Consider the following 113545-nt stretch of genomic DNA (forward strand, 5'->3'; position numbering starts at 1 on the left):
ACCTGGCACACGCCGTTGGCCCCGCCCCTGCCGGTATAGGACACCTGCGCCGATCCGTCCGCACCGGTGCTCAGCGACACCTTCAGCCCGCTCCTCTCGTCACGCGCCTCGTAGTAGGTATCGCTGAAACGCTTCAGCACCGCCTCGCGGCCGTCCACATAGACCGGACCGCCCTCGTCGGCGTGGATCTGCACGCCACCCGGGCACTCGGCATTCACCCTCGGGATCGCGGCATGACTGCAGAACGGCAGCATCAGCGCACCCACCACCACGGGAACGGCAAGCATCCGGCCAATGGGATACGGCATCTGCGACCTCCTGGACGCGCGGGATCGCGCCGGTCGAGTGTGTGATCCGGCGCGGGCCGTGTCCATAGGCGTGAAGATGGTGACCCCGGCCCGATTCGAACGGGCGACCTTCCCCTTAGGAGGGGGACGCTCTATCCAGCTGAGCTACGGGGCCATGTGCGGTGCGGGCGTGCCGCGATGCCGCAGGCTGCACGCGGCATGGCGCGCGTGCAGCCGTGAAGGATACCCACATTCAGCGGCAGGACCAAGGCCGTCGCCACGCTGCGGGTGGGCGCGGGTCAGCGGATGTCCAGTTCCGGGAAGCCCTTGACCAGGTCGTCCACGGCCTTGATCTGGGTCAGGAACGGTTCCAGGGCGGCCAGCGGCAGCGCGCTGGGGCCGTCGCAGCGGGCGTGGTCCGGGTCGCGGTGGGCTTCCAGGAACAGGCCGGCCAGGCCCAGCGCCATGCCCGACCGGGCCAGTTCGGCCACCTGGCGCCGACGGCCACCGGACGCCTCGCTGCCGGCGTCGCGGCGCTGCAGGCTGTGGGTGACATCGAAGATGGCCGGCAGGCCACCGGTGGATTCGATCATCTCGCGGAAGCCGAGCATGTCCACGACCAGGTTGTCGTAGCCGAACTGCGCACCGCGCTCGCACAGGATGATCTTCTCGTTGCCCGCTTCGCGGATCTTGGAGACGATGTGGGTGATCTGGGTGGGGCTGAGGAACTGCGGCTTCTTGATGTTGACCGCACGGCCGGTCTGCGCGATGGCCACCACCAGATCGGTCTGGCGCGCCAGGAACGCGGGGATCTGCAGCACGTCCGCCACGTCTGCCACCGGCGCGGCCTGGGCAACCTCATGGACGTCGGTGATCACCGGCACGCCGAAGCGGCGCTTGACCTCCTCGAAGATGCGCAGGCCTTCGTCCAGGCCCACGCCGCGGAAGGACTTGATCGAGGAGCGGTTGGCCTTGTCGAACGACGCCTTGAACACGTACGGGATGCCGAGCCGGGACGTGACCGTGGTGAAGTGCTCGGCCGCGTGCAGGGTCGAGTCGAGGTCTTCGAGCACGTTCAGGCCGCCAAACAGCACGAACGGGAGACGGTTCCCGACGACAACACCTTCCGCAACGGTAACGTTCATTCAGATTCCTGGGGGCTTGCGAGCTGGGCGCCTATTCTACCGGCTCCCACCGGGGTGCCGGCCAGCAGGCGGCACTACGTTAGAATGGTGGTTCTGCATGCCGCACCCCACCCTGCCAGCGGCTGCGCCCTTTTTGATTCGCAACAGGAGTTTGCATGTCCTCTGACCTGCTCAAGGCCCTCGGCCTCGACGCGACCAACGCTGGCACCTACCTCGGCAACGGCGAGTGGTCCACCGCCACCGACGCCGGCGTGATCACCCCGGTCAACCCGACCACCGGCGAGGCGATCGCGCAGGTGTACGCCACCACCGACGCCGACTACGAAACCATCATCGCGCGCGCCCAGGAAGCCTTCAAAATCTGGCGTACCACCCCGGCTCCGCGCCGTGGCGAAGCCGTGCGCCTGTGCGGTGAAGCGCTGCGCGCCCACAAGGACGCGTTGGGGTCGCTGGTTGCCCTGGAAATGGGCAAGAGCAAGCCCGAAGGCGACGGTGAAGTGCAGGAGATGATCGACATCGCCGACTTCGCCGTGGGCCAGAGCCGCATGCTGTACGGCTACACCATGCATTCCGAACGCCCCGGCCACCGCATGTACGAGCAGTACCAGCCGCTCGGCCTGGTCGGCATCATCAGCGCGTTCAACTTCCCGGTCGCGGTGTGGGCGTGGAATTCGTTCCTGGCCACCATCTGCGGCGACATCTGCCTGTGGAAGCCGTCCAACAAGACCCCGCTGACCGCCATCGCGTCCATGCGCATCTGCAACGCGGCGCTGCGCGACGGTGGCTTCCCGGACCTGTTCTTCCTGATCAACGATGCCGGCACCGCGCTGTCGGAGAAGATGGTGGCCGACAAGCGCGTGCCGCTGATCAGCTTCACCGGCTCGACCCAGGTCGGCCGCACGGTCGCCGAGAAGGTTGCCCATCGTCTGGGCCGCTGCCTCCTGGAACTGGGCGGCAACAACGCGATCATCCTCGATGAAACCGCCGACCTGAAGCTGGCCATCCCCGGCATCGTGTTCGGTGCGGTCGGCACTGCCGGTCAGCGCTGCACCACCACGCGCCGCCTGATCGTGCACGAATCCATCCATGACGACGTGCTGGCCACGCTGATCAAGGCCTACAAGCAGGTGGAGGGCAAGATCGGCGATCCGACCGACCCGGCCAACCTGATGGGCCCGCTCAACAGCGACGGCGCCGTGCAGCAGTTCCTGGCGTCCATCGAGAAGGCCAAGGCCAGCGGCGGCACCGTTGAAACCGGCGGCACCCGCATCGACCGCGCCGGCAACTTCGTGCTGCCGGCAATCGTCACCGGTCTGAAGAACAGCGATGAGGTCGTGCAGCACGAGACCTTCGCACCGATCCTGTACGTGATGAAGTACAGCACGCTGGACGAGGCCATCGACATGCAGAACGGCGTGCCGCAGGGCCTGTCCTCGTCGATCTTCACCACCAACCTGAAGACCGCCGAGCGCTTCCTGTCGGCGGCCGGGTCGGACTGCGGCATTGCCAACGTCAACATCGGCACGTCCGGTGCGGAGATCGGCGGTGCGTTCGGTGGCGAGAAGGACACCGGCGGTGGTCGCGAATCCGGGTCGGATGCGTGGAAGGTCTACATGCGTCGTCAGACCAACACCATCAACTACTCCGATTCGCTGCCGCTGGCCCAGGGCATCAAGTTCGACCTGTGATCGATTCCGCCGCCAGCCGCGAACCGGCCGGTGAACCGAAGGGTCCGCGCCTGGATTACACCGGGCGCCGGGTTCTGGTCGCCGGGGGCAGCAAGGGCATCGGGCGGGCGATGGCGCTGGCGTTCGCTGCGGCGGGCGCCCACGTCTCGGTCTGCGCGCGGGGCGAGCCTGGGCTCGCCGCGCTGCGGGCCGATGCCGTGGCGCTCGGTCTGGACCTGCATACCTGCGTGGCCGACCTGTCGCGACTGGAGGACATCGGCCGCTGGCTGGAGGACGCCGCCCACGCGCTGGGCGGCATGGATGTGCTGGTCAACAACGCAACCGGTTACGGCATGGGCGACGACGAGGCCGGCTGGGAGGCCAGCCTCTCCATCGACCTGATGGCGGCGGTGCGCGCCTCGCGGCTGGCGCTGCCCTGGCTGGAGCGCGCCGAGCACGCCTGCATTCTCAATCTGGCGTCGATCGCCGCGCAGCAGCCGCGTCCCGGCGGCGCGCCGTACGCAGCGGCCAAGGCCGCGCTGATGCACTACACCACCTCGCAGGCGCTGGGGCTGGCGCCGCGCCGGATCCGCGTCAATGCCATCGCCCCGGGTTCCATCGAGTTCGCCGACGGCCTGTGGGCACGGCGGCGCGAACAGGACCGGGTCCTGTACGACCAGACCCTGGCACGCATCCCGTTCGGCCGCTTCGGCCGGCCGGAGGAGATCGCCCAGGCCGCGCTGTTCCTGTGCTCGCCGCTGGCGGGCTGGATCACCGGCCACACGCTCACTGTCGATGGCGGCCAGGTCCTGATGGGATGATGGCAGCGCAACGCCTATCATCGTCCCTGGCAGCGCCCCGGGTCTTCGGCGGCCTGGCGCCGCCGGTCGCTCTCCCATGACGAGGTGCCCATGAGCCATTCCGATTCCACCGAACGCTTCAGCAACCGCGTCGCCGACTACGTCCGCTATCGCCCCGACTACCCCCCGGCCCTGCTCGACTGGCTGCACCAGGACATCGGCGTGTCGCCCGATACGCTGGTGGCCGACATCGGCGCAGGCACCGGCATCTCCACGCGCCTGTTCCTGGCTGCCGGCCATCCGGTGATCGCGGTGGAACCCAACGCCGCCATGCGCGCCGCCGCCGAGCAGTGGCTGAGCCCGGACTACCTCCGCCTGAAAGTGGTGGACGGCACCGCCGAAGCCACCACCCTGGCCCGCGACAGCGTCGGCCTGGTCGCCGCCGCGCAGGCGTTTCACTGGTTCGATACCGACGCGGTGCGCCAGGAATGGGCGCGCATCCTGCACCCGGGCGGCCTGGCACTGGTGTTCTGGAATTCGCGCCTGCTGGACAGCTCGCCGTTCCTGATCGGCTACGAACAACTGCTGCTCGAATTCGGCACCGACTACACCGCCGTGGCCGAGCGCTACCAGGACGACGACACCATGCGCGCCTGGTTCGGCGACGGTCTGCGCGGCATGGCGCGGCTGCCCAACGCCCAATGGCTGGATCTGGACGGCCTGCGCGGCCGCCTGCTGTCCTCCTCCTATGCACCGCCGGCCGGCCACCCGCGCCATGCGCCGATGCTCGATGCCCTGCAACGCCTGTTCGACGCCCACGCGGTGGATGGACGGGTCGCCTTTGAATACCAAACCCGTGCCTTCATCGGCACGCTGGACTGACTCGATCCCATGTACTCCCTTGCCCGCCCCTTCCTGTTCTCCCTGGACGCCGAACGCGCCCACGGCCTTGGCCTGAGCGCGCTGGAACTGGCCTACCGCACCGGCACCAGTCCGCTGCTGGCCCGCCGCCCCGCGCCCATGCCGACCCCCGCGTTCGGCCTCACGTTCCCCAACCCGGTCGGCCTCGCGGCCGGCCTGGACAAGAACGGCGAGCACATCGACGCGCTGCTGGCGCTGGGCTTCGGCTTCGTCGAGATCGGCACCATCACCCCGCGCGCGCAGGACGGCAATCCGAAACCGCGCCTGTTCCGGCTGCCGAAGCACCAGGCCATCATCAACCGGATGGGCTTCAACAACCTTGGCGTGGACGCGCTGGTGCGCAACGTCGAACGCGCGCAGCGCCGCCACGGGCTGCTCGGCATCAATATCGGCAAGAACAAGGACACCCCCAACGAGCAGGCGTTCGACGATTACCAGCACTGCCTGCAGAAGGTGTATCCGTTGGCCGACTACATCACCGTCAACATTTCCTCGCCCAACACGGCCGGCCTGCGCGAGCTGCAGGAGGAAACCGCGCTGCGGCAGCTGATCTCGCAGTTGCGCGAAAGCCAGGAAAGCCTGGCCGCGCGGCATGGCAAGCGGGTGCCGATGCTGGTCAAGGTCGCCCCGGACCTGAGCGACCGCGACATCGACGCCGCCGCGCGCGTGCTGGGCGAGCTCAAGGTGGACGGCGTGATCGCCACCAACACCACCATCGACCGCAGTGCCGTGGCCGGCGACCCGCGCGCGTCCGAAGCCGGCGGCCTGTCCGGCGCCCCGCTGCTGGGCCAGTCCACGCTGGTGCTGCGGCGCCTGCGCGCGCGCCTGCCAGAATCGATGCCGCTGATCGGTGTAGGCGGCATCCTGTCCGGTGCCGATGCGGTCGCCAAGATGGCGGCCGGCGCGGCGCTGGTGCAGTGCTACAGCGGCCTCGTTTTCCGTGGACCGGAGCTGGTGCACGAGTGCGTGGAGGCGATCCGTCGCCGCCGCGAAGCCCCCAGCCGCGGCGCGGTGGCCCCCCTGTGACGAGTGCATCGATGCCGGCCTGGACCCTGACTGAAAACGCCTCCCTGAAGGCCCTGAACACCTTCCATGTCGACGCCGTCGCCGCCCAGCTGCTGGAGGTCGTCGAACCCGCCGTGCTGCCGGAGGTGCTGGGCCTGCCGCAGGTGGCCCGGCAACCGCTGCTGGTCCTTGGCAGCGGCAGCAACGTGCTGATCGCCGGCGACGTGGCCGGCACCGTACTGGTGTTCGGCAACCGCAGCATCGAGATCCTCGAACACCGTGCCGACCACACCGTGGTCCGTGCCGGTGCCGGGGTGAACTGGCATGGCCTGGTGATGTGGTCGTTGCAGCAGGGTCTGTCGGGGCTGGAGAACCTCGCGCTGATCCCCGGCACCGCCGGCGCCAGCCCGATCCAGAACATCGGTGCCTATGGTGCGCAGGTGGGTGAATTCATCCAGGCCGTCGACGCGTGGGACCGGGTGGAACAGACCTGGGTGCGGCTGGATGCCGAGGCCTGCCGGTTCGGCTACCGCGACAGCGTGTTCAAGCACGAACCGGACCGTTACCTGATCACCGCGATCGAGCTGCGCCTGCCGCTGCTGCACGAACTGCGGCTCGGCTACGCCGGCATCGGCGAGGAAATGCAGGCGATGGGCGTGGAGTTGCCGGTGGCCGCCGATGTGGCCAACGCAGTGATCAACATCCGCCGCCGCAAACTGCCCGACCCGGACGTGCTCGGCAACGCCGGCAGCTTCTTCAAGAACCCGGTGCTGCCGCTGGAGCAGGTGGACGTGCTGTTGCAGCACTACCCCGAACTGCCGGTGTTCCCGGCCGAGCAGGACGACCGCCGCAAGGTGTCGGCCGCGTGGATGATCGAGACCTGCGGCTGGAAGGGTTACCGCGACGGCGACGCCGGCGTGGCACCCAGCCATGCGCTGGTGCTGGTCAACTACGGCAATGCCAGCGGCGAGCAGCTGCTGGCGCTGGCCCGGCGCATCTCCGCCTCGGTGCTGGAGACCTTCGGCGTGCCCATCGAACCCGAACCCCGGCTGATCGGCGCCCAGTGGTGAGCCCGCCGGTTGCCCTGCACGCGCCCACACCCGCGCGTGCGGCGCTGCTGATGCTCGGCAGTACGCTGGCCTTCGGGCTGATGGCCGTGGCGATCCGCTATGCCACCCGCTACGTGCCCACCCAGGAAGTGGCGTTTTTCCGCAATGCTTTCGGCCTGCTGGCGCTGTTGCCGATGCTGGTGCGCCCGGGCCGGTCGCCGTTGCGGACCCGGCAGTTGCCGCGCTACTTCCTGCGCAGTGCGATCGGCCTGGCGTCGATGCTGTGCGGGTTCTGGGCGATTGGCCACCTGCCGATGTCGCAGGCGATCTCGCTGTCCTACTCCACACCGCTGTTTGTGACCATCGCGGCGGTGCTGTGGCTGGGCGAGACCGTGCGGATACGGCGCTGGGCCGCAGTGATCTGCGGCTTCATCGGCGTGTTGATCATCGTGCGCCCCGGCTCGGCGGGCTTCACGCCCGGCACGCTGGTCGCGGTGGCGGCAGCCGTGCTCAGTTCGCTGGTGGCGATCCAGATCAAGCAGCTTACGCGCGTGGACAGTGCCGATACGGTGGTGTTCTACACGTATGTGTTCTGGGTGCCGTTGTCACTGGTGCCGGCGCTGTTCGTATGGACCTGGCCGACGGGCATGGCCTGGCTGTGGCTGGCGGCCACCGGCGTGATGGGCACCATCGGGCAACTGCTGTGGACGCGGGCGCTGCGGCTGGGCGAGGTTTCCGCGCTGACCCCGATCAGTTTCATGCAGCTGCCGCTGGTGAGCCTGTTCGGCTGGGTGCTGTTCAACGAAACGCTGGACCGCTACACCGTCATCGGTGCCGGCATCATCCTCGCCGCCAATGCCTACATCGCGCATCGCGAAGCGGTGCTGGCGCGCCGCGCCGCCAGCCAGGCGGCCACCTCGGCAGCAACGCCGGGCGAGTGAGGACCGATCAGCGCCCGGCTGCCCGCCAGCGGCGCGCGGCCGCCTCCTCCACCTTGTCTGCCGCGCACTCGACCTGCGCGCTACACCCATCCGCCGGCAATCAACTGCAGCGTCTCCGGCCACGACGGGGCGCGTCATCCCGTCGCGCCAGCGCCTGCCACGGCCTGCAGCTCCCGTTGAAGCAATGCCGCCACTTCCTCGTGCTGGAACTGGGTGACGAACAACGGGACCGCGAACACGAACTGCACGCCATCGTCGTCGCGCCGGATCACATACGCCAGCTGCAGCCTCGCCAGTGCCCGCCGCAGTTGTTCGGGGTCCACGCCCACGCCGGCCGCGTCGAACACCGCGAGCAACGCCGTCAATGACGTGGCCCGCACACCGCTTGTGGACAGACGCGCACTGGCGAGGTGATAGACCACGATGCGGTCGATCCGGCATGCCAGCGGGTCCGGACTCAACCGCGCCCAGCCGGCCAGCGCATCGAACACCGGCTCCGCCGCGAGTGCGGCATGCAGCTGGGCGGCGTCGATCAGCCGCTGGCCACGCTGCAGCTGAGCCAGCAGCTGCTGGCAGACGATGGCCACCAGATTGGCGCGCCGGCCGCAGGCGACCACGAGTTGCCGCGGCAGATCCGGCTCGGCGAAATGAACGCCCAGGCGTGCCATCGGCACAGTGGCCAGCGCCTGGCACGCGGCGTCTTCCAATCCTCCCAGGTGGATCACCTCGCCGAAGTTGCGCAGCGGCGAGGCGAAGTCCAGCGTGACCGCTTCGTACAGGTCCCAGAAGCCGGCCAGCATGAAATGGCAGCGCCCCTCCTCGCTCAGCGCGCGCAGCGCCGCCAGCTGCGGGTAGCCCGCCTGCGCCTCGTGACGCAGGAACAGGTCGGTCTCGTCGATCAGCAGCAACACCCGCCGCCCTCCCGCGCGTTCGGTCAGTGCCGCCACCAGCGCGTCGATGCCGGTGGCCTCCGGCAGGCCCAGCTCCAGCGCCAGGCGCACGGTCAGACGGTGATCGCGCAGCGACAGATAGCAGCAGGACACGCGGGGATGATCGACGAAGCGGCGCTCGATCGCCTTCATCAGGCTGGTCTTGCCAAGTTGGCGACCGCCCACCAGCAGATAGTTGCCCGGCTCGCGGTTGAGCACACGTGCCAGCACCGCCTCGCGCCCGAAGAACGCCGCCGGCCGGGTGATGCCGCCGTGGGTCTGGTAGGGCGAGATACGCGTCGCCTGCAGTTGGCGGGCCAGCAGCGCCACGAGCCCGTCCAGCGCGGCCGGTTGCAGCAGCCAGCGCGTCTGCCCGGCCTGGTCCAGGCACACGCACAGGTTCACCGGATCGTCGGCGTACGCCATCAGCGCCGGCTCCACCGCCAGCGATGGGCTCACCACCAGCACCACGTCCTGTCCATTGGGCATCGCACGCAACTGCCGTACCAGCGCATCGCCGGACAGCGCCGGGTCGGGCAGATACAGCCACAGGCGCTCCAGCGCCAGCGGCAGGGTGGCCGGCAGCGTCCATTCCCGGACCTCGCCGGGCAGCGTCCAGCCGGGTGCGGCGGCATCGACCGCGCCGATCCGCGCGGCCAGTTGTGCGGCACGCTGTACCGCTGCCGCCTCGACATGGCGCAGCGCTTCCCGCCAGCGCACGCCGGCCACGCCGGCATCACCGAGCACCCGCCCGCGAAGGCGCAGCCAGCCCAGTTGCCGGTCCAGCCGGGGCAACTGCTGCAGCGGTTGGGACAGCAGCGCGCGGGGCTCGCGCACGATCGTGGCGACGGCAGGCCGCAGCCGCCACCAGATCACCGCAGCGGCCAGCAGCACGGCCAGGGCCAGACCAAGCAGCAGTGTCAGCCAGTGCACGATCGTCCACGGCGCGCTGGTTTGGCAGTTCGGCGGCAGCCACCGCGTCGGGGGCGACGGGTTACCCGGCTGGCAGCTCCAGTGCTGCGTCTTCGGGTCCAGCCGCTGTTCGATCACCGTCCCGGGCAGGCCGGACCGCGCCGGGAAACGGTCGGTGAAGCGGAAACGCAGCACCCACGGCGCCGGCAGCTCCGCGCGTACGGTCGCCTCGGCGGGATCATGCACGCCCGGCACGCTCACCTGCGCGGGCCACTGCTCGTGCACCCGCCAGTAGCTCAGCGCCTCCTCGCGCAGGAACATCATGTCGATGTTCGCCTGCTGGATGAGCACCAGCGAGTCGCGGTCGCGCTGCATCCGCCAGGCCGCCCAGGGGTTGAGCCACGGCGCGAACAGCAGGCTGACCAGAAACCAGGTGCCCGCCGCTATCAGCAGCAGGCGCCACAACCGCCATCGGGGCAGGCTCATGCCGGCACATCCTCCAGCGAATCGATCACCTGCCGCACGGCACGGCGGATCGCCCCGCAGCGCCACTCCAGCCAACTGCCCTGCCCCTGCGCCCGCGGGGTCAGCAGGTTGTGCCAGTACAGCTGGCGCAGCAGGGGGTCCACCAGGTACGGCCGCGCGGGCGCGATCTGCTCACGCGGCAGCCAGCTGCCGATGGCCGCACGTGCCGCGCCATCACGCAGCAACGGCAGCAGCGCTTCCCACAGGCGCGGGTGGCCCGACAACTGCTCTTCCAGCGCCGCATCCGTGAGCGGCACGGCGGAATCGGCCAGCAGCGCCACTGCCGCCTGGGCCAACAGCGGATGCCCACCGGAGATCTGCAGCGCGCGGGCGAGCACGGTATCCGGCAGCGCGGCGCTGGCGCGGCGCAGATCGGCCACGCTCAACTCCGGCCAGGTCTCGGTGGCGGCGATGTTGAGCAGCGAGAGGTCGCCGCCCTGATACTTGAGATCGGCCAGCGCCGCCCCGCCGCAGATCAGCAGGTGCAGCTTGCCGCTGTACATTTCGCTCAGACTGCGCAGGATGCCTGCCAGCACGTCGCGTGGGCCGGGGGCGCCCTGCTCGAAGCGGCTGACCAGGCAGAACAGCGCGCCGGGCTGCTGCAGGCGCTGCGCCAGCGCCGCCTCGAAACCGGCATCCGTGCTGACGCCCTCCAGCCCGCATTGCGCGGCCAGCGAGGCGAAATAGTCCTGGTCGCCCTCACCGGCGCGGAACGGTGGCTGCAGGTGCAGCACCCGCCCGCTGCCGTAGCGTGCCGCCGCTTCGGCCAGCATCGCCGCGCGTTCGGGTGGCTGGCCCCAGTGCGCCTGGGTCAGCAGCAGGGCCACCGGATACGGTCGCAGTTGTTGCAGGCGATCGAACAGTCCCACCACCGTCGCGGGAATCTGCACCGCAGGCAGCGCGATGGCCGCCGCGTCCGCGCTGCTGGCCCCTTCCGCCGGAAACTCCGGCTCGAAGCCCGCCGCCTGCAGCAGGCCGTTGCTCTCCGCTTCGGTCAACCGGAGGTAGTTGGCGCAGGCCAGCACGCGGTCGCGGTGGCGGCGGCTGGGCAACGATGCGCCCGAGCGCCAGTTGTTCACTGCCTCGCGGCTGATGCCGATCTCGCTGGCCACGCCACCGGCGCTGGCCCGGATCCGGCGCATGTGGCGGGACAACAGGTCCGCGAATTCCGGAGCGGGCATGGCGGGTGACCAGAGCAGGAAGGAATCGGCCAACTTACCCGGCCCGGTTTGGCTGTCAACCCGTGCAGTCATGGTCCTGGCTCAACCTGCCGCGGCCGGCGTTGTGTGGCGTACGAACAGGCGGCGGGTCACCAGCAGGTGCACCAGGAACGCGAGGCCGGCCAACATCAGCAGCGCGCCCACCAGGCGCCCCAGCACCGAACCAAGTCCCTGCTGCGCCTGCAGCCGATCCAGTCGTTCGAACCGCGCCGGCTCGGCGCGGGCGTAGGCCACCGTGACCTGCGGCGCATCGCCCAGGTAAGGCGCGGCGTTGTCTTCGCTGGTGGCGAAGTGACCGGTGTACGGCACGCCATCGACATCGAAGGCATAACGGAACTGGTAGGTGTGCGAGACCCGCCCCTTGCGCCGCTTCTCGTCGATGGAGTCCAGCGTGACCGGCGCCTGCACGGTCACCGCATCCTTGAGGATGGCCTGGGCCCGGAAGTGTCCGCCCAAGGCGGAGGAGGCGAACACGGCAACGATCACCACGTAGGCCACGGCGCACAGCCAGCGTGATGCACGCACGAGGCGGGCGTGGGCGGTATCGGACACAGGAATGCTGATCATGACGCTCCCCAGGATCGATCACATCGGATCGGCTACGCCGGCAGCGAGATGCGCCGGCAACGTGAAGAAGTCTGCGCGCAGCGGCGGTACGCGTGAACCCGCGACGTGTCAGGTTGGCGCAGCGCGCGGTTGACGATGCGTCAAGCGGTGGGCGCAGGCGATCGGTTCCTGATCCCGCCGCCCATCTGGCACGATGACCGCCTGCGACAAGGAGCGGTTCAACAATGGGAACCTTCGCCAATGATGTCCGCTACGGCAAACGCGCCGGCCCCAGCCAGCGCGGCTTCGACCGCGCGGCATGGGAGGCTGCGGCAACGCCTGCGTTCGATGAAGACGATACCCGTGTGCATCAGGCCGGGCTGTTCTTCGATGTGCTGCTCAGCCAGCTCCGCGCCTGGATCGCGCTGGACGACATCAAGGTCTCCCCTGGCGCCGCCGTCCAGCTGGCCGTCGCGGTCTGCAACCGCAACCTGGCCCAGCTGCAGCGCGACATGGAAGGCACCCGCACGCGTCGGAACGGTGCGCCGGTCATCGACCTTCCGGACCTGCTGGAGCAGAAGCTCCCGTCCGTGCTCGGCGAACTGTTCGCACCCGATGAGCTGATCACCGGCATGGGCGATGGGCTCAGGCACATGCTGCGCCAGCTGATGGCACGCGGCGCCGATACCCTGGGTGACACCTCCTTCAGCGCGGACACCCTCGAGGCCACGGCGACCGAAATCAACAAAGCCATCATCTACCAGTGCGCGGTGGAGTACTGGCACGACTGCGTGGGCAACACGTATGGAGTGAGCGCCGAGCGGGACGGCCTGTTCATCCGCCCGTCCGATGCAGCGCGCGAGACGGCGCGCATCCTGTCGATCTACCGCCGCAACAACCTGTCGCTGCAGTTCGGGCTGCAGATGGCGATGTGGTGGCGCGAACTGGATGCGGCACGGCGGGAGAAGTTCAGCCGGATCATCCTGCCCAAGAAGCTGCATGGCGTGGGCAGCATCGAGCGGATCGATCTCGGCAACAGCGCACGGGTGCTTGACCTGGCCGCCACGGCGCTCGGCGAGGCACTGGCCGTGCAGCTTGGCTATTACCGCGGCTTCCTGGATGAGCCGCTGCCCCGCTTCAACGGCGTTGCGCTCACCCTGTTGATCGATACCTGGCGCTTCCTGCAGGCGGTCGGGACGCTGATGAATGACGGGCTGCTCAGGATGCGCGGGGAGATCGACACGGCGCGTTGCGCGCCCTCGATTCCCCTTCGGGTCCTGGTGCCCAGTGTGGCCCGTTCGCTGGGCATCGCGCCGGCACAGGCGCAGCGTGCGCTGGACGCGTTGACGTTCGACGGCGCGCCCACACGCGACCTCTGGTGCCAGCCGCTGGTCCGGATCGGCGATGCGGTGGTTCTCATGCTGCCCTGCATCCTGTCGGCGCGTCTGCTGCGCATCGTGGAGGGATGGATGCGCCAGGGCGGCCTCCAACTCGACCGGCGCGGAACGCCGTTCGAGGTGTATTGCCGCAAGGAACTGAAGGAGGCCGCTGCCGCGTGCCCGCTCGTCGGCTGCGCCACGGTGCTGGACAGTGCCGTCACGTTTACCCCGCCCGGCGGCCGCAGCGAGGAGATCGACATCGTGGCCGTGATCGGGCGCAACATCCTTATCCTCGAGGCCAAGTGCATCCTCTGGCCCGACGATGCGCTGCAGTTCACCAACTACCATGACACCGTGGCTGGTGCGACCGCCCAGATCGAGCGCAAGCGTACCGCCGTCGTCGCGCACCTGGAGGCATTCAGACAATGCCTGCGCGACAAGGGCTGCGCGATTCCCGACGATGCCTTCGTCACCGCCTGCGTGCTGACCAATTCGCCGGTGTACGCCGGGTTCCCGATCGACGGGGTTCCCGTGGTGGATACCGCGATGATCTGCCACTACCTTGCCAACCGTTACACCAAGGCCGAGATGTTTGAAGCAGGCCGCTCGGTGCATCGACACGACCTGACCTTCTACGACACCGTCGAGCAGGCCGCCGACCGGCTGTACGGGCAGCTGGCCTCGCCCGTGGAGCTTTCCGATATCCGCCAGTACGTCACCGCACGCGCCGTGCAGTTTCCGCTGCAGCATTCGCTGTACGGGCCCGTCTTCCACCAGACTTACGAGGTGGTGCTGGACCGCGACGCGATGCAGCAGCGCTACGGGCCGGCGTTGGCGGAGGCCGAGCCGGCTGGTACATAGCCGGCGCTGAAGGAGGATATTGCGACGCGTCATGTAAACGATTACAGCCCCTGCTAGCGTGACCCTGCCCCAGTGCCGGGGCGTCGCGGAACCAGGAGCGCATCGATGGGGCTGCCCACCACCCGCCGGACCGATCTGCCCCACCCCGCCGCCGGCATTGCGCGCGCGCTGCTGGTTCCCGCCCTGTCCTTCGCCACGACCGCCATCGGCCAGGACCTGCCGCCGCGCAGCCAGTGGCAGGCCAGCAGTTCCTCGCAGCAGGTTCCGGCGATGGCGGTGGCCCATCTCATCGATGGCGACGCGAAGACCGTCACCGGCGGCGCCTTCAGCCCGGGCCACTGGTTCCAGGTGGATCTCGGCTCGACCAGCACGCTGAGCGGCGCACAACTCACCTGGGATGTCTCAAACCCCGAGGGCTACACCCTGCAGACGTCGCTGGACGGCACGCAGTGGCAGCCGGCCTACACCATGCGCGATTCGCTGGGCGGCATCGAAACGCTGTACTTCGCGCCCCGCCCGGCACGTTACCTGCGCCTGGCCAGTCCCGAGCGTACCGCCGACTGGGGCGTGTCGATCTTCGAGCTGGAGCCCCTCGATGCACGCGCCAGTGCGCGGGTGGCCGGCCTCTCACCCGATGAGGCCGCCGCCTTATGGCAGGGCGGTGGTGCCGTCGCCGTGCCCGCAGGCGCGGCCGGTACGCACGCGCTGGAGATCGCCCTGCCGCGCGCCGAGTCGACCACCGGCCTGGCCGTGGACTGGGCCGGCGCGCACGGTGCGGCACGCCTGGACGCGCGCGATGCGCAGGGCCGGTGGCACGAGATCGCGCGGGACCCCCACGCCGGCAGCCGCGTGCAGAGCTTGCTGGCCGGCACAGCGCCGCTGACGGCCACCGCACTGCGGCTCACCGTAGAGGGCGATGCACCCGGCGTGGATCGCCTCCGCCTGCTCGGCCCGGCCGCGGTGATGACCCCGATGAAGCGCTACCAGATCGCCGCCAGCGGGGCGCAGCGTGCCCTGTTCCCAGACTCGCTGCACCGGCAGCAGACCTATTGGACCGCCGTCGGCGTGCACGCCGGACGGCAGAAATCGATCTTCGATGAGTACGGCAACATCGAAGCCTTCAAGGGCGCGCCGTTGGTGCAGCCGATCTGGCGCAACGCCGACGGCCACACTGCCGGTGCGGCGGACAAGCCGGTGACACATGCGCTGCGCGACGGCTGGAAGCCGATGCCGTCCGCGCGCTGGATGCCACAGCCGGGTCTGGAGCTGCAGAGCGAGGCCTTCGCGATCGCGCTCGATGGCCAACCGGTCACCTTCGTCCGGCATCGTCTGCGCAACACCGGCAGCACGCCGGTGGACGGCACATTGACGCTGGCGGTACGGCCGATGCAGATGAACCCACCGTGGCAGAACGGTGGCCTGTCGCCGATCCGCTCGATTGCGATCGACGGCCGCGCGGTGCGCGTCAACGGCCGCCCGCTGCTGCACTCGCTGACAGCCATCGATGCCGCAGGCGCCGCGCCGTTCGGCGTCGATGGCAGCAGCGAGATCACCACCGCCATCGCCACCGGCCGCCTGCCTGCCCAGCAGCAGGCGCAGGATGCCGATGGCCTGGCCGCCGCCGCGCTGGCCTACCGCATCCAGATCGCGCCGGGCGCCAGCCGTTCGGTGGTGGTCGCCTTTCCGCTCGGCACCGCCGCTGCGGCCGCTGATGGCACGCTGCCACCGGCGCCCGCGCCAGCGCTGGGTGATGCACCGCGCGATCCGGACGCCGCCTACGGGATGTTCGCCAACCGCGCCGCCGCCGACTGGCAGGCGCGCCTGGGCCAGGTGGGACTGCGCCTGCCCGATCCATCGCTGGTGGACATGCTGCGCGCGCAGGCCGCCTACATGCTGATCAACCAGACCGGCCCTGCGATGCAGCCCGGGCCGCGCAACTACAACCGCTCCTTCATCCGCGACGGCATGGCGACCTCGGCCGTGCTGCTGCGCATGGGCGAGGCCGGGGTCGCACGCGACTACCTGGCCTGGTACAGCGACCACGGCGTCCACCCCAACGGGCTGGTCTCGCCGATCCTCAACGCCGATGGCAGCGTCAATACGGGCTTCGGCTCGGACATCGAGTACGACAGCCAGGGCCAGTACGTCGCACTGGTCGCCGATGTCGCCCGTCTCGATGGCGGTCCTGAATCGGTGCGCGCGTATCTGCCCAAGGTGAAGGCGGCGCTGCGCTTCCTGCAGGAACTGCGCGAGCGCACCCTGGTGCCGGGCTACATGGCAGGCCAGCCGGCGCCGGAACGCTTCGCCGGCATCCTCGCACCATCAATCAGCCATGAGGGCTACCCCTCGCCCACCCACAGCTACTGGGATGACTACTGGGGCCTGAAAGGCTGGCACGACGGCGCATGGCTGGCCGAATCGCTGGGCGACCACGACACCGCCGCCTGGGCCCGCGCCCAGTACACCGCGCTGCACGATGCGCTGGCTGCGTCGATCCGCGCCACGATGGCGTGGAAAGGCATCGACTTCATTCCCTCCTCGGCCGACCTCGGCGATGGCGATCCCACCGGCGTGTCGATCGCGCTGGACCCGACCGGCGCGCAGGACGTGCTGCCGCCCACGGCGTTGCGCACCACCTTCGCGCGCTACCTGGATGACGTGCGCAAGCGCACGCAGCCCGGCGCACTGTACGCCTACACGCCCTACGAAATCCGCAACGTGCTCAGCTACGTCCACCTCGACCAGCCCGCCGCCGCCGAGGAACTGCTGCAGGGTCTGCTGCGCGACCGCCGCCCGCTGGAATGGCAGGTGCTGGCCGAAGTGGTGCACTCACGGCAGCGGTTCCCACGCTACCTGGGCGACATGCCACACACCTGGATCGGCGCGGAGTACGGCCGCACGCTGTTCGGCATGCTGATGCGCGAGGACGACGACGCGCTGTCGCTGCTGCCTGGCACGCCACCGGCCTGGGTGGCTGGCGAAGGGCTCGCCATCGACCGCCTGCCCACCGCCTACGGCACCCTGCAGCTGCAGGCGCGGCAGCGCGACGGTGCCCTGCGCCTCACCCTCGGACCCGGCCTGCGCGGCGATACCGCCGTGCGCGTGTGGTGGCCAACGCGCACGCGCCCGACCCACGTGCGCGTGGATGGACGCACGGTGAGCGATTACGACGCCAACGGCGTGCGCCTGCAGCAGCCGTTCCGCACACTCGAGGCGCGCTGGTAGACGCGGCAGCGCTGCACCGCGCGCGGGCGCCTCGCGGCGCCCTTGTCAGTCAACTCATTCCCACTCGATCGTCGCCGGCGGCTTCCCGGAGATGTCATAGACCACGCGCGACACCCCGCGCAGCTCATTGATGATGCGGTTGCTCACGGTGCCCAGGAAGTCATACGGCAGGTGCGCCCAGTGCGCGGTCATGAAATCGATGGTCTCCACCGCACGCAGCGCGATCACCCACTCATACGCACGCGCATCGCCCACCACGCCCACCGATTTCACCGGCAGGAACACCGCGAACGCCTGGCTGGTCTTGTCGTACAGGTCGGCCTTGCGCAGTTCGTCGATGAAGATCGCATCGGCCTTGGCCAGCAGTTCGGCGTATTCGCGCTTCACTTCGCCAAGAATGCGCACGCCCAGACCCGGGCCCGGGAACGGGTGGCGGTAGACCATGCTGCGCGGCAGGCCGAGCTCGACGCCGAGGCGACGCACTTCGTCCTTGAACAGCTCGCGCAGCGGCTCGACCAGACCCAGCTTCATGTGCTCGGGCAGGCCGCCCACGTTGTGGTGGCTCTTGATGACGTGGGCCTTGCCGGTCTTGCTGCCGGCCGACTCGATCACGTCCGGGTAGATGGTGCCCTGCGCCAGCCACTTGGCATTGCTCAGCTTGTTGGACTCTTCATCGAAGATGTCCACGAACAGGTTGCCGATGATCTTGCGCTTGGCTTCCGGATCGCTCACGCCTTCCAGCTTGCTGAAATAGCGGTCCGCCGCATTGACGCGGATCACCTTGACGCCCATGTGCTCGGCGAACATCGCCATCACCTGGTCGCCTTCCTGCCAGCGCAGCAGGCCGGTATCGACGAAGACGCAGGTCAGCTTGTCGCCGATGGCCTTGTGCAGCAGCGCGGCCACGACGGACGAATCGACGCCGCCGGACAGGCCCAGGATCACTTCATCGTCGCCCACCTGTTCGCGCACGCGGGCGATCTGGTCGTCGATGATGTTGGCGGCGGTCCACAGGGTCTGGCAGCCGCACACGTCCACCACGAAGCGGCGCAGCAGCGCCTGGCCCTGCAGGGTGTGGGTCACCTCCGGGTGGAACTGCACGCCGTACCAGCGCTTCTCTTCGTTGGCCATCGCGGCCACCGGGATGCGATCGGTCACGGCCGTCACAGTGAACCCCGGGGGCGCAACGGAGACGTGGTCGCCGTGGCTCATCCAGACGTTCAACTTCGGCTCGCCGCCGTGGTCGCTCAGGCCCTTGAACAGCGCGTCGGGGTGCACGACGTTGACTTCGGCATGGCCGAACTCGCGCTGGTCGGCCGCTTCGGTGGCGCCACCGAGCTGCGCGGCCAGGGTCTGCATGCCGTAGCAGATGCCGAAGATCGGCAGGCCACTGTCGAACACTTCCTGCGGTGCGGCGGGCGCGCCCGGCAGCGTGGTCGATTCCGGGCCACCGGACAGGATGATGCCCTTGGCACCGAACGCGGCGATCTCGGCCGGGTTGTGGTCCCACGCCCAGATTTCACAGTAAACGCCGAGCTCGCGGATACGGCGCGCGATCAGCTGGGTGTACTGCGCGCCGAAATCGAGGATGAGGATCTTGTCGTTATGGATGTTGGTCATGGCGCCCGGGCAATGCAGGAGGGAGTACGGAAAACGAAACGGTGGTACCGGCGGCGGATAGAGAAAGAGGAACGGGAATCAGCTTCCTCGTTCCTCTTTGCGCGTACCGCATCAGGCGCGGTAGTTCGGCGGCTCTTTGGTGATCTGCACGTCGTGGACGTGGCTCTCGCGCTGGCCGGCGCCGCTGATCTTGACGAACTTCGGCTTGCTGCGCATGTCTTCGACCGTGCCGCAGCCCACGTAGCCCATCGTGGCACGCAGGCCACCCATCAGCTGGTGGATGATGCCCCCGACCGGACCGCGGTACGGCACGCGGCCTTCGATGCCTTCCGGCACCAGCTTGTCGGCGCTGGAGGCGTCCTGGAAGTAACGGTCCTTGGACCCCTTCTCCATCGCGGCCAGCGAGCCCATGCCGCGGTAGCTCTTGTACGAGCGGCCCTGGAACAGCTCGGTCTCGCCGGGCGATTCCTCGGTACCGGCGAGCAGGCCGCCGATCATGATGGTCGAGGCGCCGGCAGCCAGTGCCTTGCCAATGTCGCCCGAGTAGCGGATGCCGCCATCGGCGATCAGCGGGATGCGGTCCTGCAGCGCTTCGGCGACCAGGTCGATCGCGGTGATCTGCGGCACGCCGACACCGGCGACCACGCGCGTGGTGCAGATCGAGCCCGGGCCGATGCCGACCTTGACCGCGTCAGCGCCGCTGTCCAGCAGCGCCAGCGCGGCTTCGCCGGTGCAGATGTTGCCGCCGACGACCTGTACGTTCGGGAAGTTCTTCTTGACCCAGCGCACGCGGTCCAGCACGCCCTGCGAGTGGCCGTGCGCGGTGTCCACCACCAGCACGTCCACGCCGGCGGCGACCAGCGCTTCGACACGGCGATCGGTATCGCCGCCGACGCCGACCGCGGCACCGACCAGCAGACGGGTCGCGGTGTCCTTGGCGGCGTTGGGGTAGTCGGTGTTCTTCTGGATGTCCTTGACGGTGATCAGCCCGCGCAGGGCGAAATCATCGTTGACCACCAGGATCTTCTCGATGCGGTTGCGGTGCAGCAGCTGCAGCACTTCGTCCGACGCGGCGCCTTCCTTGACCGTGATCAGTCGATCCTTCTTGGTCATGATGTGGCGGACCGGGTCGTCCAGCTCGGTCTCGAAGCGCATGTCGCGATGGGTGACGATACCCACCAGCTGGCCACCGCCATCCACCACCGGCACGCCGGAAATGTTGCGCGCCTGGGTCAGCGCCAGCACGTCGCGGATGGTGGTTTCCGGGCCGACCGTGATCGGGTCGCGGATGACGCCGGCCTCGAACTTCTTGACCTGGGCCACTTCGGCGGCCTGCTGTTCGACGGTCAGGTTCTTGTGGATGATCCCCATGCCGCCGAGCTGGGCCATCGCGATGGCGAGGCGGGCTTCGGTGACGGTGTCCATCGCCGCCGAGAGGATCGGGAGCTTCAGCCGCAGGTCGCGGGTCAGCCGCGTTTCGAGGCTGACATCCTTGGGCAGGATCGTGGAGTGTGCGGGGACGAGCGAGACGTCGTCGTAAGTGAGTGCTTCAGCCTGGATGCGCAGCATCGGCATACCCGAGATGTGGGGAAGCGCGACATTTTACCCTGATTCTGGCCCGATGGGCAGGGGGCGGATGCGACGCTGTGTCGCGCCCGCGAACAGCGTTCACGTAGTGCCGGGCGGGTCCGGCCGCCGTTTGCAGGGGTCCGTCAGCCGGGCAGAGCCCGGCTCTACGGGTGCCGCCGTCCGGATCAGAAGGCTTCTGCCGCCTCGATGGTGTTCTGCATCAGGGTGGCGACGGTCATCGGCCCCACGCCGCCCGGGACCGGGGTGATCCAGCTGGCGCGCTCGGCAGCGGCCTCGAAGCCGACGTCACCGACCAGGCGGCCGTCGTCCAGGCGGTTGATGCCCACGTCGATGACCACTGCGCCCGGCTTGACCCACTCGCCTGGCACGATGCCCGGGCGGCCCACGGCCACCACCAGGATGTCGGCATTGCGCACGGACTGCTCCAGCACGTCCTTGGGAGTGAACTTGTGGCAACTCGTGACGGTGCAGCCGGCGATCAGCAGCTCCAGCCCCATCGGGCGGCCAACGTGGTTGCTGACGCCCACGATGGTGGCGTTGCGGCCGCGCACCGGCTGGTCGGTATGGCCCAGCAGCGTCGTGATGCCCCGCGGGGTGCACGGGCGCAGGCCGAACTCGCGCAGGGCCAGGTGGCCGACGTTTTCCGGGTGGAAACCGTCCACGTCCTTGCGCGGGTCGATGCGGTGGATCAGGCGGCTGGCATCGGGGATGCCCGGCAGCGGCAGCTGCACCAGGATGCCGTGGATCTTCGGATCGGCGTTCAGCTGGTCGATCAGGGTCAGCAGCTGGGCTTCGGTGGTCCCGGCCGGCAGGTCGTAGTCGAACGCCTCGATGCCGACTTTTTCAGCGGCCCGGCGCTTGTTGCGCACGTACACGGTCGAGGCCGGGTCGCCCCCGACCAGCACCACCGCCAGGCCGGGCCGGCTGCCACCGGCGGCCAGGCGCGCGTCCACGCGCACCTTCAGGCTGTCCAGCAGGTCTTCGGCGATGCGGCGTCCGTCCAGGATGCGGGCGGAATGGCGGGGGGCGGAATCGTTCATCGAATGCGGGGGCATGGCGGCGGCGGGGAACGTATTGTCCCTGATTTGCCCGGATCGCGTCGCCCAGCCGCCGGCCGGCTCCGCAACGCCACCGATTGTCCCGGAAGTCGCCCATCGGCCGGCACTACCGATCGCGCGTCATTCCTCTTCGGGTACCTCGTCCGCATTGAGGGTGCGTGCCTTGCGCCTGGGCGCGGTGAACGGGGTCGGCGTGGGCACGCCGGGCAGCGCGGTACCGAACACCATGTGCGCGCCGGCGCGCAGGTCGCCACCGGCCATCTCCAGCTCGAAACGCTCGGCGTCGCGCTGACGGATCTGCTCGGCGATGTCGCGCGCGTCGTCCTCCTCCGCGCCCAGCTCCACCAGCGCGGCCTGGCCGAACAGCAGCGCCGATTCGAAGGTCTCGCGGATCTGGAAGTCCACGCCGGCATGGATCAGCCGCAGCGAATGCTCACGGTCAAACGACCGCACCAGCAGCTTGGCCTGCGGGAACTGGTGGGCCACCAGCTCGACGATGCGGTCCGCGTCCTGCGCACTGTTCACGCACACCGCAATGGCACGCGCGGTGGCCGCGCCGGAGGCGTGCAGCACATCCAGGCGGGTGCCGTCGCCGTAGTAGATTTTGAAGCCGAAGCGCTCTGCGTTGTGGATCATGTCCACATCGTTGTCGATGATGGTCACGTCCACGTCGCGCGCCAGCAGCGACTGGCTGGCCACCTGGCCGAAGCGGCCAAAGCCGATCAGCAGCACGCTGCCGGACAGGCCGTCGGCCGCTTCCACGCCGTCCAGCGACACCGCACGGGCCGGCATCAGCGTGTCGTGCAGCAGCACGAACAACGGGGTGAGCGCCATCGACAGCACCACGATCGCGGTGAGGTTGGCGTTGACCTCCACGCCGATCACGCCGGCAGCCGCGGCGGCCGAGAACAGCACGAACGCGAACTCGCCGCCCTGCGCCATCACCACGCCACGATCCAGCGCCTGGTGGTGGTCGCTGCCCAGGATGCGCGCCACGGTGTAGATGCACACTGCCTTGGCCAGCATCAAGGCGAGCACGCCGGAGAGGATCAGCGGCCAGTTGTTGGCCACCACGGTCAAGTCCAGCGCCATGCCCACGCTGAGGAAGAACAGGCCCAGCAGAATGCCGCGGAACGGCTCGATGTCCGCCTCGATCTGATGACGGAAAGTGGATTCGCTGAGCAGCACGCCGGCCAGGAACGCGCCCATCGCCATCGACAATCCGCCCAGCTGCATCAGCAGCGCGGCGCCCAGCACCACCAGCAATGCGGCGGCGGTCATGACTTCGCGCGCCTTGGCGGCGGCCAGGATGCGGAACAGCGGATTGAGCAGGAACCGCCCTACCAGCACCAGGCCAACGATGGCACCGGCAGCGATGCCGACGCTGACCCAGCGCGACGCACCGCCCACCTCGGCATGCACCGGCGCCATCAAGGCGACCACGGCCAGCAACGGCACGATCAGCAGGTCTTCGAACAGCAGGATCGACACGATCTTCTGGCCCGACGGCAGCGCGATGTCTCCACGCTCGGCCAGCAACTGCATCACCACCGCGGTGGAGGTCAGCACGAAGCCGGCTGCACCGATGAACGCCACCGGCAGCGGGAAGCCGAACAGCATGCAGACGCCGGTGAGCACCGCGCCGCAGACCACGATCTGCAGGGTGCCCAAGCCGAAGATTTCCTTGCGCAGACTCCACAGGTGCGACGGCCGCATTTCCAGGCCGATCACGAACAGGAACATCACCACGCCCAGTTCGGCGGTATGCAGGATCGCCTGCGGATCGGAGAACCAGCCAAACCCGAACGGACCGATCGCCAGACCGGCGGCGAAGTACCCCAGCACCGAACCCAGCCCGAGCCGGCGGAACAGCGGCACCATCACCACCGCCGCGCCAAGCAGCGCGACCACTTTTACCAGCTCACTGGCCCCTGCTTCCACCGCCATGCGGATGTTCCCCGGACTACCTAGATGCCCCCACGATAGGGCAAAGCGTTTGCACGCAATAGCGCGCGGGGTGCGTTGATTTGTACTGAAAACAGAACAATGCCCCGCATGGATGGCAGGATCATCCTATCGACAGCGCTGCCGGCGATTGACCAGCCTTCAGACGCTGCTGCAGAACGCGGCGTAATCGATGTACCCGGGAAACGCACGGCCCGGCGCGCACAGCGGGCAGTCGGGGTCCGGTGGCAGCCGTGTTTCGCGGAAGCGCATCGCCAACGCGTCGAACGACAGCAGCCGGCCGACCAGGGAGTCGCCGATGCCCAGCAGGAGCTTCAGGACCTCGGTGGCCTGCAGCAGCCCGACCATGCCCGGCAGCACCCCGAGCACGCCGGCCTCGGCGCAGTTCGGCGCAGAACCGGGCGGCGGCGGCTCCGGGAACAGGCAGCGATAGCACGGTGCGACGCCCCGCTGGCGGCCCGCGTCGAACACGCTGACCTGGCCGGTGAAGCGCTCCACCGCGCCGTAGACCAGCGGGATGCCGTGGCGGATGCAGGCATCGTTGAGCAGATAGCGCAGCGGGAAATTGTCCGAACCGTCCAGCACCACGTCCACCCCGTCGAGCAGCGCATCAACTGTGGCGGACGTCACCCGCAGCTGTACCGCGTCCACGTCGAGATGGGGGTTGAGCGCCAGCAGCCGTTCGCGCGCGGACAGCACCTTGGGCGTGCCGACGCTGGCATCGGTATGCAGAATCTGCCGGTGCAGGTTGCTGCGCTCGACCACGTCGTCATCGGCGATGCGCAGGTGCCCAACCCCGGCGGCGGCCAGGTAGAAACTGGCCGGCGCGCCCAGCCCTCCGGCCCCAAGCACCAGCACGCGCGACGCCAGCAGCCTGCGCTGCCCGTCGACTCCCACCTGCGGCAACAGAAGGTGGCGCGAATAGCGCTCGTTGAAATCGCGCTCGGCATCGCTCTGCAGCGGTTGCACCAGCGGCAGGCCGTCGGCACGCCAGGCAGCGGTGCCGCCGTGCACGGAGGCGATACGGGTATAGCCGAGACCAGCCAGGGTGGTGGCGAGGTCCAGGGAGCGCCTGCCGCTTTGGCAGATCAGCACGACCTCGCGGTCCAGTACCGGCAGGTGCGTGGCCGGTGCGCGCTGAAGGTCGCCCCGGGCGATGCCAAGCGCGCCTTCGGCCATGCCGGTGGCGCGCTCATGCGCGTCGCGGACGTCGATCAGCAGTGCGCCGTGGGTGAGGCGTTCGCGGGCCTGGGCGGGGGTGATCTCGGGGACAGTGCTCATCTGTGCATTATCGCGCAGACCTCCCGGTGCAGTCGGGTCCTGCCGCGCCGTGCGCGGTTTGCCGGCCAGCGGCCCGCCCCAACCCTGGAATGCGGAAGAGCCGGCTTGCGCCGGCTCTTCATTGCATCACTTGCCTTTGACGTGCTTGATCAGGCGACGCTTGCGCTTGATCTGACGTTCGGTGAGCACGTTCTTCTTGCCTTCGTAGGGGTTTGTCCCCTCGCGGAAGATGAACTGCACCGGGGTACCGACAAGTTTGAAGCGCTTCCGGAAGAAGTTCTCCAGGTAGCGCTTGTACGACTCCGGCAGATCCTTCAGGCGCGTACCGTGCACGATGAAGGTCGGCGGATTGGAGCCGCCCGGATGCACGTAGCGCAGCTTGGACACGTGGCCGCGGATGGCCGGCGGCGGGTTGGTCTCGTAGGCCATCTCCAGCGCCTTGTTGACCTCACTGGTGCTGAACTCGTGCGTGGCCGACGCATGGGCGGCATGGATGCAACGGAACAGCTCGCGCAGTCCCGAGCCATGCTTGGCCGAGATGCGCACCACTTCGGCCCACGGCACGAAGCCCAGCTTGCGCGACACCAGCGCTTCGGCCTGCTCGCGCTGGTAGTCGGTCAGCCCGTCCCACTTGTTGATCGCCACCACCAGGGCGCGGCCGGCATCGAGCACCGCACCCAGGACGCTGGCGTCCTGGTCGGTCACGCCTTCGGCGGCGTCCAGCATCAGCACGGCCACCTGGCACTGCTCGATCGCCTGCAGCGTCTTGATCACGCTGAATTTTTCCACCACCTCTTCCACGCGCGCCTTGCGGCGCAGGCCAGCGGTGTCGATCAGCCGGTACTCGCGACCATCGCGCTCCATGTCCACCGCGATCGAATCGCGGGTGGTCCCGGGCACTTCGGAGGCGATCATGCGCTCCTCGCCCAGCAGGCGATTGACCAGCGTCGACTTGCCCACGTTCGGACGGCCGACGAAGGCAATGCGGATGCGGTTCGGGTCGTTGTCCAGCGTTTCGGTGGTGCCTTCCTCCGGCAGCCGCTCGACGACTTCATCGAGCAGATCGTCCAGGCCCTGGCGATGCGCAGCCGACACGGTCAGCATCTCGCTGAAGCCGTAGCGGGCGAACTCCGAACGCACCGTGTCCTCATGCGTACCGTCGATCTTGTTGATCAGCAGCAGCGTCGGACGCGACAGTTTGCGCAGCCAGGACAGGATCTCGTCATCCAGGGCGGATGCGCCTTCACGGGCATCGACCACGAACAGGATCAGGTCCGCCTCGGCGGCGGCGGCGCGGGCCTGGCGGGCGGTAGCACCGGCCAGACCTTCTTCTTCACCGGCGATACCACCGGTATCGACCACCAGGAACGGGTGGTCTTCATTCAGACGACAAACACCGTAATTACGGTCCCGGGTCACGCCGGGCTGGTCATGGACCAGCGCATCGCGCGTACGGGTGAACGCATTGAACAGCGTGGACTTGCCGACATTCGGCCGTCCAACCAGGGCGACCAAGGGCAGCATCGCGGTAACTCCTTATTGTGCCAACCGGAATGCGGTCAGCTTTCCATCAACGTTCTGCACCAGCAGAATCCCATCGGCAGCTACCGGCTGCGCCAGCAGGGCGTCGCCGCCACTCTTGGCGCGCGCCGCGAACTCACCATTGTCGGTACGCAGCCAGTGCAGGTACCCCTTGTAGTCACCGACCACAACGTAATCCCCCTGCACGACCGGACCGGTCAGCGAGCGACGGGCCAGGCCGGTCTGCGACCACATGGCCGAGCCGCTGGCCTTGTCCAGGCCGAACACGCCGCCCTTGTTGTCCGAGACGAATACATTGCCCGAGGTCACCGCCAGCCCACCCGCGCCGCCGTGATCGCGCGACCACAGCGGACGGCCGGTCGGGCCTTCGATCGCCATCGTCTGGTTCTTGAAGCTGTTCACGAACAGGGTGTTGCCATCCAGCACCGGCGCGCCATCGACGTCGGCCATGCGCTCCAGCTCGGTGCGACCTTCCGGGGTACCCACCATCTGGTCCCACACGGTGCGGCCGTCCTGCATGGCCAATGCCGCCACGCTGCCATCGTCGTTGCCGATGAACAGCACGCCCGGACCGGTCACCACCGGCGCGTTGCCGCGCACGGTCAGGGCCGGCAGCTCGCGCGGGTTGAACCAGCGCTGGGTACCGTTGCCGGCATCCAGGGCGGTCACGCGGCCATCGTTGCTGCGCACAAACACCATGCCCTGGCCCACGGCCGGCGCGGAAATCACTTCACCCGGCACCTTGGCGCGCCACTTCTCGCTGCCATCGTTGGCGTCCAGCGCGATCACCTGGCCGTCCAGCGTGCCGATCACCACCAGGCCTTCGCCGACACCCGGGCCGCCAGACAGGCGCAGCTTGGGCTTCTTCTTTTCCTTGGCCGGCTCGTAGGTCCAGACCTTCTTGCCGGTCTGCAGATCGATCGCATGCACGCCACCGGAAATGGCGGCCGCGTAGACCCGACCATCGGCAACCACCGGGCCCTGGCGGACGCCGATGCGCTTCTCGCCCTTGCCCACGTTGACCGACCACAGCTTGTCGACCTTGACGGTCGGCTCGAACTTCACCAGTTCCGCCGGTTCCAGCGCCTTCTTGGCCGCCGCGTCCTTGCCGGCGAACCAGCCCTTGACGGTGGAGCAGCCCGACAGGGCCACACCCAGCAGGACTACCGTGGCAACGCGCTTGATCATGACCATCTGGTTCATTACACCGACTCCGCAGGATCGGTGACGGTGCCACCGGCATCCATCACTTTGGTTTCCAGCAGACGCCGCTGCGGCGCTGCCACGTCCAGCGTCTTGAGCGCCTTCTCATACTGTTCGCGGGCCGCATCACGCTTGCCCTGCACCATCAACGCGTCACCGTGGATCTCCAGGCTGGCGCTGTCGGCTGCGCTGCCCAGCAGCTTGATCGCTTCATCGCTTTTGCCGGTTGCCACCAGCAGGCGCGCGACGCGCTGGTCGATCACCGGCTTGAACTCGGCGTCGGCGCTGATCGCGCGGAGGGTCGCCAGGGCGGCCTCGTCCTTGCCCGCATCCACCTGCGCCTTGGCCAGCTGCAACGCCGCCAGGTCCGCATAGATATTGGCCTTGCCGCCTTCAAGCGTCTTCACGCCCTTGGCCGCCTCGTCCAGATTCTTTTCTTCCAGGCTCTTGAGCACAGCCTGGTAAGCGACGTTGGCATCGGCCAGCGAGTTGCTGTGCCGGGCCTGCCATTCGTTCCAGCCCCAGATGCCGGCGATCGCAATGGCGACACCGGCCAGGATGCTGAGACCATTCTTCCGCAGCCAGCTGCGGACGCGTTCACTTTGTTCGTGCTCGTCGAGCAGATCGTCGATCGCCATGCGTACTCTCGCCCCGCCCGTCAGGAGGAGCTGGTTGAATTGGATTGGGAACGCGACTCAGTGTGAAACCGGAGCCACGGAGCCGTCAGAGGATACCGTAAAGCGTGCCACGTTGGCTCGCTGGTACGGCGAAAGGTCGACGATAGTGCCGCCCTGCTGAACCTCGACCGCCGACGCGTTGCCCAGCACCATGCGGGCCACCTGGCCCGGCGTGAAGCTGCGGGTTTCGCCGGACTTCACCAGCGCCTTCTCGACGGTAGTGCCATCGGGAGCGGCGATATCGACCCAGCTGTCGCCCTTGAACTGCAGGGTCAATGCGCCGGCCGGCGCGGCCGCACTGGCCGGACGCGGCACGGGGGTCAGCGACGCCAGATACGGGGCCGCCGGCTTGGGCGGTTCCGAGCTGACCGGGGCCGGCGCGGCGGGCGGCGTGTCGCCCCCTGCCACGGGAACCGCTGCCGGAATGACATCCAGCGAGGCGGTATTGGGGGTGTTGGCGGTCCCGTCGAAATGGCCGCGGGTGGCAAACCACACCGGCACGGCCAGCACGGCGGTGATGCCGACATAGAGCGCCCGGCGACCGAGGCTCTCGGCGATCCGGCGCGCCCGCGGGGTATGCGTATGGCTGACCAGCTGCGGCGGCACCACCGGCCCGATATGGGCCTGCTCGAGCAGGTCGTTGATGTCGACCTTGAGCAGACGGGCGTAGCTGCGCAGCTGGCCACGGACGAACACCGGCGCGCCCAGGCGCTGCCATTGCTCCTCTTCGAGCGACCGCACCACCTGCACCGGCATGCGCAGTTGCTGACCCACCGATTCGAGCGTCAGTCCGGCCGCTTCGCGCGCCTGGCGGAGTCGAGCTCCGGACCCGGTCACAGTGTCGAAAGCGTTCACAGTCTGGTCATCAATCACAATGCTTCAACCCCGGGGATTAGGAGCCGCATCCTGCGGAAATTCGTTGCGAATTCGCTGCAGATAGCGACTGGATGCCGCGTTGTCGCCAAGCTGCACCTCGATTTGTGAGGCAAGTTGTAACACGGAACGTGTGGCCGGTGCAGCCGCAAGACGCCGTTGCGAGAAGGCCCGGGCCTCGAAAAAACGCCCGCGGGCGAACTCGCTGCGGGCCATCGACTCCAGCGCATAGGCATTGGTCGGTTCCAGCTGTACCGCGGCGCGGAGGTCACGCTCGGCGCGCTCGGGCTGCCCGGCATCCAGTGCGCACCCCCCGGCATTGGCCAGGGCCGACGCCGGCGTGGCGTACCCGGGGGCGGCCAGGGCTCGATCGAACCACTCCAGGGCGGCGGCGGGCTGGCCGTGGGTGCACAGCCAGGCACCATAGTTGTTCAGGACGTCGCCACGGCTGGGCGCCACGTCGGCGGCCTTGCGGTAGTGGCTGCCCGCAGCGACGTCATCGCCCCGGCTGCTGGCGATCTGGGCGAGCAGCATGTACGCCTCGGGACGCGACGGGTCGATCTTCACTGCCGCCCGGGCCTTCTTGTCGGCCACATCCAGGCCGCCGGCGCGCAGCGCCTCGGAGGCCAGAACGACCTGATCCTGGTAGCCGACCCGCTTGCGGGTGGCGGGGTCGTCGCGGACTTCATAGACCGGCGCGACGGGCAACTGCCCGGCCGGGTGTCGGGCGCCATGTCTGCCGCAGCCGGCCAATGCCAGCGCGCAGAGAACAACGGCTGGCAATCGGCAATCAGGCAGCGGCATCCCGGTCTTTCCCGTCCTGCAGCAATGTCTTGTTGAATTCCGCCTGGCGGCGCGTGCGATCCATCACCTGCCCCTTGAGCTGGCCACAGGCGGCATCGATGTCGTCGCCGCGGGTGCGCCGGACCATCGTCAGTACCTGGGCGTCGAGCAGGATCTTCTGGAACGCGCGGATCTCCGTCTCCCCGGAGCGCTCATAGCGGGTACCCGGGAACGGATTGAACGGAATCAGATTGACCTTGCCAGCGTGCGAGGTCTGCACGGCATTGTCGAACTGCCGCATCAGCCGCGCCAGCTGACGCGCATGCTCGGGCTGGTCGTTGATGCCCTTCATCAGGGTGTATTCGAACGTCACCGACTCACGGCGCTTGTTGGCGCGGAGGTAACGCGCGCAGGACGCCATCAGGTCGACGATCGGGTACTTCTTGTTGAGCGGAACCAGCGTCTCGCGCAGCGCATCGTTCGGCGCATGCAGCGACACCGCCAGCGACACATCGCTTTCGGCCGACAGCCGGTCGATCTGCGGCACCAGGCCGGAGGTCGACAGGGTCACGCGCTTGTTGGCCAGGCCATAGCCCAGATCGTCGCGCATCACGCTCATGGCGCGCACGACGTTGTCGAAATTCATCAACGGCTCGCCCATGCCCATCATCACCACATTGGTGAGACGACGCTGCTTGTGCGGAATATTGCCCAGATGGCGCGCCGCCACCCACACCTGGCCGATGATCTCGGCGGTGGACAGGTTGCGGTTGAAACCCTGGGTGGCCGTCGAACAGAAGGTGCAGTTCAGCGCGCAGCCAACCTGCGAAGACACGCACAGCGTGCCGCGGTTCTTGTCCGGGATATACACCGCTTCGATGGCGTTCTTGCCATCGGTGCCCATCGCCAGCAGCCACTTGTGGGTGCCATCGGCGGAGGGCTTGTCGAACACGATGTTGGGAACGCGGACCTCGGCATGCTGCTGCAGCTTGGCGCGCAGCGCCTTGCCAAGGTCGGTCATCTGATCGAAATCGGTGACGTAGTGGTGGTGGATCCACTTCATCACCTGGTGGGCACGGTAGCGCGCTTCGCCGAGGGTCTCGGCGAAGAAGCGCTCCAGACCCTCGCGATCGAGGTCGAGCAGGTTCTGCTTGGCCACAGCCGGACCCGGGACGAGTACGGATGGGATGGCGGTAGGCTGTACGACCTCGTTCACGGCATCACTCTCAGCGCGAAACGACGTCGGTCGCGGCGAAGAAGTAGGCGATTTCGATCGCGGCGTTCTCGACCGAGTCCGAGCCGTGGGCGGCATTGGCATCGATGGATTCGGCGAAGTCGGCGCGGATGGTGCCTGCAGCGGCTTCCTTCGGATTGGTGGCGCCCAGCAGGTCGCGATGGGCCAGCACGGCGTTCTCGCCTTCCAGCGCCTGGATCATCACCGGGCCGGAGATCATGAACTCGACCAGCGCGTTGAAGAACGGACGCTCGCGGTGCACGGCGTAGAAGCCTTCGGCTTCGCGGCGCGACAGCTGCTTGTACTTGGCAGCCACGACCTTGAGCCCGGCCTTTTCGAAGCGGGCGTAGATTTCACCGATGACGTTCTTGGCGACGGCGTCCGGCTTGATGATGGAAAGGGTGCGCTCCAGCGCCATGGGAAGTACTCCGTTGGGCGGGCCACTGATCGGCCCGAGGTTAGCATGAAAAAAACCCGCGTCAAAACGCGGGCTTAGCCTGATATACGTGAGGCGATTCTAACGTGTTACCCGGCGGCGCGGTAGTGCCGGGCCCCGCCCCGCACCCCCTTGAACCACAGGCCGGCCCGTCGCGTTCAGCGTGGTGGAAAGGCAAAGGCGTCGCCGGACAGGGGGTTGACCGGGATGAACGGATGCCCACCCCCATTGTGCGTCGCACAATGCCAGCGTGCGGCCGTCGGTCTAGTATCAAACAATCGTTTGATTGAACCTGCCCCGCCTCATGGCCAAACCCGCTCACTTCTCCACCAAGGACCGCATTCTCGGCGCCGCCGAGGAGCTGTTCGCCCAGCACGGTTTTGCCGGCACCTCGCTGCGCCAGGTCACCAGCCAGGCCGACGTCAACATCGCCGCGGTCAACTACCACTTCGGCTCCAAGGAAAACCTCGTCAACGAGGTGTTCCGGCGTCGCATGGATGAAATGACCGCCGCCCGCCTGGCGCAGCTGGAGGCGGCCCGTCGCGAGTCCCCCGGTGAACTGCGCCCGGTGCTGGCCGCCTTTGTCGAACCGGCCCTGGCAATGGCCCAGGACCGCCAGACCGGCGGCGCGTTCGTCCGCGTGATCGCCCGGGCCTACGCCGAGAAGAACGACAACCTGCGCAAGTTCCTCTCCGACCACTACGGCCACGTCCTGCGCGACTTCGGCAAGGCGATTGCCGCCTGCGTCCCCGGCCTGAGCAAGGAAGAGCTCTACTGGCGCCTGGACTTCCTGGCCGGGTCGCTGACCTACGCGATGGCCGACTTCGGCCTGATCAAGCGACCCGCCGGTGTCACCGAAGCCGCGCATCGTGCCCATGCGGCACGCGAACTGATCCACTTCGCCGAAGCCGGGTTCCGCGCCAGCGCAACCCGCGATGCTTCGACGACGCCTCTTTCCACCCCGTAGCGCCGGGCGCTCCCCGGCTGCCAGACCAACAAAGGCATAACGACATGTCCAATTCCCTGCTAGTCCGCCGCGCCGCCGTGTTGGGTGCCGGTGTCATGGGTGCCCAGATCGCGGCCCACCTGACCAACGCCGGCGTCGATACCGTGCTCTTCGACCTGCCTGCCAAGGAAGGTCCGGCCGACGGCATCGTGCTCAAGGCCATCGGCAACCTGGGCAAGCTCAGCCCTGCCCCGCTCGCCAGCAAGTCCTACGCCGAGGCGATCACCCCGGCCAACTACGAGACCGGGCTGGAGCAGCTGAAAGACTGCGACCTGATCATCGAGGCCATCGCCGAGCGTATGGACTGGAAGCAGGATCTGTACAGGAAGATCGCTCCGTTCGTGGCCGATCACGCCGTGCTGGCCTCCAACACCTCCGGCCTGGGCATCAACAAGCTCGCCGATGTGCTGCCCGAGCAGCTGCGTCACCGCTTCTGCGGCGTGCATTTCTTCAACCCGCCGCGCTACATGCACCTGGCCGAGCTGATCCCGGCCACCACCACCGATGCCGCCGTGCTGGAGGGCCTGGAAGCATTCCTGGTCACGACCCTGGGCAAGGGCGTGGTGTACGCCAAGGACACCCCGAACTTCATCGGCAACCGCATCGGCGTCTTCTCGATTCTGTCCACGATCTTCCACACCCAGCAGTTCGGCCTGGGTTTCGATGAAGTCGATGGCCTGACCGGCCCGCTGGTCGGCCGCCCGAAGTCGGCGACCTACCGCACCTCCGACGTGGTCGGCCTGGACACGATGGCGCACGTCATCAAGACGATGGGCGACACCCTGCCCAACGATCCGTGGCATCAGTATTTCGCCTCGCCGAAGTGGCTGGACGCGCTGATTTCCAAGGGTGCGCTCGGCCAGAAGACCGGCGCCGGCATCTTCCGCAAGGTCGGCAAGGACATCGTCGTGCTGGACCTGGAGAAGCAGGACTACCGCCCGGCCGACCGTACCGCCGCACCGGAAGTGGTCGACATCCTCAAGATCAGGAACCCGGCCGAGAAGTTCGCCAAGCTGCGCGAAAGCCAGCACCCGCAGGCGCAGTTCCTGTGGGCCACCTTCCGCGACCTGTTCCACTACAGCGCCTACCACCTGGCCGACATCGCCGAGACCGCGCGCGACGTCGACCTGGCCATCCGCTGGGGCTATGGCTGGTCGCTCGGCCCGTTCGAAACCTGGCAGGCTGCCGGCTGGAAGCAGGTGGCGCAGTGGATTGCCGATGACATCGTGGCCGGCAAGAGCATGAGCAATGCGCCGCTGCCGGACTGGGTGTTCGATGGCCGCGATGGCGTGCACGCCGCCGAAGGCAGCTACAGCCCGTCGCGCAACGCCAAGCTGCCGCGCTCGTCGCTGCCGGTGTACCAGCGTCAGCGCTTCCCGGACCCGCTGCTGGGCGAAACCTTCAGCCCGGGCGAGACCGTGTTCGAAAATGACGGCGTGCGCATGTGGCACGACGGCGACGGCATCGCCGTGGTCAGCTTCAAGACCAAGATGAACACCGTGTCCGACCACGTGCTCGATGGCCTGCAGGAAGCGATCAAGCGCGCCGAGAAGGACTTCAAGGGTCTGGTGATCTGGCAGCAGAAGGAACCCTTCTCCGCCGGTGCGGACCTGGCCGGTGCGCTCGGTCTGCTGCAGGCCGGCAAGGTCGAGCAGTTCGAGGACATGGTGCACAACTTCCAGCGCACCAGCCAGGCGATCAAGTACTCGCTGGTACCGGTGGTGACCGCCGTGCGCGGCCTGGCCCTGGGCGGCGGCTGCGAGTTCCAGATGCACAGCGCCAAGAGTGTGGCGGCACTGGAAAGCTACATCGGCCTGGTCGAAGCCGGCGTCGGCCTGCTGCCGGCCGGCGGCGGCCTGAAGGAGCTGGCGGTGCGTGCGTCGCAGGCGGCTGGGCCGGGCGGGGATGTCTTTGCCGAGCTGAAGAAGACCTTCGAAACCGTGGCGATGGCCAAGGTGTCCAACTCTGCGGTCAACGCCAAGGAGCTGGGCCTGATGCGCGCCACCGACAAGGTGGTCTTCAACAGCTACGAAGCGCTGTACATCGCCAAGGCCGAAGTGCAGGCGCTGGCCGAAGGCGGCTACCGTCCGCCGATGCCGGCCCGCCGCATCCAGGTCGCCGGCGACGTGGGCATCGCAACGTTCAAGATGATGCTGGTCAACATGCTCGAAGGCCGTTTCATCAGCCCCTACGACTACGAGATTGCCGTGCGCATCGCCACCGTGCTGTGTGGTGGCGAAGTCGACCGCGGCACGCTGGTGGACGAAGAGTGGCTGCTGACCCTGGAACGCAAGCACTTCGTCGAACTGGCCCAGCAGGAAAAGACCCAGGCCCGCATCGCGCACATGCTCAAGACCGGCAAGCCGCTGCGCAATTGACCGCGCCCCCTGTCTACGGTGGGTGCCGACCCCGGGTCGGCACTCCGGCTAAAAATTTCGAGAGATCACTGCAATGACCAAGCAAATCCAGGACGCCTACATCGTCGCCGCCACCCGCACCCCGGTCGGCAAGGCGCCCAAGGGCGTGTTCCGCAATACCCGTCCGGACGACATGCTTGCCCACGTGCTCAAGTCCGTGGTCGCACAGGCGCCGGGCATCGACGTCAACCGCATCGATGACGCGATCATCGGCTGCGCGATGCCGGAAGCCGAGCAGGGCATGAACGTGGCGCGCATCGGCGTGCTGCTGGCCGGCCTGCCGGACACCATCGCCGCACAGACGGTCAACCGCTTCTGCTCCTCCGGCCTGCAGGCGGTGGCGATGGCCGCCGACCAGATCCGGCTGGGCAATGCCGACCTGATGCTGGCCGGCGGTACCGAGTCGATGTCGATGGTGCCGATGATGGGCAACAAGATCGCGATGGCGCCGAGCGTCTTCGACAACGATCACGTCGCCATCGCCTATGGCATGGGCATCACTGCCGAGAAGGTCGCCGAAGAGTGGAAGGTGTCGCGTGAGGAGCAGGACGCCTTCGCTCTCGCCTCGCACCAGAAGGCGATCGCCGCCATCCAGAACGGTGAGTTCAAGGATGAGATCAGCCCCTACGACGTACGCACCCGCCAGCCGGACCTGGCCGATGGCCGCCGCATCATCACCCGTGACCGCATCGTCGACACCGACGAAGGCCCGCGCCTGGATTCGTCGGCCGAAGGGCTGGCCAAGCTGCGCCCGGTGTTCCGCAACGGCCAGTTCGGCGGCACCGTCACCGCCGGCAACTCGTCGCAGATGAGCGACGGCGCCGGTGCGGTGCTGCTGGCCTCCGAACAGGCGGTCAAGGACTATGGCCTCACGCCGCTGGCCCGCTTCGTCAGCTTCTCGGTTGCCGGCGTGCGCCCGGAAGTGATGGGCATCGGCCCGATCGCCGCGATCCCGAAAGCCCTCAGGCAGGCAGGCCTGACCCAGGACCAGCTGGACTGGATCGAGCTCAACGAAGCGTTCGCCGCGCAGTCGCTGGCCGTCATCCGCGACTGCGGCCTGGACCCGTCCAAGGTCAACCCGCTGGGCGGCGCCATCGCCCTCGGTCACCCGCTGGGGGCGACCGGTGCGATCCGCACCGCCACCCTGCTGCACGGTCTGCGCCGTCGTCAGCAGAAATACGGCATGGTCACCATGTGCATCGGCACCGGCATGGGTGCAGCAGGCATTTTCGAATCGCTGTAACGCCGGGCGTTGCCAGGCAGAACGCAGAAGGGCAGCCGCGAGGCTGCCCTTCTTCGTGGGGTTGCTGCGTACCGACCCGCGGTCGGCCACGCAAGTGTCCCGGTCAGCTGTCGGCGAGTGCCTTCTTGAGCATTTCGCGGGCGGGGCCAGCCAGCTTCTCGTTGTTGAGCGCGAAGCGGATGGTGGCCTCGACCAGTCCCAGGTGGGTGCCGCAGTCGAAACGGGTGCCCTCGAACCGATAGGCATCGACGCGCTCGGTCTTGAGCAGCTCGGCGATGGCATCGGTCAGCTGGATCTCGCCGCCGGCACCGGTGCCGGTGGATTCGAGCAGATCGAAGATCGCCGGGCTCAGCACATAACGGCCGACCACGGCGAGGTCGCTCGGCGCATCCTCAGGCTTGGGCTTCTCCACGATCGCGCTGATCCGGCCCTGGCGGCCGTCGAAGGCGTCGGTCGCCACGATGCCGTAGCTGCCGGTCTTGTCGTGCGGCACGTCTTCCACGGCAATGATGCTGGCGCCGCTGGCCTGGTTGGCATCGGCCATCTGCTTGAGCGCACCGTCGCCGCGGTTCCAGATCAGGTCGTCGGGCAACAAGACAGCGAACGGCTCGTCGCCGACGATGGCTTTGGCGCAGAGCACCGCGTGCCCCAGGCCCAGCGCTTCGGCCTGGGTGACAAAGATCGCCCGCACCCCGTTCGGCAATACGTGCCGGACCAGCTCCAACTGCTCCTTCTTGCCGGCGCGCTCGAGCTTCTGCTCCAGTTCGTAGGCCTTGTCGAAGTAGTCGGCCACCGCATGCTTGTAGCGGTTGGTGATGAAGATCAGGGTGTCGCACCCTGCTTCGATCGCTTCGTCGACCGCGTACTGGATCAGCGGCCGGTCAATGATCGGCAGCATCTCCTTGGGCACGGTCTTGGTCGCCGGCAGGAACCGGGTGCCCAGACCCGCTACCGGGAATACCGCCTTGCGAATGCGCTTGTTGCTCATCAGTGCCTGTTGGCCTCTCGTGCGGGGAACGGCAGCACTGTAGCGGAGGTGACGTTATCGTCCTGTGGCAATGGCGCGAACTCGGGCATGGTCGCAAACAGGATGCTGTTGATCGCATCGGTGTCGTAGGTGGCGATGGCCTCGCGCAGCTTGGGCACGTTGCCCAGCACCTGCTCGCGCGCGAAGCTGCGCACACCGGCTTCCAGGATCTTGGGGTGCGCCGTGGGACGGTAGTCCTCGTCCGAGTAGAACAGCGTCTCGTGCAGCTTCTCGCCCGGACGCAGCCCGGTATAGATGATGGCGATGTCCTTGTACGGCTGCTTGCCGGCCAGACGGATCATCTGCTCGGCGAGCACGCGGATCGGCACCGGCTCGCCCATGTCCAAGGTGTAGATCGCGCCATGCGACGCCGAGGCGGCCGCCTGCAGGATCAACTGGCAGGCCTCGGGAATGGTCATGAAGTAGCGCGTGACTTCCGGGTCGGTCACGGTCACCGGGCCACCCTTGAGGATCTGCTCGCGGAACACCGGAACCACACTGCCGGCCGAGGCCAGCACGTTGCCGAAGCGCACGGTCACGAAACGGGTGTGGTTGGTCTTCTGATCCAGGCTCTGGCAGATCATCTCCGCGTAGCGCTTGCTGGCGCCCAGCGCATTGACCGGATCGACCGCCTTGTCCGTGGAGATGAACACAAAGTGCTCGATCCGGGCCTCGACGCAGGCGCGCGCGACCGTTTCGGTGGACAGGATGTTATTGCGCACTGCCTCGCGCAGCTGACGCTCCAGCACCGGCACCTGCTTGTAGGCGGCAGCATGGAAAACCGCGTCCACGTGCGAAAGCGACAGGGCATGGCGGATCACCGCCGGATCACCGCAGTCACCCAGCACGGCCTCCACGTCCAGATCGGGGAAGCTGCGCTTGAGCTCGGCCTCGATGGTCAGCAGCAGCAGTTCGCTCATTTCCAGCAGCACGATGCGGCCAGCGCCGTGGCGCGCGCACTGGCGGCACAATTCCGAGCCGATGGAGCCACCCGCGCCGGTGACCAGCACGGTACGACCGCCCAGCCAGCCACGGATCAGAGCCCAGTCCGGCAGGATCGGCTTGCGGCCGAGCAGGTCCTCGATCGCCACCTCCTTGAGCTGCCCGGGCAATGAATGGCCCAGCAGGATGTCGTTGAGCTTGGGTACCATCCGGAACGGCACGCCAGTGCTTTCGCACAGGGCCACCACGCGCTGCATGCCGACCGCATCCAGCGAGGGAATGGCGATCACCAGCAGCTTGGCGGCGGTCTCACGGACCACGGCCGGCGCATCGTCCAAGGTGCCGAGGATCGGCAGGCCCTGCAGCTTGGCGCCCTGCAGGTGGGGCGCGTCATCAAGCAGCCCGACCGGATGGAAATCGCCGGACCGGCGCAGGTCACGGACCAGGGCTTCGGCCGCCTGCCCCGCGCCCAGGATCAGCACCCGGCGCGCACTGGCGTCCGACTGCAGCGCCTGGTAGTCCTTCCATGCACGGTACAGCAGGCGCGGCGCGCCAAGCAGCGCCGACAGGGCGAACGGATAGATCACCAGCACCGACATCGGCACGCCATTGAAGCGCTTGTAGGCCAGCGCCACCACGATGGCCAGCAGACCGATGAAGCTGGCTTTGAAGATGTTGAGCAGATCGGCCACGCTGGCAAAGCGCCAGAGGCCGCGATACAGGCCCACGCGCCAGAACACCACCGCCTGGATCACCAACACCAGCGAGGTGTCGATGTTCCACAGCGGCAGGGCCGGTGCATCGGGAAGCATGGAGTAACGGCCGGCATGCAGCAGTTGCCAACACGCCCAGACCATGAACAGATCGTGGGCGACGATGGCGGCCCGCGGAATCAAGCCGGTAAAACGGTCCTGCCAAGGCGTCATAAAAAGCACAGTCCTTCTAAAGGCGCATTCCCTTGCGCAGGAGTAGCCAAAGGCCGGTCGCGAGGATCATCCACGCGACAGCCACGGCAGCCTCCCACCTCGGCTGCAAATGTGTGCAAGCATTAAACACCGCGACACTGAATAAACCAAAAACAAAGTACATACCGGTGGTGAAACTGTGGCTTGCGCCACTTTTCACCATCCGCTGGTACAGGTGTTGTGTGTGGGGTTGCGTCCAACGCTGCCCCGACAGCATGCGCGACAACAGTGTGAAGCCGGCGTCCACAAGGAACCCGGTCAGCGGCACCAGCAGCAACACCCACTGGATGTCGGTCACCACGCTCGTCAGGCATACCAGCGCCGCGACGGCATAGCCAAGCGCGCCGCTGCCGACATCGCCCATGAAGATGCGGGCCTGCGGGAAATTGAACGGCAGGAAGCCCAGGCAGGCCAGGCCAAGCACGACGCCGGCCAGACCGAACGGCGACGGCAGCACGAGGGCAAAGGCCATCGCGGCCAGGATCGCCTGCGTGGTCGCAATGCCGTTGATCCCATCCATGAAATTCCAGATGTTGACCAGCGACACCGTGAACAGCAGGGCCAGAACCGACTGCACCAGATTGCCCGTGACCTGCCAGACCAGACCGGCCAGCAGCGCGGATGCGACCAGATGCACCAGCAGGCGACGCAGGGCGGGCAGCGGGTGGTGGTCGTCCCACCAGCCAATCCCCGCCACCATCCCCAGCCCGATGGCGAACACCAGCAGCGCCTTGGCGGCGGACGGCCAGATCAGCGCCGCCGCCAGGCAGGCCAACAGCAGCGTGGCCACGATCGCGATGCCGCCACCGCGGGGCGTGGCGACGCCGTGGCTGCGCCGTTCGCCCGGCTGATCCATCAGGTTGCGGCGCAGGGCGTACCGGCGCGCGCACCCGGTCAGGGCCGCAGAGAGGGCCATGACCGCCACCAGGCCGGCCAGCCAGATCCAGGGGATCACCACTTACAGCACCGCGTAGTTCAGCAGCGGCTTGACCGTACCCCACTCCTTGCAGCTGGGGCATTGCCAGTGGTGCGTCCGCGCGCCGAAGCCGCAGCGCGTGCAGCGATAGGCCGGATTGCGGACCAGCAACTGGTCGGTGATGTGTTTGAGGTCGTGCAGCGTGGCCGTCGCATCGGCGCCATCGGCCAGGGTGAGATCGATCAGCGCCGATTCGCCGCGGACCGACGGGCGGTCCTTGAGCTGGCGGCCCAGGTAGGCGCGCGCGGGTGCCACGCCTTCCTGCTCTTCCATCAGCTGGGTCAGGGCCAGCACGGGCGCGATGCCGCGGTAGTGCTCGGTCATCTCCGACAGGAACGCGCGCGCGCCGGCCAGGTCGCCGACCTTGCGGTAGTTCTGCATCAGGGCCGGCAACAGTTCGGGCAGGTAGTCCGGGTCGTTGCGCGCGGCACGCTCGAACGCCCTGACCGCCGCTTCGTGATGCCCGACGTCGGACTCCAGGCGGCCTTCGATGATGCCGGCACGCACCGACATGGCATCGGCCTGGTAGGCACGTGCGATGGCCGCCCGCGCGTCGTCCACGCGGTCGGCGCCGCGATAGCGCTCGGCCAGTTCGCACTCGAACTGGCCGATCAGCTTGCCCATCGGCTCGCCAGTGACTTCCTCGAAGCGGCTGGCGTTGTCGATCGCCTTTTCCCAGTCGCGTTCGGCCTGGTAGATGCCGATCAGGTGCTTGAGCGCCTGCGGGGCGCGCTGGTCGATCTGGGCCAACTCGGTGAACACGGTTTCGGCACGGTCGAGCAGGCCGGACTTCATGTAGTCCTCGCCCAGGGCAAGGAGCGCCTGGACGCGCTGTGCATCGCTGAGGTCGCTGCGGTTGACCAGCCCCTGGTGCAGGCGGATCGCACGGTCCACCTCGCCACGGCGGCGGAACAGATGGCCCAACGCGACCTGGGTCTCGAAGGTTTCCTTGTCCAGCTCGGCGATGTGCAGGAACAGCTCGATCGCCTTGTCCGGCTGTTCATTGAGCAGGTAGTTCAGGCCACGGAAGTAGGTGCTGGAGAGCCGGCTGACCTGGTTGTCGCCATGACGCTGGCCACCGCGCCGGCCGATCACCCAGCCCGACAGCGCCGCCAACGGCAGACACAGGAAGAACCAGAACCACTCGGAGACAAATTCCATCGGCGCTCAGCGTCCGTCGAAAGTAGAAGAAGGAGGAGGTGTGGCGACCACCACGGGGGCAGCCTTCTGCGCCTTGCGCAGTTTGGAATACAGCGGGATGACCATGCTGGCCAGGACCAGGGCACCGCCGATCAGGGCACCGGACAGCAGCGAAATGATGATGGCCAGGCCGGTGGTCGTGGCGATCTGGGTGAAGCCCAAGCTGATGGCGATCGGCTGCGAATTGAGCGCGCCGACAATGAGCCCGACCACCAGAACCGCCAGCAGGACCAGTAGACGTACGATATTCATGTACCAGCTCCAGTTCCGGAAGGCCTCAAGAGTAGCGGACTAGCACTCCGCTCTACCAGCCAACACGGCGGAAAACATGCATCCGGGATACGGACGCGACGGCTCAGGCAGGATCGCTTTCCAGCGGTACGACGGCGCTGACGCGCTCGCGCAACTCCTTGCCCGGCTTGAAATGCGGGACATGCTTGCCCGGCAATGCCACCGACTCCCCCGTCTTGGGGTTGCGCCCGAGGCGCGGCGGCCGGTAGTGCAACGAAAAACTGCCGAACCCGCGGATCTCGATCCGATCACCGCCGGCCAGCGCCCCGCCCATCATTTCCAGCAACGACTTCACCGCCAGATCGACATCGTCCGACTTCAAATGCGCCTGTCGGCGCGCCAGGATTTCGATCAGCTCGGATTTGGTCATTACGGGCTCTTGGGGAGGAAACCAGACCCTGAAACGGCCCGGACAAAAGTCCGGGCCGTCCAGGAAACTACTGCAACGGGTAAGACCAATTACTCGGACTTGTTGCCGTTCAGCTGTGCGCGCAGCAGCGCGCCGAGCTGGGTCGTGCCACCCGAAGCGGACTGGTATTCCTCCAGCACTTCGCGCATTTCCGCGTCGTCCTTGGCCTTGATCGACAGCTGCAGGGTACGGCCCTTGCGGTCCATGCCCACGAACTTGGCTTCGACCTTGTCGCCGACCTTCAGGAACTGGGTCGCGTCGTCAACGCGCTCGTTCGCAACGTCGCGAGCGGACACGTAGCCTTCGATGCCGTCAGCCAGTTCGATGGTAGCGCCCTTGGCGTCCACTTCCTTGACCACGCCTTCGACCTTGGAACCCTTCGGATTGGCCGCCATGTACTGGCCGAACGGATCCTGCTCCAGCTGCTTGACGCCCAGGCTGATGCGCTCGCGTTCCGGATCGACGGCCAGGACCACTGCGTCCAGGGTGTCGCCCTTCTTGAAGTTGCGGACCACGTCTTCGCCGGTGGTGTTCCAGCTGATGTCCGACAGGTGCACCAGGCCGTCGATACCGCCGTCCAGGCCGATGAAGATGCCGAAGTCGGTGATCGACTTGATCTGGCCCGACACCTTGTCACCCTTCTTGTGGATGGCAGCGAAGGTTTCCCACGGATTGGCGGCAACCTGCTTCATGCCCAGCGAGATGCGGCGACGCTCCTCGTCGACATCCAGAACCATGACTTCGACTTCGTCACCGACCTGCACAACCTTGGACGGGTTGACGTTCTTGTTGGTCCAATCCATTTCCGAAACGTGCACCAGGCCTTCGACGCCCGGCTCGATCTCGACGAACGCGCCGTAATCGGTGACGTTGGAGACCTTGCCGAAGACGCGGCTGTTGGCCGGGTAACGACGGGCGATGTTGTCCCACGGATCCTCGCCCAGCTGCTTCAGACCCAGCGAAACGCGGTTGCGCTCGCGGTCGAACTTCAGCACGCGCACGTCCAGCTCGTCGCCGACGTTCACGACTTCGGACGGGTGGCGCACGCGCTTCCAGGCCATGTCGGTGATGTGCAGCAGGCCGTCGATACCGCCCAGGTCCACGAACGCGCCGTAATCGGTCAGGTTCTTGACGACACCCTTCAGGATCGCGCCTTCCTGCAGCTTGTCCATCAGCTGCTCGCGCTCTTCCGAGTGCTCGCTTTCGACGACTGCACGACGCGAGACCACGACGTTGTTACGCTTGCGGTCCAGCTTGATGAGCTTGAATTCCAGCTCCTTGCCTTCCAGGTAGGCCGGGTCGCGCACCGGGCGCACATCCACCAGCGAACCGGGCAGGAACGCGCGGACATCCTTGATGTCCACGGTGAAACCACCCTTGACCTTGCCGCTGATGCGGCCGGTGATGGTTTCGTTCTTTTCCAACGCTTCTTCCAGCTCGTCCCACACCATCGCGCGCTTGGCCTTCTCGCGCGACAGGACGGTTTCACCGAAGCCGTTCTCGATCGAGTCGAGGGCGACCTTGACGACGTCGCCTTCGGCAACATCGATCTCGCCAGCGTCGTTACGGAACTGTTCGATCGGCACGATGCCTTCGGACTTCAGGCCGGCGTTGATCACCACGACGTCGCCGCGGACTTCAACGACAACACCGCTGACGATGGCGCCCGGCTTCAGCTTGGCCAGATTGGCCTGACTGGCTTCGAACAGTTCGGCAAATGATTCGGTCATTAGATTTACTCTGTTGGACACATGGGCATTGGTCCCCGCAAGGGTTCCGTTTACTGCCCGCCTGTTGGTCGACCCCGGAAACGCAGGTCGTGTGTTAAGTAGGAAAACCGCCACGCATCATTGCGGGACGGAGCTGTTGTTGCCTTGCAGTAGTGCGACTGCCGTCGATGGACTGACGACCCTCCTTACAACGGATCAGGCACCCGAAACCGGAAGCAGATCCAGTACCTTGGCAACGACGGCGTCGATGCCGATACCACTGGTGTCGATGATGACGGCATCGTCTGCCGGCTTCAGGGGCGCCACTGTGCGCTGTGCATCACGGGCGTCGCGGGCCATGATCTCGCGCAGGAGGTCTTCAAAGTTAACAGAAACCCCCTTGTCTTTCAACTGCTTATGCCGCCGCTCCGCCCGCTCCTCGGCGCTGGCGGTCAAAAAGACCTTGAATGGGGCATCCGGGAAGATGACCGTACCCATGTCGCGACCGTCGGCAACCAGACCCGGCTCGATCCTGAATGCGCGCTGGCGCTCCTTCAGGGCGGCCCGGACCTCCGGAATGGCCGCAATGGCCGACGCCAGGGCGCCGGTGGTCTCCAGGCGCAGCTCGTCGGTGGCATCGGTATCGTTGACCAGCACGCGCAGCCCGCCATCGGCCGATTCGACGAAACGGACATGGGTATCGAACGTGCACCGGACCAGCGCGGAGGCGTCGGATGTGTCGATATCGGCCCAGCTGGCCGCCACGCCCACGGCGCGGTACAGGGCGCCCGAATCGAGGTAATGCCACCCCAGCCGGCGTGCGACAATGCGGCTGACGGTCCCCTTGCCGGCCCCGGACGGGCCGTCGATGGTGAGCACGGAAGGAAGCTGGTTCATGGGTTTCCCGGTGATTTTGACGGGCCATTCTAGCCCCTGCCCGGCCCCGCCCGAGACCTTTTTCGTGCAACCACTTGAAAGGATGGAAAAAAGACCGGTAGAATGGCGGGCTTGAACGAGCGTCACCTGCCGATTGTCATCTGCATATCGCGGCCGCGCTCCAACCGAATCCAACGTTTACGCCGAGGTATGCAATGAAAGTCCTGTCTTCCCTGAAGTCGGCCAAGTCCCGTCACCGTGACTGCAAGGTCGTTCGCCGCCGTGGCAAGATCTTCGTGATCTGCAAGTCGAACCCGCGTTTCAAGGCTCGCCAGCGCTGAGCCGAAGGAAGTCGCACCCGCACGGGTCGCGACCTGCCTGAACAAAAAGCCGCCTCCGGGCGGTTTTTTGTTGCCGTTTTTGCTGTAATCGGCGGGTGGGGCGCGGCCGCTGGCCGCGACACCTTCTTTTTTCTTGACCACTGGGGAGTAGATCGAGATGAAACGTTACCTGACCACCCTGCCGCTGCTGGCCCTGCTGGCCTGTTCCAGCGTGCATGCCGACACCCTGCTGATCGACCGCAGCCGCGAGAAGCCCGCCGTGACCCTGCCCGTGCGCGGCCAGAGCATGCAGCAGGTCCAGTCGCAGTTCGGCGATCCGGGTGAACGCCTGGAGCCGCGCGGCGGGCAGAAGCGCCAGTGGCCGACCATCCACCGCTGGGTGTACCCGCAGTTCACCGTCTACTTCGAGAAGCAGAAGGTGATCGATGTGGTTGCCAACCAGGCCGACGCCAATGAGATCGGGCCCAAACCGCCGATCCGCTGACCCTCCCACTGCCCGCCGCCCGGCGGGCCATCGCACCGAGATCATGAACGACACGCTCCGCTTTCCGGCCGAATGGGAACCCCAGTCCGCCATCCTGATTGCCTGGCCCCACGCCGAAACCGACTGGGCCGACCGCCTGGGCGACGTCGAGGACACCTACATCGCCCTGGTGGCAGCCATCACCCGTTTCCAGCCGGTGGTGATCATCGTTGCCGACGATGACCTGGAGGCCTACGCCGACGCGCGCCTGCGCTCCAACCGCATCGACATGGACCGCGTCCGGTTCGTCACCGCGCAGTACGACGACACCTGGCTGCGCGATTCCGGCCCGATCACGCTCACGCGTGCCGATGGCGGTTTCCGCCTGCTCGACTTCCGCTTCACCGGCTGGGGCGGCAAGTTCGACGCCAGCCTGGACGATCAGCTGGTGGGCGTGCTGCATGGCGCCGGGCTGTTCGCCAATGCGGAACTGCAGAGCATTCCGTTCGCGCTGGAAGGCGGTGGCATCGAAACCGATGGCGCCGGCACGCTGCTGACCACCTGGCAGTGCCTGCACGAACGCCATCCGGACCGCGACCGCGCCTCGCTCAGCGCCGATCTGGCAACCTGGCTGGCGCAGGACCGGGTGCTGTGGCTGGACCACGGCTATCTGGAGGGCGACGACACCGACGCCCATATCGACACCCTGGCCCGCTTCGCCTCGGTGGACAGCATCGTCTACCAGGCCTGCGACGACAGCAGCGACTCGCACTTCGCCGAACTCCAGGCGATGGGCGACGAACTGGCCGCGCTGCGCACCGCCGACGGCGCGCCGTACCGCCTGTTCCCGCTGCCGTGGGCCCGCCCGGTGATCGACGAGGGCCGCCGGCTGGCGGCATCCTACGCAAACTACCTGATCCTCAATGGGGCGGTGCTGATGCCGGCCTACGGCGACGTGGCCGACAACGCCGCACGCGACGTCCTGGCCGAGGCCTACCCGAACCACGAGATCGTGCAGGTCCCCTGCCGCTCGCTGATCTGGCAGAACGGCAGCCTGCATTGCATCACCATGCAGTTGCCGGAAGGGTTGCTGGCGTAACGCCCCCCCCTGGTCGACGCACCACCTGGCGCCGGGCTTTTGCCCGGCGCTTTTTGTTTTCGGCAACGCACGGGGGGCCGCGCGCTCGCCGGGCTGGCACCATGCCATCGCCGCGCATTTAGCGCCCAGCACGCCGCGTGCACCCATCCGCGATAAACTGCGGTTTTCCCCCTGCAGGACCCGCCCCGGATGAGCTCACGCCACACCCTTTCCGTCGCCCTGATCCAGGAGCGCAACCACGGTGACGCGGCCGCCAATCTGGCCGTGATCGAGACGCGCGTGGCTGAAGCGGCCGCCCAGGGTGCCAAGCTGATCCTGCTGCAGGAACTGCACAACGGCGCGTACTTCTGCCAGCACGAATCGGTCGATGAATTCGACCTGGCCGAACCCATCCCCGGCCCCAGCACCGAACGTCTGGGCGCATTGGCGAAAAAGCATGGCGTCGTCATCGTCGGTTCGCTGTTCGAGCGCCGCGCCGCCGGCCTCTATCACAACACGGCCGTCGTCTTCGAAAAGGACGGCACGCTGCTGGGCAAGTACCGCAAGATGCACATCCCGGACGATCCGGGTTTCTACGAAAAGTTCTACTTCACCCCCGGCGACATCGGCTTCAAGCCGATCGACACCTCGGTGGGCCGCCTGGGCGTGCTCGTGTGCTGGGACCAGTGGTATCCGGAAGCGGCGCGCCTGATGGCGCTGGCCGGCGCCGAGCTGCTGCTCTACCCCACCGCGATCGGCTGGGACCCGGATGACCAGCAGGACGAACAGACCCGCCAGCGTGACGCGTGGGTGCTGAGCCACCGCGGCCATGCCGTCGCCAACGGCGTGCCGGTGCTGAGCTGCAACCGCGTCGGCCACGAGGCCTCGCCGCTGGGCGCCTCGGGCATCCGGTTCTGGGGCAACAGCCATGTGCTCGGCCCGCAGGGCGAGTTCATCGCCGAGGCCGGCACCGACCCGACCGTGCTGATCTGCGACGTGGACCTGCAGCGCAGCGAGCATGTCCGTCGGATCTGGCCGTTCCTGCGTGACCGCCGCATCGACGCCTACGGCGACCTGCTCAAGCGTTACATCGACTGACCGCCCAGGCCTCTGACCCGTGACCGTGACCGTGCTGCTGCGCGACGCCAACGTTGCCGATATCCCGGCCATCACCGCCATCTACGCGGTGGAAGTGACCGACTTCGTCAATACCTACGAGTACGACGTACCGGACATGGCGGAGATGCAGCGACGCATGCATGACATCGTGTCGCGCGGCTTCCCGTACCTCGTTGCAGAGGTCGATGGCCGGGTTGCCGGCTACGCGTATGCCAACACCTACCGCGGCCGCATCGCCTACCAGTGGACCGTGGAGAATTCGGTCTACGTGGATGCCGCGTTCCAGGGACACGGGGTCGGCACGGCCCTCATGCAGGGTCTGATCGACGCGTGCGTGGCGCGCGGCTATCGCCAGATGGTGGCGGTGATCGGCGAGCCGTCGAACACCGCCTCGATCAAACTGCACGAACGCTTCGGCTTCCACACCGTCGGCGTTTTCCGCGGCCTCGGCCGCAAGCATGGCCGCTGGCTGGACACCGTCCAGATGCAACGCGCGCTCGGCGATGGTGCCGACAGCGCCCCTTCGAATGAATGATGCGATGACTGATACCCAGATCGACGACACCGGCGACACACTGTTCGCCGGCCAACCCGTGCGCGTGGTCGAACGCGACGGCGTGCGCTATACCCTGCTCGGCACCGCGCACGTCTCCCAGGCCAGTGTGGACGCGGTCGAGCGCGCGATCGGCAGCGGCCGCTTCGATGCGGTGGCCGTGGAGCTGGACGCGCAGCGCCTGCAGGCGCTGACCAACCCCGATGCGCTGGCCAAGCTGGATCTGGTCGAGGTGATCCGCAAGGGGCGTGTGGCGCTGTTCGCGGCCAACCTGGCCCTGGCCGCCTACCAGCGACGCCTGGCGGAGCAGCTGGGCATCGAACCGGGCGCGGAGCTCAAGCGGGCGGTCGCCCTGGCGAACGAGCGGCACCTGCCGGTGCACCTGATCGACCGCGAGGTCGGCCTGACCTTCAAGCGCGCCTCGCAGCGGCTGGGTTTCTTCGGCAAGATCAAGCTCGTTATGGGCCTGGGGGCCGGCCTGTTCGCCTCCGAGGACGTGGGCGAGGACGAGATCGAAAAGCTCAAGCAGGGCGACATGCTCGAAGCCAGCTTCGGCGAGTTCGCCAGCGAAAGCCCGGCGCTGTACGAAACCATCATCGGCGAGCGTGACCGCTACATGGCCACCCGCCTGCGCGAGACCCACGATCCAGAGCAGCGCAACGTGCTGGCCGTTGTCGGTGCCGGTCACCTGGCCGGACTGGCGCGGTACCTGGAAAACGATACCGACGCGCCGGGCCCGCTGCGTGCGTCGCTGGAAGAGGTGCCGAAGAAGCGCAACATCCCCTGGATCACCCTGACCATCCTGGCGATCGTGCTGACCGGCATCGCCGTTGGCTTCTACCGGGGCGGCTTGGGCGTGGGTACCGAGCTGCTCGCGACGTGGGCGATGTACACCGGCGGCCTGGCCGGCCTGGGCTGTCTGTTGGCGGGGAGCCATCCGTTGAGCATCCTGACGGCGATCGTGGTCGCTCCGTTCAAGCCGTTCCGCCTGAGCATCCCCACCGGCGCGTTCTCGGCCCTGGTCGAAGCGCGCCTGCGCAAGCCGGCGTATGAGGACTTCCTCAAGCTCCGCGATGACGCCCAGAGCCTCAAGGGCTGGTACCGCAACCGCGTTACCCGGGTGGTGCTCACCTTCATGCTGACCAACATCGGCAGCATGCTGGGCCTGTGGCTGACCGGGTTCCAGGTGTGGCACAAGGTCGGCGGCTGACCGCCACCGCGAGGTAGAGCCGAGCGTTGGTCGGCTGCCGTTGTTTTTCGGGGGGCCGGCCAACGGCCGGCACCCCGTGGCATCACGCCGCTTCGATCACCGCATCGCTGCCCTTCGGCGGCAATCCCCTCGCCCGCCGCACGAGGCCTGCAACCGCGCTGCTCAGGTCGTCCAGGATCGCGTAGATGGTCGGCAGGAACAGCAGGCTGACCACCGTGGAGAACGCCAGTCCACCGGCAATGGCACGTGCCATCGGGTAGTACGGCGGGCCGTTGCCGAGCAGCTGCGTGTCGGTCAGCGAGATCGGAATCATGGCCAGAATCGCCGTACCCATCGTCATCATGATCGGTCGCAGGCGCTCACGCGAGCCCTCCACCAGCGCCAGCGTGCGCCCTGCCCCGCGCCGGCGCAGGTTGTTGATGTGCTCGATCATCACAATGCCGTTGTTCACCACCACGCCCATCAGAACCAGGATGCCGATGAAGGACATGATTCCGAACGAGGTGCCGGTCAACCAGAACAGCCAGAACACACCGAAGATCGAGAACAGCACGCCGCTCATGATCGCCGCCGGGAACAGCAGCGACTCGAACACCGCCGCCATCACCACGTAGATCATCACCAGTGCGATCAGCAGGTTGAACATCATCTGCTGCATCGCCTCGTTGTCATCACCGTAGTCGCCGCCATCGAAGGTGAAGGTGTAGCCGGCCGGGAAGCTCATGGGCTTGAGCACCTCCTCCATCGCCTTGCGCCCTTCGGGCACCGTGACCTTCTCGGCAAGGTTCGCCTTGATGGTCAGCGTGGTCTGGCGGTTGGTGCGGCCGATCTGGGTCGCGGTCGGCTTGACCGTCACATCGACCAGGCTCAGCAGCGGCACCGAGCGGCCGTCACCGGTGCGAACGGTGAAGCTGGCCAGGTCTTCGGGACTGCTCTGCTCGGCACCGGCAAAGCGCACCCACACCGGCACTTCGGTATCGCCGCGACGGAACTCGCGCATGGGGGCGCCGCGCAGCGCCAGGCCGACAAAGCTCGCCACCTGCTCGGCATTGAAGCCGAAGGCGGCCGCACGCTCGCGGTCAACATGGATGGCCAGTTCGCTGCCCTTCTCGCCGTTGTCGATGCGCACATCGCGCAGCTCTGTGCGCTGGGCCAGCAGGGGCAGCACTTCCTCGCCGATCTCCTGGAGCATCTTGGTCGAATCACCCACCAGCTGGACCTGCACCGACTGATTGCCGCCACCGCCGCCATCGCCGCCCTGGTTGCCGACGACGTAATCCGCACGTGCTGAACGCGGCAGGCCCTTGCGCAGCAGTTCCTGCACCGCAGGCAGGTTGTCGGCATGTTCGGTATCGAAGGTCACCGTGGTGCTGCTGCCTTCCTGCTCGCTATACCAGGAGTACACCTGGGTGATGTGGAGCTTCTCGCGGTTCTCGTCGAGGTAGCGCTCCACCCGCGCCACTTCCTCGGACATCTGGACGTAGGTGTAGGCGCCCTTCCAGTTGTACCCGATGAAGATGTCCTTGCCGCCTTCGCCGCCGAACATGTCGATCTTGGTGAGTTTCATCGGCACCAGGCTGATCAGCACCACCAGGAAGATGCCGAACACGCTCCAGCCGCGGTGCTCCAGCGTCCACTGCAGGATGCGCGCATAGCGTCGCTGCAGGCGTGCGATCACGCCGGTCTCCGAATGCACCAGCTTGGGCGTCTTCATGCGCGCCGACAGCATCGGGATCAGGCTGACCGCGACCAGCCACGAGGCCAGCAGCGACACCGAGATGGTGATCGCGATCTGCGCCATGAAGATGCTGATGTTGTTGGTTTCGCCGAACAGGTTCGGCACGAACACGATGCAGTGGCACAAGGTGCCGGCGCTCAGCGCGATGGCCACGTTGCGGGTGCCGATGATCGAGGCAAGCACCGGCTGGTCGGGCATGCGCTCGCGTTCCTGGTAGATGCTTTCCACCACGACCACGGCATTGTCCACCAGCATGCCCACTGCCAGCAGCAGGCCCATCATGGTGAGGATGTTGAGGGTGACCCCCGCGAAGTACATGAAGCCCAGGGTGATCACGAAACAGATCGGAATGGCCAGGGTGACCATCAGCGTGGAGGGCCAGTGGCGCAGGAAGAAGAACAGCACCGTCACCGACAGCAGCAGGCCCACCGCACCGGCCTCGGCCAGCTCCAGCAGCGAGGAGGTGACCATCTTGCCCTGGTTGTCGATCACCTTGACCTGCACATCGCGCATCGATGACTGGCTGCGGATCGCTTCCACTTCGGCCAACGCCGCGCGCGACACTTCCACCAGGTTGGCGCTGCGCTCCTTGTAGATGTCCAGGCCGATGGCGGGATTGCCATCCAGTCGTCGGCCAAAGTTCATCCGTGTCGGCTTCAGGCGTACCTCGGCGATGTCACCCAGGCGCAGGCCCTTGGTGTCGATCACCAGATCGCGCAGTTCCTGCAGGTCGGTGATCTCGCCGACCGGTTGGATGCGCACGCGCTGGCCGTTGTCGTCGATCTGCCCGGCCGAGATCGAGAAGTTCAGCGTGCGCAGGCGGTCGCTGAGGTCGTTGATGCTCAGGTTGTGCGCGGTCAGACGGTCGGGACTGATCGCGATCTCGACTTCATTGGGGGGCGCGCCGGAAATATTGACGCGGGCGACGCCGGGAATGCGCTCCAGACGCCGCTTGAACTCGCGGTCGAGCATGTCGTACGCGCCGGTCAGGTCCGAGGTACTGGCCAGGCGCACCTTCAACACCGGGTCGTCGCTGCTGGACCACTTGAACACGTTGTAGCGTTGCAGGTCGTCCGGCAGGTCGGTGCGGATCGCGTCGATCCGCTCGCGCGCATCGGAGGCCGCGATGGCGATGTCGCGATCCCAGTCGGTGAACTCGATGAAGATGCTCGCGCCCTCGGAGGTGGCCGAGGAGCGCATGCGCTTGATTCCGGTCATCGTCGCCAGCGCTTCTTCGGTCGGGCGGATGATGTTGCGCTCCACCTCTTCCGGGGTGGAACCGGTGTAAGGCACCTGGACGAACAGGAACGGGGCGGAGATGTCCGGCAGTGCCTCCAGCGGCAACCGGAACGAGGCGATCAGCCCCACCACCGCCAACGACACGAAACACATGATGGTGGTGATGGGACGACGGATGGAGAACTCGGCGACGCTCATGCCGGCTCCTGTGCGCTGCCGGCGGCATGGCCGCGCGGTGCCCGCGTGAGGTGGCGGCCGCGTTCGCGGTAGTAGGCATCGCCGCGACGGTCGAGCAGGTCGTATACGACCGGAATCACCACCAGAGTCAGCAGGGTGGACACCAGCAGGCCGCCGATCACGGTGATGGCCATCGGTGCGCGCACCTCGGCACCCTCGCCCATCGCCACGGCCAGCGGCAGGAAGCCGAACAACGTGCACAGGGTGGTCATGATGATCGGGCGCAGGCGCGAACGGGCGCCCTCGACCAGGGCCTCCTGCTTGGGCACGCCGGCTTCGCGCAGCTGGTTGACCTTGTCGATCAGGATGATCGCGTTCTTGGTCACCAGACCCACCAGCAGGATGAGACCAATGAACACCACCACCGAGATCGGCTTGCCGGTGAGCATCAGTGCCAGGATCGCACCGACCAGCGCCAGCGGGATGGTGAACAGGATGACAAACGGATGCAGCAGCGATTCGAACTGCGAGGCCATCACCAGATAGACCAGGAAGATGGCCAGGCCGAAGGCGAAGATCAGCGAGCGCGCGGAATTGGCCAGCTCTTCGCCCTGCCCGCCGATGTGCATGCCCACACCGGCACCGACCGGCTGCGCGGCGACCATTGCCTGTACTTCGCGCACCGCACCGCCGAGGTCGATGTCGCGCAGATTGGCCGACACCACCGCTACGCGGGTCTGATCGGCGCGATGGATCTCGCTGGGACCGTTGGTGGCGACCACCTCGGCCACCGCGTCCAGCGTGACCGGGCGGCTGCTGCCCGGGTTGACGATCAGGCGACGGATGCTGTCCACGCTGGCGCGGTCGCCTTCCTGCGCGCGGACCAGTACATCGATCTTGCGGTCGCGGAAACTGTAGCGGGTGGCAACGTCGCCACGCACTTTCTTGACCACCACGTCGGCGATCTGGCGCGTGGTCAGGCCCAGTGCGCCGGCGCGTTCCTGGTCGAAGCGGATCTGGATTTCCGGGAACCCTTCCTCGACCGTGGACTTCACGTCGGCGTAGTGCGGGTTGTTGCGCAGCATTGCCGCCAGTGCCTGGCCGGCACGCTCCAGCGTGGCCATGTCCTGGCCGCGCAGCTCCACTTCCAGCGGCGTGGAGAAGCTGAACAGTGCGGGACGCGCGAAATCGACCTGCACGCCGGGGTGCTGATTCATGGTGTCGCGCAGGCGTTCGGTGATCGCCGCTTCAGTACGCGCATCGCCTCCCCCCGCCATCACCACGGTCAGCTTGCCGATGTTTTCGCCGCTCTCGGTCGGGCTGGCATCCAGGCGCGTACCGCTGCCGCTGACGCCGTACAGCGACGCGATGCTGTCATCCCCGGCGTGTGCCAGCTGTACCTCGCGGACCAGCGCATCGGTCTGTTTGAGCGGCGTGCCGGCCGGCAGCTTGGCGGTCATCTCGAAGCGGTCCTGGGCCAGTTGCGGGATCAGGTCGGCACCGAGCATCGGCACCAGCGCGAGGGTCGCCAGGAAGGCGATCGCGGCCAGGCCGAGCACCTTGCCCGGATGCTGCAGGGCGTTGGGCAGCAACCGCAGATAGCCGCGCTCGGCGCCGGCGTAGGGCTTCATCGCCACATCGCTGGCCTTGCGCATCACCGGGCCGATCACGGCGACCAGCAGGCGCCAGACGCGGACCACGGCCCACGCCACGCCGAAGAAGCTCCAGCGCGCCAGCGTGCCGATACCGCGACGGCCGCCTGCCACCGGCTTCAGCCAGCGACTCTCCGGCTGCCACGTGGCGTGCGCCGGCTCGGCCGGGAAGGCCAGCGGCGGGCGCCCCTTGAGCGAGCTCAACATCGGAATCAGGGTCATCGACACCAGCAGCGAGATCGCGATGGCGATCGCCACGGTCAGCGCTTGATCGCGGAACAGCTGGCCGGCGATCCCGTCGACGAACACCAGCGGCAGGAACACCGCAATGGTGGTCAGGGTCGAGGCCACCACCGCCATGCTCACTTCGCGGGTGCCGGCAATGGCCGCCTCGAGGATGCCCAGGCCACGCTCGCGCGCCTTGGCGATGCTCTCCAGCACCACGATGGAATCGTCCACCACCAGGCCCGTTGCCAGCGCCAGGCCGCCGAGTGACATGACGTTCAGGCTCAGGCCCAACTGGCCCATGAAGAAGAACGTCGTGATGATCGACACCGGCAACGACAGGCTGATCACGAACGTGCTCCAGCCATCGCGCAGGAACATGAAGATGATCAGGATGGCCAGGATGCCGCCGATCACCGCGTCCTTCTTGACGTCGCTGATCGCATGCTCGATGAAGCGCGACTGGTCCTCGATGACGGTCAGCTGTGCGTCGCCGGGAATCTGGTCCTTGATCTGCTCCAGGCGCTTGCGCAGCGCTTCGGCAGTGGCCACGGTATTGGCGTCACCTTCCTTGTAGATCGCCAGCTCCACCGCCTCGCGACCGCCCAGGCGGATGATCGCCTCGCGTTCCTTGAAGCCCTGGCGAACGCTCGCGACGTCCTTCAGGCGCACCGGCACGCCGTTGGCGATGTTGGTGGAGCTGGAACTGGATGCGCTCTGCGCGGCGGAGGCGGCGGCGATGGCCGCGTCCGAGCCGGTCGACGCCGCGATGGCGAACATCTGCTGCATGGCCGCGTCGGCGGCGTTGCCGTTGCTGCTCTGGGTGGTCACCAGCAGGTTGCGGATGTCCTCCAGGTCGGCGAACTGGTTGACGGTGCGCACCAGATAGCGCTGCGAGCCCTCTTCCAGGCGCCCGCCGGAGATGTTGATGTTCTCTTCTTTGAGACGCTTGATGACGTTGTCGATGGGCAGGTTGAGCTGGGCCAGCTTCTGCTGGTCGATGTCGACCTGGATCTCGTCCTCCAGGCCGCCGCCTACCTTCACCGCCGCCACGCCGGTGACCGGTTCCAGCTTCTTCTTCAGGTCTTCATCGGCGTAGCGGCGCAGCTCGGTGAGCTGGCGCATCGCGTCGGCATCGGTGGCCGGATCGCTCTTGGCCGCAATCACCAGGCGCATGATCGGCGCGGTGGAGGGATTGAAGCGCAGCAGCACCGGTGCTTTCGCTTCCAGTGGCAGGTTCAGCGCCTCCATCTTGTCGCGCACCTCCAGGCTGGCCTGGTCCATGTTGGTGCCCCAGGCGAACTCCAGCACCACATCGCTCTGGCCGGTACGCGAGACCGACTTGAGCTTGCGCAGGCTCTTGACCACGCCGACGGCTTCTTCCACCGGCTCGGTGATCAGCGTTTCGATTTCCGCCGGTGCCGCACCGGTGTATTCGGTGCGCACGGTCAGTGTGGGATAGCTCAGGTCGGGCAGCAGGTTGACCTTGAGATTGCCCAGCGCGATGAAGCCGAACAGCAGCAGCGTGACGGTGAACATCGCGATGGTGACGCGGCGGCGGGTGGCGAACTCCACCAGGCCGCCGCCGTGGGCACCCGGGCGATCGCCCGCGTGCGGGTCGTTGCCGTGGTCGTTGCCGGCCGACGTCATTGACGGTTCTCCGCCTTGGCGGCAGGTGCCGCCTTGGCCACCGTTGCCGCCTTGGTACCGATCACCTGCACGGCAGTGCCGTCGCGCAGCGCCACCTTGCCCGCAGTGACCACCTGGTCGCCCGCCTCCAGCCCCGCGCGGATTTCCACCCACGGGCCTTCGGCATAACCCAGCGTGACCGGTACACGCGTGACCTTGCCGGCCTGCACGCGGAACACCGCCGGCTCGCCGTCGTCAAGCAGCGCCAGGCGCGGAATCACCAGTGCATCGGTGCGCTGGTCGTAGTCGATGCGGATGCGGCCGAACATGCCCGGCTGCAATCCCGCCGCGTCTTCGCCGAAGCCGCTGACCACGCGGAAGGTGCCGCTGCCGGAATCCACCACCGGCGCAATGCGGTCAACGGTGCCGGGGAAGGATTTGCCGGGCAGCGCGTCGGCCACCAGCGTCACCGGCTGGCCGGGGCGCAGGGTTGCCAGCTCGCGCTCGGGCACGTTGAGCGTGGCCTCCAGGCGCGAGTTGTCGACGATGCGGAAGATCGGCGTATTGATCTGGACGAAATTGCCGGTCTTGATCGAGCGCGAGGCGATCACCCCGGAGATCGGCGCCACCACCGTCGTGTAGGACAGCTCGAGCGCCGCCAGGCGGTATTGCGCACGGGCGTTTTCCAGATCGAACCGCAACTGGTCGACGTCGGCGGCGCTGACCATCTGCTGGCCAACCAGCTTCTGGGCGCGCTGGTAGCTGTTCTCCAGTTTGTGCATCTGCGCTTCGCTCTGGGCCACGGCCAGGCGGGCGCGGTCCGGATCCAGGCGCACCAGCGGCTGGCCAGCGCGCACCGGCTGCCCTTCTTCCACCAGCACCGCCAGCGCCACGCCGGACGTTTTGGCGACCACCTGCGATTCGGCGCGCGGCTCGAGCGCAGCGGTACCGGTATAGCTGGCAGCGACCGCTCGACGGGTTGCGGCGACCGCTTCCACCGGAACCGCCTCGACCGCCTTGGCTGCCTTGGGGTCCTTCTCGGCAGCCTGGGCCTCGGTCGAACCACCGCCGGCGCCACAGGCGCTCAGCAACAGGGAAGTGGTGATCAGCAGTGCAGCGGCGCAGGTTCCGGTGCGGCCGTGCAGAAGAGTAATTCGCGACATCGTCGTGTCCCTGGGGGATGCGTGGGCAGGTGTGGTAGCAAAGTAATGCACCACGTCACGATCACACCATATCCCAAAGGTCATGGTGACCTTGGGCCGCCCCTCGGGCACCCCGGTTTCAGCTAGATGAAAACGCAGGCTATACTCGGGCCAGTTCCGTACCCCACGCCGGAACGACCAGACCCGTACAACGGAAAGGACATCATGCGCCCGCAGCCGCTCGCCGCTTGTCTTCTGGCCGTCCTCCTGCCCCTCGGGGCCGCCGCACAGGCCGCTACTGCTCCCGCCGTACCCGCCGTACCTGCCGCACCCGCACCGACCGCCGCGCCGGCCACGCCTGCCGCCCTCACCGGCCGCTACGACAATGGCCGCGTGCTCGCCTACACCTGCCAGGGGTGCCACGGCATCACCGGCTACAAGAACGCCTATCCCAGCTACCGGGTACCCAAGATCGGCGGCCAGACCCAGCAGTACCTCAGCCAGGCGCTGAGCGAATACCGCCAAGGCAAGCGCAGGCATCCGACGATGCAGGCGCAGTCCATGAGTTTCAGCGAACAGGAGATCGCCGATCTCGCTGTTTACCTGTCCACCGCCAAATAAGCACGCTCATGACGAAAGCCGCGCCGTTCAAGCGTTACGCCATCGCCCTGTCCGTTGCCCTGCTGCTGGCTGCCTGTTCGCAGTCGCAGGTGGAAAACAGTGCAGATTCCGCCGCCGATCCCGGCCATGCCAGTGGTGAACACGGATCGGGCTCCTCCGCCGGCCTGCCGGCCGGTCGCATCGCCGCCGGCGAAGCACGGGCCCAGGTCAAGGGCAAGGCCACCCAGCAGAGCTGCATCGACTGCCACGGTGCCGACGGCAACCAGCCGATCGACCCGACCTACCCGAAACTGGGTGGGCAGTACGGGGATTACCTTGCCCATGCCCTGCAGGCCTACCGCGCCGGCGACCGCCAGCACGCGTTGATGACCCCGCAGGCAGCCGACCTCAGCGACCAGGACATCGCCGACCTGGCGGCATACTTCGGCTCGCGACCCAGCCAGCTGCGGGACCTGCACGGGTTGAAGTGACCGCGCGGCGCGACCGTTCGCCTGACGCAACAGCGTAGAGCCGGGTTCTACCCGGCTGCTCTTCGTTCGGGGGTCAAAGCGCCTGAAGCAACAGCGTAGAGCCGGGTTCTACCCGGCTGCTCTTCGTTCGGGGGGCAAAGCGCCTGAAGCAACAGCGTAGAGCCGGGTTCTACCCGGCTGCTCTTCGTTCGGGGGCAAAGCGCCTGACGCAAGCCGGGTAGAACCCGGCTCTACGGGGCCGTGTGTGGACGCCTGATGCGCGCGTCCGGTCATGCGTCCAGTTCTTCCCACCGCGCGTACGCCGCATCCAGCTCGGCCTGGACCTTGCCGAGTTTCTGGGTGTGCGCGGCCATTTCGGCGGCGCTGCGCTGGTAGAAGGCCGGGTCGTTCATCGCGGCGGTAAGACCTTCGACGTCCTTCTCCAGGGCCTCGATCTTCAACGGCAACTGTTCCAGCTCGCGCGCGTCCTTGTAGCTGAGCTTGCGCTTGGGCGCGGCCGCTTCGGCGGGGGCCGCGGCCGTCACGGCCGGCTTGGCTGCCGCCACCGGGACCGCCGCTGCGGCGGCGGCCATGCGTGCGGCCTGGCGCTGCCAGTCGCTGTAGCCGCCGACGTACTCGCCCACCACGCCGTCGCCTTCCATCACCATCGTGGACGTCACCACGTTGTCGAGGAAGTCACGGTCATGGCTGACCAGCAGCAGCGTGCCGGCGTAGTCGCCGAGCAGCTCTTCGAGCAGCTCCAGGGTTTCCACGTCCAGGTCGTTGGTCGGCTCATCCATCACCAGCAGGTTGGACGGCTGCGCGAACAGCTTGGCCAGCAGCAGGCGGTTGCGCTCGCCACCGGACAGACGGGTGATCGGCGCACGCGCGCGTTCGGGGGTGAACAGGAAATCCTGGAGGTAGGCGTGCACATGTTTGCGCTTGCCGTTGACCTCGATGAAGTCCTGGCCTTCGGCCACGTTCTCGATCGCGGTCCAGTCCTCACGCAGCACCGAGCGGTACTGGTCGAAGTAGGCGATCTGCAGGTTGGTGCCGGCGCGCACTTCGCCGCTCTGCGGCTGCAGGTCGCCCAGCAGCAGCTTGAGCAGCGTGGTCTTGCCGCTGCCGTTGGGGCCGATCAGGCCGATCCGGTCGCCACGCAGGATGACGGTGCTGAAATCCTTGACCATCGTGCGCTCGCCAAAGGCGAACGAGATGTCCTTGACGTCGATGACCTTCTTGCCGGAATTCTCCGCCTGCGCTGCTTCCATGCGGACGTTGCCGCCGAGTTCACGCCGCTGCGAGCGTTCGTTGCGCATCGCCTTGAGCCGGCGCACGCGCCCTTCGTCACGGGTCCGTCGCGCCTTGATGCCCTGGCGGATCCAGACTTCTTCCTGGGCCAGCAGCTTGTCGAAGCGCGCGTTTTCCTGCGCCTGCGCGTTGAGGCGTTCTTCGCGACGGCGTTCGTAGTTGGCCCAGTCGCCCGGCCAGCTGGTGACCTGGCCGCGGTCGATCTCGACGATGCGGGTGGCCAGTGCACGCAGGAAGCGACGGTCGTGGGTGACGAACACCACGCTGCCATTCCAGTTCTTGAGGAACATTTCCAGCCAGTCGATGGCTTCGATGTCCAGGTGGTTGGTCGGTTCGTCGAGCAGCAGCAGATCCGGCGAAGACACCAGCGCACGGCCGAGCAGCACGCGGCGCTTCATGCCACCGGACAGGCGCGCGAACTCGGCCTCGCCATCCAGATCCAGCTTGGTCAGGGTTTCGCTGACGCGCTGGTCCAGGCCCCAGCCGTTGGCCGCGTCGATCTTTGCCTGCACATCCGACAGCGCATCGCCGTCGAATTCGTCGGCGTGGCTGAGGTGGTGGAACTCGGCCAGCCACTGGCCCAGCTCACCCAGGCCATCGGCGACCACGTCGAACACGCTGCCGGCCGCGCCGTGCGGCACTTCCTGCTCCAGGCGGGTGATGCGCACCCCCTGCTGCACGCGGATTTCGCCGTCATCGGGCTTGTGGTCGCCGGACAGCAGCTTGAGCAGGGTCGATTTGCCGGCGCCGTTGCGGCCGATCAGGGCAATACGCTCGCCCGGCTCGATCGACAGTTCGGCTTTTTCCAGCAACAGCGGGCCGCCGACGCTGAAGTCGACGTTTTGCAGAGTAATCAGAGGCATCCGACCATTGTACGGGCTGGCGGCTACCGCGTCGCTGACCCGTGCGCGAACGCCTCCGGGGGCAGTGCCAACAGGTCGCCCAACGGCGGCGGTACGCGCCTGCCCGGGTGGCGCACCACCCACAACTGACGCGACAGCGGCGGCAGCGGCGTGTCCAGGATGCGCAGCGTGCCCAACGCCACAAGATCGGCCACGGCATGGCGCGACAGGCAGGCCAGTCCCAACCCGGCGGCAGCGGCCTGCTTGATCGCCTCGGTGCTGCCCAGCTGCATCGCCCGGCCGAAGTGATGCAGGTGCGGCAGCAGGGCCTGCTCGACCGCCTCGCGCGTGCCCGAGCCGGGTTCGCGCAGCAGCCAGCGCGCTGCCGCCAGGGTCGGCAGGTCCACGTGCAAGGGCAGGTCGGCGTTGCCACCTGCCACGATCACCAGCGCGTCGCGCTGCCACGGCAGCACCTGCAGGCCGCTTTCGTGGCAGGGCCCTTCGATCACGCCGAGGTCCACGTCCAGCCGCTGCACGGCAGCGACCACCTCGGCGCTGTTGCCGATCCGCAGGTCCACCTCCGCCTGCGGATTGGCCGCCAGCAGCGCCGCCACCCGCTGTGGCAACAGGTAATTGCCGATGGTGGTGCTGGCGCCGATCCGCAGTTGCAGGGGCAACGGCCCGGCCGCCCCCGCCCGGCCCACGCCGGCCAGCTGCTCCAGGTCGGCGGCGGCCACCAGCAGCGCACGGGCCGGGTCCAGCAGCGCGCGGCCGTGCGCGTTGAGCACCAGGCGCCGGCCGATCCGGTCGAACAGCGGCGCCGCCAACTGCCCCTCCAGCTCATTGAGGGCCGCGCTGGTGGCCGACTGCGACAACGCCAACTGCAGCCCGGCCGCCGCCGTGGTGCCGGCGTCGGCCACGCCGACGAAAACCTGCCATTGGCGCAGTGTCAGATGCATGGGCCAATTAACCCATATAGCGGGTTGAAATGACATGAATAATGCGTTTTACAGGTTCATGTGGCCGGCGCAGGCTATCACCCAGCACCCCTGGAGACTGCCGTGAACGCGTCCACCGCTCCCTTGCCCGCCACCACCACTGCCGCCCAGCGCTGGCGCAGCCGCGTGCCCGGCCTGCTGCTGACCGCCGCAGTGGCCGCCGCGGCGATCGGTCTGGCCACCCTGCCGTGGCTGCAGGCGCATGGCATCAGCGCGCTGACCCTGGCGATCGTGCTCGGCATCGCGCTGGGCAATACCGTGTACCCCCCTCTGTCAGCGCCGGCCGCGACCGGGGTGGGCTTTTCCAAGCAATGGCTGCTGCGCGCCGGGATCGTGCTGTACGGGCTGCGCCTGACCTTCCAGGATATCGGCCAGGTCGGCGTGGCCGGGGTGCTGGTCGATGCGCTGGTGCTGACCAGCACCTTCGCGCTGGCCTGGTTGGCCGGTACCCGCTGGTTCGGCATTGACCGGGGTACTGCACTGCTGATCGGCGCGGGCAGCTCGATCTGCGGCGCAGCCGCAGTGATGGCCGCCGAACCGGTGGTGCGCGGGCGAGCGGAGCAGGTCACCGTCGCGGTATCGACCGTGGTGGTGTTTGGCACCGCGGGCATGTTCCTGTACCCGGCGCTGTACCAGCTCAACCTGGCCCATGCCTGGGTGCCGATGAGCGAAACGCTGTACGGCGTGTTCACCGGTTCGACCGTGCATGAGGTGGCCCAGGTGGTCGCCGCCGGGCGCGCGGTCAGCGAGGGAGCCGCGGACACGGCGGTCATTGCCAAGATGATGCGGGTGATGATGCTGGCCCCGTTCCTTGTCGCGCTGTCGCTGCTGCTGGCCCGCAGGCAGGGCGTCCGACCGGGCGCGGCACCGGCGAAGATCGTGGTGCCGTGGTTTGCCTTCGGCTTCGTCGCGGTGGCCGGGCTCAACTCGCTGCAGCTGCTGCCGGCCGGGCTGGTGGCGCTGGCCATCCAGGTGGACACCGTCCTGCTGGCGATGGCGATGGCCGCGCTGGGCCTGACCACCCATGTGTCGGCCCTGCGTCAGGCCGGCATGAAACCGCTGCTGCTCGCCCTGCTGCTGTTTGCCTGGCTGCTGGCCGGCGGGCTGGGCATCAACCTGGGCGTGCACGCACTGCTGGGGTGAGCACCGTCCCCATGCCCTCTGCGCAGATGGACCGTGAACGCATTGCCGTTGTTGATCGTCGCCGCCTGCTGTCCCGTACCGCCGGGTGCCGGACCGCTACGGTGCACGGGAGGAGGCCGGGGAGGGACTGCGGGCGCACGATCCGGCCTCAAGCCTGCCGGCACACGCCCGGTGGCTGGCGCAACGGGTAGAATGTGCCATGAATGAATTCTCCGAACTGCCCCTGTCGGCCTCGCTGGCGGCGGGCATCGACGCGCTGGGCTATACCCGCCTGACCCCCGTGCAGGCGCAGAGCCTGCCGGCCATCCTCGACCGTCGTGACGTAATCGCCCAGGCGCCCACCGGCAGCGGCAAGACTGCCGCCTTCGGCCTTGGCCTGCTGCAGGCACTGGACCCGGCCGTGATCCGCGCACAGGCGCTGGTGCTGTGCCCGACCCGCGAGCTCGCCGACCAGGTCGGCAAGCAGATCCGCAAGCTGGCCACCGGCATTCCCAATCTCAAGCTGGTGGTGCTGACCGGCGGCATGCCGCTGGGCCCGCAGCTGGCCTCGCTGGAGGCCCACGATCCACATGTGGTGGTGGGCACGCCGGGCCGCATCCAGGAACTGGGGCGCAAGCGCGCCCTGCATCTGGGCGGAGTCAAGACGCTGGTGCTGGACGAAGCCGACCGCATGCTCGACATGGGCTTCGAGGAGCCCATCCGCGAGATCGCCGGGCGCACCAGCAAGGATCGCCAGACGCTGCTGTTCTCGGCCACCTTCCCCGACGAGATCCGCGAGATCGCCCGTGTGCTGCTGCGTGACCCGGTCGAAGTGACCGTGGAAGGCGCCGACCATGCGCCCGCGATCCGCCACCTGTTCTGCGAGACCGAGCTGGCGATGAAGCAGAAGGCGCTGGCGGGCCTGCTGCTCAAGTACACGCCCGAGTCGACGGTGGTGTTCTGCAATACCCGGCGCGACGTCGACGAGGTGGCGCTGTCGCTGCAGCAGTTCGGGTTCTCCGCCCTGCCCCTTCACGGCGAGATGGAACAGCGCGACCGCGATGAAGTGCTGGTGCGCTTCGCCAACCGCAGCTGCAACGTACTGGTGGCCAGCGACGTGGCCGCGCGCGGACTGGACGTGCAGGACTTGGCGGCGGTGATCAACTACGAGCTGCCGACCGATATCGAGACCTACGAACACCGCGTCGGCCGCACCGGTCGTGCCGGTGCCACCGGCCTGGCGATCAGCCTGGTCACCGGCCGCGAGCGCAACCGCGCCGACGCGCTGGAAGCGGCACAGGGCGCGCCGCTGGACTGGCAGAAAACCCCGCTGGCGACCGCGCGTCCGGCCGTACTGCCGCAGGCGGCAATGGAGACGCTGCGGATCGACGGCGGCAAGACCGACAAGCTGCGCCCCGGCGACATCCTCGGCGCGCTGACCGGCGAGGCCGGGCTGTCCGCCAAGGTGATCGGCAAGATCGACATCTACGCGACGCGGTCGTACGTGGCCATCGCGCGCGAGCACGTCGGCCGTGCGATCGCACGGCTGGAAGCGGGCAAAATCAAGGGCCGTCGCTTCCGCGTGCGGAAGATGTAAGGGAGCGGCCGCCGCGGGACGGGGTCAGTAGACCAGGTTGGCCAGCAGCGGCACGTTGCTGGTCCAACGCTCGCGGCCGCCGAGTCCGGCCAGTTCGACCAGCACCGCTGCACCGACCACCTCGACCTGCAACTGCTGCGCGAGCGACAACGCCGCCAGCAGCGTGCCTCCCGTGGCAAGCACGTCGTCGACCACCAGCACCCGCGCACCGGCCGGCAGCGCGTCGGCATGCACCTCGATGCTGTCGGTGCGGTATTCCAGCGTGTAGTCCTGTTTCAACGTCCGGCCGGGCAGCTTGCCCGGCTTGCGCACCGGCACGAAGCCCACGCCCAGCACCCGCGCCATCGCCGCGCCCAGGATGAAACCACGTGATTCGATGCCCATCACCGCCGCCAGGCGCGCGTCGCGCCAGGGGGCGACCATTGCATCGACGGCCGCAGCGAAATCCTCGCCGTTGGCCAGCAGCGGCATGATGTCCTTGAACAGGATGCCGGGCTTGGGGAAATCGGCGATATCGCGCAGGCGGCCGGCCCAGGCGGGCGTGGTGGGAGAATCGGTCATGGGGATCGGGTAAAGCAGGTGGGCGGCATAGGGTAACCCGACCCGCCCACCGGGCCGCTCACCTGCCTCCGCCGCCGGTGGGACCCAGCGTTGCAGGGGGCGTCAGGAACTGCAGGAGAGCATCGAACAGCCCGCCTTGTCGCGCGCCCACTCGGGGCGCTTGCCCGCATAGTGCGCGCGCCCCGGCTGGACGTCGTACGGATGCCGCAGCACCTCCAGCAGCGTGTGCACGCCGCTGAGGTCGCCCTGCTCCGCCTGCTCGATCGCCTCCTGCGCCAGCCAGTTGCGCAGCACATAGAGCGGATTGGCGCGCGCCATCGTCTGCTCGCGCGCCGCGCGGTCCAGCGGGTCGGCGCGCAGCCGCGCGGCGTACTGCTGCAGCCATGCCTGCAGCGCCGGAAGCACCGCCGTGCGGCGTTCGGCGCTGTAGAACGCATCCTCCAGAACGTCCACCGACGGCGCCTGCGGGTCCAGCCCGATCAGGCCGCGGAACGCCAGCGTCATGTCCATCCCGCCGTCCTGCAGGATCTGCAGCCACGCGGCCATCATCGCCACGTCGTCGTCGCGACACTGGTCCAGACCCAATTTGGCGGCAATGTCGGCGCGCTCGCACTGCGCATGCACGTCCTGGAACCGGGCCAGCCCTGCATGCAATGGCGCGACGTCGTCAAACAGCGGCGACAGCGCCTGCGCCAGGCGGGTCAGGTTCCAGTACGCCACCTGCGGCTGGGTGCCGAAGCGGTAGCGCCGGCCCTGTGCGTCGGTGGTGTTGGGGGTCCAGTCGGGATCGTAATCCTCGACCCAGCCGTACGGGCCATAGTCGATGGTCAGCCCCAGGATGGACATGTTGTCGGTGTTCATTACCCCGTGCACGAAGCCCACCCGCATCCAGTGCGCCACCATCCTCGCCGTGCGCTCGCAGACCTGGGTGAACCATGCCGCGTAACGCGCGGCGCCGGCATCGGCGAGCGCCGGGAAATCGCGGGCGATGCACACATCGGCCAGCTGCCGCAGCAACGCGGTATCGCCGCGCGAGGCCGGCAGTTCGAAGGTTCCGAATCGCATGAACGAGGGGGCCACCCGGCAGACGATCGCACCCGGTTCGGGCGCCGGATGACCGTCGTAGAACATGTCGCGCACTACGGCGTCGCCACTGCCCACCAGGCTCAGAGCGCGTGTGGTCGGCACGCCGAGATGGTGCATCGCCTCGCTGCACAGGAATTCGCGGATGGACGAGCGAAGCACCGCGCGCCCATCGGCACCGCGCGAATACGGGGTGCGTCCGGCCCCCTTGAGCTGCAGCTCCCAGCGCGCGCCGTCGGGTGCGATCAGTTCGCCCAGCGAGATCGCACGGCCGTCGCCGAGCTGGCCGGCCCAATGTCCGAACTGATGGCCACCGTAGTTGGCTGCCCACGGCTGCATCCCGGCATACAGCGCATTGCCGCCAAACACGCGCGGGAAATCCGCGCTGTCCAGCAGCTCGGGACCGATGCCCAGCAGCGCGGCGACCTCCTCCGCATACGCCAACAGCCGCGGGGCCGTCACCGGCGTCGGCAGCACCGACGACCAGCCCGCGCCGCGCACCTCGCGCACCCGCGGGCCAGTCTCCTCGTCGCCGGGCAGATCACGGATGAAACGGTTGTCGAAACGCAGCGGCTCAGTGCTCATGACCAGCAGATGGGGGCACAGGCGCCCCCCCGCAAGCTCAACCGGCGCCGGCGCCGAGGTCCAGCGCGCCCCCACGCTCCACCGCACGCTGGTACGCCGGGCGCTGCTCGATGCGCTGCAGGAAGCTGCGCAGTTTCGGGTAGGCCGCCATGCTGCCCGCACGCGAGGCGGCGGCCTGGATCGGGAAGCTCATCTGGATGTCGGCGGCGGTGAATCGCTCGCCGGCAAACCACGGCGCACTGCCCAGCTCACGCTCCATCCAGTCCAGGTGCAGGGTCAGCTGTGGACCGACGAATCCCTTCATCACCTTGTCGGCGATGCCGCGGGCGATCGGTCGCGCGAAGAACGGCATCGGCGCCTTGCGCACCCGCGCGAACACCAGGCTGAGCAGCAGCGGCGGCATCGCCGAGCCCTCGGCGTAGTGCATCCAGTAGCGATAGCGGATGCGTTCGGGGGCCTGTGCAGGCAACAGTTCGGGGGACAACTGGCGGGCGCTGTCGTAGCGGTCGGCCAGGTACTCCAGGATCGCACCGGATTCGGCCAGGACCAGCGCGTCGTCCTGCAGCACCGGCGATTTACCCAAAGGATGGACATCGCGCAGCGCCTGCGGCGCCAGCCAGGTCTTCCGATCGCGCTGATAGGTCACGACCTGGTATGGCAGGCCCAGCTCTTCAAGCATCCACAGCACGCGCTGCGAGCGCGAGTGGTCCAGATGGTGCACTTTGATCATCGATCGTTCCGCGCGTTCAAACCCGCATCGTAACCGCGCGCCTGCCGCGGTGACGTCACGAGCGTGCGCCGTCGCGTACACCGCGCCGTGGAGAAGACAATAAAAAACGCCGGAAGCTTTCGCTTCCGGCGTTCATGGCGACCTTACGGTAGCAGGGGTCGATTAGACCGCCTGCACCTGGTCAGCCTGCATACCCTTCTGGCCCTGGACGGCGACGAAGGTGACCTTCTGGCCTTCCTGCAGCGACTTGAAGCCGGTGCCCTGGATGGCGCGGAAGTGGACGAAGAGGTCCGGGCCGCTTTCCGGGGTGATGAAGCCGAAGCCCTTGGCGTCGTTGAACCACTTCACGGTGCCCTGCTGACGATCAGACATGTACTAACTCCTGAAACAAAAGTTGAAATAATCGCGGCCGCCGGATATCGGAGCCGAGACTGAGTTGCAGGCGTTGGTAAAGCGGATCGATGAGCAGATCGTGAGATCAACTGCACCAGGCCACGATTCACGGTGACCCTAGCAAACACAGTGTGGGGGACGATACTCGTGTTTTACCGAAAAAGCGATAGCTGATTTATTCAGCCATCCCCCCGTCCCGCCTGACAGGACAAGGGATTGACCAATTCTACACGAAATCTGAGTCCCCATTCAGACTTTTCCTACCTTAAGATCAGCCAAATGCCCGATTCAAGTTCTGCCGTTTCCCGCATCTGGGTGGATGCCGATGCCTGTCCTGGCGTGATCAAGGAGATCCTTTTCCGCGCGGCTGAACGCGTCAGGATTCCGGTGACACTGGTCGCGAACCAGTGGCTGCGCACCCCGCCCTCGCGCTGCATCACCGCCATCCAGGTCCCGCCGGGGCTGGATGTGGCCGACAACGTGATCGTAGAGCGCATGGCAGCCGGCGACCTGGTGGTTACCCAGGACATCCCGCTCGCCGCGCTGGTACTGGAAAAGGGCGGCGTGGCCCTGAATCCGCGGGGGCAGCTGTACACCCCGGACAACATGGCCGAGCGGCTGTCCATGCGCAATTTCATGGAGGAGCTGCGCGGCGCCGGTATCCAGACCGGCGGCCCACCCCCACTGGACGCGCGCGATCGCCAGCGCTTCGCCGCAGCGCTGGACCGCTGGCTCGCCCATCGCTCAGGAAGCTGACTCTATTGCGGGCCGCGCTGCGCGCGCCAGCCGGGCAGAGCCCGGCTCTACGTCGGTTCCCAATGCCTCACCGTAGAGCCGGGCTCTGCCCGGCTGCTCTCCGGTCCGTCGCCGCAACGCCCGCGCTGCGCGCGATAGCCAGCCGGGCAGAGCCCGGCTCTACGTCTGTTCCCAACGCTTCACCGTTGCGCCGGGCTCTGCCCGGCTGCTCTCCGGTCCGTCGCCGCAACGCCCGCGCTGCGCGCGCCAGCCAGCCGGGCAGAGCCCGGCTCTACGTCTGCTCCCAATGCCTCACCGTAGAGCCGGGCTCTGCCCGGCTGCTCTCCGGTCCGTCGCCGCAACGCCCGCGCTGCGCGCGATAGCCGGGCAGAGCCCGGCTCTACGTCTGTTCCCAATGCCTCACCGTAGAGCCGGGCTCTGCCCGGCTGCTCTCCGATCCCTCGCCGCAACGCCCGCGCTGCGCGCGATAGCCGGGCAGAGCCCGGCTCTACGTCTGCTCCCAACGCTTCACCGTTGCGCCGGGCTCTGCCCGGCTGCTCTCCGATCCTCCACCGCAACGCCCGCGCTGCGCGCGATAGCCGGGCAGAGCCCGGCTCTACGTCTGCTCCCAACGCTTCACCGTTGCGCCGGGCTCTGCCCGGCTGCTCTCCGATCCGCCACCGCAACGCCCGCGCTGCGCGCGCCAGCCGGGCGCTACACGATCAGCTGGCGGCCGCTGGTGAAGCTGCGGCGTTGACCGCTGAGGGGGTCGACGAACGCCAGCGCCTGGGCGAGGAGCTGCAGCGGTTCACCGGGATCCCGCTGCCCCTCTGTGCGCAGCACCGGGTACAGGTCGTCGCCGAGAATCGGGGCTCCCAGTGCGGCCATGTGCACGCGCAATTGGTGCTTGCGCCCGGATTCGGGGTCCAGCCGATAGCGCCACACCGGGCCGCCGGCGTCGATCACCTCGATCCGGGTGCGTGCGTTGGGCACGCCAGCCGCTTCGGCCATGCGGAAGAATGGCTCGCCCGGCACCAGCCGGCTGTGCCGCTCCAGCGGGAACTGCAACGCCGGCAGTGCCGGGGCCAGGGCCTGGTAGGTCTTGTCGATGCGACGCTCGCGGAACAGCCGCTGGTAGGCATCGCGCGTGGCCGGGCGGGTCGAGAACAGCACCAGCCCCGCCGTCAGCCGGTCCAGGCGGTGCAATGGCACCAGGTGCGGATTGCCCGTACGCGCCACCAGCCGCGCCAGCAGGGTCTCGCGAACGTGCCCGCCGGCCGGCGTGACCGGCAGGAAATGCGGCTTTTCGGCCACCAGCAGGTCGTCGTCCTGATGCAGGATCGACTCGACGAACGGGATCGCCGGTTCACCCTCCACCTCACGGAAGTAACGGATCTCCAGACCGACCTGCCAGGGCTGCTCCGCCGCCAGCGCCCTGCCCTGCACATCGAGCACCCGTCCACGCGCGAAACGGTCAACCCACTGGGCGCGGTCGATGCGCGGGAAGCGCGCGCACAGCCCGTCGAGCAGGCAGCCCCAATCGCCCGGGGGCAACTGCAGGCGGCTGGCGGCAACATCGGCGGAAACGGGATCGGACGGGGTCATGGCCCACGCATTATCATGGCGCTCTTTGTTTACGGTACCCCCATGGCCCTCACCGCCACCATCCGCAAGGCCGAACTCCAGATCAGCGACATGGATCGTGGCTACTACGCCACCCACACGCTCACCCTGGCCCAGCACCCGTCGGAGACCGACGACCGCCTGATGGTGCGGCTGCTGGCCTTCGCCCTGAATGCCGATGACCGCCTGGAATTCGGCCGCGGGCTGAGCGTGGACGACGAGCCGGATCTGTGGCGCCGCGATTACACCGGCGACATCGAGCTGTGGATCGAACTGGGCCAGCCGGACGAATCGCGCCTGCGCAAGGCCGCCGGCCGTTCTCGCGCGGTGCAGCTGATCACCTACGGCGGGCGCGCCACCGATATCTGGTGGGAGCGCAACGCCGCAGCGGCCAACAAGCTGTCAGTGCTGGAGGTGATGGATCTGCCGGCCGACTTCGTCGCCGAATGGGGTGCACAGGTCGAGCGCACCATGCGCTGGGACGTGCTGATCCAGGACGGCGAGGTGCAGCTGCTCTCGGACAAGGCGCAACTGGCCGTGACGCCGGTCTGGCGCAAGCGCAAACCGCAGGCATGAGCGTGATCCGCTGCGACGTGCTGGTCATCGGGGCCGGTGCGGCCGGGCTGATGTGTGCGCTCACGGCGGGCCAGCGCGGTCGCATCGTGCAGGTGATCGACCATGCCAACAAGGTCGGCAAGAAGATCCTGATGTCCGGTGGCGGGCGCTGCAACTTCACCAACACCGGCACCACCCCGGCCAACTTCCTGTCGGCCAACCCGCATTTCTGCAAGTCCGCGCTGGCACGCTATACGCCCGGCGACTTCATCGAGATGGTCGAACGCCACGGCATCGCCTATCACGAAAAGGAACTGGGCCAGCTGTTCTGCGACGTCTCGTCCAAGCAGATCGTGCGCATGCTGGTGGACGAGTGCCAGGCGGCAGGCGTGCAGATCCGCACTGACTGCGGCGTGGACAAGGTGGAGCGCGGCGCCGACGGCTTCCACGTCCACACCGCGCAGGGCCATTTCCACGCCGCATCGCTGGTGGTGGCGACCGGCGGCCTGTCGATCCCCAGCCTGGGCGCCACCGGTTTCGGTTACGAGCTGGCCCGCCAGTTCGGCCACACCGTGCTGCCCACGCGCGCCGGCCTGGTGCCGTTGACCCTGAGTGGCACGCATCAGGAACGCTTCCACGACCTGAGCGGGGTCGCCCTGCCGGTCGCAGCGCGCTGCGGCGACGTCGCGTTCCGCAATTCCATGCTGATCACCCACCGCGGCGTCAGCGGCCCGGCGATCCTGCAGATCTCCTCGTTCTGGCAGCCCGGCGACGACCTGCGCCTAGACCTGCTGCCCGACCGCGATGCCGAGACCTGGCTGCGCGACATGAAGCGCGACCGCGGCGCCGCCGAGCTGCGCACCGTGCTGTCGGAGGTGGTGCCACGCCGGCTGGCACTGCGTCTGTGCGAGCACTGGCTGCCGGACCGTCCGGTGCGCCAGATCGACGAGCGCCAGCTGCGCGAGGCGGCCGCCCTGCTGCAGGACTTCCCGCTGGTGGCCAGCGGCACGGAGGGCTACCGGACCGCCGAGGTCACCCTGGGCGGGGTGGACACGCGCAAGGTGTCCTCCAGCACATTCGAATCGCAGCTGGTGCCGGGCCTGCACTTCATTGGCGAAGTGCTGGACGTGACCGGCTGGCTGGGCGGATACAACTTCCAATGGGCGTGGGCCTGCGGCCATGCCGCCGGCCAGGTGGTCTAGGCCGACGATTCCGTGATCGGGTACCGCGAGTACCGCCGTCAGCATGGACGTAATCCCACGCATCGTGTATCAAGTTTGCAGTCTGGGGAGTAGTGAATGCAGAACGCGAATGACATGACCGTCCGCCTGCTGATCGTGGACGACAGCGGGGAGAACGCTGAGACCATCGTCAGCACGTTGCGCAACAGCGGCATCGCGGTGCGCCCGGCGCGCCCGCAGAACAGCGAGGAGCTGGCGCAGGTGCTGGGCAGCCAGCCGATCGACCTGATCCTGGCCGCCCCTGGACAGAGCATTCCGCTCCTGCAGGTAACCCAGCAGATCGCGGCGAGCGGCAAGGACATCCCGATGATCCTGCTGGCCGAACGCCTGGACGAGAACGAATGGGTGGAAGCCGGTGCCAACGGCATCCGGGCCATCGCGTTGCGCCACCGCCCCGAGCACCTGCTGGCAGTGGTCCGCAACGAGTGGACCGACCTGCAGGCGCGCCGCGGGCTGCGCCGGATCGAGGCGCAGATGCGTGAGACCGAGCGACGCTGCGACGCGCTGATCTCGTCCTCGCGCGATCCCATCGCCTACATCCACGAAGGCATGCACATCCGCGCCAACGAAGCCTATCTGGAGATGTTCGGCTACGAGGCGTTCGACGACGTGGAAGGCATCTCGCTGCTGGACATGGTGGCGCCGCAGCACGTGGACGGCTTCAAACAGCTGCTCAAGTCGCTGAGCAGGGGCGACGCGCCGCCGCCGCAGTACCAGGTGGACGCGCGCAACCAGGACGGCGCCGTGTTTCCGGCGACGATGGAGTTCACCCAGGCCAGCTATGAGGGCGAGTCGTGCCTGCAGGTGGTGTTCCGCCGCCGCATGGAGTTCGACCCGGAGCTGGCCCGCGAGGTCGAGGACCTGCGCCAGCGCGACCAGGTGACGGGCCTGCTCAACCGCCCGACGTTCATGCTGCACGTGGAGAATGCGGTGGCCCAGGCCGGTCGCAGCGAAGGCCAGTTTGGCCTGCTGCTGATCGAGCCGGACCACTACGCGCGCCTGCTGCCGGACATCGGCCTGGATTCGGCCGATGTGCTGATCGGCGCGCTGGGCCAGGTGCTGGCCGACACCGTCGGCGATGACGCGCGCCTGGCGCGCTTCGGCGAGCACAGCTTCGCCGTGCTGACCGAGGGCCCCTACGCGCACACCGTGGCGCTGGCCGACCAGATCCGCGAGGCTTACGCCGCCAAGGTATTCAGCATCGGCGACCGCTCGGCCACGGTGACGGTGAGCATCGGCGGGGTACAGGTCGGCGAGAAGATTGCCAGCATCGGCCAGGTGCTCGCGCGGGCAACCGAGTGCACGCACGCAGCGTCGGAGCTGGGCAACACCACGCGCATCTTCGACCCCGCCGCAGTCGACCGGGTCGAGGAAGAACGCATCCAGCGCTGGGTGGCGCGTATCCGTGAAGCCCTGGCCGGCGACGGGTTCCAGCTGCACTACCAGCCGGTGCTGAACCTGCAGGGCGAGGCGCTGGAGCTGTACGAGGCCTACCTGCGCCTGGAGAACAACGGTGAGCTGCTGAGCCCGACGGCCTTCCTGGGCATCGCCGAGGAGCACGGGCTGCTGGCCGACATCAACCGCTGGGTGGTGGCCCATGCGATCGGCGTCCTGGGCGAGCGCGAACGCGCCGGCCATCCAACACACATGATGGTGAAGGTGACACCGGAATCGTTCAACGATCCGCAGATGATCGCCACCCTGCGCCGCGAGCTGCTGGCCAACGGGGTACCCGGCGAGCGGCTGTGGCTGCACGCGCCGGAAGCGAAGGTGTTCACGCACCTGCGCAATGCGCAGCAGTTCCTGGCCGAGGTGGCGCCGCTGGGCTGCCGGATCGGACTGGAGCAGTTTGGCTCGGGCTTGGATTCGTTCCAGCTGCTGGCGCATTTCCAGCCGCAGTTCCTGAAGCTGGACCGCGACTTCACCAGCGATTTCGCACGCACGCGCGAGCACAGCGAGAAGATCAGCGAAATCACCGCCCGCGCGCAGTCGGCCAACATCCGAACCATCGCCGAGTTCGTGGCCGATGCGAATTCGATGAGCCTGCTGTTCAGTGCCGGCGTGGATTACGTGCAGGGCGAGTTCGTGGGGCCTGCCGGTCCATTGATGAACTTCGACTTCGCCTGAGGCAGGCGCTGTCGCCGGAGTGCGGGTCGGCCGCGCGCGGGGGCCTTCCACAGTGCCGCGGTAGCCGCGGATGAAACGGCCAGGCTGCCGTTGGCTGCCGTGACGACGTGAGCATCGAGAGCGGGAGTATCCGCCCGCCTCGCACGGAAGAAGCAGACGCGTGCGTCAACGCAACGCCGACAACGACAATGCCGCCCGAAGGCGGCATGTCGTATCGCATCACAGCCGACCAAGGGTCGGCGTGCGCTATCAGGTCATGTCGACCAGGTTGGGGATGGCCACGTCGGTGGCGACGTCCGCCTCATAGTCCACGCCTTCCACGCCGAAACCGAACAGACGCAGGAAATCGGCCTTGTAGCCGGCCAGGTCGCTGATCTCGTAGAGGTTTTCATTGGTCACCTGCGGCCACAGCGCAACCACTTCACCCTGCACGTCCGGCGCCATTTCCTTGTAGTCCGCGCGCAGGCGGCCGGCTTCATCGACCAGCTCCACCGGGTGTCCGTCGGCAAGCAGCTGGTGGCGCAGGCGCTCGGTGGCGGTGCCGGTGTCCTTGCCACCGTAGAGGATGTCGTACAGCGTATCGAGCTGCTCGATGCAGCCTTCGTGGGTGCCCTTGGCCTTCATCACCTTGAACAGCAGCGACAGGTACAGCGGCATGGTCGGGATCGCGGAGCTGGCCTGGGTCACCACCGCCTTGAGCACCGACACGCGCGCGTCGCCGCCGATCGTCTCCAGCTTCGCGCGCAGACCCAGCACCTTCTGGTCCAGATCCTTCTTGGCTGCGCCGATGGAACCGTTCCAGTAGATCGCCTGGGTGATCTCCTCACCCACATAGGTGAACGCGGTGGTGGTGGCACCCTCGGCCAGCACGCCGGCTTCCAGCAGCGCATCGATCCACATCTGCCAGTCTTCGCCACCCATCACGGCCACGGTACCGGCGATCTCTTCCGGCGTGGCCGGTTCGATCGTGGTTTCGGTGATGACTTCCTTGTCGGTATCCAGACCACGCAGGGTGATCGGCGCACCGATCGGCTTGAGCGTGGAGCTGATCACTTCACCCGTCCTGGGGTGTTTGCGGCGCGGCGCGGCCAGGCTGTAGACGACCTGGTCGACCTGGCCCAGGTCCTGCCGGATCAGCTCGATGACCTTGGCCTTGACCTCGTCGGAGAACGCATCGCCGTTGATGCTCTTGGCGTACAGACCGGCCTGCCCGGCATACTTGTGGAACGCGGCCGAGTTGTACCAGCCAGCGGTGCCGGGCTTGGTGTCGGTGCCGGGTCGCTCGAAGAACACACCCAGGGTGGCGGCATCGCTGCCGAAGGCGGCGGTGATGCGTGCAGCCAGGCCGTAGCCGGTGGACGCGCCGAGCACCAGCACCTTCTTCGGGCCGTTGACGATCTTCGGCTTGGACTGGATGTAGTCGATCTGCTGCTTGACAGCGGCGTCGCAGCCGACCGGATGGGTGGTGACGCAGATGAAGCCGCGCACACGCGGTTTGATGACCATGAAGACCTCGATGGGAACAGGCGCAGGCACGGCCTGCGCGATGAAAAGGGCGGCGCGCCATCGGAACGGCTGCGCGGAACGCATGGGATCGTAGTGCGCGGGGGCGCGTTGCACAACCGACGGGGGTGTATGGCCGCCCCCTGTCAGGGAGCGCGGGTAAGGCCATGCCAGTGTCAGGACACGCCGTGAACCCATCCTTGGGGGCTCGTAGGCGGCATCCATGCCGCCTACGGTCCTGCCACTGGCATGACCTCACCCGCCCCGAAGTGGGTCGGGCCGGAAGGGAAGAGCCGAAGAGCCAGTCCCCAACGAAAAAGCCGCGCAGGGCGCGGCTTTTCCGGTGTTGCGGTGCAGGCCGCTTACGGGCGGCGTGCCAGGGCTTCGACGTCCTTGGCCTTGGGCAGGAGGTCCTGCTTGGTCACGGCCAGCACGCCCATCGTCAGCAGCGGGCAGGCGATGAAGATCGAGGACAGCGTACCGATCACCGCGCCGATCATCTGGCTCAGCGCCAGCCCTTCCAGCGAACCGCCACCGTACAGGTACAGCGCCAGCACCGACAGGAAGAACACCAGCGAGGTGATGATGGTGCGCGACAGGGTCTGGTTGATCGAGCGGTTCATCACTTCCAGCGGCTCCACGCGCAGGCTGCGGAAGTTCTCGCGGACACGGTCGAAGACCACGATGGTGTCGTTGATCGAGAAGCCCATCACCGACAGCAGGCCCGCCAGCACGGTCAGGTCGAACTCGCGACCGCTGAGCGAGAAGTAGCCGGCGACCACCAGTACGTCGAACAGGGTGGTAATGATGGCGACCATCGCGAACTTCCACTCGAAGCGGAAGCCGATGTAGATCAGGAAGCCGACGAGCACGAACAGCGCGGCGTACAGGCCGTTCAGCGCCAGCTCCTTGCCTACCTGCGGGCCGACGAACTCGGCGCCGACGATGGTGGCCCGGTTGCCTTCCACCGAGATCGCCTTCTGGACGGCCTGGGCGGTACGGTTGTTGGCTTCGCCGGCGTTCTCGCCCTCGCCCATCGCCTGCGGCTGCAGACGGATCAGCAGGTTGCTGCCGCTGCCGAAGTTCTGCACCTGGGCGCCACCGTAACCGGCCCCCTCCAGGTGCTCACGCACGGCATCGACGTCGGCCGGCTTGTCGAAGCGCACTTCGACCACCGTGCCGCCCGTGAAGTCCAACGCGTAGTTGAAGCCCTTGAAGGCAATGCAGCCCACGGCGGCGATGAACACCAGCGCGGCCAGCGTGATCGCCACCCAGCGGGTACGCATGAAGTCGAACTTGGTGTCGTTCGGAATCAGATGCAACGGGAACAGTTTCATGGTTTCGATTCTCTTCCCGTCAGATGGCCAGGGACTTGAGCTTCTTGCGGCGGCTGTAGACCAGAACGGCCAGCGCACGCGAGACGGTGATTGCGGTGAACATCGAGGCCAGGATGCCGACGATCATCGTGACCGCGAAGCCCTTCAGCGGACCGGTACCGAAGGCGTACAGCGCCACGCCGGCCAGCATGCCGGTGAGGTTGGCGTCCAGGATCGTGCCCGAGGCCTTTTCGTAACCGGCGACGATCGACGCCTTCGGCGGGACGCCGGCGCGCAGTTCTTCGCGGATACGTTCGTTGATCAGCACGTTGGCGTCGACCGACAGGCCGATCGACAGCGCCAGGCCGGCGAAGCCGGGAAGCGTCATCGTGGCGCCGAACAGCGACATCACCGCCACCACGATCAGCAGGTTGAACAGCATGGCCACCGAGGTGATCACGCCGAACATGCGGTAGTACACGGTGAAGAAGACCAGCGTGAACAGGAAGGCGAAGCCCACGGCGGTCACGCCGCGCTCGACGTTCTCCGCACCCAGGCTGGGACCGACGATGCGCTCTTCGACGAAGTCCATCGGTGCAGCCAGCGAGCCGGACTTCAGGAGCTTGGCCAGGTTTTCCGCTTCCGCCTTGTCCAGGCCGGTGGTCTGGAAGTTCTTGCCGAACACGCCGTTGATGTTGGCGACCGAAATCACCTCCTCCTTGACGCGGAAGCTGCGCACTTCCTTGCCGTCGACCACGTTGACGGTCGGGATGCGCTCGGTGTACACCACCGCCATCGGCTTGTTCACGTTGGCCGCGGTGAAGTCGAACATGCGCTGGCCGCCGACGTTGTTCAGGGTCACGCTGACCGCGGCCAGGCCGTTCTGGTCGGTGGTGGCCTGCGCAGCAACCATCTGGTCACCGGTGACGATCACGCGCTTGTTCAGCAGGATCGGGCCGCGATTGTCGCGCTGCTGGTAAACCTTGGCCTCCGGCGGAATGCGGCCGCTGGTGATGGCGTCCTGTGCGTTGCCTTCAACCACGGCGCGGTATTCCAGCGTCGCGGTGGCACCGATCATGCGCTTGGCTTCGGCGGTGTCCTGCACGCCCGGCAGCTGCACGACCACGCGGTCGGCGCCCTGGCGCTGGATGATCGGCTCGGCCACGCCCAGCTGGTTGACGCGGTTGCGCAGGGTGTTGACGTTCTGCTCGATGGCCCCGTTGGCGATCGACGTCAGCTCGGTTTCCGGCACGCTCACGGTGACGCGGTTGCCGGCCACGTCGTAGCCCAGGGCCGGCTGCGCCTTGTACATCACGTCACGGGCGCGGGCGGCAGCATCGGCACCGGCGGACGGGCTGATGCTGGCCACGATGGTGTTGTCCGGGCGACGCTCCACCGACTGGTAGGCGATACGGGCGTCGCGCAGGCTGGTGCGCACGTCTTCGGCGTAGGCATCCAGGCGCTTGTCCAGCGCGGCCTTCTGGTCGACCTGCAGCACGAAGTGCACGCCGCCTTGGAGATCCAGGCCCAACACCATCGGCTTGGCGCCGAGATCGCTCAGCCAGGTGGGCACGGTGGAGGCCAGGTTCAGGGCGACCACGTAGTCCTCGCCCATTTCATCCCGAAGCGCGTCGTTGGCGGCCGTCTGCGCCTGCAGACTGGGCAGGCGCACGATCAAGCTGTCGCCCTCCTTGGCCACCGACAGCGGTTCCACGCCGGCCTGCTTGAGGTCGCCCAGCACGCGGTCGCGCAGGGCGTCGTCGATCTGCCCGCCACGGTTGGCGGTGATCTGCACGGCAGGGTCCTTCTGGTAGATGTTCGGCAGCGCATACAGCGCGCTGACCGCCAGTACGATCAGGATGAGGAAGTACTTCCAGCGTGGAAATTCGAGCATTGCTTGGGTCCCGCGCGGTGCCCGTCCCGGCACCGCGGTTGAACGGAAAGGGAGTGGATCAGTTGGCCGACTTCAGCGTGCCGGTCGGCAGCACGTTGCCCACGGCGCCCTTCTGCACGCGGATGCGCACGTTGTCGGCCACTTCGATGGTGATGAAGTTGTCGCCGATGTCGGTCACCACGCCGGCGATGCCGCCGTTGGTCAGCACTTCATCGCCGCGCTTGATCTTCTCCAGCATCGCCTTGTGTTCCTTCTGGCGCTTCATCTGCGGGCGGATCATCAGGAAGTACATGACCGCGATCAGGACGATCGGGACCAGGAACGTCGTCCAGGAGGCACCCGGCGGCTGGCCGGCAGCGGACTGGGCGTGTGCGGCGGGGATCAGGAAGGCGATCAGGTTCATACAGTGTGTCCTTGGGTTGGAGGCGCCCCGTTCCGAGGGGGAGCGGGGTGTCGCCGCGAAACAGGGGTCAGCCGCGAAGTATGCCACGGCCCCGGGAGTTCGTCCTTGGGCCGTTTGGCAGGGTATGCGCGCGGATTCGGGGACGCCGCTGCCGCTTACAGCGGCGGCGTGGCGGCACCCCGGGCCGCATAGAAGGACTCGCGGAAGGCTGAAAAGGTTCCCGCCGCGATGGCCGCGCGCATGTCGGCCATCAGCTTTTCGTAGTAATACAGGTTGTGCAGGGTGCCCAGCATCGGCGCCAGCATCTCATTGCAGCGGTCCAGATGGCGCAGGTAGGACCGGGTGTAGCCGCTGCTGCAGGCGTGGCAGCCGCAGCCCGGCTCGATGGTGTCCATGTCGCGCTCGTAACGGGCATTGCGGATGCGCACGGTGCCGAACGATGTGAAGTAATGGCCGTTGCGGGCGTTGCGGGTGGGCATGACGCAATCAAACATGTCCACGCCCCGCGCCACGCCTTCCACCAGGTCTTCCGGGCGCCCCACGCCCATCAGGTAGCGCGGGCGGTCGGCCGGCAGGATCGGGTGCATGTGGTCCAGCATGGCGTTGCGCTCGTGCTCGGGCTCGCCCACCGCCAGCCCGCCGATGGCGTAACCGTCGAAGCCGATCTGCTGTAGGCCCTCGGCCGAGCGGGTGCGCAGGTCGTGGTGCACGCCGCCCTGGACGATGCCGAACAGGGCCGCATCGTTGCCGAGCGCATCGTGCGCATTGCGGCTGCGCTGGGCCCAGCGCAGGCTCAGTTCCATCGAAGTGCGCGCCACCGGTTCGGTCGCCGGGTACGGGGTGCATTCGTCGAAGATCATCACGATGTCCGAATCGAGCACCTTCTGGATCTTCATGCTCTCCTCCGGCCCGAGGAAGACGCGTGCACCGTCGGTCGGCGAAGCGAAGGTCACGCCCTGCTCGGTGATCTTGCGGCGGTGCGCCAGCGAGAACACCTGGAAGCCGCCGGAGTCGGTCAGGATCGGCCCGTTCCAGCGCGCGAAGCCATGCAGTCCGCCGTGGTCGGCGATCACGTCCAGGCCCGGGCGCAGGTACAGATGGAAGGTGTTGCCGAGGATGATCTCCGCGCCCAGCGCACGGATCTGCTCCGGCAGGATGCCCTTGACCGTGCCATAGGTTCCCACCGGCATGAAGGCCGGGGTTTCGACGGTTCCGCGCGGGAAGGTCAGGCGGCCGCGGCGGGCGCGGCCGTCGGTGGTCTGGAGCTGGAACTGGAGTCGGGACATGGAGCAGGCGTTCGGGCAAATAATTGCCCATTGTCGCCGAAAACGTGCTGCCGCGTCGGCGGGGGCACGGCCGCCCTGCCCTGCCCCGGCCCGGTCATTCCCCCTGCGGGAACAGCAGCATGGCATCGCCGTAGCTGAAGAACCGGTATTTCTCTTCGATGGCCGCCCGATATGCATCGAACACCCGCGCCTGCCCGGCGAAGGCCGAAATCATCATCAGCAGCGTGCTTTCAGGCAGGTGGAAGTTGGTCACCATCGCGTCGACGCTGCGGATCCGGTAGCCCGGCGTGATGAAAATCTGGGTCTCCCCGGCATACGGCAGCAGTTCGCCATCACGCATCGCGCTTTCCAGGGCACGCACCACGGTGGTACCCACGCCGATCACCCGGCCCCCGGCCGCGCGCGTGCGACGCACCTGCTGGACCAGCTCGGCACCGACATTGAGCCATTCCCGGTGCATGACATGTTCGTTCAGGTCATCCACGCGCACCGGCTGGAACGTGCCGGCGCCCACATGCAGGGTCACATGGCCGAAGGCCACTCCCTGCGCCGCCAGCGCGGCCAGCAGCGCCTCGTCGAAATGCAGCCCGGCGGTGGGTGCGGCCACCGCACCGACCTCGCGGGCGAACACGGTCTGGTAGCGCTCGCGGTCGTCCAGCCCGGGCTCGCGCTGGATGTAGGGCGGCAACGGCAGGCGCCCGGCGTGAAGGAGCCATTGCTCCAGTGCTTCGGGGATGTGGAACTGCAGGACGTAGAACTCGCCGTCGCGGCCGAGCACCTCGGCCTCGCCCCCGGCGTCCAGCGCAATCCGGCTGCCGGCCTTGGGCGACTTGCTGGCGCCGACCTGGGCGCGGGCCTGCTGGGCGCCGAGCAGGCGCTCGATCAGGATCTCGACCCGCCCGCCGCTGGCCTTCTGGCCAAACAGACGCGCCGGAATCACCCGGGTATCGTTGAAGACCAGCAGGTCGCCGGCGCGCAGCAGATCGGGCAGGTCGCGCACATGGCGATGCTCGAACGCGGCCGGGGCCGGCGGCACCACCATCAGGCGGCTGGCCGAGCGCTCCGCAAGCGGAGCCTGGGCAATCAGTTCAGGCGGCAGTTCGTAGTTGAAATCGGACTTCTTCAAGGCAGCGCACGGCAACGTGTAGGCAATGTCGTCCATTGTACGACTGGCCCTCGATGGCAACGCAGGATTGGCCAAACGTCGCGCAAAATGCTGCTATGCAGCAGCGTTTTGCGGGGTTATCGCGCGAAAAACCGCGTGCTAGCATCGAGTTGGAAGTCTGATGCACGAGCAGGAATGCCCGAAGCGCGCGCGAATAGACGCGCGTTTTGCTTTTCCGCCGTGCCGCCAATCGTTTCAGGAGATCTGCAATGAGCTTCATCGACCGTCTCGCCCCCCTTCGCGCCCAGCCGGGCGCCCGCCTGACCACCGGCCTGGATGACGCCACCCTCGAACGCCTGGCCGCCGGCCACCCGGACCTGGTCGCCGCCATCGACGCCGCCGCCGCCGAGTTCGAGCGCGTGCGCGCCGACCTGGGTGCCCTGCTGCCGCTGGACGAGCGCGCCCAGATCGACGCCATGCAGGACGGCTTCGTCAATTTCTATGCCGATGACGCGGTGACGCCGTACGTGGCCCTGGCCGCCCGCGGCGCCTGGGTGGTCACGCTCAAGGGCGCGGTGCTGTATGACGCTGGCGGCTACGGCATGCTCGGCTTCGGACATACGCCGGCGGCCGTGATGGAGGCCATGTCGGCCCCGCAGGTGATGGCCAACGTGATGACCCCGAGCCTGTCCCAGCAGCGCTTCATCGCCGCGCTGCGCCAGGAGATCGGTCACCGTCGCGGTGGCTGCCCGTACAGCCGTTTCATGTGCCTGAATTCGGGTTCCGAAGCGGTCGGCCTGGCCGCACGCATCGCCGACGTCAACGCCAAGCTGCAGACCGATCCAGGCGCCCGCCACGCCGGGGCCACCATCAAGCGTGTCGTGGTCAAGGGCAGCTTCCACGGCCGCACCGACCGCCCCGGCCTGTACTCGGACTCCAGCCGCAAAACCTACATGCAGCACCTGGCCAGCTATCGTGGCGAGGACTCGGTGATCGCGATCGCGCCCTATGACGAAGACGCGCTCAAGCGGGTGTTCGCCGAGGCCGAACAGAACCACTGGTTCGTCGAAGCGGTGTTCCTGGAGCCGGTGATGGGCGAAGGCGATCCGGGCCGTTCGGTGCCGCCATCGTTCTACGCCCTGGCCCGCGAGCTGACCCGCCAGCACGGCAGCCTGCTGCTGCTCGATTCGATCCAGGCCGGCCTGCGTGCGCATGGCGTGCTGTCGATCGTGGACTACCCCGGTTTCGAAGGGCTGGACGCGCCGGACATGGAGACCTACTCCAAGGCACTCAACGCCGCCCAGTTCCCGCTGTCGGTGCTGGCCGTGACCGACCACGCCGCCCAGCTGTACCGCAAGGGCATCTACGGCAACACCATGACCTCCAACCCGCGTGCGCTGGACGTCGCCTGCGCCACCCTGTCGCTGCTGACGCCGCAGGTGCGTGAGAACATCCGCGTGCGCGGCGAGGAAGCCGTGCGCAAGCTGGAGCAACTCAGGAGCGAGCTGGGCGGGCTGATCACCAAGGTGCAGGGCACCGGCCTGCTGTTCTCCTGCGAGCTGGCCCCGCAGTTCAAGTGTTACGGCGCCGGCTCCACCGAAGAGTGGCTGCGCAACCACGGCATCAATGTGATTCACGGCGGCGAGAACTCGCTGCGCTTCACCCCGCACTTCGGCATGGACAGCGACGAGCTGGACCTGCTGGTGGGCCTGGTGGGACGGGCGCTGAAGGAAGGCCCGCGCAGGGAGCAGTCGCAGGCGGCGTAAGCCGGCAGCGGACCTGACCACCCGGTCAGGTCCGGTTTGGCCCCGGCCCGGCGAACGCGCTAAAATCGCCGATCGCATCTGCGGAACGAACCCCGTCACGAGACCGGAACATCGGTCATCGGCGGGGCTTTTTCGTTTCCGCCGCGTCACCTCCGAACACAGGAAGATCCAATGAAGTCGATTTGCGTTTACTGTGGCTCCAACCCCGGCAGCAAGCCGATCTACACCGAGCGCGCCATCGCGCTGGGCGACCGCATCGCCCGCGACGGCCTGCGCCTGGTGTACGGCGGCGGCAACGTCGGCCTGATGGGCACGGTGGCCAACGCCGTACTGGCTGGCGGCGGTGAGGTCACCGGTGTGATTCCGCAGCAGCTGGCCGACTGGGAAGTGGCCCACCGCGGCCTGACCGAGCTGGAAATCGTCGGTTCGATGCACGAGCGCAAGTCGCGCATGTTCGACCTGTCCGACGCGTTCGTTGCCCTGCCCGGCGGCTTCGGCACGATGGAAGAGATCTTCGAGATGCTCACCTGGCGCCAGCTCGGCATCGGCAACAAGCCGTGCGCCTTCCTGGACGTGGACGGTTTCTACGCCCCGCTGATCGGCATGATCGACCGCATGGTGGAAGAGCGCTTCCTGCATCCCGAGCAGCGCGCCGACCTCTGGTACGGGTCGGACATCGACGCGATGCTGGAGTGGATGCGCGGGTACGAACCGGCGCAGGCCTCCAAGTGGATCGACGAGAAGCGCCGCAACGCCTTGCGGTGACACCGTGGCGCGGGGCGCTGCCCCGCTGGATCTCCGTCGTGCCTGGTGAACGTGCCGGGGAGACCCCGGCGCTACGCCGTTTCCATCGGTGCGGGGCGGCCCAGCAGGTAACCCTGGCCATAGTCGCAGCCGAGTTGCAGCAGCGTGTCGCGCTGGGCGGCGTTCTCGATACCCTCGCCCACCGTTTCGATACCCAGCGTGCGGGCCAGCGACAGCACGCCCTGGACCAGCGCATAGGTACTCTGGATGTCCTGGCCGTGCAGACCTGCGATGAAACTCTGGTCGATCTTGAGCGTGGAGATCGGGAACCGGTGCAGATAGGACAGCGCTGAAAAGCCGGTCCCGAAATCGTCCAGCTGCACCAGCACACCCCGCTCGCGCAGCGTCTGCAGGATGCGCAGCGTGCGCGGACCGTCATCGAGCAGCGCCACCTCGGTGATCTCCAGCCGCAACCGGTGCGGGTCGGCGCCGACTGCCTCGATCAGGCCAAACAGACGCGAACTGAAATCGGCCGACCGGAAATGACGCGGCGACACGTTCACCGACAGATAGCCGCGTCCGCCGCGTGCCAGCTGCCCGATCACCTGCTCGTAGAGCAGCCAGTCCGCCTGTTCGATCAGGCCGCTCTCTTCGCCCAGGTCGAGAAACGCGCTCGGCAGCAGCAGACCGCGCCGCTCGTGCTGCCAGCGCAGCAGCGCTTCGTGCCCCACCACCTCCCCGTCGGACAGGCGCACGATCGGCTGGTAATAGGGAAGAAAATCGCGGTTGATGATCGCCCGGCGCAGGTCCGCTTCCAGGTCCAGGCTGCGCAGCGCCTCTTCGCGCATGGCTTCATCGAACACCGCGCAGCGGTCCTTGCCCTGCGCCTTGGCACGGTACATCGCCGCATCGGCGTCGCGCACCAGTTCCTCGCCATTGCGGTAGCGCGGATGCCACATGGCAATGCCGAGACTGCCGGACGGAAACAGCTCGCGCCCCTTGACCCACATCGACTCTTCCAGCGCCATCAGCATCCGCTGCGCGAACTCCACCGCCGAGGACAACCCGTGACGGCACTGCAGCAGGATCGCAAACTCGTCGCCGCCCAGCCGCGCCACCACGTCCTCGCTGGAGACCATCGAGACGATCCGCTTGGCCACCTCGACCAGCATCTGGTCGCCGGCGGCGTGGCCAATGCTGTCATTGACCAGCTTGAAGCGGTCCAGGTCCAGGAACAGCACCGCGAAGGCCGATCCGTCGGGCTGACGCGCCTGGGCGATCGCATCCTCCAGCCGGTCCAGCAGGTGCAGCCGGTTGGGCAGACCGGTCAACGCGTCGTGCATGGCCTGGTGGGTGAGACGCTGCTCCGCGCGCAGGCGCTCGCCGATCTGGCCCAGCAGTTTTTCGTTCACATCGGCCAGTTCACGGGTGCGCTCCTCCACCCGCAGTTCCAGCTCGGCGTGCGCGTTGCGCAGCCGCTCCTGGTCGCGCTGGCGGGCCAGGCCGTTGCCGATGTTCTGCGCCACGAACGTCAGCAGGCGCTGGTCGTGGGCGGTGAAGCTGACGTCCGGCGAGTAGCTCTGCACCACGATCACGCCGACCACGTCGTCGTCGCTCAGCAACGGCACGCCCAGCCAGCAATGCGAACGCGCACCGAACTCGCGCACCGCGCCGGCCGCGCGCAGTGCATCGATGTTGTCGCGCGTGGCCAGCAGCGGCTGGCGGTTGCGCACGATGTACTCGGTGAGACCCTCGCTGAAGGGGCGCGGTGCGCGGGAGGCGTTGTACTCGTCCACCGAGTAGACGAATTCCAACCCGTCGCCCCCTTCGTTGACCAGCGCAATATAGAAGTTGCGCGCATCCAGCAGCGTGCCCACCACCCCATGCACCTGGACATAGAACTCGGTCAGGCTGGAGGCGCTCATCGCCATCTCGGAGATGTTGAACAGCGCCAGCTGCAGTTTCTCGGCGCGGCGCCGCTCCACCACTTCGTCCTGCAGGCTGCGGTTGGCGCGCTGCAGTTCCAGCGTGCGCCGCTCCACCTGGCGCTCCAGCTGCACCTGTGCCTGGCGGCGGTCCATCGCGGTCTGGATGTGCTGGGCGACGTAGCCCAGCAGTGCGCGGTCGGCTTCGCCGTAACGCGCGCGGTGTTCATAGCTCTGCACCACGATGGCGCCACACACGCGGCCTTCGCGCAGCATCGGTACGCCCAGCCAGTCCAGGCTTTCCGGCCCCCGATCCGGATCGGGTTCGTCGTTGTCGGCAGCGAGCAGCTCGCACGACGGACCGCTCAACGGCTGCCCGTGACGCAGCAGCGCGAAGGTCAGGCTGCGCGGCATCTCGTGCTCTTCGTAGCTGCGGTCAGGATCGGCGACAAAGCTGTCCTGCTGGTCGGCGAAGTACAGGAACCGGACCCGGCGCCGCACATCGTCGTACTCGACAATAAAGCAGTTCTGCGCGTACATCAGGGAGTTGAGCACGCTGTGCACGTGACGCAGCATCTCGGACATTTCCAGGTCCGCGCCGGCAAGGTCGGCGATTTCATACAGCGCCTGCTGCAGGCGTTTGGAGATTTCCAGCGAGTGGATCTCGCGGCGCTGTCGGGTCAGCGCAATGGCGTCCTGCACGGCACGCCGCGCCAGCCCCCACCATCCTGCGTCCAGGGGCACCGGCTCCCCTTGGCTCAGCACCCGCATCGCCAGCCGGGTGTCCCCGAACTGCCATCGCTGCAGCTGCCCCGGCGCGGGAAGCGCCGCGTCGAGCAGGTGACCGGCGGTCATCGAGCGATCGAAGGGTTCGGACTGCAGCCCGTCGCCAAGCACCGGGTCGCGCCAGGCCAGATGCAGGCTGCTGCCGACAGGCAGCACCGCGCAGAGGGTGCGCGCCAGATCGGCGGACACCTGCGCGTCACGGTCCGGGTCCACTGAAGGCGTCACTACCTGACTGGACAGCATGTTCGTCTCTACTGGCACCGGATGCCCGGCACCTCCCCTGTCCCCCGAGCATAACGCGGGGACCGGGGGGCAATGGAAGGGTGGCAACCCCGATTGTTGCAGATGGACGTTATTGGAACGTCACCTGGAACCGCTCTCCCCATGCCGCCGGCCACCTCCCTGCCACCGCCACGCTTTGCGGACGCACCCGCACCGCTTACTCTGTGCGCCGTGGACGCCGTGGCCCTGCCAACCGATGAAGCGCTGATGCTGGCCTGGGCCGGCGGGGACCTGCCTGCGTTCGAGGTTCTCTACGGGCGCCATCGTGCCCGGCTGTACAGCTTCCTGCTGCGACAGCTGCGCGACGCCGCGCTCGCCGACGAACTGTTCCAGGACGTCTGGCAGCGGGTGATCGCTGCCCGCACCGGCTGGCAGCCCGAGGCCGCCTTCACCACGTGGCTGTTCCGGATCGCGCACAACCGGCTGAACGATCACTGGCGTGCGGCGCGGCACCGGCCGCCGCCGCCCGGCGATGCCGACGAACGCGTGGCGCGCATGAGCGACAGCCGCACGCCGGAAACCCAGCTGTCCGAGTTCGAGCAGCGCCGTCGCCTGCAACTGGCGATGGAGCAGCTTCCCGCCGACCAGCGCGACGTGCTGCAGCTGCGGCTGGAACAGGAGCTCAGCTTGGAGGAGATCGCCGAGATCACCGGCGTGGGCCGCGAGACCGTCAAGTCGCGGCTGCGCTATGCGATGGACAAGCTGCGCGCGGGGATGAACGCATGAACGACCGCACGCCACTGACACCCGAAGAACGCGAACTGGCCCGCCTGCTGGGACGGTCTGCGCCGACCCCGCCGCCGCCGGCGCTCGACGACGCCGTGCTCGCCGCTGCGCGCGCGGCGGTGCAGGCGCCCCCGCTCGCCCCCGCAGCCGCGGCCGCCCCGCACGCGCCGCCACGGCGTCGGCGCTCGCGCCTGCCGGCCGTGATGGGGATCGCCGCCTCGGTGGTGTTCGCCGTCGGGATCGCCTGGCAACTGCGGCTGCAGGACCCGCCCATACCCGCTCTCGACGTGCCGGCGGCAGATGCCCCGGCTGCGGCACCTGTGGCCGCCGAAGCGGCAGATGTCGCGGCCAGCCCGGCGGCAGCGCCCGCTGCGGCCGAACCGGCGGGCGCCATCACGGCCCCGGCCGCCCCAGTGCCCCAGGCGCGCGTCGCCCCCCCGCCATCACCGGTGGTGGCGGAACCGGCACCGGTCACCCCGCCCAGAATGGCGCCGCCGCCTGCTCCGCCGGCACCGGCCGCAGCGCCGCAGGCCTTCTCGATCGAACCGGCCGACAGCGCCGCCGCCGACACCGCGCCGGCGATGGCACCGCCACCGCCACCGCCACCGGCGCCGGCCCCCGCGCAGGAGGCCGTGAGCCCGGAGCGCGCCACCGCGCCGCTCGCGGCGCCACGCCAGGCCCCGAGCGCCGCAGGCGTCATGCAGCGCCGTTCGGCGATGGCACCGTCCAGCGAGGCCGTCCTCTCGGCCAGCGCCGTCGATGCCGCGGTGTCCGCCGATGCCAGCCTGCCGCGCAAGCAGTGGCTCAAGCGTATCCGCGAGCGGCGCGATGCCGGTGATCTGGATACCGCGCGCGCCAGCCTGGAGCGCTACCTGCAGCAGTACCCGGAAGTGCGCATCCCGCGCGACCTGCGCCAACTGCTCGACACCTGAGCCGCGTACGCCGCGTCTCGCAGGCAAAGCTCTAGAATGGCGCGGATGCCCGATACGCTTGCCACCGCCGTCAGTCACAGCCTGGAGATCAAGCACAGCCGCTTCATCGCCCATGCCGCCCCCATCACCGACGCCGGCGCGGCGCTGCAGTTCCTGCAGCAGGTGGCCGTGCCCGATGCGACGCACAACTGCTGGGCCTACCGGCATGGCAACGATTACCGCTCCAGCGATGACGGCGAACCGGCCGGGACCGCCGGCAGACCGATCCTGGCGGCGATCGATGGGCAGGGGTTTGATCGCGTCATGGTGGTGGTCATCCGCTGGTACGGCGGCATCAAACTTGGCGCGGGCGGCCTGGTCCGTGCCTACGGCGGCACCGCTGCCGAATGCCTGCGGCTGGCGCCACGGCAACCGCTGATCGCGCTGGCCGAGCTGGACGTGCACGCCCCGTTCGACGATCTGGGCACGCTGCATGCGGCACTGGCCGCCCACCTGGCCGAAAAGCAGGCCGAAACCTTCACCCCGTCGGGCGTATCGCTGCACCTTCGTCTACCGGCCGATCAGGTCGACCCGTTGAAAAACCGGCTGCGCGACGCCACCCGTGATCGTATCCGCGTGGAAACACGCACCGAACCAGGCCAACCGAATGACTGACACCCCTCCCGCGCCCGCCCCGGCGCTGCGCCGCCTTGGCAGCCTGCGCACGCTGTGGCCGTTCGTGCGCCGCCATGCGGGGCTGTTCAGCGCCTGGCTGGTGGCGCTCGCGGTGTCCTCGGTGGCCACGCTCAGCCTGCCGCCGGCAGTCAAGCTGATGATCGATCATGGCTTCAGCGACAACGGCCAGATCAACCGCGCCTTCGCGCTGCTGTTCCTGGTCGCGGTGGTACTGGCCCTGGCCACCGCTGCCCGCTTCTTCTTCGTCTCCCTGCTCGGCGAAAAGGTCGTCGCCGACCTGCGCAGCCGCCTGTATGCCCACCTGATTGCGCTGGGTGCCGGCTTCCACGACCGCAGCCGCAGCGGCGAGCTGGTCTCGCGCCTCACGGCCGACAGCGAACTGCTGCGCAGCGTCATCGGCTCGACGATGTCGGTGGCATTGCGCAGCAGCGTCACGGTAGTGGGCAGCCTGGTCATGCTGTTCGTCACCAGCCCGGCACTGGCGGCGTGGACGCTGGTCGGCATTCCGCTGGCCGTGCTGCCGATCATCATCGGCGCGCGTCGTCTGCGCCACATTTCGCGCGCCAGCCAGGACCGCATCGCCGACGCCAACAGCCTCGCCGCCGAGACCCTGGGCGCGGTCCGCACGGTGCAGGCGCATGCACGCGAGCCTTACGAGCGCAGCCGCTTCAACGCGGCGCTGGGCGAATCGATCAAGGCCGCGCGCCGGCGCATCGGCGCTCAGTCCATCGTCACCGCCACCGCCATCGTCCTGGTGTTCGGCGCGATCGTCGGGGTGCTGTGGCTGGGGGCGCACGATGTCATCGACGGCCGCATGAGCGCCGGCACGCTGGGCCAGTTCGTGCTGTATGCGTTGATCGGCGGCGGGTCGGTCGGCGCGCTCGCAGAAGTCTGGAATGAACTGCAGCGCGCCTCCGGCGGCATGGGCCGGATCGCCGAACTGCTGCAGGAAGACATCGAGATCACCAGCCCCGCCGATCCGCAGCCGCTGCCCCAGCCGCTGCGTGGCGAGATCCGCTTCGACGACGTGGTGTTCCATTATCCGCAGCGCCCGGACACCGCCGCGCTGGATCATTTCGACCTGCACGTGCGCCCGGGCGAGACCGTGGCTCTGGTCGGTCCCTCCGGCGCGGGCAAGAGCACCGTGCTGTCGATGCTGCTGCGCTTCCACGATCCCGCCGCCGGCCGCATCCAGGTCGATGGCGTGGATGTGCGCCAGGTCGATCCGGCCCAGCTGCGCGCGCAGATGGCGCTGGTGCCGCAGCAGCCCACCCTGTTTGCGAGCACCGCACTGGACAACATCCGTTACGGCCGACTGGAGGCCAGTGACGAGGAGGTGCAGCGCGCTGCTGCGGCTGCCGAAGCCGACGAGTTCCTGCAGGCCCTTCCGGAGGGCTATATGAGCGAGCTGGGAGAGCGTGGCGCACGCCTGTCCGGCGGGCAGCAGCAGCGCATCGCCATCGCACGCGCCCTGCTCAAGGATGCACCGATCCTGCTGCTCGACGAGGCCACCAGCGCGCTGGACGCGCAGAGCGAACGCGCCGTGCAGCAGGCACTGGAGCGGCTGATGGCCGGCCGCACCACGCTGGTCATCGCGCATCGCCTGGCCACCGTGCTGAAGGCCGACCGCATCGTCGTGATGGACCACGGCAGGATCGTCGCACAGGGCACACATGCGCAGCTGCTGGCCGAAGGTGGCCTGTATGCGGAGCTGGCGAAGCTGCAGTTCATCGATTGACGACACACGCCTAACGCGTCGCGATGCATGGTGCACGGACCCTGGTCCGTGCCGCTGCAGGAGGTGTTCCATGTCGTTCCGACAGTTCCCCGCCACTGACGCCAATGGCGAAAACTACGTCATCATCGAGTTCAGGGAGGAGGCTGCCAGCGACACCGCGTCGTCCGCGCCTGCCACCCGTTACGAGCTGGCCGATGGTCGTCATCTGGTCCGCGACGGCCGCCAGTTCCGCACCTCGGGCGGCGAACTTACCCTGACGACCTGACCGCTGGTCATTTTTTCGCCAGCCATCTTGACACCGTTCTGTCGCAAGGGATGAACGCGGTTATCCACATGGTTGTCCGCAATTCATCCACACCCCCTGTGGATGAATGCGGCAGTGCAGCAGGTCAGCGTGACAGCACCCGACCGATGCCGGACGCGTCGATTTCCGCAGCCGCCTGCTGCAGCGCGCGTGCGTCGCTGCCGGCAACGAATCCCACGCGGAAATGCACGTCGCCGGCCGGCGTGCGCGACGAGTGGATGGAAGCCAGGCTCACCGCGTGGCGCTCGAACACATGCAGCAGTTCACGCAGCGAACCGGGGCGATCCTCGGGCAGATGCACGCTGATCGCATTGCGCTCGGTCAGGTCGGCCAGCAGGTAGCCCACCCGCTCGAAGGTATAGTTGCCTTCGGCCAGCACGGCCTCGCCCTGGCTGTCACGATTGTCCAGCAGCAGCTGCTGGCGGAACGCCGCCCGCGCATCGTCGTCGCCCTGCCCGACCTGGCTACGCAGCGTCTGCAGGTGCGCAAGCAGGCGGTCGAGCATCGGCGCAACGTGCGGATTGCCGAACTGGATGTCTTCGTAGATGGCCGGGTTCAACGACAGGATGCGCGCGATGATCGCCGTATCCAGCTCGAATGACGCCGACCGGTACGGCATCAGCGCCGGGAGGGGGCCGAGCAGCGGTGCGTACTCGCGCAGCACGCCGGCCTGGGCCAGGTGCGTGGCGTGAACCATTGCCTGCACCAGCGCCATCACCTGGTCGTGGTGCTCGGGCGTGGCGCGCACGCATTCGGCCTCCAGTGCATCGCACAGGCCCTGCACCCACGGCTGCCACTGCGACAGGCGCGCCTCGCAGACCACCATGACGCGGCCTTTCAGGGTCGGCGCCTTCGGCGGCGCGGTCATCGGATGCAGGCCCACCACGTCGGCCTGCGAGGCGAGCATCGCCGCCACCGGCGCGGACTTCACCGACGTGACGTCCAGCCACAGCCGCCCTGCCTCGCGCCCGGCCGAGCGCGCGACGTACTCGCCGATCAACGCCGGGGTATGGCGGATCGGCGCGGAGAAGATCAGCACCTCCGCGCGCGCGACCAGAACCTCGGGGCTGTCCGATCGGGGATCAGCCGGATCGTGTCCCAGTACCTCCAGGCCCATCCGTTGCTGGAGGAACCGCCGCAGCCAGCGCCCGTAGGCTCCGGCACTGCCGACGATGCCAACCACCGGCATCCGGGTCACGCCAGGCGCTCGGGCACGAAGCGCTGCGGCAACGACAGGGCCGCCGGTGCGGCAGCCAGTACGTCGAACTCTTCATGCCCGTTGGCCAGCGTGGTCTCCAACGCCACGTGCACACCGGCGATCGCGCGCGAGATGGCCTGCTCGAAGGCTTCGCCGCGCAGCAGGAAGGCAACCAGCAGCGACATCAGCACGTCGCCGGTGCCGGCCACGTCCACCGGCAGGTGCGGCGAGGTCCAGCGCCAGATCGCATCGCGACTCACCGCCAGCGTCACCAGCTGCCCAGGCTCGCCGCCCACGCTGTGCGCCAGCACCCACTCGGGCCCGCGTGCCAGCAGGGCCTGCGACGCGGCGATGGCTTCGTCCTGGGCCAGGCTCGGCATCCCGGTCAACCGCCCCAGCTCGAACGCATTGGGCGTCACCAGCCACGCGTGCGGCAGCAGGCGCTCGGCGAACACGGTTTCCAGACCAGGCTCCACATACGGACCGGTGTGGGTATCGCCGATCACCGGGTCCAGGCAGTAGCGCAGCTGCGGCGATGCCGGCAGCACCTCGTCCAGCCAGTCGGCGAACGCGGTGCCATTGCCGACGCTGCCGAAGTAGCCCGAGACCAGCATCCGTGCACGCTGCGGCAGCCCGCGCTCGGCGGTGCCCAGCAGCAGGTCCGAGAACCACTCCGAGGGCAGCACGCGGCCACGCGTGGTGGCGTAGAACGGCGCGTTGCTGAGCAGCGTGGTCGGGATCTCCGCCACGCGCACGCCCAGCGCACGCAGCGGCGGTACCGCAGCGCTGTTGCCGGCATGGCCGTAGACGAGCTGGGACTGCACGGAGATGACATCGACCGGCGACGGACCGTCCGGGCGCTGGCGGCGGCCGTGGACCAGGTGGCTTTCGAGGGATTCGTTCATGGGATCGGCACGGTGGGGGGCTCTATGGCCATTATCCCCCAACCGCTATGCCGCATCCTGCCCGTCTACGCAGCCGTATCTGCCCGTTCCGGGATGTGGGGGTCACGCTGCAGCAGGAACTCCCAGGTATCGCTGAAGACCAGTGGGTAATGCAGCGGCCGGTGATCGGCGAACCGTTGCGCGTGGACGGGCTCCCCTTCCACGCGACAGCCACCCGGCGATTCGAAGGCGACCAGCTCGGTGACAATGGCGTGGCGGGAGCTGCCCGCTTCCTGGAGATGGAGCGCATACGACGGATGCGCGGTAATGCTGCGCTTGAGCACTACCCGTCCCACGGCAGGCGCGTACCAGCTGACGCTGTGCTCCAGCCCCTCGACGGCCGATCGCCCCTGCCAGCGCCTGCCGGTCATGTCATCGGAGGTGGGATTGGACTTTCGCCAGCGTGCACGCCGTTCGATGCGGTACGCACGGACGCTGCCAATCCCAATGTTGATTGTCTCCATGCCCACCACACGACTGCTGGCCTCCTCTTCGTAGTCGTAGCGGTAGGTCCCGTTGGCCCCCACGACTGCACCGGGTTCGGCGAAGGCATCGTTCCACGCCGCACCCACCGCAAGTGGGAACCGCAGGATTTCCTTGCGCCCCTGGCGAAGCGGATTGACGTCCGCATAGGTGTCGGTGTGTTCAACCCGCGCCACACCGTCCCCCACCGCCAGCCGCGTCAGGCGCTCCGTCATCCCATCCAGGCGAAGGGACGACACAGGATGGTCGGGACCCATCGAGTACGTCCATCGCGTGCCAGGCGCCAACTGCAGAGGACGCTCGATCGTCCCATCGATCGCATCCAGCCTGCATGCCTCCAACGGCGCGGCGGACACCGCGCCTGCAGCGAGGGAGGCAGTCACCACGGCCACCGGCCATGCGCGGCGTACAGCGCAAGACAGGGATCGAACAGCGGCGTGGACGTTGCGGGCAAGCGTGTTCATCGCGGCATGGTAGTAATCGCTGCAGGCACAGTCACCCACGCCTGTCGCGATCAACACCAAAGGCAGACGACCTGCACCGGACCGCGACGGGAACAAAAAAAAAGCCCCCTGTCTCCAGGGGGCCTTCGGTACAAGGCAGGAACCAACGCCGCTTATGACGTCATCCGATCCCAGAACCCCTTCACGCCATCGATGAACGTGGCCGACTTCGGCGAGTGCTTGCGCGCTTCTTCGCCGGTGAAGGTGGTTTCAAACTGCTCCAGCAGCTTGCGCTGCTCGGTGGTGAGGTTGACCGGGGTCTCCACCACCACGCGGCAATACAGATCGCCTTCGCTGCGGCTGCGCACCGACCGTACACCCTTGCCGCGCAGGCGGAACAGCTTGCCGGTCTGGGTTTCGGCCGGAATGCGGATCTCGGCGTACCCGCCCAGCGTGGCCACGCGCACGGTGTCGCCGAGCGCCGCCTGCGAGATGCGGATCGGCACTTCGCAGTGCAGGTCGTCGCCGTCGCGCTGGAAGATCGCGTGCTCGCGCACCCGCACTTCCACATACAGATCGCCCGCCGGCGTACCGGCCGGACCGGCCTCGCCTTCGCCGGACAGGCGGATGCGGTCACCGGTATCGACGCCCGCAGGCACCTTCACCGACAACACCTTGTCTTCCTCGACACGGCCGTTGCCGTGGCAGGTCTTGCAGGGATTGGGAATGATCTGGCCACGGCCACCGCAGTTGTGGCAGGCCTGCTGCATGGCAAAGATGCCGCGCTGCACGCGCACCTGGCCGCGCCCCTGGCAGACGGTGCAGGTGTCCACCTTGCCGTCTTCCGAGCCGTTGCCGTGGCAGTCACCGCATTCGGCCAGGGTCGGAATCTCGATGCGGCGCTCCACGCCCATCACCGCTTCTTCCAGGTCCAGCTCCATCACGTAGCCGATGTCGGCACCGCGACGGGCCTGGCGCGGACCACCGCCACCGCCGCCGAAGATGTTGCCGAAAATGTCGCCGAAAATGTCGTTCATGTCCGGGCCACCCGGACCACCGCCACCGCCACCGCCCATGCCATGCTCGAACGCGGCGTGGCCGTGGGCGTCGTACATGCGGCGCTTGTTGGCGTCGGACAGGACTTCGTAGGCTTCCTTGCATTCCTTGAAGGATGCTTCGGCAGCCGCATCACCCGGATTGCGGTCCGGGTGGAACTTCATCGCGCAACGGCGATAGGACTTCTTCAGCTCTTCTTCGCTGGCGGTGCGGGACACACCCAGCACTTCGTAGTAATCGCGCTTGCTCATAACTTGGATCGGGTTCCGGAAGTCGGGATTCGTCAACGCGCAAGAGCGGAACCAGGTCCGCTCTTGCGTCGGGCGCCCCGACAGGCCGGGATACGGCTGTCAGGACCTGGGGGAAACGACAACGGGACGCTGCCTGCGCAACGTCCCGCGTCTTGTCCGGATCAGGACTTCTTGTCGTCCTTGACTTCGGTGAACTCGGCGTCCACCACGTCGTCATGCGCGCCGTTGGTGTTGCCGGCACCGGCATCGGCACCCGCAGCGGCACCGCCCTGCTCGGCGGCGGCCGCCGCGGCGAACAGCGACTGGCCGGCCTCTTCCAGCACCTTCGACTTGGCTTCGATCTGCGCCTTGTCGTCGCCCTTCATCGCCGTTTCCAGGTCGGACAGGGCCGACTCGACCTTGCCGATCACATCACCACCGACCTTGCTGCCGTGCTCGTTGATCGCAGTACGGGTACCGTGGATCAGCGCGTCGGCCTGGTTGCGGGCCTGGACCAGCTCGTGGAACTTCTTGTCTTCCTCGCGGTTGGCTTCCGCGTCGGCGACCATGCGCGCGATCTCGTCCTCGGACAGACCCGAACCGGCCTTGATCTCGACCTTCTGTTCCTTGTTGGTCTTCTTGTCCTTGGCCGACACGTGCAGGATGCCGTTGGCGTCGATGTCGAAGGACACTTCCACCTGCGGCATGCCGCGCGGGGCCGGCTCGATGCCGGACAGGTCGAACTTGGCCAGCGACTTGTTGAAGCGGGCCTGTTCGCGCTCACCCTGCAGCACGTGCACGGTCACGGCCGACTGGTTGTCCTCGGCGGTGGAGAACACCTGCGAGGCCTTGGTCGGGATGGTGGTGTTCTTCTCGATGATCTTGGTGAACACGCCACCCATCGTCTCGATGCCCAGCGACAGCGGGGTCACGTCCAGCAGCAGCACGTCCTTGACGTCGCCGCCGAGCACGCCACCCTGGATGGCCGCACCCAGTGCCACGGCTTCGTCCGGGTTGACGTCCTTGCGCGGTTCCTTGCCGAAGAACTCGGTCACGGCCTGCTGTACCTTCGGCATGCGGGTCTGGCCGCCGACCAGGATCACTTCGCTGATGTCGCTCGAGCGCAGGCCGGCGTCATTCAGCGCCACGCGGCACGGTTCGATCGACTTCTTGATCAGCTCTTCCACCAGCGCTTCCAGCTTGGCGCGGGTCAGCTTGATGTTCAGGTGCTTCGGACCCGAGGCGTCGGCGGTGACGTACGGCAGGTTCACTTCGGTCTGCTGCGCGCTGGACAGTTCGATCTTGGCGCGCTCGGCGGCGTCCTTCAGGCGCTGCAGGGCCAGCGGATCCTTGCGCAGGTCGATGCCCTGGTCCTTGTTGAACTCGTCGACGAGGTACTCGATGACGCGGTTGTCGAAGTCTTCGCCGCCCAGGAAGGTGTCGCCGTTGGTGGCCAGCACTTCGAACTGCTTTTCACCGTCGACGTTGGCGATTTCGATCACCGACACGTCGAAGGTGCCGCCGCCCAGGTCGTACACCACGATCTTGCGATCCTTGTTGTCGCCCTTGTCCAGGCCATAGGCCAGTGCGGCCGCGGTCGGCTCGTTGATGATGCGCTTGACGTCCAGACCGGCAATGCGGCCGGCGTCCTTGGTCGCCTGGCGCTGGCTGTCGTTGAAGTAGGCCGGCACGGTGATCACCGCTTCGGTCACGGTCTCGCCCAGGAAGGCTTCGGCCGTCTTCTTCATCTTCTCCAGCACGCGGGCGGAGATTTCCTGCGGCGCCATCTTCTTGGCGTCGCTGGTCTGCACCCAGGCGTCGCCGTTGTCGTGGGCCAGGATGCCGTAGGGCACGTGCGCGATGTCCTTCTGGACTTCAGCGTCGGTGAACTTGCGGCCGATCAGGCGCTTGACGGCGTAGAAGGTGTTCTTCGGGTTGGTGACGGCCTGGCGCTTGGCCGAGGCGCCCACCAGCACTTCGCCGTCCTTGGTGTAGGCGACGATGGAAGGCGTGGTGCGGTCACCCTCCGCATTCTCGATGACGCGGGCCTTGCCGCCGTCCATGATCGCCACACACGAGTTGGTGGTGCCGAGGTCGATACCAATGATCTTGCCCATGAGGGAGACTCCTGAAAGTTCTGGGAACATCCGGCTGCTGCCGGGTTATGAATGGGATGTGTGGGACGCCGGGAAGACTTTCAAGCCATCCACCGAACACAGTGTCCGATGGCTGCCAAACGCGTTCAGCGTCCGGTGATGGGGCCGGGCGGAACCGGCCCCCTCCGCCGGGGAGCGCCCGGCGTCACGCGTCGCGTGCGACCACGACCAGGGCCGGGCGCAGCAGGCGATCATTGAGCTGATAGCCCTTCTGGAACACCTGGACCACGCTGCCGGGTGCCGCACCGGGCGCGTCGACCTGGCTGATGGCCTGGTGGTGGTCCGGGTTGAACGGCTGGCCGGTCGGGTCCAGCAGGGTCAGGCCGTTGTCCGCGGCGACCTTGAGCAGCTGCTTGTACGTCAGCTCCAGGCCTTCGCGAAGCGGGCTGGGGTCGGTGCCGGCGGCTGCCAGGCCGGCGTCGAGGCTGTCGAACACCGGCAGCAGCTCGCCCAGCAGCTTTTCATTGGCGAAGCGGCGCGCCTGCTCGACGTCGCGGGCCACGCGCTTGCGCTGGTTGTCCAGGTCGGCGCGCTCGCGCAGCGACTCGGCCTTCAGCAGCGCCAGCTCGTTGTGCAGGCTCTCGACCTGCTGCTGCAGCGCATCGGCCGGGGCCTGCTCGCCGGTCGACGTCTGGGATGCGATATCTGACTGATCTTGGTTCATTTCCGTTTCCCTGGCGGTGACTCCCCGCCTCCACCCACCCCTATGTGGGCGCGCCGACCGGTTTCAAGAGCTGAACCGTCGATCAGGCCCGCTCACGGGACAATCCGCCCGGTCCACCCGGTTCCAACGCCGCCCCCAGCACCTCGGCCGTAGCCTGCACCAGCGGAATCATGCGGTCGTAGGCCATCCGCTTGGGGCCGATCACCCCCAGCACGCCCAGCACCCGGCCACCGGCCGAGTACGGGGCGGTCACCAGCGAGACGCTCTCCAGCGGCATCACGCCGGTCTCCTCGCCGATGAAGATGCGCACGCCCGGGGCCTGGATGGTGCGCTCCAGCAGCTGCAGGATCTCGCGCTTGCTGGCGAACACGTCGAACAGCTCGCGCAGGCGCTCCAGGTCCGACAGGTCCTGCACCCCCATCAGCCGGGTCTGTCCGGCCAGCACCATGTCATCGGCCGGCGGCACCAGCGCCTGCTCGGCCAGCTCGATGCTGTGCGCCAGCAGCTGCTCCATCTCCGACTGCGCGTCGCGCAGCTCCAGCAGCAGCCGCGCGCGGATCTCCGACAGCGGCCGGCCCGCGCACTGCGCATTGAGGTAATTGGCCACCTGCTCCAGCTCGCCCGGCTCCCAGCTGCGGCGCGGCTCGATCACCCGGTTCTGCACCTCGTTGTCGGCGAACACCAGGATCGCCAGCACCCGGCGCGCGTCCAGCGCCACGAAATCGATGTGGCGGAACGCGAACTGCTCCCGGCGCGGCGCACTCACCACGCCCACGAAATGGCTCATCGCCGACAACAGCTCCGAGGCGCTGCCCAGCAGTGCCTGGGTGCCGGTACCGGTGGCCAGTTCGCTGCGCAGGCGGGTCAGTTCGCCCTCGCCTGGCGGTTGCATCTTGACCAGGCTGTCCACGAACACCCGGTAGCCGTTCGCGGTCGGCACCCGGCCTGCCGAGGTGTGCGGCGAACTGAGCAGGCCCAGGTCTTCCAGATCGGCCAGGATGTTGCGGATGGTGGCCGGGCTGACATCCAGCCCCGCATGCCGCGCCAGGGTCTGCGACCCCACCGGCTCGCCATCCTGGATATGGCGCGCGATCAGCGTCCGCAGCAGATGGCGGGCACGGGGCGCAAGATGGGGAGAGGAAGGGTGCATGGAATCAGCCTGTGAGACGCCCCCTTAGATAATGGCTGGACCCGGCGTTGGCAAGTCATTGGAGCCGCCCCTCGCCCATGCTAGCTTTGCGCGGCTCACGAACCTCAGACCATGCTTAGACATCTATCGATCAAGGATTTTGCAGTCGTCCGCGCTACCGAACTCGAATTCGGGCCGGGCATGACCGTGGTCAGCGGCGAAACCGGCGCGGGCAAGTCGCTGATGGTGGACGCGCTGGGCTTCCTGTCCGGGCTGCGCGCCGACAGCGGCGTGGTCCGCCACGGCGCCGCCCGCGCCGAGCTGTCGGCCGAATTCGCCCCGCCGGCCGATGCGCCGGCGCGGCAGTGGCTGCGCGACAACGAGCTCGACGACGAGGACCAGTGCCAGCTGCGCCGGATCATCCGTGCCGACGGCGGCTCGCGGGCCTGGATCAACGGCCGGCCGGTCACCCTGTCACAGCTCACCGAACTGGCCGCCACCCTGGTGGAGATCCACGGCCAGCACGAACAGCAGGCCCTGCTGTCGCGGCCCTCGCAGCTGGCCCTGCTGGATGCCTACGCCCGCAACGAGGCCGAACGCAGCCAGGTCCGCCAGGCGGCGGCCCGCTGGCAGGCACTGGTGGACGAGGCCGAGGCCCTGTCCAAACAGGGAGACGTGAGCGACCGCATCGGATTCCTTGAACACCAGCTGGGCGAACTGCAGCGCGAAGACCTGGACCCCGCCTCGATCGTGGCGCTGGGCAGCAGCCATCGCCGGCAGGCGCACGCCAGCGCGCTGATCAGCGCCTGCGATGTGGCCGCCGGCCGCCTCAACGGCGACGACGACGTGTCCGTCCTGCAGTTGCTGCAGCAGACCCGGCATGATCTCGCCCGGGTGGCCGAACACGACACCCGCCTGGGCGAGGTGGACGCGCTGCTGGACAGCGCGTCCATCCAGCTGCATGAAGCCCTGTCGCTGCTGGACCGGGTCCATGACGACCTCGACGCCGATCCGGAGCAGTTCGAGGACATCGAACGCCGGCTGGGCCGCCTGCACGATCTGGCGCGCAAGCATCGGGTGCCGATGGAAGCCCTGGGCGAACACCGTGACGCACTGGACGCCGAGGTCGAACAGCTGCGGGGCGCGGACGAGCGCCTGCAGGCCCTGGCAGGCGAGATCCAGCGCGCGAGCGGGCAATGGCAGGCCGTGGCGGCCGCGCTCAGCGCCAGCCGCCAGCAGGCCGCAGCCGCCCTGTCGCAGACCACCACCGACCTGATCGGCGAGCTGGGCATGGGCGGGGGCCAGTTCCTGATCGACATCGAGCCCCAGGCCGTGGCCAAGCCGGACCCCAACGGCGCCGAGCGCGTCGAGTTCCTGGTCGCGGCCAATGCCGGCCAGCCTCCCCGCGCCCTGCGCAAGGTCGCCTCCGGCGGCGAACTGTCCCGGATCTCGCTGGCGATCGAGGTGGCTGCCCTGGGCCTGGACGCGGTGCCGACGATGGTCTTCGACGAAGTGGATTCGGGCATCGGCGGCGCCGTGGCCGACATCGTGGGGCAGAAGCTGCGCGCCTTGGGCGAAAAGCGCCAGGTGCTGTGCGTGACCCATCTGCCGCAGGTGGCCTCCAAAGGCCATGCCCATTACCGGGTCAGCAAGGCACCGGTGGACGGCATGACCCAGAGCGCGGTCGAGAAGCTGGATACCCGGGCGCGCGAGGAAGAGCTGGCGCGCATGCTGGGCGGGGTGGAAGTCACCAAGGAAGCCCGCGCCGCGGCGCGGAAACTGTTGCAGGCCTGACCGGCCCTGACAACCGGCAGGCGACGACCCCCGGTCGTCGCTGCGTTGCACCCCGACCGACGGCATGGCCACCGTAACGGCCGCCGACGGTCGGGCGGCCGGCAAGCGGCGTTGGGAACGCCTGCGCCGTGCCTTGCGGGAGCTACTTGCGGGAGCTACCCGCGTAACAGCCGTCTGGCGGTTACTTGCGCTTCTTGCGCACGTAGAGCACCAGCGAGTGCTCTTCCAGCTCGTAACCGTGGTCGGCCGCGATCTTGCGCTGCAGCTCCTCGATCTCGTGGCTTTCGAACTCGATGATCTTGCCGCTGTCCACGTCGACCATATGGTCGTGGTGGCCGCCGCGATCGAGTTCATAGACGGCCTGGCCGCCCTCGAAATTGTGCTTCAGGACCAGGCCGGCGGCCTCGAACTGGGTCAGCACCCGGTACACCGTCGCCAGGCCGATCTCGTCGCCGTGCTCGAGCAGCTGGCGGTAGATGTCCTCGGCGGTCATGTGGTGCTGGGCGTTGCGCTGCTCAAGCAGGGCAAGGATCCGCATCCGCGGATGGGTCACCTTCAGGCCGACTTTGCGCAGGTCGTGGGTTTCCATAATTCTCCGTTCATTGGCGATTTAGCGCCAGCTGCCTCGGATTGGGTCGCGGCGACACGTCGGGAGTGTATCATCGACTCGATTTCCCCAAACGCCATTCCCGATGCGCAATCTCCTGCTGGTCGCCGCCGTTGCCCTGTCCACCACGGGCTGCGGCATCATCTATAAGCAACCCATCTATCAGGGCAACCTGATCCGGGAGCAGGCCGTCGGTCAGCTGCAGGTGGGTCAGAGCAAGCAGCAGGTCAATGCCCTGCTCGGCACTCCCTCCATTCCCGACCCGTTCCACGCCCAGCGCTGGGACTACACCGCCAGCCAGCGCATCAACCGGCTGGGCAACACTGAAGTGAAGAACTTCACGGTGTTCTTCGAGAACGACCTGGTGACCCGCTGGGAGGGCGACTACTTCCCGAACCAGGACGCCGAACTCGCCCGCACCAGCATCCGCCAGTTCGGCCGCAACCTGGCCAAGGACAAGAAGAAGCAGCGCGGCCGCTGAGGCCCCGCGGCACGGCAATCAGCGGCCGGCGCCCGCGCGCCGGCGGCGGTTGTCCTTGGGGTCGGCCAGCAGGGGGCGCAGCAGCTCGACCCGGTCGCCGTCGTGCAGCACCTGCGTGGCGGTCGCCAGCAGGCCATGCACGGCCACCGCCGGGCACTGCGCACTGCCCTCGATCGCCGCCGCCTGGATCGCATCGCCGACGGTGGCCCCTTCGCACAGGGACAGCGCGCGGACCTCGGCACGGTCCGGCCAGGCCAGCACCACCTCCACCCGGATCATCGTTCAGTCCTGCTCGTCGGCGACACGAACGAAATCATTGACCATGCGGTCTGCCAGGCCCTGGAAGCCCAGCGCGAGCGCCGGCCCGAGCAGGCGGGAGTTCGGTTCGAACTCCAGCGTGAGGGTCACCTTGCAGGCATCCTCGGCAAGTGCATGGAATTCCCAGCGCCCATGCAGGCGCTTGAACGGACCATCGCGCAGCTGCATGTCGATGCTGCACGGTCGCTGCAACGCGTTCTCGGTCATGAACCAGGTCGAGAACGAACCCAGACCCAGGTCCAGGCGCGCCACCAGGCGATCCGGAGCGGATTCCAGGATCTGCGAGGCCGAGCACCAGCGGAAGCGGCGCGGATAGGCGTCAATATCATTGACCAGGTCGAACATACGGGCAGCCGAATGTTCGACCAGGGCACTACGGCGGATAGTTGGCATGCGGCGGTACTGGTGTGCTGATGAATCGACCGGGGAGGCCCGAATCGGAGACAATACGGACATGAGCAAGAACAGCGGCAAGGATAAAGCAAAGAACGCGACGGCCAACAAAACCATCGCGCTCAACAAGCGTGCCCGCCACGAGTACCACATCGAGGACCGTTTCGAAGCCGGCCTGGCCCTGCAGGGCTGGGAGGTCAAGTCGATCCGTGCCGGGCGCGGCAACATCATCGATGCCTACGCCTACGTGCGTGACGGCGAAATCTACCTGATCGGTGCGCAGATCACCCCGTTGATCCAGGCCTCCACCCACGTGGTGGCCAACGACCGGCGCGAGCGCAAGCTGCTTCTGCACCGCAGCGAGATCGACAAGCTGATCGGCAAGGTCCAGCGCGACGGCTACACCATCGTGCCCACCGCGATGTACTGGAGCAAGAACAAGATCAAGCTGGAAATCGCCCTGGCCAAGGGCAAGCAGACCCACGACAAGCGCGATGCCGAAAAGGACCGCGACTGGGCCCGCGAAAAGTCGCGCACCATGCGCCGCCACAACCGCGACGCCTGACCCCGCCGGCGCCGCCCTGTTCGGCGTGGGCCGGGGCCTGACCGGCTGCTGTCCGGGACCGGCCCTGGTCGGGCTGGGCATCGGCGCGCTGGAGGCGCTGTGGTTCGTCCCGCGATGCTGGCCGGCATGGCCGTGCAGCGCTGGCAATCGCGCCGTTGAGGCGGCGTTGCAGGAGACCGTGCAGGCCGATCCCCTGCGCGGGCCTTACAAGTGTCAGAATCCATCCTCAATACAGCACAGGAACGGCGCGTGACCCTCGAACAAACCCAGGCTTCGGCGCACCCGGCAGACGCAGTCGCCGACCTCACGGCCGATGTGGCCGCCCTGGAGTTCGTGTTTTCCGAACTCACCCGCACGATGGACCCCGCCGCCCTGCTGAAGGTGCTGACCTACCTGCTGCGCAACGTGCGACGCGATCTGGGCGACGCCGCCCCCAGCCGCGAACAGGCCGTCCTGATCGCGCGACTGCAGACGCTGATGCAGCAGACCGAGCCGGAAGTCCGCAAGCAGGCATCGGCGCTGCGCAACGAGCACAACCGCGTGCGCAAGGAAAAGGCCCGTCACCAGGCGGACAGCCGCCGCCTGCGCGAGCACGGCCCGCGCGGCTGAGCCGGTCGGGGCCGGCCGTGTTCGGCAGGCCCACCCAGGCGCGGGGTCCTACCCGCGCTGCGAATCCAGCACTTCCTGGCGCAACGCCACGTCCTGCGCCTTGGCATGGCTCTCGATCAACAGCTGGTAGGCCGGGAAGATCTGCGTGTAGATCTGCGCCCACTGCGCCGCATCCTCGCGGTGCCAGGTCTTCTGCAGTTCCGAGGCGACCGCGGCAGTGTCCATCGGCACCACGCCGGCCTGCACTACCCGTGCCAGGGTGATTTCCTGCGCCATCTTGGAATAGGTGCCGGAGGCGTCGATCACGGCGAATACCTGGTACCCGTCGGCAACCGCGGCGATAGACGGGAACGCCATGCAGACACTGGTGATGGTGCCGGCGATGATCAGCTGGCGGCGACCGGTCGCCTTCACCGCAGCAACGAAGTCGGGATTGTCCCAGGCGTTGATTTCGCCGCGGCGCGCCACGTACTGCGCATGCGACGCGGCGGCGTGGATCTCCGGAATCAACGGCCCGTTCGGCCCCTGCGGCACCGATGCGGTGGTGATCACGGGCATCTTCGTCAGCGTCGCCATCTGCGCCAGCGCGGTGGCATGGGCGCGCAACGTTGGCATCGGCATATCGTGCACGGTCTGGAACAGGCCGCTCTGGTGGTCGATCAACAGCATGGCCGCATTGGCCGGGTCGATCACGGGGGCGGCGTTGTTGAAGTTGGCGGGGGTGCTCATCTGGCGGTCCTCGGGTGTCTGGGGCTGGCCGGTAGGCTGCCGAACCATGCGATCCAGACTATTCACGGAACGATGGACCCGGTAGCCAACAGGTTCTATCCTCAGCGTCCCACCAGACGAACGATGCTCGACATGAGCACCCTCGACCTCAACGATCTCTCCTACTACGCGCATGTGGTCGAGCATGGCGGCTTCGCCCCGGCCGGGCGGGCGCTGGGCATTCCCAAGTCCAAACTCAGCCGTCGCATCGCCCTGCTTGAGGAACGGCTCGGTGTCCGCCTGATCCACCGCTCCACCCGCCGCTTCTCTGTCACCGAGGTGGGCCAGCAGTACTATGCGCACTGCAAGGCGATGCTGGTCGAAGCCGAAGCGGCGGAAGAGGCGATCGCCCTGTCGCGCGCCGAGCCGCGTGGCACGGTACGCATCGCGGTGCCGGTCGCCATCCTGCATGCGCGCATGGGGGTGATGCTGGCCGACTTCCTGGCCGAACACCCGAAAGTCTCGCTGCACCTGGACGCCACCAACCGGCGCGTGGATGTGATCGGCGAAGGCCTGGACATCGCCATCCGGGTCCGGCCGCCGCCGCTGGCCGACAGCGACCTGATTGTGCGCGTACTGGCCACCCGCAACTGGTGCGTGGCGGCCAGCCCGTCGCTGTTCGCCCACACGCCGGTGCCCACCGTACCGGCCGACCTTGCGCACTTCCCCAGCGTTGACCTCAGCGCCGCGCACCAGGTCCATGCCTGGCAGTTGACCGCCGCCGACGGCGCCGTGGCGCTGGTCCACCACGTGCCGCGCATGGTCAGCGACGACATGGTCGCGCTGCGCGCAGCCGCCGTCGCCGGCGTGGGCATCCTGATGCTGCCCACGATGATGATCTGCGACGAACTGGCCGATGGCCGCCTGGTCCGCCTGCTGCCCGACTGGCAGCCGCACCACGGCATCGTGCACGCGGTATTCCCCTCACGCCGGGGCCTGCTGCCGGCAGTGCGTGCACTGATCGACTACCTCGCCATGCGCTTCGAGCAGTTGCAGGAAGACTGAGCGCGCGCGTGCGCGGCGGTCCCCCGCGCGGTGCGCCCATCGGGACGCCCCTGCCCGCGCTGCGGCTGTTGACTCAGCCCGCGAAGGGACCTGCGCGTCCGTCCCAGCCCATCACCCCTTGCACCGGCACCGGGATGGAGGTGATGCGCCACTGCTCCGGCGACAGCCAGGCGATTTCCGAGAAGGTGTCCGCCAGCCGGCCGGTCTCCTGCCACCACGCCATCAGCCGTGCCGGCGCATCCACCACCTGCGGCTGGTACTGGAACGGAATCCCGTCTGCGTTCAGCTTCCGCAGCGCATCGAACAAGGCCGGGTTGTCGCAGCGCGGCCCGTGGTCATCGAACGGTATCGTCTGCCGCGCCAGCCCCTCGGACAGCACAATGCCGCCCGGCTCCAGGTGGGACACACTCAACGGGGCAGGCACACGCGGCGCGCTGATACGTGCGTCGAAGGGGGGCCGGCGTCCTGGCAGCAGCATGGGAGGTCCAGTGGAGAAGAGCTGGGGGCATGGTAGAAGGAAACGGCCCAACGTGACTGTTCAGCCAAATAGGCGTAGGATTCGCGGTGTCAGGTGAACCTGCGGCGCTGTCTTCGGACAAGGTCGAAGGTTTGAAAACCTTACTGTTCTTGAAGAAACCGGGGGTGCATTGGTTTCGACGGGGGTTGTGAAGTTACTTGGTGCATGCCGAGGGGGCCGCTTTCCTCGTTAATCCAGCAGCAAACTTCTAGTTGCCAACGACGACAACTACGGTTCGAACGACTTCGCAATCGCTGCCTAAAAACAGCTTTAGCGTTTAGTTCTACAGCCGCCTAAGGCGAACCCCCGAACCTACTTGTGCCCGTGCTCGTAGGTGTAGGGTCATTATCACGGAACCGGTTGTGATGGCTGCCTGTCAGTCACGACTTAACTAAAGCAGGCTGGTCCTGGGGTGCGCTTTGCACACCGTGCTGCCACAGGATGAGATCCAACGGTGAGCTAAGCATGTAGTACCGGGGATGGAGTGCCTTCGGACGGCGGTTCAATTCCGCCCACCTCCACCATTAGATGGTCCCGCAAGGGCCGCAGAAAGCCGGAATCCCTCATCAAACAAGGGGTTCCGGCTTTTTTGTTGTCCGGGGTTGTACGTTGCACCCCATGAGATGCTTGGGGGTATATCCAAAGGGTGTCCGCCCTACCCCAAAACCCGATACCCCTATGCCGCTGAGCGACGCTGCCCTATGTACTGTGGGGTATTGGCCTTCCATCTGGTCCAGGATGAGAGCCGTCCCGTTGAGATGCGCTCCAGGTCCGGCAGTGCGTTGTGAAACGCTTACCGACCCAAATCTTTCTATTGCGCTTCGGTGAGTGCCAGAGATTTGCCCCACTCATTCAGACCGTCGGCAAAGTTCATCAGCAGCTTGCCGGAGCCATGCGTCTGCACGAACATCCTGCCTGGACCATGCGGCATCCTGCGCAGCGGCACCTCATGGACTTGAAGAGTGAGCGTGTCGAGTTGAGGGAGATCGCTCATCGCATCGCAACGACGCTCATTCATCGAGAACAGGCCGCCATGCGTACCCTATGGCGGCGGCCTGCCCGCGCGGAACGACGGGGGCTGCAGAGGCGCTCACGATAGTTCTGGACCGTAGCACCCGGCCGACCCTGGCGACATCGATCTCCGCCGGATCCCCCACCTGTTGGAGTAAATGGTTGTGATCAGCGAGCTTGCGCGTATCCGGGCAGACGGCAGGGTCATCGATGCACGCATGACCCTGGACCGGATGATCGGCTTGGGCTGGGAACCCAGCAAGGTCATTGAGGTGTGCTGGCGCTGGGAAGGTGAGCTGCTGCGCCTTGCAAACCACCTCGGGCTTCTGGTCATGGTTGCTCCCGATCGCCAGCACCTGGCCGTCTTGTGGAACCACGATGCCGAAGGGCTCGACGCGACGCTGTACGTCGTCGCCGGCGACAAGCGGAAGTTCACCAGGGTGCCGGGCGAACTCATGATCAACGGCAACGCCGAGGCGGTCACCTATCTGTGGTTCGAGCACCCGGCGCATGCGTCGCCGGGTACCTTCATCTGCATCTGCAGCCGCAGGCGCGACCACGCAAACTACCGGGTGGACATCGACGCCGTGACCGCCAGCGTCCTGTCGGTTCGGCCATGCAGGTGAACGACGCGGGGCCCCCGTTACGTGGTGCAGCACGTGGGATGCGGTGGCCTGCACCCACACGTTGATCTGATCCGCGCGGGCAGGTTCGTGCTGGACAACTGTATCAATCGCCGCGCTAGGCCTTGTCCTGCGGCGTAGCGCAGCGGATGTCGATTACGGAGAATGCGGCTTTGTTCATTGCCAGCCTCAAGGCTGGGGGCTGGGCGGTGCCCTGCATGACCGCCATCACCGGCCAGTCGTTGCAGCATCTCCACAGCCCGTTGATGCCCCACCCATGATGCTGGTGCGGCCTGCCACCTGCCCGGAACCGCCATGACCGCCCTTCGCCTGCTCGCCCTCGCCACTCTGCTTGCCGCGGCCCCGCTGTCCGCGCAGCCCACTTCCGCGCCCACCGCCACGCCCATCCATTTCGCCAAGGGCGCCAGCAGCGCCACGTTGAAAGGACGGTTCACAGGGCGCGACGATGCGCGCTACGCGCTGGTCGCCAAGGCTGGGCAGACCATGACCGTATCGATCGCCGGCAGCAGCAATGCCAACTTCAATGTGTTCGCGCCCGGCAAACAGCCCGGCAGCGCCGAAGCACTGGGCCAGGGCAGTGTCGGGATGCCCTGGCGCGGCGCCCTGCCCGCCAGCGGCAGCTACACGGTACAGGTCTACCAGATGCGTGCGTCGGGGCGTCGGGGTGAGACAGTGCCGTTCACGCTGACCGTCGGCGTGCGCTGACGCCGATGGACTTCCTCAAGCTCCTGCGGTCGCTTGAAGAATTCCTGTACGAGCTGTGCACCTGGTTTCTGTTCTTTCCGCGCACCCTGTATCGGGTGGTCGTGCATCCGCGCCGGATGGCGCAGTACGTCAACACCGAGCTGACGCAGAAGCTGGACCGGCAGTTCGACGATGCGATCAGTCCGCCGATGTTCCTGATGCTGTCAGTGCTGGTGGCGCACGGGGTGGAGCTGATGATGCACCAGCAGATCGTGGGGACCGGGGTACTGTCGCGCTCAGTGTTCGGCAATGAGGAAAGCCTGCTGCTGTACCGCTCGATCACCTTCGCGATCTGGCCCCTGGTAACCACCACGCATCTGCTGCGGCGCAAGCAGCTGCCGATGACCCGCGAGTCGCTGCGCCGTCCGTTCTTCATGCAGTGCTATCTGACCGCACCGTTCGCGGTGGCCCTGTCCACCAGCATGGTATTCGTGCGATTGCCTGGCGCGCTGTCGACCACGCTCGGCGTCACCGTCGGCGTGATCGCCGCGCTCTGGTATGTGGCGGTGCAGGCCGTGTGGCTGAAGGTGGCGCTGCAGCGCTCCTGGGTGAACACGATCCTGTCCACCGCGTGGGTGCTGGTGCTGGGCTCGCTGATCAACATCACGATCGGGATGGTCCTGCTCTCCAATTGAGCGGCATCGGCGGTGGGCGGCGATACGGCGCAGAGGCCATGCGCGCTGTCCGGGTCGGTTCGCCCGCGATCCGCCATGTCCCGCATAGCCTTTCTCCCTGCTTCCATGCGACCCTTTGAGAACGTTTTCATGGAATGGAGGGATTCCACATGCTGTCTCGTTTCCGTCGGCCCGCGCTGCTGGCGCTGATGATGGTCGCCGCCCCGCTGGGCACTGCCTGGGCGCAGGCCCCGGCCGCGTTGAAGGTCATGTCGTTCAACGTCCGTACGCCTGCCGATACCGACCCGGGCAAGCGCTGGGAGGACCGTCGCGATGCGATGGTCACGCTGATCCGCGAGCAGAAGCCCGAGGTGATCGGTACGCAGGAACTGGTGCGGAAACAGGGCGAGTATCTGGTCGCACACCTGCCGGGCTACGCGCTGTTCGGCAAGGACCGCCGCGGCGGCAACGGCGACGAACACATGGGCGTGCTGTACGACACGGCGCGCCTGAAGGTGCTGGAATCCGGCGACTTCTGGCTGTCCGATACCCCGGATGTGCCGGGCAGCATCACCTGGGGCAACCTGTTCCCGCGCATGGTGACCTGGGCGCTGTTCCAGCGGCAGGCCGACGGCCAGCGCTTCTATCTGTTCAACACCCACCTGCCCTACCGCGATGAGGATGAGCCGCGCCGGGTGCTCGGCGCGAAGCTGATCGTTTCGCGGCTGGCGTCGCTGCCCAAGGACATCCCGGTGGTGGTCACCGGCGATTTCAACAGCGAGCCCGGCAGCGACACCTACAAGACGTTCACCGCCGCACTCGGCGACGCACGCAGACTCGCCGGCAAGGTCGATGGCCCGCGCCTGACTTTCCACGACTTCACCGGCAAGCCGACGGTGGAGCTGGACTGGATCCTGGTGCGCGGCTTCACCGTGGACCGCTTCAGCACGCTGGACCAGACGCCCGGCGGCCTGCTGCCCTCGGACCACTACCCGGTGCAGGCGGAGCTGCGTGCTGCCGCGCCCACCGCTGCCGCGGGCAGGTAACGCCCCCGCCGGACGGCCCACGGGCGGTCCAGCGGCATCACATCGCGTCGATGGCGACGGTGCGATAGAGGTCCCCATTTTCCAACGAGGACAGGACCATGCCCCATCGCAGCCGTCTGGCCGGATTCATCATCGATTGCCAGGACAGCCCTGCCGATGACGCCGCCGCCTTCTGGTCGGCGGCGCTGGGCTACCGCGCCGCCCCCGCCCGTGCCGAGGACGGCGCGGAGTATGCCGACCTGGAAGGGGCACCGGCCGGTCTGAATGTCGAGGTACAGCGGGTAACGCACGCCTCGCGCGTGCATCTGGACATCGAAAGCGACGACATCGATGCCGAAGCCGAGCGCCTGGAGAAACTGGGCGCGCGCCGCATCGGTTTCGTCAAACGCTGGTGGGTGATGGAAGCGCCAACCGGGCATCGGTTCTGCATCGTGCGCATGCGCGGCGATGATGGGCGGGCGCCGGCGACCGTGTGGCCCTGAGGCTCAGCGGCGCTGCAGGCTGCGCTCGATCAGGCGATGCAGTGCGTGGTGCTGGTTGCGTGCCTGGTAGATGCGCGCACCGATGGCCAGGAAGACGCCCGTGCCGAGCAGCCCCATGTCCAGCAGCGCGTCGTTCATGCGGATGAACGCCACGGCCACCACCAGGGCACCCACTACCAGCAGGACCACCACACCCAGGGACAGCCCGGCGTCGGCAAGGCCGGGATCGCCATAGGCCAGTTGTAAGAAGGACGGTTTCGGCTGCGGCATGTCGGCGACTCCTGAAGGGTTACCGGCTTGTAGCACCGGCGCCCCCACGGCGGGCAGAGGCAATGCCGTCATCTGTCGCCATCGGCACGCCCGCTACGCAAGATCACGGCATATTCCTACGCCCGACAACGGCCGGGAGCCCATCGGGGCTCCCGGTCGTCGTGGTCTTCTCAGCGGTTCGACGGGACCACTGCCACGGCCGCGCTTGCCTGCTGCTGACCCCACCCGCCCAGCGCCTTGTACACACCGACGACGCTGACGTTGACCGTGGATTCGGCCTCGGCGAGCGCGTCATCGGCTGCCAGCTGGGTGCGCTGCGCGTCGAGCAGGGTCAGGAAGTCCTCGGACCCTTCGCGGTAGCGGATCTGCGCGAGCTGCTCGGCACGCCGCGCGGCCTGCGCCTGCTCGGCGACGATCGACAACCGCGCCTGCTGCTTGGCGTAGCGGGTCAACGCGTTCTCGGTGTCTTCCAGCGCCAGCAGCACCGCCTTCTCGTACTCGGCGGCGGCGCCGTCGGCTTGGGCCTTGCTGGCCCGCAGACGGGCCTTGACCGTGCCGAAGTCGAACGCGGCCCAGCTGATCGACGGCGTCACCGACCATGCCTTGTTGCTGCCGTTGACCAGGCCGCTGGCATCGCCGGACAGGAAGCCGACGAAGCCGCTCAGGCTGATCCGCGGGAACAGGTCGGCGGTGGCCACGCCGACACGCGCCGTCGCTGCGGCGAGCCGACGTTCGGCCACGCGCACGTCGGCACGCTGACGCAGCAGATCGGTGGTATCGCCGAGCGGCAATGCCTTGGCATACGCCGGCACCTCGCGCGGCTGCAGCACGCTGTCCAGTGCATCCGGGCGCTGACCCAGCAGCACCGCCAGACGGTGGCGCGACTGCACCTCGGCCACTTCCAGCAGCGGGATGTCTGCTTCGATCGCCTTCAGGCGCGCCCGGCTGCTCTGCACGTCCAGCTCGCTGCCCGCGCCGAGTTCCCAGCGGGTTTCGGTCAGCTTCTGGGTGTCGCGCAGGTTGACCAGGGTGCGCTTGGCCACGTCGATGCGCTTCTGGGTACCGCGCAGTTCGAAGTAGTTGCGCGCCACCTCGGCGGCCACGGTGACCTGCGCATCGGCGAGGTTGTCCTGCTCGGCGCCGAGATCGGCGCGCGCCGCTTCGGCGGCCCGCCGCTGGCGGCCGAACAGGTCCAGCTCCCAGCCGGCGTCGAAGCCGAGCTGGTAGGTCTCGCTGAAGACCCGCTCGCCACCCACGGTGGCGTCGGGCTGCTTGCGGCGGTCATAGCTGCCACCGCTGGTCACGTGCGGCAGCTGGTCCAGGCGTTGTTCGACGAACACGGCACGGGCCTCGCGGACCCGCGACATCGCGATGCGCAGGTCCAGGTTGGCACCCAGTGCGTCATGCACCAGCTGCTCCAGCACCGGATCGTCGAACTGCGCCCACCAGCTGGCGACCGGGGAGGTGGCGCTGAACACCGGCGCGGCGGCCCCCTGCAGGGTCACCGGCTCGGCCGGTGGCGCCTTGTAGTTCGGGCCGACGCTGACGCAGCCGGCCAGCAGCGCGCTGGTCACGGCTGCGGTCAACAGGCGGATCACCACGGCAGCACCTCGCCCAGGTAGGTGAAGCTGCCGTTGGGACCATCTGCACCGATCAGCGCCATGCCGACGCTGGAGCGCGCACCTTCGCTGATCTCGATCTCGCCCTCGCCACCGTTCATGTCGGTTTTGACATAGCCCGGGTGCACGGTGTTGACCTTGGTGGTGCTGTCGCGCAGCTCATAGGCCAACTGCACGGTCCAGGCGTTCACCGCGCTCTTGGAGGCGTTGTAGGCCGGCACCGCAAAGCCGTAGATCGGCGAGCCCGGCTGGCTGTGCAGGGTCAGCGAGCCGAGGATGCTCGACACGTTGACGATGCGACCGGCCGGCGACGCGTTGATCAGCGGCAGGAACGCCTGGGTGACGGCGATGACTGCGAACACGTTGGTGTCGAAGGTATCGCGCCAGGTCTGCAGGGTCTGCGCCGACGGGGCCAGTTTGATGTCGTCGAGCAGGATGCCGGCGTTATTGACCAGGATGTCCAGGCGGCCGTGACGCTCGGTCACGGTCTGCACCG

General features: G+C 67.5%; 100 protein-coding genes, 1 tRNA gene and 1 other RNA gene (2 of these 102 running past the window's edge). 43 read left to right on the plus strand and 59 right to left on the minus strand.

The window, feature by feature from the left end:
* From GDJ08_RS02375 to kdsA, 3 genes are all read right to left on the minus strand, one after another.
* Positions 1-308, minus strand: the 5' portion of a protein-coding gene (locus GDJ08_RS02375; RefSeq protein ID WP_229296426.1) for a DUF3011 domain-containing protein. Its footprint begins 478 nt before the window's first position; 308 of the gene's 786 nt are visible here — the first part of the coding sequence; its start codon is at positions 306-308; its stop codon lies beyond the left edge, outside the window.
* A gap of 77 nt (positions 309-385) precedes the next feature.
* Positions 386-462, minus strand: a tRNA-Arg gene (locus tag GDJ08_RS02380).
* A 124-nt stretch (positions 463-586) separates the two neighbouring features.
* Complete coding sequence (kdsA, locus tag GDJ08_RS02385) at positions 587-1432, minus strand: 3-deoxy-8-phosphooctulonate synthase (RefSeq protein WP_153164229.1); 846 nt, start codon at positions 1430-1432, stop codon at positions 587-589.
* A 155-nt stretch (positions 1433-1587) separates the two neighbouring features.
* On the opposite strand from kdsA, the gene amaB reads away from it, so the two are divergent.
* The 6 genes from amaB to GDJ08_RS02415 all read left to right on the plus strand — a co-directional run bounded on the left by amaB (position 1588) and on the right by GDJ08_RS02415 (position 7815).
* Positions 1588-3120 (plus strand): L-piperidine-6-carboxylate dehydrogenase, encoded by a 1533-nt coding sequence (gene amaB / locus GDJ08_RS02390; RefSeq protein WP_017357538.1) that lies wholly within the window; start codon positions 1588-1590, stop codon positions 3118-3120.
* Positions 3120-3920 (plus strand): SDR family NAD(P)-dependent oxidoreductase, encoded by an 801-nt coding sequence (locus tag GDJ08_RS02395; RefSeq protein ID WP_153164607.1) that lies wholly within the window; start codon positions 3120-3122, stop codon positions 3918-3920. Before amaB ends, GDJ08_RS02395 begins: the two co-directional genes overlap by 1 nt.
* 90 nt (positions 3921-4010) lie before the next feature.
* On the plus strand, positions 4011-4781 hold the full coding sequence (locus GDJ08_RS02400; RefSeq protein WP_153164230.1) for a class I SAM-dependent methyltransferase: 771 nt from the start codon (positions 4011-4013) through the stop codon (positions 4779-4781).
* 9 nt (positions 4782-4790) lie between these two features.
* Complete coding sequence (locus GDJ08_RS02405) at positions 4791-5846, plus strand: quinone-dependent dihydroorotate dehydrogenase (RefSeq protein ID WP_153164231.1); 1056 nt, start codon at positions 4791-4793, stop codon at positions 5844-5846.
* Positions 5843-6895, plus strand: a complete 1053-nt coding sequence (murB, locus tag GDJ08_RS02410) for a UDP-N-acetylmuramate dehydrogenase (RefSeq protein WP_026071023.1) — start codon at positions 5843-5845, stop codon at positions 6893-6895. The genes GDJ08_RS02405 and murB overlap by 4 nt, the downstream gene beginning before the upstream one ends.
* Before the next feature lie 50 nt (positions 6896-6945).
* The gene (locus tag GDJ08_RS02415; protein ID WP_136004147.1) at positions 6946-7815 is read left to right on the plus strand and encodes a DMT family transporter; all 870 of its coding nucleotides are present in this window, start codon (positions 6946-6948) and stop codon (positions 7813-7815) included.
* A 134-nt stretch (positions 7816-7949) separates the two neighbouring features.
* Here the strand turns inward: GDJ08_RS02415 and GDJ08_RS02420 are convergent, their stop codons facing one another.
* The 3 genes from GDJ08_RS02420 to GDJ08_RS02430 form a co-directional block, all read right to left on the minus strand.
* The gene (locus GDJ08_RS02420) at positions 7950-10142 is read right to left on the minus strand and encodes an ATP-binding protein (protein ID WP_026070897.1); all 2193 of its coding nucleotides are present in this window, start codon (positions 10140-10142) and stop codon (positions 7950-7952) included.
* Positions 10139-11362 (minus strand): hypothetical protein, encoded by a 1224-nt coding sequence (locus GDJ08_RS02425; protein WP_153164232.1) that lies wholly within the window; start codon positions 11360-11362, stop codon positions 10139-10141. The genes GDJ08_RS02420 and GDJ08_RS02425 overlap by 4 nt, the downstream gene beginning before the upstream one ends.
* 81 nt (positions 11363-11443) lie before the next feature.
* On the minus strand, positions 11444-11968 hold the full coding sequence (locus tag GDJ08_RS02430; RefSeq protein ID WP_153164233.1) for a DUF3592 domain-containing protein: 525 nt from the start codon (positions 11966-11968) through the stop codon (positions 11444-11446).
* Between the two features lie 224 nt (positions 11969-12192).
* Between GDJ08_RS02430 and GDJ08_RS02435 the strand changes: the two genes are divergently transcribed.
* Complete coding sequence (locus GDJ08_RS02435) at positions 12193-14187, plus strand: hypothetical protein (RefSeq protein WP_153164234.1); 1995 nt, start codon at positions 12193-12195, stop codon at positions 14185-14187.
* Positions 14188-14292: 105 nt separating this feature from the next.
* On the plus strand, positions 14293-17412 hold the full coding sequence (locus tag GDJ08_RS02440) for a discoidin domain-containing protein (protein WP_153164235.1): 3120 nt from the start codon (positions 14293-14295) through the stop codon (positions 17410-17412).
* A gap of 54 nt (positions 17413-17466) precedes the next feature.
* Here the strand turns inward: GDJ08_RS02440 and guaA are convergent, their stop codons facing one another.
* The 12 genes from guaA to ndk all read right to left on the minus strand — a co-directional run bounded on the left by guaA (position 17467) and on the right by ndk (position 31656).
* Complete coding sequence (gene guaA / locus GDJ08_RS02445; RefSeq protein WP_017355616.1) at positions 17467-19032, minus strand: glutamine-hydrolyzing GMP synthase; 1566 nt, start codon at positions 19030-19032, stop codon at positions 17467-17469.
* A gap of 111 nt (positions 19033-19143) precedes the next feature.
* Entirely contained in the window at positions 19144-20601 is a 1458-nt protein-coding gene (gene guaB, locus GDJ08_RS02450) for an IMP dehydrogenase (RefSeq protein WP_136003821.1), read from the minus strand.
* 185 nt (positions 20602-20786) lie between these two features.
* Entirely contained in the window at positions 20787-21662 is an 876-nt protein-coding gene (gene folD, locus GDJ08_RS02455) for a bifunctional methylenetetrahydrofolate dehydrogenase/methenyltetrahydrofolate cyclohydrolase FolD (RefSeq protein WP_017355614.1), read from the minus strand.
* Between the two features lie 138 nt (positions 21663-21800).
* Entirely contained in the window at positions 21801-23627 is a 1827-nt protein-coding gene (locus tag GDJ08_RS02460; protein ID WP_017355613.1) for a monovalent cation:proton antiporter-2 (CPA2) family protein, read from the minus strand.
* Between the two features lie 159 nt (positions 23628-23786).
* Positions 23787-24926, minus strand: a complete 1140-nt coding sequence (gene moeB, locus GDJ08_RS02465) for a molybdopterin-synthase adenylyltransferase MoeB (protein WP_136003819.1) — start codon at positions 24924-24926, stop codon at positions 23787-23789.
* 126 nt (positions 24927-25052) lie between these two features.
* Positions 25053-26450 (minus strand): ribosome biogenesis GTPase Der, encoded by a 1398-nt coding sequence (gene der, locus GDJ08_RS02470; protein ID WP_017355611.1) that lies wholly within the window; start codon positions 26448-26450, stop codon positions 25053-25055.
* A 12-nt stretch (positions 26451-26462) separates the two neighbouring features.
* Positions 26463-27671 carry an outer membrane protein assembly factor BamB gene (gene bamB / locus GDJ08_RS02475; RefSeq protein WP_017355610.1) on the minus strand — a complete coding sequence of 403 codons (1209 nt, stop codon included), beginning with the start codon at positions 27669-27671 and terminating at the stop codon, positions 26463-26465.
* A complete protein-coding gene (locus GDJ08_RS02480; RefSeq protein WP_153164236.1) occupies positions 27671-28309 on the minus strand; it encodes a YfgM family protein in 639 nt (212 codons plus the stop codon). Before GDJ08_RS02480 ends, bamB begins: the two co-directional genes overlap by 1 nt.
* A gap of 57 nt (positions 28310-28366) precedes the next feature.
* Positions 28367-29221 (minus strand): RodZ domain-containing protein, encoded by an 855-nt coding sequence (locus tag GDJ08_RS02485; RefSeq protein WP_017355608.1) that lies wholly within the window; start codon positions 29219-29221, stop codon positions 28367-28369.
* Positions 29222-29227: 6 nt separating this feature from the next.
* Positions 29228-30025, minus strand: a complete 798-nt coding sequence (gene pilW / locus GDJ08_RS02490; RefSeq protein ID WP_026070707.1) for a type IV pilus biogenesis/stability protein PilW — start codon at positions 30023-30025, stop codon at positions 29228-29230.
* The gene (rlmN, locus tag GDJ08_RS02495; protein ID WP_136003817.1) at positions 30012-31220 is read right to left on the minus strand and encodes a dual-specificity RNA methyltransferase RlmN; all 1209 of its coding nucleotides are present in this window, start codon (positions 31218-31220) and stop codon (positions 30012-30014) included. Before rlmN ends, pilW begins: the two co-directional genes overlap by 14 nt.
* 10 nt (positions 31221-31230) lie before the next feature.
* Positions 31231-31656, minus strand: a complete 426-nt coding sequence (gene ndk, locus GDJ08_RS02500; protein ID WP_017355605.1) for a nucleoside-diphosphate kinase — start codon at positions 31654-31656, stop codon at positions 31231-31233.
* Positions 31657-31978: 322 nt separating this feature from the next.
* On the opposite strand from ndk, the gene GDJ08_RS02505 reads away from it, so the two are divergent.
* The 3 genes from GDJ08_RS02505 to GDJ08_RS02515 all read left to right on the plus strand — a co-directional run bounded on the left by GDJ08_RS02505 (position 31979) and on the right by GDJ08_RS02515 (position 36340).
* A complete protein-coding gene (locus GDJ08_RS02505) occupies positions 31979-32641 on the plus strand; it encodes a TetR/AcrR family transcriptional regulator (protein ID WP_017355604.1) in 663 nt (220 codons plus the stop codon).
* 44 nt (positions 32642-32685) lie between these two features.
* The gene (locus GDJ08_RS02510) at positions 32686-35058 is read left to right on the plus strand and encodes a 3-hydroxyacyl-CoA dehydrogenase/enoyl-CoA hydratase family protein (RefSeq protein ID WP_136003815.1); all 2373 of its coding nucleotides are present in this window, start codon (positions 32686-32688) and stop codon (positions 35056-35058) included.
* A gap of 73 nt (positions 35059-35131) precedes the next feature.
* On the plus strand, positions 35132-36340 hold the full coding sequence (locus GDJ08_RS02515; protein ID WP_136003813.1) for an acetyl-CoA C-acyltransferase: 1209 nt from the start codon (positions 35132-35134) through the stop codon (positions 36338-36340).
* A 103-nt stretch (positions 36341-36443) separates the two neighbouring features.
* On the opposite strand, the gene galU is transcribed toward GDJ08_RS02515, so the two are convergent.
* The 8 genes from galU to cmk form a co-directional block, all read right to left on the minus strand.
* The gene (galU, locus tag GDJ08_RS02520; RefSeq protein WP_017355601.1) at positions 36444-37328 is read right to left on the minus strand and encodes a UTP--glucose-1-phosphate uridylyltransferase GalU; all 885 of its coding nucleotides are present in this window, start codon (positions 37326-37328) and stop codon (positions 36444-36446) included.
* A complete protein-coding gene (locus GDJ08_RS02525; protein WP_017355600.1) occupies positions 37328-39235 on the minus strand; it encodes a polysaccharide biosynthesis protein in 1908 nt (635 codons plus the stop codon). Before GDJ08_RS02525 ends, galU begins: the two co-directional genes overlap by 1 nt.
* Positions 39236-39251: 16 nt before the next feature.
* Complete coding sequence (locus GDJ08_RS02530; RefSeq protein ID WP_026070705.1) at positions 39252-40226, minus strand: MraY family glycosyltransferase; 975 nt, start codon at positions 40224-40226, stop codon at positions 39252-39254.
* A 6-nt stretch (positions 40227-40232) separates the two neighbouring features.
* Positions 40233-41411 (minus strand): lipopolysaccharide assembly protein LapB, encoded by a 1179-nt coding sequence (gene lapB / locus GDJ08_RS02535; protein WP_017355598.1) that lies wholly within the window; start codon positions 41409-41411, stop codon positions 40233-40235.
* Positions 41412-41417: 6 nt separating this feature from the next.
* Positions 41418-41702, minus strand: coding sequence for a LapA family protein (locus tag GDJ08_RS02540; protein ID WP_017355597.1), 285 nt, complete (start codon positions 41700-41702; stop codon positions 41418-41420).
* A gap of 103 nt (positions 41703-41805) precedes the next feature.
* Positions 41806-42111 carry an integration host factor subunit beta gene (locus GDJ08_RS02545; protein ID WP_017355596.1) on the minus strand — a complete coding sequence of 102 codons (306 nt, stop codon included), beginning with the start codon at positions 42109-42111 and terminating at the stop codon, positions 41806-41808.
* A gap of 89 nt (positions 42112-42200) precedes the next feature.
* A complete protein-coding gene (gene rpsA / locus GDJ08_RS02550) occupies positions 42201-43880 on the minus strand; it encodes a 30S ribosomal protein S1 (RefSeq protein ID WP_017355595.1) in 1680 nt (559 codons plus the stop codon).
* 195 nt (positions 43881-44075) lie between these two features.
* Positions 44076-44756, minus strand: a complete 681-nt coding sequence (cmk, locus tag GDJ08_RS02555) for a (d)CMP kinase (protein WP_017355594.1) — start codon at positions 44754-44756, stop codon at positions 44076-44078.
* A gap of 194 nt (positions 44757-44950) precedes the next feature.
* Here cmk and ykgO point away from each other — a divergent pair, with 194 nt between their 5' ends.
* From ykgO to GDJ08_RS02585, 6 genes are all read left to right on the plus strand, one after another.
* Positions 44951-45076 carry a type B 50S ribosomal protein L36 gene (gene ykgO, locus GDJ08_RS02560; protein ID WP_017355593.1) on the plus strand — a complete coding sequence of 42 codons (126 nt, stop codon included), beginning with the start codon at positions 44951-44953 and terminating at the stop codon, positions 45074-45076.
* A gap of 157 nt (positions 45077-45233) precedes the next feature.
* Positions 45234-45560 (plus strand): hypothetical protein, encoded by a 327-nt coding sequence (locus tag GDJ08_RS02565; protein ID WP_153164237.1) that lies wholly within the window; start codon positions 45234-45236, stop codon positions 45558-45560.
* A 43-nt stretch (positions 45561-45603) separates the two neighbouring features.
* Positions 45604-46638 carry an agmatine deiminase family protein gene (locus GDJ08_RS02570; RefSeq protein WP_153164238.1) on the plus strand — a complete coding sequence of 345 codons (1035 nt, stop codon included), beginning with the start codon at positions 45604-45606 and terminating at the stop codon, positions 46636-46638.
* Between the two features lie 189 nt (positions 46639-46827).
* A complete protein-coding gene (locus GDJ08_RS02575; RefSeq protein WP_017355590.1) occupies positions 46828-47715 on the plus strand; it encodes a carbon-nitrogen hydrolase in 888 nt (295 codons plus the stop codon).
* A gap of 25 nt (positions 47716-47740) precedes the next feature.
* Entirely contained in the window at positions 47741-48271 is a 531-nt protein-coding gene (locus tag GDJ08_RS02580) for a GNAT family N-acetyltransferase (RefSeq protein ID WP_153164608.1), read from the plus strand.
* The gene (locus GDJ08_RS02585; RefSeq protein ID WP_136003809.1) at positions 48264-49499 is read left to right on the plus strand and encodes a TraB/GumN family protein; all 1236 of its coding nucleotides are present in this window, start codon (positions 48264-48266) and stop codon (positions 49497-49499) included. Before GDJ08_RS02580 ends, GDJ08_RS02585 begins: the two co-directional genes overlap by 8 nt.
* Positions 49500-49581: 82 nt before the next feature.
* Here the strand turns inward: GDJ08_RS02585 and GDJ08_RS02590 are convergent, their stop codons facing one another.
* Genes GDJ08_RS02590 through GDJ08_RS02600 form a run of 3 tightly spaced genes read right to left on the minus strand, consistent with a single transcriptional unit; the run spans position 49582 to position 57322 of the window.
* Complete coding sequence (locus GDJ08_RS02590; protein ID WP_136003807.1) at positions 49582-52674, minus strand: efflux RND transporter permease subunit; 3093 nt, start codon at positions 52672-52674, stop codon at positions 49582-49584.
* A complete protein-coding gene (locus GDJ08_RS02595; RefSeq protein ID WP_153164239.1) occupies positions 52671-56180 on the minus strand; it encodes an efflux RND transporter permease subunit in 3510 nt (1169 codons plus the stop codon). Before GDJ08_RS02595 ends, GDJ08_RS02590 begins: the two co-directional genes overlap by 4 nt.
* Positions 56177-57322: an efflux RND transporter periplasmic adaptor subunit gene (locus tag GDJ08_RS02600; RefSeq protein ID WP_017355585.1), complete on the minus strand. Its 1146-nt coding sequence runs from the start codon at positions 57320-57322 to the stop codon at positions 56177-56179. Before GDJ08_RS02600 ends, GDJ08_RS02595 begins: the two co-directional genes overlap by 4 nt.
* 204 nt (positions 57323-57526) lie before the next feature.
* Here GDJ08_RS02600 and GDJ08_RS02605 point away from each other — a divergent pair, with 204 nt between their 5' ends.
* Both GDJ08_RS02605 and GDJ08_RS02610 read left to right on the plus strand, forming a co-directional pair.
* Positions 57527-57922 carry a c-type cytochrome gene (locus GDJ08_RS02605; protein WP_026070702.1) on the plus strand — a complete coding sequence of 132 codons (396 nt, stop codon included), beginning with the start codon at positions 57527-57529 and terminating at the stop codon, positions 57920-57922.
* Positions 57923-57930: 8 nt separating this feature from the next.
* On the plus strand, positions 57931-58392 hold the full coding sequence (locus GDJ08_RS02610) for a c-type cytochrome (RefSeq protein WP_017355583.1): 462 nt from the start codon (positions 57931-57933) through the stop codon (positions 58390-58392).
* 269 nt (positions 58393-58661) lie between these two features.
* On the opposite strand, the gene GDJ08_RS02615 is transcribed toward GDJ08_RS02610, so the two are convergent.
* Both GDJ08_RS02615 and GDJ08_RS02620 read right to left on the minus strand, forming a co-directional pair.
* Positions 58662-60545 (minus strand): ATP-binding cassette domain-containing protein, encoded by a 1884-nt coding sequence (locus tag GDJ08_RS02615; protein ID WP_153164240.1) that lies wholly within the window; start codon positions 60543-60545, stop codon positions 58662-58664.
* A gap of 23 nt (positions 60546-60568) precedes the next feature.
* Positions 60569-61483, minus strand: a complete 915-nt coding sequence (locus GDJ08_RS02620; RefSeq protein WP_153164241.1) for a LysR family transcriptional regulator — start codon at positions 61481-61483, stop codon at positions 60569-60571.
* Positions 61484-61585: 102 nt separating this feature from the next.
* On the opposite strand from GDJ08_RS02620, the gene GDJ08_RS02625 reads away from it, so the two are divergent.
* Together GDJ08_RS02625 and dbpA are read left to right on the plus strand one after the other, a co-directional pair.
* Positions 61586-62665 carry a YeiH family protein gene (locus tag GDJ08_RS02625; RefSeq protein WP_423669695.1) on the plus strand — a complete coding sequence of 360 codons (1080 nt, stop codon included), beginning with the start codon at positions 61586-61588 and terminating at the stop codon, positions 62663-62665.
* Positions 62666-62864: 199 nt separating this feature from the next.
* The gene (gene dbpA, locus GDJ08_RS02630) at positions 62865-64241 is read left to right on the plus strand and encodes an ATP-dependent RNA helicase DbpA (protein ID WP_136003797.1); all 1377 of its coding nucleotides are present in this window, start codon (positions 62865-62867) and stop codon (positions 64239-64241) included.
* Positions 64242-64265: 24 nt separating this feature from the next.
* Here the strand turns inward: dbpA and GDJ08_RS02635 are convergent, their stop codons facing one another.
* From GDJ08_RS02635 to GDJ08_RS02650, 4 genes are all read right to left on the minus strand, one after another.
* Entirely contained in the window at positions 64266-64802 is a 537-nt protein-coding gene (locus GDJ08_RS02635) for an adenine phosphoribosyltransferase (protein WP_136003795.1), read from the minus strand.
* A gap of 102 nt (positions 64803-64904) precedes the next feature.
* A complete protein-coding gene (locus GDJ08_RS02640; protein WP_153164242.1) occupies positions 64905-66470 on the minus strand; it encodes a protein adenylyltransferase SelO in 1566 nt (521 codons plus the stop codon).
* 37 nt (positions 66471-66507) lie between these two features.
* Entirely contained in the window at positions 66508-67200 is a 693-nt protein-coding gene (locus GDJ08_RS02645; protein WP_017356919.1) for a glutathione S-transferase family protein, read from the minus strand.
* Between the two features lie 162 nt (positions 67201-67362).
* Positions 67363-67572: a cold-shock protein gene (locus GDJ08_RS02650; protein WP_017356920.1), complete on the minus strand. Its 210-nt coding sequence runs from the start codon at positions 67570-67572 to the stop codon at positions 67363-67365.
* A 300-nt stretch (positions 67573-67872) separates the two neighbouring features.
* Between GDJ08_RS02650 and GDJ08_RS02655 the strand changes: the two genes are divergently transcribed.
* On the plus strand, positions 67873-68349 hold the full coding sequence (locus tag GDJ08_RS02655) for a YaiI/YqxD family protein (protein WP_153164610.1): 477 nt from the start codon (positions 67873-67875) through the stop codon (positions 68347-68349).
* A gap of 693 nt (positions 68350-69042) precedes the next feature.
* On the opposite strand, the gene GDJ08_RS02660 is transcribed toward GDJ08_RS02655, so the two are convergent.
* Positions 69043-69933, minus strand: a complete 891-nt coding sequence (locus GDJ08_RS02660) for a pseudouridine synthase (protein ID WP_153164243.1) — start codon at positions 69931-69933, stop codon at positions 69043-69045.
* 42 nt (positions 69934-69975) lie between these two features.
* On the opposite strand from GDJ08_RS02660, the gene GDJ08_RS02665 reads away from it, so the two are divergent.
* The 3 genes from GDJ08_RS02665 (at position 69976) to GDJ08_RS02675 (ending at position 73874) form a co-directional block, all read left to right on the plus strand.
* Entirely contained in the window at positions 69976-70527 is a 552-nt protein-coding gene (locus GDJ08_RS02665) for a YaeQ family protein (protein ID WP_017356406.1), read from the plus strand.
* Positions 70524-71708 carry a BaiN/RdsA family NAD(P)/FAD-dependent oxidoreductase gene (locus tag GDJ08_RS02670; protein WP_017356407.1) on the plus strand — a complete coding sequence of 395 codons (1185 nt, stop codon included), beginning with the start codon at positions 70524-70526 and terminating at the stop codon, positions 71706-71708. Before GDJ08_RS02665 ends, GDJ08_RS02670 begins: the two co-directional genes overlap by 4 nt.
* Before the next feature lie 96 nt (positions 71709-71804).
* Positions 71805-73874, plus strand: a complete 2070-nt coding sequence (locus tag GDJ08_RS02675) for a GGDEF/EAL domain-containing response regulator (RefSeq protein WP_017356408.1) — start codon at positions 71805-71807, stop codon at positions 73872-73874.
* 249 nt (positions 73875-74123) lie between these two features.
* Here GDJ08_RS02675 and fabV read toward each other — a convergent pair whose 3' ends face one another.
* From fabV to queA, 6 genes are all read right to left on the minus strand, one after another.
* The gene (gene fabV / locus GDJ08_RS02680; protein WP_026070825.1) at positions 74124-75380 is read right to left on the minus strand and encodes an enoyl-ACP reductase FabV; all 1257 of its coding nucleotides are present in this window, start codon (positions 75378-75380) and stop codon (positions 74124-74126) included.
* Positions 75381-75739: 359 nt separating this feature from the next.
* The gene (secF, locus tag GDJ08_RS02685) at positions 75740-76714 is read right to left on the minus strand and encodes a protein translocase subunit SecF (RefSeq protein ID WP_017356410.1); all 975 of its coding nucleotides are present in this window, start codon (positions 76712-76714) and stop codon (positions 75740-75742) included.
* 19 nt (positions 76715-76733) lie between these two features.
* Positions 76734-78587 (minus strand): protein translocase subunit SecD, encoded by a 1854-nt coding sequence (secD, locus tag GDJ08_RS02690; RefSeq protein WP_136005950.1) that lies wholly within the window; start codon positions 78585-78587, stop codon positions 76734-76736.
* A 58-nt stretch (positions 78588-78645) separates the two neighbouring features.
* Positions 78646-78990, minus strand: a complete 345-nt coding sequence (gene yajC / locus GDJ08_RS02695; protein WP_017356412.1) for a preprotein translocase subunit YajC — start codon at positions 78988-78990, stop codon at positions 78646-78648.
* A 155-nt stretch (positions 78991-79145) separates the two neighbouring features.
* Positions 79146-80276: a tRNA guanosine(34) transglycosylase Tgt gene (tgt, locus tag GDJ08_RS02700; protein WP_017356413.1), complete on the minus strand. Its 1131-nt coding sequence runs from the start codon at positions 80274-80276 to the stop codon at positions 79146-79148.
* Positions 80277-80370: 94 nt separating this feature from the next.
* Complete coding sequence (gene queA, locus GDJ08_RS02705) at positions 80371-81438, minus strand: tRNA preQ1(34) S-adenosylmethionine ribosyltransferase-isomerase QueA (RefSeq protein WP_136005945.1); 1068 nt, start codon at positions 81436-81438, stop codon at positions 80371-80373.
* Positions 81439-81650: 212 nt separating this feature from the next.
* Between queA and GDJ08_RS02710 the strand changes: the two genes are divergently transcribed.
* Both GDJ08_RS02710 and GDJ08_RS02715 read left to right on the plus strand, forming a co-directional pair.
* Positions 81651-83147, plus strand: coding sequence for an aminotransferase class III-fold pyridoxal phosphate-dependent enzyme (locus GDJ08_RS02710; RefSeq protein ID WP_017356415.1), 1497 nt, complete (start codon positions 81651-81653; stop codon positions 83145-83147).
* A gap of 171 nt (positions 83148-83318) precedes the next feature.
* Positions 83319-83912: an LOG family protein gene (locus tag GDJ08_RS02715; RefSeq protein WP_017356416.1), complete on the plus strand. Its 594-nt coding sequence runs from the start codon at positions 83319-83321 to the stop codon at positions 83910-83912.
* A 71-nt stretch (positions 83913-83983) separates the two neighbouring features.
* Here the strand turns inward: GDJ08_RS02715 and GDJ08_RS02720 are convergent, their stop codons facing one another.
* A complete protein-coding gene (locus GDJ08_RS02720; RefSeq protein WP_153164244.1) occupies positions 83984-86845 on the minus strand; it encodes a bifunctional diguanylate cyclase/phosphodiesterase in 2862 nt (953 codons plus the stop codon).
* A 141-nt stretch (positions 86846-86986) separates the two neighbouring features.
* Here GDJ08_RS02720 and GDJ08_RS02725 point away from each other — a divergent pair, with 141 nt between their 5' ends.
* The 5 genes from GDJ08_RS02725 to GDJ08_RS02745 all read left to right on the plus strand — a co-directional run bounded on the left by GDJ08_RS02725 (position 86987) and on the right by GDJ08_RS02745 (position 91220).
* Complete coding sequence (locus tag GDJ08_RS02725) at positions 86987-87610, plus strand: RNA polymerase sigma factor (RefSeq protein WP_423669051.1); 624 nt, start codon at positions 86987-86989, stop codon at positions 87608-87610.
* The gene (locus GDJ08_RS02730; RefSeq protein ID WP_153164245.1) at positions 87607-88542 is read left to right on the plus strand and encodes a hypothetical protein; all 936 of its coding nucleotides are present in this window, start codon (positions 87607-87609) and stop codon (positions 88540-88542) included. The genes GDJ08_RS02725 and GDJ08_RS02730 overlap by 4 nt, the downstream gene beginning before the upstream one ends.
* Before the next feature lie 45 nt (positions 88543-88587).
* On the plus strand, positions 88588-89196 hold the full coding sequence (locus GDJ08_RS02735) for an IMPACT family protein (RefSeq protein ID WP_136005940.1): 609 nt from the start codon (positions 88588-88590) through the stop codon (positions 89194-89196).
* Positions 89189-90955 (plus strand): ABC transporter transmembrane domain-containing protein, encoded by a 1767-nt coding sequence (locus GDJ08_RS02740; protein ID WP_017357105.1) that lies wholly within the window; start codon positions 89189-89191, stop codon positions 90953-90955. The genes GDJ08_RS02735 and GDJ08_RS02740 overlap by 8 nt, the downstream gene beginning before the upstream one ends.
* Positions 90956-91025: 70 nt before the next feature.
* Positions 91026-91220: a hypothetical protein gene (locus GDJ08_RS02745; RefSeq protein WP_017357106.1), complete on the plus strand. Its 195-nt coding sequence runs from the start codon at positions 91026-91028 to the stop codon at positions 91218-91220.
* A 124-nt stretch (positions 91221-91344) separates the two neighbouring features.
* Here GDJ08_RS02745 and GDJ08_RS02750 read toward each other — a convergent pair whose 3' ends face one another.
* The 7 genes from GDJ08_RS02750 to hrcA form a co-directional block, all read right to left on the minus strand.
* Complete coding sequence (locus GDJ08_RS02750) at positions 91345-92448, minus strand: prephenate dehydrogenase (RefSeq protein ID WP_423669074.1); 1104 nt, start codon at positions 92446-92448, stop codon at positions 91345-91347.
* A gap of 5 nt (positions 92449-92453) precedes the next feature.
* Complete coding sequence (gene pdxY / locus GDJ08_RS02755) at positions 92454-93362, minus strand: pyridoxal kinase (protein WP_136005936.1); 909 nt, start codon at positions 93360-93362, stop codon at positions 92454-92456.
* Between the two features lie 65 nt (positions 93363-93427).
* Entirely contained in the window at positions 93428-94348 is a 921-nt protein-coding gene (locus tag GDJ08_RS02760) for a hypothetical protein (protein WP_229296427.1), read from the minus strand.
* 152 nt (positions 94349-94500) lie between these two features.
* A complete protein-coding gene (gene dnaJ, locus GDJ08_RS02765) occupies positions 94501-95634 on the minus strand; it encodes a molecular chaperone DnaJ (RefSeq protein ID WP_153164246.1) in 1134 nt (377 codons plus the stop codon).
* Positions 95635-95795: 161 nt separating this feature from the next.
* Positions 95796-97730, minus strand: a complete 1935-nt coding sequence (gene dnaK, locus GDJ08_RS02770; RefSeq protein WP_017357110.1) for a molecular chaperone DnaK — start codon at positions 97728-97730, stop codon at positions 95796-95798.
* 184 nt (positions 97731-97914) lie between these two features.
* A complete protein-coding gene (grpE, locus tag GDJ08_RS02775) occupies positions 97915-98433 on the minus strand; it encodes a nucleotide exchange factor GrpE (RefSeq protein WP_017357111.1) in 519 nt (172 codons plus the stop codon).
* 82 nt (positions 98434-98515) lie between these two features.
* On the minus strand, positions 98516-99583 hold the full coding sequence (gene hrcA / locus GDJ08_RS02780; RefSeq protein ID WP_017357112.1) for a heat-inducible transcriptional repressor HrcA: 1068 nt from the start codon (positions 99581-99583) through the stop codon (positions 98516-98518).
* Between the two features lie 111 nt (positions 99584-99694).
* Between hrcA and recN the strand changes: the two genes are divergently transcribed.
* Positions 99695-101356, plus strand: a complete 1662-nt coding sequence (gene recN, locus GDJ08_RS02785) for a DNA repair protein RecN (protein WP_136005934.1) — start codon at positions 99695-99697, stop codon at positions 101354-101356.
* 181 nt (positions 101357-101537) lie between these two features.
* Here recN and fur read toward each other — a convergent pair whose 3' ends face one another.
* Positions 101538-101945 (minus strand): ferric iron uptake transcriptional regulator, encoded by a 408-nt coding sequence (gene fur / locus GDJ08_RS02790; RefSeq protein ID WP_005409235.1) that lies wholly within the window; start codon positions 101943-101945, stop codon positions 101538-101540.
* A 103-nt stretch (positions 101946-102048) separates the two neighbouring features.
* Here fur and GDJ08_RS02795 point away from each other — a divergent pair, with 103 nt between their 5' ends.
* Entirely contained in the window at positions 102049-102444 is a 396-nt protein-coding gene (locus GDJ08_RS02795) for an outer membrane protein assembly factor BamE (protein ID WP_136005931.1), read from the plus strand.
* Between the two features lie 18 nt (positions 102445-102462).
* Here GDJ08_RS02795 and GDJ08_RS02800 read toward each other — a convergent pair whose 3' ends face one another.
* Positions 102463-102723, minus strand: a complete 261-nt coding sequence (locus tag GDJ08_RS02800) for an RnfH family protein (protein WP_136005929.1) — start codon at positions 102721-102723, stop codon at positions 102463-102465.
* A gap of 3 nt (positions 102724-102726) precedes the next feature.
* Entirely contained in the window at positions 102727-103155 is a 429-nt protein-coding gene (locus GDJ08_RS02805) for a type II toxin-antitoxin system RatA family toxin (protein WP_026070781.1), read from the minus strand.
* 61 nt (positions 103156-103216) lie between these two features.
* Between GDJ08_RS02805 and smpB the strand changes: the two genes are divergently transcribed.
* The gene (smpB, locus tag GDJ08_RS02810; protein ID WP_017356119.1) at positions 103217-103720 is read left to right on the plus strand and encodes an SsrA-binding protein SmpB; all 504 of its coding nucleotides are present in this window, start codon (positions 103217-103219) and stop codon (positions 103718-103720) included.
* A 249-nt stretch (positions 103721-103969) separates the two neighbouring features.
* Positions 103970-104329 carry a hypothetical protein gene (locus GDJ08_RS02815; RefSeq protein ID WP_017356117.1) on the plus strand — a complete coding sequence of 120 codons (360 nt, stop codon included), beginning with the start codon at positions 103970-103972 and terminating at the stop codon, positions 104327-104329.
* A 48-nt stretch (positions 104330-104377) separates the two neighbouring features.
* On the opposite strand, the gene GDJ08_RS02820 is transcribed toward GDJ08_RS02815, so the two are convergent.
* Positions 104378-105058, minus strand: a complete 681-nt coding sequence (locus GDJ08_RS02820; protein ID WP_153164247.1) for an isochorismatase family protein — start codon at positions 105056-105058, stop codon at positions 104378-104380.
* Positions 105059-105190: 132 nt separating this feature from the next.
* Between GDJ08_RS02820 and GDJ08_RS02825 the strand changes: the two genes are divergently transcribed.
* A complete protein-coding gene (locus tag GDJ08_RS02825) occupies positions 105191-106102 on the plus strand; it encodes a LysR family transcriptional regulator (RefSeq protein WP_136005925.1) in 912 nt (303 codons plus the stop codon).
* Positions 106103-106175: 73 nt separating this feature from the next.
* On the opposite strand, the gene GDJ08_RS02830 is transcribed toward GDJ08_RS02825, so the two are convergent.
* On the minus strand, positions 106176-106580 hold the full coding sequence (locus GDJ08_RS02830; protein ID WP_136005922.1) for a hypothetical protein: 405 nt from the start codon (positions 106578-106580) through the stop codon (positions 106176-106178).
* A 160-nt stretch (positions 106581-106740) separates the two neighbouring features.
* Between GDJ08_RS02830 and ssrA the strand changes: the two genes are divergently transcribed.
* Positions 106741-107143: a transfer-messenger RNA gene (gene ssrA, locus GDJ08_RS02835) on the plus strand.
* A gap of 287 nt (positions 107144-107430) precedes the next feature.
* On the opposite strand, the gene GDJ08_RS02840 is transcribed toward ssrA, so the two are convergent.
* Positions 107431-107637 carry a hypothetical protein gene (locus GDJ08_RS02840; protein WP_153164248.1) on the minus strand — a complete coding sequence of 69 codons (207 nt, stop codon included), beginning with the start codon at positions 107635-107637 and terminating at the stop codon, positions 107431-107433.
* 151 nt (positions 107638-107788) lie between these two features.
* Here GDJ08_RS02840 and GDJ08_RS02845 point away from each other — a divergent pair, with 151 nt between their 5' ends.
* The 5 genes from GDJ08_RS02845 to GDJ08_RS02865 all read left to right on the plus strand — a co-directional run bounded on the left by GDJ08_RS02845 (position 107789) and on the right by GDJ08_RS02865 (position 111160).
* The gene (locus GDJ08_RS02845; protein ID WP_017356112.1) at positions 107789-108256 is read left to right on the plus strand and encodes a hypothetical protein; all 468 of its coding nucleotides are present in this window, start codon (positions 107789-107791) and stop codon (positions 108254-108256) included.
* Positions 108257-108568: 312 nt separating this feature from the next.
* Positions 108569-108979 (plus strand): g-type lysozyme inhibitor, encoded by a 411-nt coding sequence (locus tag GDJ08_RS02850; RefSeq protein ID WP_136005912.1) that lies wholly within the window; start codon positions 108569-108571, stop codon positions 108977-108979.
* 5 nt (positions 108980-108984) lie between these two features.
* A complete protein-coding gene (locus GDJ08_RS02855) occupies positions 108985-109653 on the plus strand; it encodes a hypothetical protein (RefSeq protein ID WP_153164249.1) in 669 nt (222 codons plus the stop codon).
* 149 nt (positions 109654-109802) lie between these two features.
* Entirely contained in the window at positions 109803-110678 is an 876-nt protein-coding gene (locus GDJ08_RS02860; RefSeq protein ID WP_153164250.1) for an endonuclease/exonuclease/phosphatase family protein, read from the plus strand.
* A gap of 98 nt (positions 110679-110776) precedes the next feature.
* The gene (locus GDJ08_RS02865; protein WP_136005906.1) at positions 110777-111160 is read left to right on the plus strand and encodes a VOC family protein; all 384 of its coding nucleotides are present in this window, start codon (positions 110777-110779) and stop codon (positions 111158-111160) included.
* A gap of 3 nt (positions 111161-111163) precedes the next feature.
* On the opposite strand, the gene GDJ08_RS02870 is transcribed toward GDJ08_RS02865, so the two are convergent.
* From GDJ08_RS02870 to GDJ08_RS02880, 3 genes are all read right to left on the minus strand, one after another.
* The gene (locus GDJ08_RS02870; RefSeq protein WP_017356106.1) at positions 111164-111430 is read right to left on the minus strand and encodes a hypothetical protein; all 267 of its coding nucleotides are present in this window, start codon (positions 111428-111430) and stop codon (positions 111164-111166) included.
* 170 nt (positions 111431-111600) lie between these two features.
* On the minus strand, positions 111601-113031 hold the full coding sequence (locus tag GDJ08_RS02875; RefSeq protein WP_017356105.1) for an efflux transporter outer membrane subunit: 1431 nt from the start codon (positions 113029-113031) through the stop codon (positions 111601-111603).
* A protein-coding gene (locus GDJ08_RS02880) for an SDR family oxidoreductase (RefSeq protein WP_153164251.1) crosses the window boundary here: on the minus strand, positions 113025-113545 show its 3' portion. The gene runs 217 nt beyond the window's last position; the window shows 521 of its 738 coding nt (coding positions 218-738); the start codon falls outside the window, past its right edge; the stop codon is at positions 113025-113027. Before GDJ08_RS02880 ends, GDJ08_RS02875 begins: the two co-directional genes overlap by 7 nt.

The sequence above is a fragment of the Stenotrophomonas nematodicola genome (assembly GCF_009467805.1).
Taxonomy (GTDB): domain Bacteria; phylum Pseudomonadota; class Gammaproteobacteria; order Xanthomonadales; family Xanthomonadaceae; genus Stenotrophomonas; species Stenotrophomonas nematodicola.

What these genes read in the sequence shown, in the direction of transcription:
- kdsA (WP_153164229.1), bottom strand. Translation starts at nt 1,432, where the DNA reads ATGAACGTTACCGTTGCGGAAGGTGTTGTCGTCGGGAACCGTCTCCCG.
- amaB (WP_017357538.1), top strand. Translation starts at nt 1,588, where the DNA reads ATGTCCTCTGACCTGCTCAAGGCCCTCGGCCTCGACGCGACCAACGCT.
- GDJ08_RS02400 (WP_153164230.1), top strand. Translation starts at nt 4,011, where the DNA reads ATGAGCCATTCCGATTCCACCGAACGCTTCAGCAACCGCGTCGCCGAC.
- GDJ08_RS02405 (WP_153164231.1), top strand. Translation starts at nt 4,791, where the DNA reads ATGTACTCCCTTGCCCGCCCCTTCCTGTTCTCCCTGGACGCCGAACGC.
- GDJ08_RS02415 (WP_136004147.1), top strand. Translation starts at nt 6,946, where the DNA reads ATGCTCGGCAGTACGCTGGCCTTCGGGCTGATGGCCGTGGCGATCCGC.
- GDJ08_RS02420 (WP_026070897.1), bottom strand. Translation starts at nt 10,142, where the DNA reads ATGAGCCTGCCCCGATGGCGGTTGTGGCGCCTGCTGCTGATAGCGGCG.
- GDJ08_RS02425 (WP_153164232.1), bottom strand. Translation starts at nt 11,362, where the DNA reads ATGCCCGCTCCGGAATTCGCGGACCTGTTGTCCCGCCACATGCGCCGG.
- GDJ08_RS02430 (WP_153164233.1), bottom strand. Translation starts at nt 11,968, where the DNA reads ATGATCAGCATTCCTGTGTCCGATACCGCCCACGCCCGCCTCGTGCGT.
- GDJ08_RS02435 (WP_153164234.1), top strand. Translation starts at nt 12,193, where the DNA reads ATGGGAACCTTCGCCAATGATGTCCGCTACGGCAAACGCGCCGGCCCC.
- GDJ08_RS02440 (WP_153164235.1), top strand. Translation starts at nt 14,293, where the DNA reads ATGGGGCTGCCCACCACCCGCCGGACCGATCTGCCCCACCCCGCCGCC.
- guaA (WP_017355616.1), bottom strand. Translation starts at nt 19,032, where the DNA reads ATGACCAACATCCATAACGACAAGATCCTCATCCTCGATTTCGGCGCG.
- guaB (WP_136003821.1), bottom strand. Translation starts at nt 20,601, where the DNA reads ATGCTGCGCATCCAGGCTGAAGCACTCACTTACGACGACGTCTCGCTC.
- folD (WP_017355614.1), bottom strand. Translation starts at nt 21,662, where the DNA reads ATGAACGATTCCGCCCCCCGCCATTCCGCCCGCATCCTGGACGGACGC.
- GDJ08_RS02460 (WP_017355613.1), bottom strand. Translation starts at nt 23,627, where the DNA reads ATGGCGGTGGAAGCAGGGGCCAGTGAGCTGGTAAAAGTGGTCGCGCTG.
- moeB (WP_136003819.1), bottom strand. Translation starts at nt 24,926, where the DNA reads ATGAGCACTGTCCCCGAGATCACCCCCGCCCAGGCCCGCGAACGCCTC.
- der (WP_017355611.1), bottom strand. Translation starts at nt 26,450, where the DNA reads ATGCTGCCCTTGGTCGCCCTGGTTGGACGGCCGAATGTCGGCAAGTCC.
- bamB (WP_017355610.1), bottom strand. Translation starts at nt 27,671, where the DNA reads ATGAACCAGATGGTCATGATCAAGCGCGTTGCCACGGTAGTCCTGCTG.
- GDJ08_RS02480 (WP_153164236.1), bottom strand. Translation starts at nt 28,309, where the DNA reads ATGGCGATCGACGATCTGCTCGACGAGCACGAACAAAGTGAACGCGTC.
- pilW (WP_026070707.1), bottom strand. Translation starts at nt 30,025, where the DNA reads ATGCCGCTGCCTGATTGCCGATTGCCAGCCGTTGTTCTCTGCGCGCTG.
- ndk (WP_017355605.1), bottom strand. Translation starts at nt 31,656, where the DNA reads ATGGCGCTGGAGCGCACCCTTTCCATCATCAAGCCGGACGCCGTCGCC.
- GDJ08_RS02505 (WP_017355604.1), top strand. Translation starts at nt 31,979, where the DNA reads ATGGCCAAACCCGCTCACTTCTCCACCAAGGACCGCATTCTCGGCGCC.
- GDJ08_RS02510 (WP_136003815.1), top strand. Translation starts at nt 32,686, where the DNA reads ATGTCCAATTCCCTGCTAGTCCGCCGCGCCGCCGTGTTGGGTGCCGGT.
- GDJ08_RS02515 (WP_136003813.1), top strand. Translation starts at nt 35,132, where the DNA reads ATGACCAAGCAAATCCAGGACGCCTACATCGTCGCCGCCACCCGCACC.
- galU (WP_017355601.1), bottom strand. Translation starts at nt 37,328, where the DNA reads ATGAGCAACAAGCGCATTCGCAAGGCGGTATTCCCGGTAGCGGGTCTG.
- GDJ08_RS02525 (WP_017355600.1), bottom strand. Translation starts at nt 39,235, where the DNA reads ATGACGCCTTGGCAGGACCGTTTTACCGGCTTGATTCCGCGGGCCGCC.
- lapB (WP_017355598.1), bottom strand. Translation starts at nt 41,411, where the DNA reads ATGGAATTTGTCTCCGAGTGGTTCTGGTTCTTCCTGTGTCTGCCGTTG.
- GDJ08_RS02540 (WP_017355597.1), bottom strand. Translation starts at nt 41,702, where the DNA reads ATGAATATCGTACGTCTACTGGTCCTGCTGGCGGTTCTGGTGGTCGGG.
- GDJ08_RS02545 (WP_017355596.1), bottom strand. Translation starts at nt 42,111, where the DNA reads ATGACCAAATCCGAGCTGATCGAAATCCTGGCGCGCCGACAGGCGCAT.
- rpsA (WP_017355595.1), bottom strand. Translation starts at nt 43,880, where the DNA reads ATGACCGAATCATTTGCCGAACTGTTCGAAGCCAGTCAGGCCAATCTG.
- cmk (WP_017355594.1), bottom strand. Translation starts at nt 44,756, where the DNA reads ATGAACCAGCTTCCTTCCGTGCTCACCATCGACGGCCCGTCCGGGGCC.
- ykgO (WP_017355593.1), top strand. Translation starts at nt 44,951, where the DNA reads ATGAAAGTCCTGTCTTCCCTGAAGTCGGCCAAGTCCCGTCACCGTGAC.
- GDJ08_RS02565 (WP_153164237.1), top strand. Translation starts at nt 45,234, where the DNA reads ATGAAACGTTACCTGACCACCCTGCCGCTGCTGGCCCTGCTGGCCTGT.
- GDJ08_RS02570 (WP_153164238.1), top strand. Translation starts at nt 45,604, where the DNA reads ATGAACGACACGCTCCGCTTTCCGGCCGAATGGGAACCCCAGTCCGCC.
- GDJ08_RS02575 (WP_017355590.1), top strand. Translation starts at nt 46,828, where the DNA reads ATGAGCTCACGCCACACCCTTTCCGTCGCCCTGATCCAGGAGCGCAAC.
- GDJ08_RS02585 (WP_136003809.1), top strand. Translation starts at nt 48,264, where the DNA reads ATGAATGATGCGATGACTGATACCCAGATCGACGACACCGGCGACACA.
- GDJ08_RS02590 (WP_136003807.1), bottom strand. Translation starts at nt 52,674, where the DNA reads ATGAGCGTCGCCGAGTTCTCCATCCGTCGTCCCATCACCACCATCATG.
- GDJ08_RS02595 (WP_153164239.1), bottom strand. Translation starts at nt 56,180, where the DNA reads ATGACGTCGGCCGGCAACGACCACGGCAACGACCCGCACGCGGGCGAT.
- GDJ08_RS02600 (WP_017355585.1), bottom strand. Translation starts at nt 57,322, where the DNA reads ATGTCGCGAATTACTCTTCTGCACGGCCGCACCGGAACCTGCGCCGCT.
- GDJ08_RS02605 (WP_026070702.1), top strand. Translation starts at nt 57,527, where the DNA reads ATGCGCCCGCAGCCGCTCGCCGCTTGTCTTCTGGCCGTCCTCCTGCCC.
- GDJ08_RS02610 (WP_017355583.1), top strand. Translation starts at nt 57,931, where the DNA reads ATGACGAAAGCCGCGCCGTTCAAGCGTTACGCCATCGCCCTGTCCGTT.
- GDJ08_RS02615 (WP_153164240.1), bottom strand. Translation starts at nt 60,545, where the DNA reads ATGCCTCTGATTACTCTGCAAAACGTCGACTTCAGCGTCGGCGGCCCG.
- GDJ08_RS02620 (WP_153164241.1), bottom strand. Translation starts at nt 61,483, where the DNA reads ATGCATCTGACACTGCGCCAATGGCAGGTTTTCGTCGGCGTGGCCGAC.
- dbpA (WP_136003797.1), top strand. Translation starts at nt 62,865, where the DNA reads ATGAATGAATTCTCCGAACTGCCCCTGTCGGCCTCGCTGGCGGCGGGC.
- GDJ08_RS02635 (WP_136003795.1), bottom strand. Translation starts at nt 64,802, where the DNA reads ATGACCGATTCTCCCACCACGCCCGCCTGGGCCGGCCGCCTGCGCGAT.
- GDJ08_RS02640 (WP_153164242.1), bottom strand. Translation starts at nt 66,470, where the DNA reads ATGAGCACTGAGCCGCTGCGTTTCGACAACCGTTTCATCCGTGATCTG.
- GDJ08_RS02645 (WP_017356919.1), bottom strand. Translation starts at nt 67,200, where the DNA reads ATGATCAAAGTGCACCATCTGGACCACTCGCGCTCGCAGCGCGTGCTG.
- GDJ08_RS02650 (WP_017356920.1), bottom strand. Translation starts at nt 67,572, where the DNA reads ATGTCTGATCGTCAGCAGGGCACCGTGAAGTGGTTCAACGACGCCAAG.
- GDJ08_RS02655 (WP_153164610.1), top strand. Translation starts at nt 67,873, where the DNA reads ATGCCCGATTCAAGTTCTGCCGTTTCCCGCATCTGGGTGGATGCCGAT.
- GDJ08_RS02660 (WP_153164243.1), bottom strand. Translation starts at nt 69,933, where the DNA reads ATGACCCCGTCCGATCCCGTTTCCGCCGATGTTGCCGCCAGCCGCCTG.
- GDJ08_RS02665 (WP_017356406.1), top strand. Translation starts at nt 69,976, where the DNA reads ATGGCCCTCACCGCCACCATCCGCAAGGCCGAACTCCAGATCAGCGAC.
- GDJ08_RS02670 (WP_017356407.1), top strand. Translation starts at nt 70,524, where the DNA reads ATGAGCGTGATCCGCTGCGACGTGCTGGTCATCGGGGCCGGTGCGGCC.
- GDJ08_RS02675 (WP_017356408.1), top strand. Translation starts at nt 71,805, where the DNA reads ATGCAGAACGCGAATGACATGACCGTCCGCCTGCTGATCGTGGACGAC.
- fabV (WP_026070825.1), bottom strand. Translation starts at nt 75,380, where the DNA reads ATGGTCATCAAACCGCGTGTGCGCGGCTTCATCTGCGTCACCACCCAT.
- secF (WP_017356410.1), bottom strand. Translation starts at nt 76,714, where the DNA reads ATGAAACTGTTCCCGTTGCATCTGATTCCGAACGACACCAAGTTCGAC.
- secD (WP_136005950.1), bottom strand. Translation starts at nt 78,587, where the DNA reads ATGCTCGAATTTCCACGCTGGAAGTACTTCCTCATCCTGATCGTACTG.
- yajC (WP_017356412.1), bottom strand. Translation starts at nt 78,990, where the DNA reads ATGAACCTGATCGCCTTCCTGATCCCCGCCGCACACGCCCAGTCCGCT.
- tgt (WP_017356413.1), bottom strand. Translation starts at nt 80,276, where the DNA reads ATGTCCCGACTCCAGTTCCAGCTCCAGACCACCGACGGCCGCGCCCGC.
- queA (WP_136005945.1), bottom strand. Translation starts at nt 81,438, where the DNA reads ATGGACGACATTGCCTACACGTTGCCGTGCGCTGCCTTGAAGAAGTCC.
- GDJ08_RS02710 (WP_017356415.1), top strand. Translation starts at nt 81,651, where the DNA reads ATGAGCTTCATCGACCGTCTCGCCCCCCTTCGCGCCCAGCCGGGCGCC.
- GDJ08_RS02715 (WP_017356416.1), top strand. Translation starts at nt 83,319, where the DNA reads ATGAAGTCGATTTGCGTTTACTGTGGCTCCAACCCCGGCAGCAAGCCG.
- GDJ08_RS02720 (WP_153164244.1), bottom strand. Translation starts at nt 86,845, where the DNA reads ATGCTGTCCAGTCAGGTAGTGACGCCTTCAGTGGACCCGGACCGTGAC.
- GDJ08_RS02725 (WP_423669051.1), top strand. Translation starts at nt 86,987, where the DNA reads ATGCCGCCGGCCACCTCCCTGCCACCGCCACGCTTTGCGGACGCACCC.
- GDJ08_RS02730 (WP_153164245.1), top strand. Translation starts at nt 87,607, where the DNA reads ATGAACGACCGCACGCCACTGACACCCGAAGAACGCGAACTGGCCCGC.
- GDJ08_RS02735 (WP_136005940.1), top strand. Translation starts at nt 88,588, where the DNA reads ATGCCCGATACGCTTGCCACCGCCGTCAGTCACAGCCTGGAGATCAAG.
- GDJ08_RS02740 (WP_017357105.1), top strand. Translation starts at nt 89,189, where the DNA reads ATGACTGACACCCCTCCCGCGCCCGCCCCGGCGCTGCGCCGCCTTGGC.
- GDJ08_RS02745 (WP_017357106.1), top strand. Translation starts at nt 91,026, where the DNA reads ATGTCGTTCCGACAGTTCCCCGCCACTGACGCCAATGGCGAAAACTAC.
- GDJ08_RS02750 (WP_423669074.1), bottom strand. Translation starts at nt 92,448, where the DNA reads ATGCCGGTGGTTGGCATCGTCGGCAGTGCCGGAGCCTACGGGCGCTGG.
- pdxY (WP_136005936.1), bottom strand. Translation starts at nt 93,362, where the DNA reads ATGAACGAATCCCTCGAAAGCCACCTGGTCCACGGCCGCCGCCAGCGC.
- GDJ08_RS02760 (WP_229296427.1), bottom strand. Translation starts at nt 94,348, where the DNA reads ATGAACACGCTTGCCCGCAACGTCCACGCCGCTGTTCGATCCCTGTCT.
- dnaJ (WP_153164246.1), bottom strand. Translation starts at nt 95,634, where the DNA reads ATGAGCAAGCGCGATTACTACGAAGTGCTGGGTGTGTCCCGCACCGCC.
- dnaK (WP_017357110.1), bottom strand. Translation starts at nt 97,730, where the DNA reads ATGGGCAAGATCATTGGTATCGACCTCGGCACCACCAACTCGTGTGTG.
- grpE (WP_017357111.1), bottom strand. Translation starts at nt 98,433, where the DNA reads ATGAACCAAGATCAGTCAGATATCGCATCCCAGACGTCGACCGGCGAG.
- hrcA (WP_017357112.1), bottom strand. Translation starts at nt 99,583, where the DNA reads ATGCACCCTTCCTCTCCCCATCTTGCGCCCCGTGCCCGCCATCTGCTG.
- recN (WP_136005934.1), top strand. Translation starts at nt 99,695, where the DNA reads ATGCTTAGACATCTATCGATCAAGGATTTTGCAGTCGTCCGCGCTACC.
- fur (WP_005409235.1), bottom strand. Translation starts at nt 101,945, where the DNA reads ATGGAAACCCACGACCTGCGCAAAGTCGGCCTGAAGGTGACCCATCCG.
- GDJ08_RS02795 (WP_136005931.1), top strand. Translation starts at nt 102,049, where the DNA reads ATGCGCAATCTCCTGCTGGTCGCCGCCGTTGCCCTGTCCACCACGGGC.
- GDJ08_RS02800 (WP_136005929.1), bottom strand. Translation starts at nt 102,723, where the DNA reads ATGATCCGGGTGGAGGTGGTGCTGGCCTGGCCGGACCGTGCCGAGGTC.
- GDJ08_RS02805 (WP_026070781.1), bottom strand. Translation starts at nt 103,155, where the DNA reads ATGCCAACTATCCGCCGTAGTGCCCTGGTCGAACATTCGGCTGCCCGT.
- smpB (WP_017356119.1), top strand. Translation starts at nt 103,217, where the DNA reads ATGAGCAAGAACAGCGGCAAGGATAAAGCAAAGAACGCGACGGCCAAC.
- GDJ08_RS02820 (WP_153164247.1), bottom strand. Translation starts at nt 105,058, where the DNA reads ATGAGCACCCCCGCCAACTTCAACAACGCCGCCCCCGTGATCGACCCG.
- GDJ08_RS02825 (WP_136005925.1), top strand. Translation starts at nt 105,191, where the DNA reads ATGAGCACCCTCGACCTCAACGATCTCTCCTACTACGCGCATGTGGTC.
- GDJ08_RS02830 (WP_136005922.1), bottom strand. Translation starts at nt 106,580, where the DNA reads ATGCTGCTGCCAGGACGCCGGCCCCCCTTCGACGCACGTATCAGCGCG.
- GDJ08_RS02840 (WP_153164248.1), bottom strand. Translation starts at nt 107,637, where the DNA reads ATGAATGAGCGTCGTTGCGATGCGATGAGCGATCTCCCTCAACTCGAC.
- GDJ08_RS02845 (WP_017356112.1), top strand. Translation starts at nt 107,789, where the DNA reads ATGGTTGTGATCAGCGAGCTTGCGCGTATCCGGGCAGACGGCAGGGTC.
- GDJ08_RS02850 (WP_136005912.1), top strand. Translation starts at nt 108,569, where the DNA reads ATGACCGCCCTTCGCCTGCTCGCCCTCGCCACTCTGCTTGCCGCGGCC.
- GDJ08_RS02855 (WP_153164249.1), top strand. Translation starts at nt 108,985, where the DNA reads ATGGACTTCCTCAAGCTCCTGCGGTCGCTTGAAGAATTCCTGTACGAG.
- GDJ08_RS02860 (WP_153164250.1), top strand. Translation starts at nt 109,803, where the DNA reads ATGCTGTCTCGTTTCCGTCGGCCCGCGCTGCTGGCGCTGATGATGGTC.
- GDJ08_RS02865 (WP_136005906.1), top strand. Translation starts at nt 110,777, where the DNA reads ATGCCCCATCGCAGCCGTCTGGCCGGATTCATCATCGATTGCCAGGAC.
- GDJ08_RS02870 (WP_017356106.1), bottom strand. Translation starts at nt 111,430, where the DNA reads ATGCCGCAGCCGAAACCGTCCTTCTTACAACTGGCCTATGGCGATCCC.